The 85657-nt window shown below is 72.0% G+C and carries 71 protein-coding genes, 1 pseudogene and 1 riboswitch (1 of these 73 cut by a window edge); of the genes and pseudogenes, 42 read left to right on the forward strand and 30 right to left on the reverse strand.

The window, feature by feature from the left end; genetic code table 11:
- The 6 genes from ACZ5TL_RS14580 to ACZ5TL_RS14605 all read left to right on the forward strand — a co-directional run.
- Positions 1–936 carry the 3' portion of a GuaB1 family IMP dehydrogenase-related protein gene (locus tag ACZ5TL_RS14580; protein WP_468589942.1) on the forward strand. The gene continues 507 nt to the left of window position 1, outside the view, so the window shows 936 of its 1443 coding nt (coding positions 508–1443); the start codon falls outside the window, past its left edge; it ends in the stop codon at positions 934–936.
- Between the two features lie 298 nt (positions 937–1234).
- Positions 1235–2704 carry an amino acid permease gene (locus ACZ5TL_RS14585; RefSeq protein WP_468589943.1) on the forward strand — a complete coding sequence of 490 codons (1470 nt, stop codon included), beginning with the start codon at positions 1235–1237 and terminating at the stop codon, positions 2702–2704.
- A gap of 10 nt (positions 2705–2714) precedes the next feature.
- Entirely contained in the window at positions 2715–3167 is a 453-nt protein-coding gene (locus ACZ5TL_RS14590; RefSeq protein ID WP_468589945.1) for an Lrp/AsnC family transcriptional regulator, read from the forward strand.
- Between the two features lie 226 nt (positions 3168–3393).
- Positions 3394–4590, forward strand: a complete 1197-nt coding sequence (locus tag ACZ5TL_RS14595) for an MFS transporter (RefSeq protein WP_468589947.1) — start codon at positions 3394–3396, stop codon at positions 4588–4590.
- Between the two features lie 342 nt (positions 4591–4932).
- A complete protein-coding gene (locus ACZ5TL_RS14600; RefSeq protein ID WP_468589949.1) occupies positions 4933–5721 on the forward strand; it encodes a carbon-nitrogen hydrolase family protein in 789 nt (262 codons plus the stop codon).
- A 45-nt stretch (positions 5722–5766) separates the two neighbouring features.
- On the forward strand, positions 5767–7464 hold the full coding sequence (locus tag ACZ5TL_RS14605) for a flavin monoamine oxidase family protein (RefSeq protein ID WP_468589951.1): 1698 nt from the start codon (positions 5767–5769) through the stop codon (positions 7462–7464).
- An 8-nt stretch (positions 7465–7472) separates the two neighbouring features.
- Here ACZ5TL_RS14605 and ACZ5TL_RS14610 read toward each other — a convergent pair whose 3' ends face one another.
- Positions 7473–8168 (reverse strand): DUF5995 family protein, encoded by a 696-nt coding sequence (locus ACZ5TL_RS14610; protein WP_468589952.1) that lies wholly within the window; start codon positions 8166–8168, stop codon positions 7473–7475.
- A 177-nt stretch (positions 8169–8345) separates the two neighbouring features.
- On the opposite strand from ACZ5TL_RS14610, the gene ACZ5TL_RS14615 reads away from it, so the two are divergent.
- The gene (locus ACZ5TL_RS14615) at positions 8346–9494 is read left to right on the forward strand and encodes a glycoside hydrolase family 6 protein (RefSeq protein WP_468590043.1); all 1149 of its coding nucleotides are present in this window, start codon (positions 8346–8348) and stop codon (positions 9492–9494) included.
- Here the strand turns inward: ACZ5TL_RS14615 and ACZ5TL_RS14620 are convergent.
- Complete coding sequence (locus tag ACZ5TL_RS14620; protein ID WP_468589953.1) at positions 9473–10852, reverse strand: uracil-xanthine permease family protein; 1380 nt, start codon at positions 10850–10852, stop codon at positions 9473–9475. The two genes, ACZ5TL_RS14615 and ACZ5TL_RS14620, sit on opposite strands and share 22 nt — an antisense overlap.
- A 102-nt stretch (positions 10853–10954) precedes the next feature.
- Positions 10955–12160, reverse strand: coding sequence for an MFS transporter (locus ACZ5TL_RS14625; protein ID WP_468589954.1), 1206 nt, complete (start codon positions 12158–12160; stop codon positions 10955–10957).
- A gap of 134 nt (positions 12161–12294) precedes the next feature.
- Here ACZ5TL_RS14625 and ACZ5TL_RS14630 point away from each other — a divergent pair, with 134 nt between their 5' ends.
- Positions 12295–13587: an ROK family transcriptional regulator gene (locus tag ACZ5TL_RS14630; RefSeq protein ID WP_468589955.1), complete on the forward strand. Its 1293-nt coding sequence runs from the start codon at positions 12295–12297 to the stop codon at positions 13585–13587.
- 393 nt (positions 13588–13980) lie between these two features.
- On the opposite strand, the gene ACZ5TL_RS14635 is transcribed toward ACZ5TL_RS14630, so the two are convergent.
- Together ACZ5TL_RS14635 and ACZ5TL_RS14640 are read right to left on the reverse strand one after the other, a co-directional pair.
- Positions 13981–14772 (reverse strand): SDR family oxidoreductase, encoded by a 792-nt coding sequence (locus ACZ5TL_RS14635; protein WP_468589956.1) that lies wholly within the window; start codon positions 14770–14772, stop codon positions 13981–13983.
- 104 nt (positions 14773–14876) lie between these two features.
- Positions 14877–15764, reverse strand: coding sequence for an RNA polymerase sigma-70 factor (locus ACZ5TL_RS14640; RefSeq protein WP_468589957.1), 888 nt, complete (start codon positions 15762–15764; stop codon positions 14877–14879).
- Between the two features lie 301 nt (positions 15765–16065).
- Positions 16066–16196: riboswitch (FMN riboswitch) on the forward strand.
- Between the two features lie 145 nt (positions 16197–16341).
- Here ACZ5TL_RS14640 and ACZ5TL_RS14645 point away from each other — a divergent pair.
- The 9 genes from ACZ5TL_RS14645 to ACZ5TL_RS14685 all read left to right on the forward strand — a co-directional run bounded on the left by ACZ5TL_RS14645 (position 16342) and on the right by ACZ5TL_RS14685 (position 23727).
- A complete protein-coding gene (locus ACZ5TL_RS14645) occupies positions 16342–16950 on the forward strand; it encodes a riboflavin synthase (protein WP_468589958.1) in 609 nt (202 codons plus the stop codon).
- Positions 16947–17588, forward strand: a complete 642-nt coding sequence (locus tag ACZ5TL_RS14650; protein WP_468589959.1) for a nicotinamide mononucleotide transporter family protein — start codon at positions 16947–16949, stop codon at positions 17586–17588. Before ACZ5TL_RS14645 ends, ACZ5TL_RS14650 begins: the two co-directional genes overlap by 4 nt.
- On the forward strand, positions 17585–18874 hold the full coding sequence (locus ACZ5TL_RS14655) for a bifunctional 3,4-dihydroxy-2-butanone-4-phosphate synthase/GTP cyclohydrolase II (RefSeq protein ID WP_468589960.1): 1290 nt from the start codon (positions 17585–17587) through the stop codon (positions 18872–18874). The genes ACZ5TL_RS14650 and ACZ5TL_RS14655 overlap by 4 nt, the downstream gene beginning before the upstream one ends.
- Positions 18875–18907: 33 nt before the next feature.
- On the forward strand, positions 18908–19393 hold the full coding sequence (gene ribH / locus ACZ5TL_RS14660; RefSeq protein ID WP_384166577.1) for a 6,7-dimethyl-8-ribityllumazine synthase: 486 nt from the start codon (positions 18908–18910) through the stop codon (positions 19391–19393).
- 34 nt (positions 19394–19427) lie between these two features.
- Complete coding sequence (locus ACZ5TL_RS14665) at positions 19428–19700, forward strand: phosphoribosyl-ATP diphosphatase (protein ID WP_003988914.1); 273 nt, start codon at positions 19428–19430, stop codon at positions 19698–19700.
- A 46-nt stretch (positions 19701–19746) separates the two neighbouring features.
- The gene (hisG, locus tag ACZ5TL_RS14670; RefSeq protein WP_468589961.1) at positions 19747–20595 is read left to right on the forward strand and encodes an ATP phosphoribosyltransferase; all 849 of its coding nucleotides are present in this window, start codon (positions 19747–19749) and stop codon (positions 20593–20595) included.
- 13 nt (positions 20596–20608) lie between these two features.
- Positions 20609–21064 (forward strand): PH domain-containing protein, encoded by a 456-nt coding sequence (locus tag ACZ5TL_RS14675; protein ID WP_468589962.1) that lies wholly within the window; start codon positions 20609–20611, stop codon positions 21062–21064.
- Positions 21065–21310: 246 nt separating this feature from the next.
- Complete coding sequence (locus ACZ5TL_RS14680) at positions 21311–22645, forward strand: hemolysin family protein (protein ID WP_468589963.1); 1335 nt, start codon at positions 21311–21313, stop codon at positions 22643–22645.
- Complete coding sequence (locus ACZ5TL_RS14685; protein WP_468589964.1) at positions 22642–23727, forward strand: hemolysin family protein; 1086 nt, start codon at positions 22642–22644, stop codon at positions 23725–23727. The genes ACZ5TL_RS14680 and ACZ5TL_RS14685 overlap by 4 nt, the downstream gene beginning before the upstream one ends.
- Before the next feature lie 225 nt (positions 23728–23952).
- Here ACZ5TL_RS14685 and ACZ5TL_RS14690 read toward each other — a convergent pair whose 3' ends face one another.
- Positions 23953–25815, reverse strand: a complete 1863-nt coding sequence (locus ACZ5TL_RS14690) for an AAA family ATPase (RefSeq protein WP_468590045.1) — start codon at positions 25813–25815, stop codon at positions 23953–23955.
- Between the two features lie 431 nt (positions 25816–26246).
- Positions 26247–26903: a uridine kinase family protein gene (locus ACZ5TL_RS14695; RefSeq protein ID WP_468589965.1), complete on the reverse strand. Its 657-nt coding sequence runs from the start codon at positions 26901–26903 to the stop codon at positions 26247–26249.
- Between the two features lie 194 nt (positions 26904–27097).
- Here ACZ5TL_RS14695 and ACZ5TL_RS14700 point away from each other — a divergent pair, with 194 nt between their 5' ends.
- The 4 genes from ACZ5TL_RS14700 to ACZ5TL_RS14715 all read left to right on the forward strand — a co-directional run bounded on the left by ACZ5TL_RS14700 (position 27098) and on the right by ACZ5TL_RS14715 (position 30995).
- Positions 27098–28477: a peptidase C39 family protein gene (locus ACZ5TL_RS14700; protein ID WP_468589966.1), complete on the forward strand. Its 1380-nt coding sequence runs from the start codon at positions 27098–27100 to the stop codon at positions 28475–28477.
- 92 nt (positions 28478–28569) lie between these two features.
- A complete protein-coding gene (locus ACZ5TL_RS14705) occupies positions 28570–28710 on the forward strand; it encodes an SCO1431 family membrane protein (RefSeq protein WP_468589967.1) in 141 nt (46 codons plus the stop codon).
- A 95-nt stretch (positions 28711–28805) separates the two neighbouring features.
- Entirely contained in the window at positions 28806–29462 is a 657-nt protein-coding gene (locus ACZ5TL_RS14710) for a TetR/AcrR family transcriptional regulator (RefSeq protein WP_468589968.1), read from the forward strand.
- 360 nt (positions 29463–29822) lie between these two features.
- Positions 29823–30995, forward strand: coding sequence for an acyl-CoA dehydrogenase family protein (locus ACZ5TL_RS14715; RefSeq protein ID WP_468589970.1), 1173 nt, complete (start codon positions 29823–29825; stop codon positions 30993–30995).
- Here ACZ5TL_RS14715 and ACZ5TL_RS14720 read toward each other — a convergent pair.
- Together ACZ5TL_RS14720 and ACZ5TL_RS14725 are read right to left on the reverse strand one after the other, a co-directional pair.
- A complete protein-coding gene (locus ACZ5TL_RS14720) occupies positions 30958–31206 on the reverse strand; it encodes a hypothetical protein (protein ID WP_468589971.1) in 249 nt (82 codons plus the stop codon). The two genes, ACZ5TL_RS14715 and ACZ5TL_RS14720, sit on opposite strands and share 38 nt — an antisense overlap.
- 207 nt (positions 31207–31413) lie before the next feature.
- The gene (locus ACZ5TL_RS14725) at positions 31414–31845 is read right to left on the reverse strand and encodes a hypothetical protein (protein WP_468589972.1); all 432 of its coding nucleotides are present in this window, start codon (positions 31843–31845) and stop codon (positions 31414–31416) included.
- Positions 31846–32113: 268 nt separating this feature from the next.
- On the opposite strand from ACZ5TL_RS14725, the gene ACZ5TL_RS14730 reads away from it, so the two are divergent.
- The 4 genes from ACZ5TL_RS14730 (at position 32114) to fxsA (ending at position 36319) form a co-directional block, all read left to right on the forward strand.
- Positions 32114–32554 carry an Lrp/AsnC family transcriptional regulator gene (locus ACZ5TL_RS14730; protein ID WP_006136660.1) on the forward strand — a complete coding sequence of 147 codons (441 nt, stop codon included), beginning with the start codon at positions 32114–32116 and terminating at the stop codon, positions 32552–32554.
- Positions 32555–32703: 149 nt separating this feature from the next.
- Positions 32704–34305 (forward strand): amidohydrolase, encoded by a 1602-nt coding sequence (locus ACZ5TL_RS14735; RefSeq protein ID WP_468589973.1) that lies wholly within the window; start codon positions 32704–32706, stop codon positions 34303–34305.
- A 535-nt stretch (positions 34306–34840) separates the two neighbouring features.
- Positions 34841–35644: a polyprenol monophosphomannose synthase gene (locus ACZ5TL_RS14740; RefSeq protein WP_468589974.1), complete on the forward strand. Its 804-nt coding sequence runs from the start codon at positions 34841–34843 to the stop codon at positions 35642–35644.
- 96 nt (positions 35645–35740) lie between these two features.
- Entirely contained in the window at positions 35741–36319 is a 579-nt protein-coding gene (gene fxsA, locus ACZ5TL_RS14745; protein WP_468589975.1) for an FxsA family membrane protein, read from the forward strand.
- Between the two features lie 130 nt (positions 36320–36449).
- On the opposite strand, the gene ACZ5TL_RS14750 is transcribed toward fxsA, so the two are convergent.
- The 4 genes from ACZ5TL_RS14750 to yczE form a co-directional block, all read right to left on the reverse strand.
- Positions 36450–36824: an RNA polymerase-binding protein RbpA gene (locus ACZ5TL_RS14750; RefSeq protein WP_030677841.1), complete on the reverse strand. Its 375-nt coding sequence runs from the start codon at positions 36822–36824 to the stop codon at positions 36450–36452.
- A gap of 266 nt (positions 36825–37090) precedes the next feature.
- Entirely contained in the window at positions 37091–38437 is a 1347-nt protein-coding gene (locus ACZ5TL_RS14755; RefSeq protein WP_468589977.1) for an MFS transporter, read from the reverse strand.
- Positions 38438–38485: 48 nt separating this feature from the next.
- Complete coding sequence (locus tag ACZ5TL_RS14760; RefSeq protein ID WP_468589978.1) at positions 38486–39253, reverse strand: glycerophosphodiester phosphodiesterase; 768 nt, start codon at positions 39251–39253, stop codon at positions 38486–38488.
- Entirely contained in the window at positions 39250–39903 is a 654-nt protein-coding gene (yczE, locus tag ACZ5TL_RS14765) for a membrane protein YczE (RefSeq protein ID WP_468589979.1), read from the reverse strand. Before yczE ends, ACZ5TL_RS14760 begins: the two co-directional genes overlap by 4 nt.
- A gap of 100 nt (positions 39904–40003) precedes the next feature.
- Between yczE and ACZ5TL_RS14770 the strand changes: the two genes are divergently transcribed.
- Positions 40004–41503 (forward strand): SCO1417 family PLP biosynthesis transcription factor, encoded by a 1500-nt coding sequence (locus tag ACZ5TL_RS14770; RefSeq protein ID WP_468589980.1) that lies wholly within the window; start codon positions 40004–40006, stop codon positions 41501–41503.
- 90 nt (positions 41504–41593) lie between these two features.
- Here the strand turns inward: ACZ5TL_RS14770 and ACZ5TL_RS14775 are convergent, their stop codons facing one another.
- Together ACZ5TL_RS14775 and ACZ5TL_RS14780 are read right to left on the reverse strand one after the other, a co-directional pair.
- Entirely contained in the window at positions 41594–43306 is a 1713-nt protein-coding gene (locus ACZ5TL_RS14775) for a hypothetical protein (RefSeq protein WP_468589982.1), read from the reverse strand.
- Between the two features lie 52 nt (positions 43307–43358).
- Positions 43359–43553 (reverse strand): hypothetical protein, encoded by a 195-nt coding sequence (locus ACZ5TL_RS14780; protein WP_399411667.1) that lies wholly within the window; start codon positions 43551–43553, stop codon positions 43359–43361.
- A gap of 294 nt (positions 43554–43847) precedes the next feature.
- Here ACZ5TL_RS14780 and ACZ5TL_RS14785 point away from each other — a divergent pair, with 294 nt between their 5' ends.
- A complete protein-coding gene (locus tag ACZ5TL_RS14785; RefSeq protein WP_468589983.1) occupies positions 43848–44240 on the forward strand; it encodes an ankyrin repeat domain-containing protein in 393 nt (130 codons plus the stop codon).
- Between the two features lie 300 nt (positions 44241–44540).
- The gene (locus ACZ5TL_RS14790; RefSeq protein WP_468589984.1) at positions 44541–45959 is read left to right on the forward strand and encodes a HEAT repeat domain-containing protein; all 1419 of its coding nucleotides are present in this window, start codon (positions 44541–44543) and stop codon (positions 45957–45959) included.
- A gap of 265 nt (positions 45960–46224) precedes the next feature.
- Here ACZ5TL_RS14790 and ACZ5TL_RS14795 read toward each other — a convergent pair whose 3' ends face one another.
- Genes ACZ5TL_RS14795 through ACZ5TL_RS14815 form a run of 5 tightly spaced genes read right to left on the reverse strand, consistent with a single transcriptional unit; the run spans position 46225 to position 50634 of the window.
- Entirely contained in the window at positions 46225–47094 is an 870-nt protein-coding gene (locus ACZ5TL_RS14795) for a 5-oxoprolinase subunit C family protein (RefSeq protein ID WP_468589986.1), read from the reverse strand.
- A complete protein-coding gene (locus tag ACZ5TL_RS14800) occupies positions 47091–47708 on the reverse strand; it encodes a 5-oxoprolinase subunit B family protein (protein ID WP_468589988.1) in 618 nt (205 codons plus the stop codon). Before ACZ5TL_RS14800 ends, ACZ5TL_RS14795 begins: the two co-directional genes overlap by 4 nt.
- A complete protein-coding gene (locus tag ACZ5TL_RS14805) occupies positions 47705–48463 on the reverse strand; it encodes a LamB/YcsF family protein (RefSeq protein ID WP_468589989.1) in 759 nt (252 codons plus the stop codon). Before ACZ5TL_RS14805 ends, ACZ5TL_RS14800 begins: the two co-directional genes overlap by 4 nt.
- Before the next feature lie 15 nt (positions 48464–48478).
- A complete protein-coding gene (locus ACZ5TL_RS14810; protein ID WP_468589990.1) occupies positions 48479–49336 on the reverse strand; it encodes a putative hydro-lyase in 858 nt (285 codons plus the stop codon).
- Positions 49333–50634 carry an MFS transporter gene (locus ACZ5TL_RS14815; protein ID WP_468589991.1) on the reverse strand — a complete coding sequence of 434 codons (1302 nt, stop codon included), beginning with the start codon at positions 50632–50634 and terminating at the stop codon, positions 49333–49335. Before ACZ5TL_RS14815 ends, ACZ5TL_RS14810 begins: the two co-directional genes overlap by 4 nt.
- A 172-nt stretch (positions 50635–50806) precedes the next feature.
- On the opposite strand from ACZ5TL_RS14815, the gene ACZ5TL_RS14820 reads away from it, so the two are divergent.
- The 4 genes from ACZ5TL_RS14820 to ACZ5TL_RS14835 all read left to right on the forward strand — a co-directional run bounded on the left by ACZ5TL_RS14820 (position 50807) and on the right by ACZ5TL_RS14835 (position 58747).
- Positions 50807–51502, forward strand: coding sequence for a GntR family transcriptional regulator (locus tag ACZ5TL_RS14820; RefSeq protein WP_468589992.1), 696 nt, complete (start codon positions 50807–50809; stop codon positions 51500–51502).
- A gap of 145 nt (positions 51503–51647) precedes the next feature.
- Entirely contained in the window at positions 51648–53174 is a 1527-nt protein-coding gene (locus ACZ5TL_RS14825) for a hypothetical protein (RefSeq protein ID WP_468589994.1), read from the forward strand.
- A gap of 31 nt (positions 53175–53205) precedes the next feature.
- Entirely contained in the window at positions 53206–54087 is an 882-nt protein-coding gene (locus tag ACZ5TL_RS14830) for a hypothetical protein (protein WP_468589996.1), read from the forward strand.
- Positions 54088–54121: 34 nt separating this feature from the next.
- Complete coding sequence (locus tag ACZ5TL_RS14835) at positions 54122–58747, forward strand: coiled-coil domain-containing protein (protein WP_468589997.1); 4626 nt, start codon at positions 54122–54124, stop codon at positions 58745–58747.
- A 269-nt stretch (positions 58748–59016) separates the two neighbouring features.
- Here ACZ5TL_RS14835 and ACZ5TL_RS14840 read toward each other — a convergent pair whose 3' ends face one another.
- Entirely contained in the window at positions 59017–59580 is a 564-nt protein-coding gene (locus ACZ5TL_RS14840; protein WP_468589998.1) for a hypothetical protein, read from the reverse strand.
- 421 nt (positions 59581–60001) lie between these two features.
- Between ACZ5TL_RS14840 and ACZ5TL_RS14845 the strand changes: the two genes are divergently transcribed.
- From ACZ5TL_RS14845 to ACZ5TL_RS14865, 5 genes are read left to right on the forward strand one after another with little or no spacing between them, the layout of a single operon-like run.
- On the forward strand, positions 60002–63034 hold the full coding sequence (locus ACZ5TL_RS14845; RefSeq protein ID WP_468589999.1) for a nitrate- and nitrite sensing domain-containing protein: 3033 nt from the start codon (positions 60002–60004) through the stop codon (positions 63032–63034).
- Complete coding sequence (locus tag ACZ5TL_RS14850; protein ID WP_468590000.1) at positions 63031–63465, forward strand: roadblock/LC7 domain-containing protein; 435 nt, start codon at positions 63031–63033, stop codon at positions 63463–63465. The genes ACZ5TL_RS14845 and ACZ5TL_RS14850 overlap by 4 nt, the downstream gene beginning before the upstream one ends.
- A gap of 9 nt (positions 63466–63474) precedes the next feature.
- Positions 63475–63870, forward strand: a complete 396-nt coding sequence (locus tag ACZ5TL_RS14855) for a DUF742 domain-containing protein (RefSeq protein ID WP_010046285.1) — start codon at positions 63475–63477, stop codon at positions 63868–63870.
- Positions 63871–63894: 24 nt separating this feature from the next.
- Positions 63895–67557 carry a hydantoinase B/oxoprolinase family protein gene (locus ACZ5TL_RS14860; RefSeq protein ID WP_468590001.1) on the forward strand — a complete coding sequence of 1221 codons (3663 nt, stop codon included), beginning with the start codon at positions 63895–63897 and terminating at the stop codon, positions 67555–67557.
- Positions 67538–68143 (forward strand): GTP-binding protein, encoded by a 606-nt coding sequence (locus ACZ5TL_RS14865; protein WP_468590002.1) that lies wholly within the window; start codon positions 67538–67540, stop codon positions 68141–68143. The genes ACZ5TL_RS14860 and ACZ5TL_RS14865 overlap by 20 nt, the downstream gene beginning before the upstream one ends.
- An 85-nt stretch (positions 68144–68228) precedes the next feature.
- Here ACZ5TL_RS14865 and glpK read toward each other — a convergent pair whose 3' ends face one another.
- From glpK to ACZ5TL_RS14890, 5 genes and pseudogenes are all read right to left on the reverse strand, one after another.
- The gene (gene glpK, locus ACZ5TL_RS14870; RefSeq protein ID WP_468590003.1) at positions 68229–69749 is read right to left on the reverse strand and encodes a glycerol kinase GlpK; all 1521 of its coding nucleotides are present in this window, start codon (positions 69747–69749) and stop codon (positions 68229–68231) included.
- Between the two features lie 21 nt (positions 69750–69770).
- Positions 69771–70568 (reverse strand): MIP/aquaporin family protein, encoded by a 798-nt coding sequence (locus tag ACZ5TL_RS14875; protein WP_468590004.1) that lies wholly within the window; start codon positions 70566–70568, stop codon positions 69771–69773.
- Between the two features lie 701 nt (positions 70569–71269).
- Positions 71270–71472: pseudogene (locus ACZ5TL_RS14880) on the reverse strand (diguanylate cyclase); the annotation flags it as partial.
- A gap of 223 nt (positions 71473–71695) precedes the next feature.
- Positions 71696–72886 carry a lipid-transfer protein gene (locus ACZ5TL_RS14885; RefSeq protein ID WP_468590005.1) on the reverse strand — a complete coding sequence of 397 codons (1191 nt, stop codon included), beginning with the start codon at positions 72884–72886 and terminating at the stop codon, positions 71696–71698.
- Positions 72883–73308, reverse strand: coding sequence for a Zn-ribbon domain-containing OB-fold protein (locus tag ACZ5TL_RS14890; RefSeq protein WP_468590046.1), 426 nt, complete (start codon positions 73306–73308; stop codon positions 72883–72885). The genes ACZ5TL_RS14885 and ACZ5TL_RS14890 overlap by 4 nt, the downstream gene beginning before the upstream one ends.
- 140 nt (positions 73309–73448) lie before the next feature.
- Here ACZ5TL_RS14890 and ACZ5TL_RS14895 point away from each other — a divergent pair, with 140 nt between their 5' ends.
- Positions 73449–74258, forward strand: coding sequence for a M15 family metallopeptidase (locus ACZ5TL_RS14895; protein WP_468590006.1), 810 nt, complete (start codon positions 73449–73451; stop codon positions 74256–74258).
- Between the two features lie 46 nt (positions 74259–74304).
- The gene (locus tag ACZ5TL_RS14900) at positions 74305–74838 is read left to right on the forward strand and encodes an NUDIX domain-containing protein (protein WP_468590007.1); all 534 of its coding nucleotides are present in this window, start codon (positions 74305–74307) and stop codon (positions 74836–74838) included.
- Positions 74839–74840: 2 nt separating this feature from the next.
- Here the strand turns inward: ACZ5TL_RS14900 and ACZ5TL_RS14905 are convergent, their stop codons facing one another.
- On the reverse strand, positions 74841–77216 hold the full coding sequence (locus ACZ5TL_RS14905; protein ID WP_468590008.1) for a glycoside hydrolase family 31 protein: 2376 nt from the start codon (positions 77214–77216) through the stop codon (positions 74841–74843).
- A 210-nt stretch (positions 77217–77426) separates the two neighbouring features.
- On the opposite strand from ACZ5TL_RS14905, the gene ACZ5TL_RS14910 reads away from it, so the two are divergent.
- Positions 77427–79394 carry an acetoacetate--CoA ligase gene (locus ACZ5TL_RS14910; RefSeq protein WP_468590009.1) on the forward strand — a complete coding sequence of 656 codons (1968 nt, stop codon included), beginning with the start codon at positions 77427–77429 and terminating at the stop codon, positions 79392–79394.
- Positions 79395–79415: 21 nt separating this feature from the next.
- Here the strand turns inward: ACZ5TL_RS14910 and ACZ5TL_RS14915 are convergent, their stop codons facing one another.
- Positions 79416–80735 carry an aminotransferase class I/II-fold pyridoxal phosphate-dependent enzyme gene (locus tag ACZ5TL_RS14915; protein ID WP_468590010.1) on the reverse strand — a complete coding sequence of 440 codons (1320 nt, stop codon included), beginning with the start codon at positions 80733–80735 and terminating at the stop codon, positions 79416–79418.
- A gap of 45 nt (positions 80736–80780) precedes the next feature.
- Here ACZ5TL_RS14915 and ACZ5TL_RS14920 point away from each other — a divergent pair, with 45 nt between their 5' ends.
- On the forward strand, positions 80781–82055 hold the full coding sequence (locus ACZ5TL_RS14920; RefSeq protein WP_468590012.1) for an MFS transporter: 1275 nt from the start codon (positions 80781–80783) through the stop codon (positions 82053–82055).
- A 24-nt stretch (positions 82056–82079) separates the two neighbouring features.
- Positions 82080–82970, forward strand: a complete 891-nt coding sequence (locus ACZ5TL_RS14925) for a hypothetical protein (protein ID WP_468590014.1) — start codon at positions 82080–82082, stop codon at positions 82968–82970.
- A 79-nt stretch (positions 82971–83049) separates the two neighbouring features.
- Here ACZ5TL_RS14925 and ptsP read toward each other — a convergent pair whose 3' ends face one another.
- Complete coding sequence (ptsP, locus tag ACZ5TL_RS14930) at positions 83050–84720, reverse strand: phosphoenolpyruvate--protein phosphotransferase (RefSeq protein WP_468590015.1); 1671 nt, start codon at positions 84718–84720, stop codon at positions 83050–83052.
- A 79-nt stretch (positions 84721–84799) separates the two neighbouring features.
- Complete coding sequence (locus ACZ5TL_RS14935) at positions 84800–85249, reverse strand: PTS sugar transporter subunit IIA (protein ID WP_468590017.1); 450 nt, start codon at positions 85247–85249, stop codon at positions 84800–84802.
- Positions 85250–85657 lie beyond the last annotated feature (408 nt).

Consider the following 85657-nt stretch of genomic DNA (forward strand, 5'->3'; position numbering starts at 1 on the left):
GCCTTCAGCACGCTCGACCACGCCAACCGCCGCTACGCCCCGGCGGTCAACGAGGACGGCACGCTCGCCGGCATCCTGACCCGCAAGGGCGCCCTGCGCGCCACGCTCTACACGCCGGCCACCGACGCGCGGGGCCGGCTGCGCATCGCCGCCGCCGTCGGCATCAACGGCGACGTGGCGGGCAAGGCCCAGCAGCTGCTGGACGCGGGTGTCGACGCGCTCGTCATTGACACCGCGCACGGCCACCAGGAGTCGATGATCAGCGCCCTGAAGCTGGTGCGCGACCTCGACCCGCGGGTGCCGATCGTCGCGGGCAACGTGGTGGCCGCTGCGGGCGTGCGCGACCTCATCGAGGCGGGCGCGGACATCGTCAAGGTCGGTGTCGGCCCCGGCGCCATGTGCACCACCCGCATGATGACCGGCGTCGGCCGGCCGCAGTTCTCCGCCGTTCTGGAGTGCGCCGCCGAGGCGAGGAAGCACGGCAAGCACGTGTGGGCCGACGGCGGCATCCGTCACCCGCGCGACGTGGCCATGGCCCTCGCGGCCGGTGCGTCCAACGTGATGGTCGGCTCCTGGTTCGCGGGCACCTACGAATCCCCGGGCGACCTCCAGCACGACGCCCAGGGACGCGCGTACAAGGAATCCTTCGGCATGGCCTCCGCCCGTGCCGTGCGCAACCGCACCTCGGAGGAGTCTGCGTACGACCGAGCCCGCAAGGCGCTGTTCGAGGAGGGCATCTCCACCTCCCGCATGTTCCTCGACCCGGCCCGCCCCGGCGTCGAGGACCTGATCGACTCGATCATCGCGGGCGTCCGCTCCTCCTGCACCTACGCCGGTGCCGGCTCCCTACAGGAGTTCGCCGAGAAGGCCATCGTCGGCATCCAGAGCGCCGCCGGATACGCCGAGGGCAAGCCGCTGCACGCCAGCTGGAGCTGACGCGCCCAACGCCCCCTCGTGCGGCCCCCGTTCGACCTGCCCGGCAGGGCGATACGGGGGCCGTCGGCGTGCCCGCCGCAACGGTCGAAAGCGGCGGTGCAACGAACCTCCGGTACACCCCCGTGAACGCAATGATCTTGCGGTCATGCGCAAGGTTGCTGCATTACACGGGCAATGCCGCTGCTCATAGGCTGTCGCCTCGTACGTGGCGTGGCAGGGACCCCGCTCGGTGGTCCCTGCTCAAGGGCGCCCCTGGTCCCTGTCGCCCCTGACCGGCAGCGATAAGGAGCCAGCACAAGTGCTCGACCAAGGCGCACCCACGCAGAACCCAGGCCAGCAGGCCGCATCCGCCTCCCCGGGCCTCGGTGCGCGCCTCATGCGTCGCAAGCCCGTGGAACGCCTGGTCGCGGAGGGTGGCCAGGGCGAGGGAGGGGCGCTGCGGCGCACCCTCGGGCTGTGGCAGCTCACCATGATCAGCATCGGGGCCACCCTCGGCACCGGCATCTTCGTGGTCCTCGGTGAGGCCGTCCCCAAGGCGGGCCCGGCCGTCACGCTCTCCTTCGTCATCGCCGGCCTGACCGCCCTGTTCTCGGCGCTCTCCTACGCCGAACTCGCGGGCACCATCCCCGTCGCCGGCTCCTCGTACTCGTATGCGTACGCAACGATGGGCGAGCTGATCGCCTGGGTCTGCGGCTGGTGTCTGGTCCTGGAATACGGCGTGTCGGTCGCCGCCGTCGCGGTCGGCTGGGGCGAGTACCTCAACGAACTGCTCGACGGCACCATCGGCGTCACCATCCCGGCCGCGCTGTCCGCCCCGCCCGGCGACGGCGGCGTGTTCAACCTGCCCGCGCTGATCGTCGTCCTGCTCGCGATGGCGTTCCTGCTGGGCGGTGCCCGCGAGTCCGCCCGCGCCAACACCGTCATGGTCGTCGTGAAGATCGGCGCGCTGGTGATGTTCTGCGCCATCGGCGTCCAGGGCTTCCGCTCCGGCAACTACGAGAACTTCATGCCGCTCGGCATGGCCGGCGTCAGCGCCGCCGGTGCCACGCTGTTCTTCTCCTACATCGGCTTCGACGCCGCATCCACCGCCGGCGAGGAGGCCAGGAACGCCCAGCGCGACCTGCCCCGGGCGATCATGCTGTCGCTCGTCATCGTCACCGCGCTGTACGTGCTCGTCGCGGCCGTCGCCGTCGGCGCCAAGCCGTGGAAGAACTTCACCGACTCCGAGGCCGCCCTCGCCCAGATCATGAGCGAGGTCACCGGGCAGACCTTCTGGGGCACGCTGCTGGCGTTCTGCGCCGTCATCGCCATCGCGAGCGTCGTCCTGACCGTGCTGTACGGACAGACCCGCATCCTGTTCGCCATGTCCCGCGACGGGCTGGTGCCCAAGGTGTTCGCCAGGGTCCACCCGAAGACCGGCGCGCCCCGCGCCAACACCCTGATCGTGTCCCTGTTCTGCGGTGTCCTCGCCGCCGCGATCCCGCTCGGGCAGCTCGCCGACGCCACCAGCATCGGCACCCTGTTCGCCTTCGCCCTGGTCAACGTGGCCGTCGTGGTGTTGCGCCGGACCCGCCCGGACATGCCCCGTACCTTCCGCGTGCCGCTCTCCCCGGTCCTGCCCGCGCTGGGCCTCGCCTTCTGCCTCTGGATGATGGGCAGCCTGTCGGCCGTCACCTGGGTGGTCTTCGGTGTCTGGATGGCCGCCGGGCTCGTGTTCTACTTCGTGTACGGCCATCGCCGTTCCCGACTCGCACCATCCGAGAAGTGACCGACCCACTGTGCTGAACGATCTCGACGAACGCATCGTGCACGCCCTCGCCGAGGACGCTCGCCGCTCCTACGCCGACATCGGCCAGATCGTCGGCCTGTCCGCGCCCGCCGTGAAACGCCGCGTGGACCGGCTGCGCGCCACCGGAGCCATCACCGGCTTCACCGTACGGGTGGACCCGGGGGCGCTCGGCTGGGAGACCGAGGGGTTCGTCGAGATCTACTGCCGGGGCAACACCTCCCCGGAGACCATCCAGCGGGGCCTGGAGCGCTACCAGGAGGTCGTGTCCGCGTCCACCGTCACCGGAGACGCGGACGCGATCGCCCAGGTCTTCGCCTCGGACATGCGGCACTTCGAACGGGTCCTGGAGCGGATCGCCGGGGAGCCGTTCGTCGAGCGGACCAAGTCCGTGCTCGTCCTGTCGCCGCTGCTGCGGCGCTTCTCGTCGGGATCGCCCACGTAGCGGGGTCGTCCACGTAGCGGGGCCGTCCACGCAACCAAGCGGGATCGCCCGCATGACGGGGCCGCGCACACAACGGGGTCGCCCACATAATCCGCGGGACGATCCGCCGGTCAGCGCCTAGCATCGGTGTCATGACCTGGCGACATTGATCCACCAGCCGCGCCTCCCGAGGGCCGCCTCGGACGCCGTACACCCGGCATCCGATCCGTCCCTGCGGGAAGGCCTCATGACACTCTCACCTGCACGCGTGCCCGCCACCGGTGTCCGGTGGCTGACGACCACGCTGTACGGCTACTCGTTCCTCGACGACTTCGTCCTGCTCTACCCGGTGTACGCACTGCTGTTCGCCGACACCGGCCTGTCGCTCTGGCAGATCTCCTCCCTGTTCGCCCTCTGGTCCGTCACCTCGGTGGTGGTGGAAGTGCCCTCCGGTGCCTGGGCCGACGCCATGTCGCGCCGCAGGCTGCTGTGGATCGGCCCGCTGCTCACCGCCGCCGGCTTCGCGCTGTGGGTGGTCGTCCCGTCCTACGGGGCCTTCGCGGCCGGCTTCGTTCTGTGGGGCGCGGGCGGGGCGCTCGGCTCCGGTGCCCTGGAGGCGCTGGTCTACGACGAGCTGGACCGGCTCGGCGCCGCCGGCCGGTACGCGCGGGTCATGGGGCGGGCACGGGCCGCGCGGCTGGTGGGCACCGTGGCCTCCATCGGCCTCGCGGGACCCGTCTTCGCCCAGGGCGGCTACGCTGCGGTCGGTGCCGCGAGCTTCCTGGCCTGTGTCCTGACCGCCGTCACCGCGACCCGGTTCCCCGAGCACCGGACGCGGAGGGGCGACGCCGACGACAGCTGGGCGACGACCCTGCGGACCGGGCTCGCCGAGGTCCGCGGGGACCGTTCCGTGCGCGGCGCCCTGCTGCTGATCCCGGCCGTCGCCGCGGTGTGGGGCGCGCTCGACGAGTACACGCCGCTGCTGATCCGGGACATCGGCGTCGCCGAAGCGACGGTGCCCTACCTGATCATGCTGATCTGGGCGGGTGTCACCGTCGGCAGCCTCCTGGCCGGACCGGCCGAACGCCTGGGCCCGGCCGGTATCGCCGCGCTGCTCGCGGGCGCCGCACTCGCCCTGGCAGCGGGTGCCGCGGCCCGCTCACTGGCCGGCATCGCTCTCGTGAGCCTCGCCTTCGCCGGGTTCCAGCTGGCGGAGGTGCTGGCCGACGCCCGCCTGCAGCACCGTATCGACGAGTCCCGCCGGGCCACGCTCACCTCCGTGGCGAGCCTGGGCACCGAGCTGGCGACGGTCGTCACGTTCGGCGTGTACGCGCTGCTCGGCACGGACAGGGCGCACAGCACCGTCTTCACGGTGCTCGCGGTGCCCTACCTCGTCACGGCAGTGGCGCTGTTCAGAGCTCGGGCTGCCAGGGCGCGACCGTGACGTCGCCCGTCCCCTTCGCGACCTTCTCGAAGAGGGCGGGACTCACGCACGTGGGCAGTTCCTTTGTCTCAGCGGGGCACTTGGGCAGTTCCTTCGTCTCAGCGGGGCTGCCCGGGACGGGGCCCCGTCTCCGCCGAGCGACGGGGGAGGCCGGAACTGGCCCGGGCTCCGAGGAGGAGCGGAGCCCACACCCGAAGTCGCGCAACGAATCGCCGTCGGCCCCCCGAAGCGCGCAACGAACCATTCAACGACGCGCAACGGCTCCTCCTTGTCCGCCCTGGTCAGCCGCCCGTACCGTCTACATGGCCCCTCCACCCCCCTTCCGCCCGGTGAGGAACACGCATGCGCACCGCCCTGCTCCAGAGCTCCGGCCGACCCGGCTCCACCGTCGAGAACCTCAAGGTCCTCGACGAGGCCGCGGGCCGGGCCGCCGCCGCGGGTGCCGGGCTCCTCGTCACGCCGGAGATGTTCCTGACCGGCTACGCGATCGGCGACGACATCGGCCGGCTCGCCGAGCCCGCCGACGGCGACTGCGCGGACGCGATCGCCGGGATCGCGACGCGCCACGGCCTGGCGATCGCCTACGGCTACCCCGAGCGGGACGGCGACGCCGTGTTCAACTCCGCCCAGCTGATCTCCGCCGACGGCACCCGTCTCGCGAGCTACCGCAAGACCCACCTCTTCGGCTGCTTCGAACGCGACCACTTCACGCCGGGGGACCAGCCGGTCGTCCAGGCGGAGCTCGACGGACTCCGCGTCGGCATCCTGATCTGCTACGACGTGGAGTTCCCGGAGAACGTCCGCGCCCACGCCCTCGCCGGAACCGACCTGCTGGTCGTCCCGACCGCCCAGATGCACCCCTTCCAGTTCGTCGCCGAGTCGGTGATCCCGGTGCGGGCCTTCGAGAACCAGATGTACGTCGCGTACGTCAACCGGGTCGGCCAGGAGGGCGAGTTCGAGTTCGTGGGACTGTCCACGCTCGCCGGGCCCGACGGGGTCGCCCGTACCCGGGCCGGCCGCGTCGAGGAACTCGTCCTCGCCGACATCGACCCGGCCTTCCTCGCAGCGTCGCGCGAGGCCAACCCGTATCTGCGGGACCGGCGCCCGGGCCTGTACGGGCCGCTCGTCTGACACCCCCGGCATCTGTCTGTTTCTTCTGCAAGGAGTCCGTACCCCATGACGTCCACCGTGCCCAACGCCGTCGAGCACGCAGACGCGCAGCAGCCGCCGATCACCATGTTCGGCCCGGACTTCCCGTACGCGTACGACGACTTCCTCGCCCATCCGGCGGGTCTGGGGCAGATACCCGCGACCGAGCACGGCACGGAGGTCGCGGTCATCGGCGGCGGGCTCTCCGGCATCGTCGCCGCGTACGAGCTGATGAAGATGGGCCTCAAGCCGGTCGTCTACGAGGCCGACCGGATCGGCGGGCGGCTGCGGACGGTCGGCTTCGACGGGTGCGACGAGTCCCTCACCGCCGAGATGGGCGCGATGCGCTTCCCGCCGTCCTCCACGGCCCTGCAGCACTACATCGACCTGGTCGGCCTGGAGACGCGGCCGTTCCCCAACCCCCTGGCCGAGGCGACCCCGTCGACCGTCGTCGACCTCAAGGGCGAGTCGCACTACGCCGAGACCATCGACGACCTGCCCCAGGTCTACCGGGACGTCGCCGAGGCCTGGAACCGCTGCCTGGAGGAGGGCGCCGACTTCTCCGACATGAACCGCGCCCTGCGCGAGCGGGACGTGCCGCGCATCCGCGAGATCTGGTCCCGGCTCGTCGAGAAGCTCGACAACCAGACCTTCTACGGCTTCCTCTGCGACTCCGAGGCGTTCAAGTCCTTCCGGCACCGCGAGATCTTCGGCCAGGTCGGCTTCGGCACGGGCGGCTGGGACACCGACTTCCCCAACTCCATCCTGGAGATCCTGCGCGTCGTCTACACCGAGGCCGACGACCACCACCGCGGCATCGTCGGCGGCTCCCAGCAGCTGCCGCTGCGCCTGTGGGAGCGCGAGCCGGCGAAGATCGTCCACTGGGCGCAGGGGACCTCGCTCGCGTCCCTGCACGAGGGTGGCGAGCCGCGCCCGGCCGTGACCCGGCTGCACCGCACCGCCGGCAACCGCATCACCGTGACGGACGCGCACGGCGACATCCGCACCTACCAGGCGGCGATCTTCACCGCCCAGTCCTGGATGCTGCTGTCGAAGATCGCCTGCGACGACTCGCTCTTCCCGATCGACCACTGGACCGCGATCGAGCGCACCCACTACATGGAGAGTTCCAAGCTCTTCGTGCCCGTCGACCGGCCCTTCTGGCTGGACAAGGACGAGGAGACCGGCCGGGACGTCATGTCGATGACGCTCACCGACCGTATGACGCGCGGCACTTACCTGCTCGACGACGGCCCGGACAAGCCCGCCGTCATCTGCCTCTCCTACACCTGGTGCGACGACAGCCTGAAGTGGCTGCCGCTGTCCGCGAACGAGCGGATGGAGGTCATGCTGAAGTCGCTCGGCGAGATCTATCCGAAGGTCGACATCCGCAAGCACGTCATCGGCAACCCGGTGACGGTCTCCTGGGAGAGCGAGCCCTACTTCATGGGCGCGTTCAAGGCCAACCTGCCCGGCCACTATCGCTACCAGCGGCGCCTTTTCACGCACTTCATGCAGGACCGGCTGCCCGAGGACAAGCGCGGTGTCTTCCTCGCCGGCGACGACATCTCCTGGACGGCCGGCTGGGCCGAGGGTGCCGTCCAGACCGCCCTCAACGCGGTCTGGGGCGTCATGCACCACTTCGGCGGCACGACCGACCCCACCAACCCGGGCCCCGGCGACGTGTACGACGAGATCGCGCCCGTCGAGCTGCCCGACGACTGAGACCGGGGCTACGGCAGGGGCGTGAGCAGCATGTGGCCCGCGAAGCCCACCGCCGTGTCCAGGCGCTCCCTGAACTCCCCGGCGACGTCGGGGAGTCCGCGCAGGGCCCACAGGGCCCGGGCCGCCGTCCAGGTGGCGTCCCGGGCGCGGTCCAGGCTCCAGCAGCCGAGCAGATGGGTCAGCGGGTCGGCGATCTGAAGGAGGTCGGGGCCCGGCATCAGATCCTCGCGGATGCGCTCCTCCAGCGAGACGAGGAGATCGCCCACCGCGTCGAACTCGTCCTCCAGCTCGGCGGGAGCGCAGTCGAGCGTACGGCAGGTGTCCACCACGGCCAGCGCGAGATCGTGCCCGATGTGCGCGTTGATGCCCGCCAGCGCGAACTGCAGCGGGCGTACCCCGGGATGGCGGCGGAACTGGAACAGCGGCCTCCAGCAGGCCGGTGGGCGCCGGTCCTCCTCCGCCGCCTCGACAGCGGCCAGGTACCGCTCCGCGAACCGTACGTCCAGCGTGATCGCGGCGTACGGGTCCGCGAACCGCCCGGTGTCGACGTACCGGTCCACCTCCTGCGTCACGGCGAGGTAGACGCGGTTGAAGACCGCCACCCCGTCCCGGGGGTGCAGCGCCGCGTCGATGGCGCGCATACGCAAGACGACTGCGTCGACCGGTGTGTCCACGGCTGGGGGGACTTGTTCGCATCGCGGCATGCGGGCAGAGTCCCAGCTCTAGGCTGGCGGGAGTACCGGCGGGCCCGGCGCTTCCCCAGAACGGGGGAACTCCGCCCGCCGCAGGGGGAGGGGGAGCCAAGCACCGTGTCACGCTCGCGTGCCCAGCGCCTGGCCGCCCGCAGGGCCGCGCGCCGGCGTGCCGCCCTGCGCGGAGCGATGGTCGCGGCGGCCTCCGCCGTGGTCGTGGCGGGCATGGCCGCGGGGGTCCTGTCCGCGTTCGAGGACGGGCGCGGCCCGGACCGGGCCCGGCGCCCCGAGGCGTCCGCCTCCCCGCGCCTGGCGCCGCTGCCCGCCGTACCGTCGACGTCGAGGACGGCCGCCGCCGAGTCCGCTTCTGCCTCGCCTTCCCCGCACCGGAGCGCGCGTCCGTCACCGTCACCCTCGCCGTCGCCGTCGCCGTCGAGGACCGTGAGGAAGCGGGAGCGCACCACCCCGGTGCCCGGCCGGCTCTACCGCCACCCCGACTCCCAGGTGGCCACCTGGGTCCGCGCGCATTCCGGCGACCCCCGGCACGCCGTCATCGCCTCCCGTATCGCCGGCCGGCCGGCCGCCGTCTGGTTCGCCGACTACGCGCCGCGGACCCTCACCTCCCGGGTCGCCGCGGTGACGTCGGGCGGGGCCGCACAGGGCCGGGTGCCCGTCCTCGTGCCGTACGCGATCCCCGGCCGGGACTGCGACGGGTACTCCCGGGGCGGGGCGCCCGGCCTGGACGCCTACGACGCCTGGATCGACCGGTTCGCGGCGGGGCTGGGCTCCGGCGAGGTCATCGTCGTCCTGGAGCCCGACTCGGTCGCCCAGTCCGAGTGCCTCACCGCCGGTGAGCGCGCCGACCGCTTCGCCTCCCTGGCCCGCGCCGGACGCGTCCTGAAGGCCGCCAACCCCCGGGCCCGTGTCTACTTCGACGCCGGGCACTCGGGCTGGAACGCGCCCGGCAAGCAGGCCGCCTGGCTGCGGCAGGCCGGGGCCGCCTCGCCCGAGTCCTCCGACGGGATCTTCAGCAACGTCTCCAACTTCCACACCACCGCCGACGAGGTTGCCTACGACCGGCGGGTGCTGGACGCGCTCGGCGGCCCGGCGCGCCTCGGCGCCGTCATCGACACCAGCCGCAACGGCAACGGCGCCCCGGCCGACGGAGAGTGGTGCGACCCGGCGGGCCGCAAGCTCGGCCGGGTACCCACCCTCGGCACCGGCGAGTCCCGGATCGACGCCTACCTGTGGGTGAAGCTCCCGGGGGAGTCGGACGGCTGCAAGGGCCGGCCGGGGACGTTCACGGCGTCCTACGCCTACGACTTGGCGTCGTCGTAGGAGGAGGTGCCCTCGTCCAGCAGCGGTGCCTGGGTCTTCAAGTGGGCCGGGGCGAAGGCCCGCAGGGCGTGGTAGCCGGTGATGACGACGATCGTGCCGAGCGCGATGCCGCTCAGCGAGAAGGTGTCCGTGATCTTCATGGAGACGTTGCCGACGCCGATGATGATGCCCGCCGCCGCCGGGACCAGGTTCAGCGGATTGCGCAGATCCACCCGGGCGTTGAGCCAGATCTGGGCGCCCAGCAGGCCGATCATGCCGTACAGGATCACGGTGATGCCGCCGAGGACCCCGCCCGGGATCGCCGCGACGACCGCGCCGAACTTCGGGCAGAGGCCGAACAGCAGGGCGAAACCGGCGGCGGCCCAGTAGGCGGCCGTGGAGTACACACGGGTCGCGGCCATCACGCCGATGTTCTCGGAGTAGGTGGTGTTGGGCGGGCCGCCGACCGCGGTGGACAGCATCGAGCCGACGCCGTCGGCCGCGATCGCCGTGCCGAGCTTGTCGTCCAGCGAGTCGCCGGTCATCTCGCCGACCGCCTTCACATGCCCGGCGTTCTCCGCGACCAGCGCGATGACGACCGGCAGGGCGACCAGGATCGCCGACCACTCGAAGGACGGGCCGTGCAGCGTCGGCAGCCCGATCCAGTCGGCCCGGCCCACGCCGGACAGGTCGAGCCGCCAGTGGTCGGTGAGCTTGCCGCTCGCGTCCACCGAGTGGATCTTGCCGAAGACCAGGTCGAAGACCCAGGAGACGGCGTATCCGAAGACCAGCCCCAAGAAGATCGCGATCCGGGACCAGAAACCTCGCAGACAGACGACGGCCAGACCGGTGAAGAGCATCACCAGCAGGGCCGTCCACTGGTCCTGAGGCCAGTACGTCGTGGCCGTCACCGGCGCCAGGTTGAAGCCGATCAGCATCACCACGGCGCCGGTCACGACCGGCGGCATCGCGGCGTGGATGATCCGCGCCCCGAACCGCCGCACGGCCAGCCCCACCAGGAACAGCGCGACGCCCACGACGAACACCGCGCCGGTGACGGTGGCGCTGCTGCCGCCCTGCGCCCGGATGACCGCCGCCACACCCACGAAGGAGAGCGAGCAGCCCAGGTAGCTGGGGACGCTGCCGCGCGTGGCCAGCAGGAACACGACGGTCGCGACGCCCGACATCATGATCGCGAGGTTGGGGTCCAGGCCCATCAGGACCGGGGCCACGAAGGACGCCCCGAACATGGCCACCACGTGCTGGGCACCGAGCCCGGCCGTGCGGGGCCACGAGAGCCGCTCGTCGGGGCGGACCACCGCGCCGGGCGCCGGGGTGCGTCCGTCGCCGTGCGGTTTCCAGCGGACGCCGAGATCCATGGTGCGGTTTCGCTTTCGTCGGGCGTGCGAGTGTCCGGGCCATTGTCGTTGCGCGTCAGGAGCGGGCGTGACCGGGGCTGGCCAGGAGGATCGCGGGTCCGGTCAGGGGCGCGGGCCGGGCACCGCCGCGTCCGGCCGGACGGCCTTCGACCGCTCACCCGGGCGCAGCACGCCCGCGAACGCCACGAGGCCGCAGGACAGCGCCGTGACCAGGCAGAACGACACCATCAGGCTGGTCGCCTGCGCCACCATGCCGATCGCGCTCGGCGCGATGAGCCCGGAGGTGTACGTGATGGTCGCGACACCCGCGATGGCCAGGCTCGCGTTGGAGCCGCTGCGCCCCGCCGCCGCGAAGCACAACGGCACGACCACGGCGATGCCCAGCCCCATCAGCGCGAACCCGCCCATCGCCACCGCCGGGTGCTCCGCGAACACGATCAACACTCCGCCGAGCACGGCGAACACCCCGCTCGCCCGCACGGTCCGCACGGCACCGAAGCGGTCCACGACCTTGTCGCCGGCGAACCGGGCGAGGGCCATGGTGAGGGTGAAGCCGGTCGTGCACGCCGCGGCGAGACCGGCCGAGGTCTGAAGCTGCTCGCGCAGATAGACCGCCGACCAGTCCAGGCTGGCGCCCTCGGCGAAGACCGCGCAGAACCCGATCGCGCCGATGAGCAGAGCCGACCGGGGCGGCAGCGCGAACCGCGGGGGCGGCTCCTCGCCCTCGGTGGGCTGCAGGTCGAGCACCCACTGGCAGGACAGCACACCTACGACGGTGAGGACCGCGGCGGCCAGGACATGGTGCAGCCGGGCGTCCGAGCCGAGGTGTGCGGCGAGCGTGCCGGCCGCCGAGCCGACCAGGGCGCCCGCGCTCCACATGCCGTGCAGCCCGGACATGATCGACCGGCTGAGCCGGTTCTCGACCTCGACCCCCAGCGCGTTCATCGCCACGTCGGCCATGCCGGCGGTCGCGCCGTACACGAACAGGGCCAGACAGAGCGTGAGGAGGTTCGGGGCGAGGGAGGGCAGGACCAGCGACAGCGTCCACAGGGCGATCAGCCCGCGCAGCGCGTTGCGGGCGCCGAAGCGGTGGCTGATGCTGCCGGCCAGCGGCATCGCGACGGACGCGCCGAGCGCGGGAAAGGCGAGCGCGATCCCCAACTGGCCCGCGCTGACGTCCGCGTGGTCCTGGATCCACGGCACCCGGGTGGCGAACGAGCCGGTGACGGCGCCGTGCACGGCGAAGACGGCGGCCACGGCGTACCGGGACCGCTTCACCTCGCGCAGTTCGTCGACCACGTTGCCCATTCTGCGGTCCCCCTCCAGGTCTCTGCCGAGCTCGGGTCCTGTTGCGGGCGTAAACTATCAGGAACCCTGCCTGATAATAAGAGGGTTTCCGCGCACCCCGGCCGACGGCTCCGCCGATCTGGAAGGATCCCGGCATGCCCGCATCCCCGAGCACCGCCCGGGCCATCAACGACCGGCTCGCCCTGCGCCTGCTCCAGCAGGAAGGCCCGTTGACGGCAGGGCAGTTGAAACAGCTGACCGGTCTGTCCCGGCCGACCGTCGCCGACCTCGTCGAACGCCTCACCGTCGCCGGACTGATCGCCGTGGTCGGGGAGGCGGGGGAGCAGCGGCGCGGACCGAACGCCAAGGTGTACGGCATCGTCGCCGACCGGGCGCACCTGGCCGCACTGGACGTGCGCACCGAAGGTGTCGCCCTGGCCGTGGCGGACCTGGTCGGGCGGGTGCTGGCCGAGGCGTCCGTGCCCATCGGGGACGACACGGGGACGGGGGCCGCGGTGGAGCGGGCGGTGGCGCTGGTCGAGCGCGTGGTGAAGGAGGCCGGCGCCGACCGGCTGCACACCGTCGGCATCGGAGCACCGGGCCTGATCGACCCGGCCAGCGGCGAACTGCGCGACTCCTCCGGACTGCCCGAGTGGCACCGCCGCCTGGTCGCCACCCTCCAGGAGCGCCTGCCCCAGGCCCGCGTCAGCGTGGAGAACGAGACCAACCTCGCGGCACTGGCCGAGCAGCGCGACGGGGCGGCCCGGGACCGCGACACGTTCGTCCTGCTGTGGCTCGGCCACGGAACGGGAGCGGCCGTGGTCCTCGACGGCGCGTTGCGCCGCGGAGCCTCCGGCGGCACCGGCGAGATCGGCTTCCTCCCCGTCCCCGGCACGGCCGCGCTGCCGTCCTCGACGGACTGCGAGGGGGGCTTCCACTCCCTGGCCTCGTCGGCCGCGGTCATGGAACTCGCTGCCGGGTGCGGGGTGACGGTGGAGCAGGGGCAGGAGACGTCGCAGGCGGGGGGCGTGCGGGCGGCGGCCGGTGTGGTGCGGGGGGCGGTGGCCCAGGTCCGGGGGGAGGGGGCCGCGGCCGGCCCGGCGCCCGGATCCCCTGAGGAGCGCCCACCCGCAGACCCCGCCCCCGCAGCCCGCTTCCTCGACGTCCTCGCCGATCGCCTGGCCGTCGGCGTCGCCTCGGTCGTCGCGATCCTGGACCCCGGGTGCGTGGTGCTCGGGGGTGAGGTCGGTCAGGCCGGCGGCGAGGAACTCGCCGCACGCGTGCAGGACCGCATCGTCCGGATGACACCGCTGCCGACGGAGGTACGGACGACCACCCTGGGCGGCGGCGCCGTCCTGCGCGGCGCGCTGCTGACGGCTCGGGACCGCGCCCAGGAGGAACTGTTCACGCCGGGGGAGCGGCTGCCGCAGCCGTCCCCGGGCTGGTAGGGCGCGACGCCCCGGCCGTCACGCCCTGGGTCCGTGGGCCCTGGCGGCTGCTTCCTGCTCCGCCCGGGTGTCTATGCCTCCGGAGGCTGCTTCCCGCTCCGCTCCAGTATCTCCGCGCCCGGAGGCTGCTTCCCGCCCCTCTCCGGTGTCTCCGCGCCCAGCGGCTGCTTCCCATCCTGGTGCCTACGCCTCCGGCCACTGCTTTCCGCTTCGTCCTGGTGCCTCTGCCCCTGGCCGCCGGGCCCTCGCCCTGCCCTTGGTGCCTACGGCTCCCGGCCGGGCCTGCTCCAAGGCCCCGGGGTCTACGCCCTCGCCCTGCCCTTGGTGCCTACGGCTCCCGGCCGGGCCTGCCCCAAGGCCCCGGGGCCTACGCCCTCGCCCCGCCCCGGTTGCCTACGCCCCCGGCCGGCCCTCCCCGCCCCGCCCGCTCCCCGACCGCACCTGGGCGCTCCCGAACCGCCTCGCCAGGTGCTCCTCGAACGACCCGGTGCCCACGGCCCGCTCCGGCGTCAGATGCCCCCCACTCCGGAAGCCCCGGTACGCCGCCCCCCACAGCGGTACGTTCACCACCGCCCGCCGTCGCCCGGACGCCTTCAGATACGCGCGGGCCAGCGACTCGAACGTCCGCACCTCGGGCCCGCCCATGTCCTCGACCCGCCCCGCCGGCGCCCCTGCCGCCAGCCCGGCCAGCCGGTCCGCGACCTCGGTGACCTCGACCGGCTGGTCCCGGAGGCCGGCCGGCAGGAACAGCACGGGCAGCTTCGACAGTCCCTGGAACAGCATGACCAGCAGGTCGTGGAACTGGGTCGCCCGCAGCACGGTCCAGCCGAGCCCCGACTCCTCGACGAGCTTCTCCACCGCGAGCTTGCTCTTGTAATAGCGGAACGGCACCCGGTCGACGCCGACGATGGAGATGTACACGAGGTGGGGCACACGCGCCCCGCGTGCCGCCCTGATCAGGTTCGCCGCCGCCTGCTCATCGCCCTTCTGCGACGATGCGCAGTGCACGATCGTGTCCACACCGGCGACCGCCGCCTCCAGCCCGGCACCGCCCTTCCGCAGATCGACCGGGTACCGCTCGCTGTGCCGGCTGAGTACCCGCACCTCGTGCCCGTCCGCGCGCAGCCGCTCTGCGACGAGCCGGCCGAGCGTTCCGGTACCGCCGGTCACCAGGATCGTGGTCATGCTGTTCAGTCCCTTCGGACACCCGGCGCTCCCGGACGGAGCGCCCCCACGCCAGCTAGGACCGAACACCCCCCGCGGAATGTGACAGGCCCGCCCGGCGGGTCCTACGCCCGGGTGAGCTGACGCCGTGCGAACGCCAGCTTCTCCGGGTTGACCACGGCTCGCACCCCCGTGACCAGCCCGTCGCACACCTCGAACGCCGCCAGGCCCACCAGGGTGTCGCCGGCCCAGGTGGCCAGCCCGGTGGCTCCGTTGACCTCCACCGGCGTGAAGTCCAGGCCCGCCGCGAACTTCGGGCCCCCGCCCGCCAGGAAGTGGGCGATCCGCTGCCCGCCTTCGATCGGCCAACGCGCCGCGGTGACCTTGCCGCCGCCGTCGCTCCACCAGGTCGCCTCGGCCGCGAGCAGCTTCTCCAGCCCGGCCAGATCACCCTCGCGGGCCGCGGTGATGAACGACGCGACCAGTACCTCCTGCTGCTCGGACGCGGGCTCGAACCGGGTCTGCGGCTCACCCACCCGCCGCACGGCACGCCGGTACAGCTGGCGGCAGTTCGCCTCGCTCAGATCCAGCACTCCGGCGATCTCCCGGTGCCCGTACCCGAACGCCTCCCGCAGCACGTACACCGCCCGCTCGGTCGGCGTCAGCCGCTCCAGCAGCACCAGCATCGCCATCGACACGGCGTCCCGCTGCTCGGCCGACTCCAGCGGCCCGAGCGTGCCGTCCCCGGTGACCACCGGCTCGGGCAGCCAGGTCCCGACGTACTGCTCGCGGCGGGCCCGCGCGGAGGTCAGCCGGTTCAGGCAGAGGTTCGTGACGACCTTGGCGAGCCAGGCCGCCGGCTGCTCGATCCCGGCCCGGTCGGCTCCGCTGAAGCGCAGATACGCTTCCTGGACCGCGTCCTCGGCCTCCTCGGCGGAGCCCAGCAGCCGGTAGGCGAGCGAGAACATTCGGCGCCGGTGCGTCTCGAACTCGTCGGCGGTCGTCGTGGTCATACGCATCACCCTGCCAGAACGCCGTGCGCACGGCGTGGGAAGGCCCGACGGCGGGCAAGGGCCGTCGTCACCGCCACCGGGCCGGTCAGTGGGGTGAGCCGAACCAGGCGTGACCCTAGAAAGGACTAGACCACATCGTCAATAGGTGTGTACCAATGGGGACCTCAAGGGAGCCCGCCGGTGCGGGAGTTGGAGTGCTCGTCGCGCTCGGGAAGGGTGGCGGCACTGTCTGTGAGGCAGCCCACACACTTCGCCCCTTTGAACGTGGATCAGGCGTGGCACACTGGCCCTGTACCAGTAGCAGCGCACTCCGGGGTCGGTGAAAGTCCGAACCGGCGGTTACAGTCCGCGACCCGGTCGCCTCCAGCGGCCGGTTGACCAGGTGAAATTCCTGGACCGACGGTTAAAGTCCGGATGGGAGGCAGTGCGCGGCGAGCGGGCATTCGTGCGCGCCGCCCAAGAAGTCCGTCCTCGGGGCGGACTCCGTCCGGCGTCGTCACCGGTGTTCCTGCTCGTATCCTCTGTCGTCATCGACAGCCCCGGAGTCCGTGCCCGAAGAGGCAGGAGGACCCGGGAAGTGTTCACCGGAATCGTCGAAGAGCTGGGCGAGGTCACCGCCGTCGAGACCCTCGACGACGCCTGCCGCTTCCGCCTGCGCGGCCCCGTCGTCACCCACGGCGCGAAACACGGCGACTCCATCGCCGTCAACGGCGTGTGCCTCACGGTCGTCGACCACGAGGGCGACGAGTTCACCGCCGACGTCATGGCCGAGACCCTGAACCGCTCCAGCCTCGGTGCCCTCCGGGCCGGCTCCCGGGTCAACCTCGAACGCCCCATGGCCGTGGGCGAACGCCTCGGCGGGCACATCGTGCAGGGCCACGTGGACGGCGCCGGCGAGATCCTGGAGCGCAAGCCGTCCGACAACTGGGAGATCGTGAAGATCTCCCTCCCCGCGGACCTCACCCGGTACGTCGTCGAGAAGGGCTCCATCACCGTCGACGGCATCAGCCTCACCGTCGTCGACGCCGGCCCCGACTACTTCACCGTGAGCCTCATCCCCACCACCCTCGCCCTGACCACGCTCGGCCACAAGCAGCCCGGCGACCCGGTCAACCTCGAGGTGGACGTCATCGCGAAGTACGTCGAGCGGATGCTGGGCGACCGTGCGCAGGGAGCGGCCAGGTGAACGCGCTGAACTCCGAGGCGTTCGTCGTCTTCGGTCAGCACATCCTCTGGTCCGACATGGTCGGCAACCTCTTCGGCCTGGCCGCCCTCGCCCTCGGCTGGCGGCGCTCCATCTGGACCTGGCCCGTGCAGTTCCTCGCCGGACTCATCCTCTTCGGGGCCTTCTTCGGCCATCTGACCGGCAGCGCGGGCAAGCAGGCGGTCGTCATGCTCGTGGCCCTCTACGGCTGGTGGCAGTGGCAGCGCGGCAAGGGGCAGAGCGAGGACGGCCACATCGCCGTACGGTTCGCCACCTGGCGCGAGCGCGCGATGATGGCCGCGGCGGCCGCCGCCGGCACGGTCGCGGTGGCGCTGCTCTTCAAGGCGTACCCGACCCTGTCCTGGGACCCCTGGCCGGACGCCTACATCTTCGTCGGCACCATCGTCGCCATGTACGCCCAGGCGCGCGGCATGGTCGAGTTCTGGTTCGCCTGGCTGCTCGTCGACCTCGTCGGCGTGCCCCTCAACTTCGCCAACGGCTACGCCTTTTCCGGCTTCGTCTACGTCATCTACGGCGCGCTCGTCCTGTGGGGCCTGCGCGACTGGTGGCTGCGCTCCCGCACGGCAGCGCAGCCCGCCCTGGAAGGAGCGCCGGCATGAGCACGGCACCGATCCTGTACGGCACCGACGGTTTCGAGGACCTCGTACTCGACCCGGTCGAACAGGCCATCGCCGACATCGCGGCCGGCCGCCCGATCGTGGTCGTCGACGACGAGGACCGGGAGAACGAGGGCGACCTCGTCATCGCCGCGGAGAAGGCGACTCCCGAGATCGTCGCCTTCATGATGAGCGAGTGCCGCGGCCTGATCTGCGCCCCCATGGAGGGCGAGGAACTGGACCGGCTGAAGCTCCCGCAGATGGTCGAGGACAACACCGAGTCGATGAAGACCGCGTTCACGGTCTCCGTCGACGCCTCCGCCGCACACGGCGTGAGCACCGGCATCTCGGCCGCCGACCGCGCCACCACCCTCCAGCTGCTCGCCGACGGCACCGCGGAGCCCGGCGACTTCGTCCGCCCCGGCCACATCTTCCCGCTGCGCGCCCGGCCCGGCGGGGTCCTGACCCGCAACGGCCACACCGAGGCCGCCGTCGACCTCGCCCGCCTCGCCGGCCTGCGCCCGGCCGGCGCGATCGTCGAGATCGCCGGTGAGGACGGCACGATGCTCCGCCTGCCCGAACTGGTCCCCTTCGCCCGCAAGCACGGCCTGACGATCATCTCCATCGAGGACCTGATCGCCTACCGACGCAGCAGCGAACCCACCGTCCGCCGCGAGGCCAGGACCCAACTTCCCACCGCCCACGGCACCTTCACGGCGTACGGCTACCGCTCCACCGTCGACGGCGTCGAGCACGTCGCGCTCGTGCACGGCGAGATCGGCGACGGCCGGGACGTCCTCGTCCGCGTCCACTCCGAATGCCTCACCGGCGACGTCTTCGGCTCCGCCCGCTGCGACTGCGGCCCCCAGCTGGACGCCTCCCTCGCCCGCATCCAGGCCGAGGGCCGGGGCGTGGTGGTCTACCTGCGCGGACACGAGGGCCGCGGCATCGGCCTGATGTCCAAGCTGCGTGCCTACGAACTCCAGGAGCGCGGCCGCGACACCCTCGACGCCAACCTCGAACTCGGCCTGCCCGCCGACGCCCGCGACTACGCCGCCGGCGCCCAGATCCTCGCCGACCTCGGAGTGCGGAGCGTCCGCCTGCTGACCAACAACCCCGACAAGACCGACGCGCTCGTCCGCCACGGCATCGCGGTCGAGGCCCGTGTGCCGATGCCCGTGAGCGCCGGCGAGCACAACCTCCGCTACCTGCGCACCAAGCGGGACCGGATGGGCCACGACCTGCCCTGGCTGGACACGACCACCGTGCCGGCCTGCGGCAACCAGTAAAGACAGCACAGCGAGAAGGCTCTGAGGAGAGACGTGAGCGGCAAGGGTGCACCGGAACTGTCCGTACGCAATGTGGGTGACCTCCGGGTCGCCGTCATCGCGGCGCAATGGCACGAGAAGGTGATGGACGGTCTGGTCGACGGCGCCCTGCGCGCCCTGCACGACCTGGGCATCGACGAGCCGACCCTGCTCAGGGTCCCCGGCAGCTGGGAACTCCCGGTCGTCGCCAAGGTCCTCGCGGGCCGCGGCTACGACGCCATCGTCGCCCTCGGCGTCGTCATCCGCGGGGGAACGCCCCACTTCGACTATGTGTGCCAGGGCGTGACCCAGGGCCTCACCCAGGTCTCCGTCGACACCGGCGTCCCCGTCGGCTTCGGCGTGCTGACCTGCGACACCGAGGAGCAGGCTTTGGACCGGGCCGGCATCGAGGGCTCGAACGAGGACAAGGGGCACGAGGCGGTGACGGCGGCGGTGGCCACCGCCGCCACCCTCCGCTCAGTATCCGAACCCTGGCGCTGACGAAGGCCACCTGTGACATAGGCTGAGCGTCACCATGTCCAAGAAGACGTTCGAGGAGCTCTTCACCGAGCTCCAGCACAAGGCCGCCCAGGGCGATCCCGCCACTTCCCGCACCGCAGAACTGGTCGAGAAGGGCGTCCACGCCATCGGCAAGAAGGTCGTCGAAGAGGCCGCCGAGGTGTGGATGGCCGCCGAGTACGAGGGCAAGGAAGCGGCAGCCGAGGAGATCTCGCAGCTGCTGTACCACGTCCAGGTGATGATGGTCGCCCGCGGCATCAGCCTCGACGACGTCTACGCCCACCTGTAAGCCGCACCCGTTCCCGTCAGACACCCACGCAAAGGAAGCCGACCTCATGCTGCGCATCGCCGTCCCCAACAAGGGTTCCCTGTCAGGCCCTGCGGCGGAGATGCTGCACGAGGCCGGCTACCAGCAGCGCCGGGAGTCCAAGGAACTGCGGATCGTCGACCCGACGAACGAGGTCGAGTTCTTCTACCTCCGCCCCCGCGACATCGCCCTCTACGTCGCTTCCGGCCAGCTGGACATCGGCCTCACCGGCCGGGACCTGCTGATCGACTCCGGCGCCGACGCCGAGGAGATCCTCCCGCTCGGCTTCGCCCGCTCCACCTTCCGCTACGCCGGCAAGCCCGGCACGATCAGCGGTCTGGCGGACCTGGCGGGCAAGACGGTCGCCACCTCCTACGAGGGCATCGTCGCGGCGCACCTCGCCGAGCACGGCATCGACGCCTCCGTCGTCCACCTCGACGGCGCCGTCGAGACCGCCATCCAGCTCGGCGTCGCCCAGGTCATCGCCGACGTCGTCGAGACCGGCACCTCGCTGCGCAACGCGGGCCTGGAGGTCGTCGGCGAGCCGATCATGAAGTCCGAGGCCGTGGTGATCCGCCGCACCGGCGCGGACGGCGACGACTCCAAGGTGCAGCAGTTCCTGCGCCGCCTCCAGGGCGTCCTGGTCGCCCGGACGTACGTGATGATGGACTACGACTGCCGTGTGGAACAGCTGGAGAAGGCCGTCGCCCTCACCCCCGGCCTGGAGTCGCCGACTGTCTCGCCGCTGCACAACGAGGGCTGGGTCGCCGTCCGCGCGATGGTCCCGGCCAAGGAGGCGCAGCGGATCATGGACGACCTGTACGACATCGGCGCCCGGGCCATCCTGACCACGGCCATCCACGCCTGCCGTCTCTGAGGGGCGTACGCCGATGTCCGATCTGCCCACCCTGCCCGTCACCTTCCGGCCGGGCAGTACCCGCGCGGTGCTGCTCTCCGCCGCCGTCGCGATCCTGGTCGTGATCACGGCCGTCGCGATGCTGCTGAAGCAGCTCAGCCCCGCCGAGCGCCTCAGCTTCGTCCTCACGGCGCTGCTGCTGGACTCCGTGCTGCTCCTGCTGGCGCGGCCCAAGGTCGTCGCCGACGAGGACGGCGTCACCGTGGTCAACCTCACGAACAAGCGCCGGCTGGAGTGGGCCGAGATCCTTCAGGTGACGCTCCGGCCCGGCGACCCCTGGGTGTTCCTCAACCTCAGCGACGGCACCAGCCTGCCCGCGCTCGGCATCCAGCCCGGCGTGGCCAAACAGCGCGCCATCGCCGACGCCCGCGCCCTGCGGGCGCTCGTCGAGGACCGTTCCGTCGCGGACCGCGAGCGGCATCAGAACTGACGCGTGGGAATCCGCACGGCGGTCGCCACTGCCGCACCGGGCCATGTCTTGATTAATCTGTTGGCGGAGGCGCGAAGGACGCGCCTCCGCCCTGCTGCCCCGACCGGTGCGCAGAGGGCTCCTGCTAACCGAGGAGTGACCCCCTCCGGCGATGGACGGATCGTCCTGTAGTACCTGCGCCGCCCCCTGCCGACATAGCGCGGACCCCGCTTCCGGGGTACGCGACCGTGCGGAGGCGGCGGCATCATGAGCACCCCCCTGCTGCTCCTGGCAGCCGCGTTCCTGCTGATTCTCGCCAACGGATTCTTCGTGGCGGCCGAGTTCGGACTGGTGACGGTCGAGCGGCCGGACGCCGAGAAGGCCGCCGCCGAGGGCGACCGGCGCGCCCGCCGCGTGGTGGAATCGCTGAAGGAACTGTCCTTCCAGCTCTCCGGCACCCAGCTCGGCATCACCATCACCTCCCTCGTCGTCGGCATGCTCGCCGAACCGGCGCTGGCCGAGCTGCTGCACGGCCCGTTCACCTCGATCGGCGTCCCCGAGGGAGCCGTCTCCGGCGTCACGGTCGTCGTCGGCATGCTGATGGCCTCCGCCGTGCAGATGGTGATCGGCGAGCTCCTGCCCAAGAACTGGGCGGTGTCCAGACCCCTGCAGGTCGCGCGCTTCGTCGCGGGCCCGCAGCATGTCTTCGCCCGCCTGTTCCGCCCGGTCATCGCCGGTCTCAACGCCGTCGCGAACCGGCTCGTGCGTGCCCTGGGCATCGAACCCGCCGAGGAGCTGGCCTCCGCCCGCACCCCCGGCGAACTCGTCTCCCTGGCCCGCCACTCCGCCCGGGCCGGCGCCCTGGAGCAGGACACGGCCGACCTCTTCGTCCGGACCCTGTCGCTGGGCGAACTGACCGCGCAGCACGTCATGACGCCGCGCGTGAAGGTCAGCGCCCTGCAGTCCTCGGCCACCGCCGAGGACGTCGTCAACCTGACCCGCGCCACCGGCCTGTCCCGCTTCCCCGTCTACCGGGAGAAGATCGACGAGGTCGTCGGCATGGTCCACCTCAAGGACGCCCTGGCCGTGCCCGCGCAGGACCGGCTGCGCACCCCCGTCGGACGCATCGCCCGCCCGGCCCTGCTCGTCCCCGAGACCCTGCCCGTGCGGCCGCTGCTCGGCCGCCTGCGCAGTGAGCAGCCCATCGCGGTCGTCGTCGACGAGTACGGTGGCACCGCCGGTGTCGTCACGCTGGAGGACATCGTCGAGGAGCTCGTCGGCGAGGTCCGCGACGAGCACGACGGGCACGACCTGCCCGAGCTGGCCTCCGCGCCGCCGGAGGACGGCAGGCCCGCCTGGGACGTCGACGGCGGTTGCCGGGTCGACGTCCTGCGGCGCATAGGCCTCGACGTGCCCGAGGGCCCGTACGAGACCGTCGCGGGCCTGATCGCCGACCTGCTGGGCCGGATCCCGGCCGTCGGAGACAAGGCGGAGCTGCCCGGCTGGCGGCTGTCGGTGCGCCAGGTCGGCCACTACCGCGCGGAGCGGGTCCGGCTCGTCCGGACGGCCCCGGTGGTCTCCCTGGTGGAGGCCGTCCGATGAGCGTGCTCCAACTCCTCTTCGCCGCGTTGCTCGTGCTTGCCAACGGCTTCTTCGTCGGTGCCGAGTTCGCGCTCGTCTCCGTCCGCCGCAGCCAGATCGAACCGCTCGGTACCGCCCGCGCCCGCCAGGTCCTGTACGGCCTGGAGCGGCTGCCGCAGATGATGGCGGCGGCCCAGTTCGGCATCACGATCTGCTCCCTGACGCTCGGCGCGGTCGCCGAACCGACGGTGGCACATCTGCTGGAGCCGGTCTTCGAGTGGATCCACCTGCCGCACGGCATGATCCACCCGCTGACCTACGTCATCGCCCTCGCCGCCGTGGTCTTCTTCCACCTCGTCATCGGCGAGATGGTCCCGAAGAACCTGGCGATGGCGGCACCCGAGAAGGCCGCGCTGTGGCTCAGCCCCGGCCTGGTCTGGTTCGCCCGCTTCTGCAAGCCGATCACCGCCGCCCTCGGCGCCTGCTCCCAGGGCATCCTGCGGCTCTTCCACGTCGAGCCCAGGGACGAGGTGGAGGCCGTCTTCACCAGCGAGCAGCTCAACCGGCTGGTGGAGGACGCCGGGCAGGCGGGCCTGCTCGACCCTGAGGAGGCCGAACGCCTGGAAGACGCCCTGGAGCTGGGCTCCCGCCCGGTGACGGACGTCCTGCTGAAGCGCGAGTCCCTGGTGACGGTCAGCCCGTCGGTCACCCCGGGGCGCATCGTCGAGCTCACGGCCCGCACGGGCTACTCCCGGTTCCCGGTCGCGGCGGACACCGGCGTGTTCATGGGCTACCTGCATGTGAAGGACGTCCTGGACCTGGAGGACTCGGACCGGGCCGTGCCGCAGCAGCTGTGGCGTCCCATGGCGACCCTGCGGTCGGAGCTGCCGCTGGACGACGCGCTGACGGTGATGCGGCGTGCGGCGACGCACCTGGCGCAGGTGGCCGACGGGTCGGGCCGGGTGCTCGGGCTGGTCGCGCTGGAGGACGTGCTGGAGCTGCTGGTGGGGGAGGTGCGGGACCCCGCGCACCGGGAGGTCCGCGAGGTGCGGCTGACCGAGCCCAGGAGCAGTGGGGCTTCGGAGGAGGTACTGGCTACCTAGGGTCTGTTGTGAAAGTGGCGTCTGCCGTGCGACGCCCGGCACGCCCTCTCGCCGCACCGGCCGAAAGCCCGAGTACGCCCAGTACGAGGGCTTCCGGACGGCACTCCCCCCAAGCTCTTCGAGCTGGGGGTACCCCCAGAGCACGCACCGGACGCCGCGCGGCCGCCCTTCGGGCGACGACGCCACTTTCGCACAGGCCCTGGCGGCACGGCCCCCGTCGGTGCCTCACGGTCCGGGCGGATCCTGCGGCCCCCGCCCGGACAGCACCTCCCCGTACGCCTGCATCAGGTCCGGCAACCGCAACGTCGCCAGATCCTCCCTGCCGAGCACCCCGGGATACACGGACAACCGCAGATCGCGATACGCGCAGCTCTTCTCGTACAGCGTCCGCAGGAACCGCCCGTTGCCCAGTTCGTCGATCCACCCCTGGTCCACCACGTGCCCGGCGATGGACCGCAGCTCGTCGAGGGCCTCCTCGTCCCACAGGTCCCCGTTCTCCGCCGCGAGCACCTTGCCGATCTCGGTGAGTTCCAGGGGCCGGTAGGAGGGGAAGTCGACGCGGGTGGTGAAACGGGAGGACAGCCCGGGGTTCGCGGCGAGCAGGCGGTCCATGCCCTCCGGGTAGCCGGCCAGGATCACCACGAGATGGTCGCGGTTGTCCTCGGCCCGCTTCAGCAGCACCTGCAGGGCCTCGTCGCCGTACGCGTCCCCCTTGCCGTACCCCGAGTTGGACAGCGCGTACGCCTCGTCGACGAACAGCACGCCCCCGAGGGCGGAGTCGATCAGTTCGTTCGCCTTCACGGCCGTCTGCCCGAGGTACTCGCCGACGAGGTCCGCCCGCTGGGCCTCCACGAGGTGATCGCCGCCGAGCAGGCCGAGGGCATAGAAGACGCGGCCGAGGATGCGGGCCACGGTGGTCTTGCCGGTGCCGGAGGGGCCGGAGAAGACGAAGTGGCGTTTCGGCGGCTGGACCGGAAGGCCCTGCCCGGCCCGCAGCCGGGCCATGTTCAGCTGCGCCGACAACGCCTTGACCTGGCGTTTCACCGGCTCCAGGCCCACCATGCGCTCGAGTTCCGCAAGCGCCTGGTCGAGTAACCCGGGATCGGTGGGCCCGGCGGGCAGCGACGGGGCGGGGCCGGTCCGCTCCCGGACCGCCGCACCGGTCACCGGCGGCAGAGGAGCGGAGACAGGCGGCTCGGGGTCGGGCAGCCGCAGGTCCCGCCCCTCCGTGCCGAAGAGCGGGTCGAATCCGTCCGGCCCGTCCACGGCGTCCTGGCCCGCGCCGGTCAGCGTGATCGCCGCGAGGTCGGCGGAGTCCTCGTACCCGTCGCCCTCGGCGATCGCGGCGAGCCGGGCCGATGTGTCCATGAAGGCCGGGTCGACACGGTGCACCGCCCGGTAGAGAGGCAGCGCGGCGGCGCTGCGGCCGGTGCCCTCGTGCGCCCGGGCCAGCCAGTAGCGCAGCTCCTTGCGCTGGGGCTGCTCGCTGCGGCAGCGCATCAGGGCCGCGGACAGCAGCGGCTCGGCCTGGCCGTACATCTCCAGGCGGACCCGGGCCATACCGCCGAACAGGCCCGCCTCGATGCCGAGCATCGGATCGTCGAGGAGCGGGTCGGTGTGGCGTACGAGCTGCTCCCAGTCCTTGACCAGGTAGGCGCGGCAGGCGTGCAGGAAGCGGACCTGGTGGTCGGTGTCCACCGGCGGCAGCCCGGCGAGCGCCCGGTCCAGCTCGGGGACGTGGCGGCCGTCCAGCCAGTGTGAGGCGTGCGCGAGCAGCAGATCGCGGGGGCTCTCCAGGACGGGCTGCACCCACCAGCCCAGCCAGTACCAGGAGTTGAGGGCGCGGCGGTAGCGGGTGCGCTGCTCCCCGAAGCGCTCCCGGTGGCGGAACATCCTGAGCAGCGCGCTTGTCGTGTCGACGCGCAGCGCGTGCAGCCCGAGCCAGCCGTCGGCCATTCCGGGGTCCATCCTGACGGCGGCGCGGAACTCCTCCTCCGCCTGGGGATAGGCGCCCATGGTGTAGGCATCCACGCCTCGCAGCCAGGCGAGGTCGGCCGGGGCCTGAGGGCCCTGCGTGCCGAAGTCCATCACGTCCCCCACGAACCGTGCCCCCGTCGGTATGCCAACGAGCCGCCCCCCGGCCGACTGCCCTGCCCGAACCGCTGTACCACGGACCGCAGTTGCACCGTGCGCGCAGCAACCGTCCGCAGGTCGCGACGAGGGCATCGTACCTGCGAGGGCGGCGCGCCCGTAGGGTGCCGCACGGGCCGTTGGGTGAGCTCGGAGAGGGAGCGGCGCACGCGCGCATCGTGACCGAGGGTGAGCGGTTCGTGCCGCGCGGCGGCCGGAAATCCGGAAGAAGACAGGACGAAGCCCCCGATCACGGGGGAACAACCGGGGGCTTCGTATCTGTGGGCGGCTCCGAAGGCCGCTCCTTGAGAACGTAAGTCCTGTACGGCCCGCCGGTCAAGCCGAGTTGAAGCACTCAGGCAACTTGCCCGGCGAGGTCCTTCACAAGTTCAGCACACTGCGGGCGGGTCGTCACCGTGTGTGAGGGGATGGTCCGGTCCAACGGTCCCGGCACGCCCCGAAAGCACCTCGTACCCCGCTTCTCGCTGCCGTACCAGAAGGCCGGCGAAGGGCCGCGAGGGATCCTCGGCGAAATGCCGGCGCTCTGCCGGAACCCACCCCTCCCAGAACTCCCGCTGCTCCTCCCCGTCCCGCGAGCGTCCCCGCGCCCAGGCCTCCTCGCACGGCAGCTCCATCCACAGCAGCAGGGCCAGGTGGGGGCGCAGCGCCCGGCGGCCCGCGCCGACGCCCTCCAGGAGGACCACCGGGGCGGGCGGCAGCGGGCGCGGGGGACCGAAGCGGCGCTCTCGCCAGTCGTACGGGGCGTAGTGCGCGGTCCGTCCGTGGGAGAGGGGCTCGATCACCTGGTCCAGCAGGCGTCCGGTCCAGCCGAACAGTTCGTCGTGGCTGGCGATGTCGTCGAGGCGCAGCACCGGCGCGCCGCCCAGTGCCGCGGCCAACTGCTCGGCGAACGTGGTCTTTCCGGAGCCGGCGTGCCCGTCGACGCCGACGAGCCGGACCGAGCCGCAGGAGGGGGAGAGGCGGCGGATCCGGGAGGCCAGCTCACTGACGGCGGACCCCGGTGCGGGGCGGAACGGTGGATTCATCTCGCGCAGCACTCTAACGAGGGCGTCCCCGGCGTCCGTCACTGGTCGACGCCAATATTGGTGGGCGTGGCGCGCGTCGAAGTGCTGGCAGGACACGGCGGGCTGTGCTCCTATGTGGCGCACACACGTGTGTGCCGACCGTGCAACGGACCTGCCCCGCCCCTGCCCGACTCCGACCTCCGGGGGTCCCCGCCATGCGCAGAGCCGAACAGCCGTCCCGCAGAACCGTCCTGGCCGCCGCGGTCGCCGCCGCCGTCACGGCGAGCGCGGGCCCGGCGGCCGCAGACCCCGAGGCCCCAGTGACGACCGACACCGCAGACCCCGCCCGGGCGGTCCCGGCGCCCACCGTCGACAACCGGGCCTGGACGTCGTACGGCGACTGGTGCGGCGGCACCGCCAAGGGCACCCGGGCTGTCGCGGGCGCCCGCCCCGGCGTCGTGATCGCGAAGCCCGCGGGGACCACCGGCTACACGGACCCGCACACCGGCACCACCGCCCGCTGGGAGTACGGCACCTGGACGTCCCCCGCACACCGGCTCGCGGTTCCCGCCACCGAGGCGATCGTCTCCTGGAACGCGCAGACCCCGGCCGGCACCTGGATCCAGGCCGAGATCAAGGGCACCTACACCGACGGTACCGGCACCCCCTGGTTCGTGATGGGCCGCTGGGCCGCCGGTGACCAGGACATCCGGCGCACCTCGGTCGCCGACCAGAGCGACGGCAAGAGCACCGTCTGGACCGACTCCCTGGCCGTCGACGATCCGTCGACGGGCCTGCGGCTGGCCTCGTACCGGCTGCGCCTGACCCTGTACCGCAAGCCCGGCACCAAGGCCACGCCCACCGTGTGGCGGCTCGGCGCGATGGGCTCCGCCGTGCCCGACCGCTTCACCGTCCCGGCCTCCACGCCCGGCCCGGCCGGGGAACTGATCGTCCCGCGGTACTCGCAGGAGATCCACAAAGGCCAGTACCCCGAGTACGACAACGGCGGCGAGGCCTGGTGCAGCCCCACCTCCTCCCAGATGATCATCGAGTACTGGGGCGGCCGGCTCACCCCCGAGCAGCTGGCCTGGGTGGATCCCTCGTACGCCGATCCCCAGGTCTGCCACGCGGCCCGGTTCACCTACGACCATCAGTACGCGGGCTGCGGCAACTGGCCGTTCAACGCCGCCTACGCGGCCACGTTCGAGGATCTCCGGGGCGTGGTCACCCGGCTCGGCTCGCTCACCGACCTGGAGACGCTGATTGCGGCCGGTATCCCGGCCATCACATCCCAGTCCTTCCTGAAGGAGGAGCTGACCGGCGCCGGGTACGGCACCGCCGGGCACCTGATGACGGTCATCGGCTTCACCGCCGACGGCGACGTGATCGCCAACGACCCGGCCTCGGAGAGCAACGAGGCCGTGCGGCGCGTCTACCGGCGGCGCGAGTGGGAGAGCATCTGGCTGCGGACCAAGCGGTACAACGCCTCCGGCAAGGTCGTCTCCGGTACCGGAGGCGTCTGTTACCTGTACTTCCCGGCGCGCCCGACCGCGGCCCAGCGCAAGGCGCTGGCGGCCGTGGGCGTGCGCGTGTGACCAAGCTCTCGGACGCAAAAGCCGCTCACGGTGGCAAGGTGGGCGGAACTTCGGGGGAAGTCCAGTTCGTGTCACCGAATCAGCGAGAAGCCATGACCGCGCACTCTGCCACCGCCAGCCGCGTCCGCACCGGCGGACCCCGGGAAGACGGCCCCAAGATCGTCGAGCACGTCATGGGCTGGACCCTCGTCGTGGTCGTCGCGATGCTCGTGACCCAGCTCGGGCTGCTGTGACCCGGCCCGGGGCACTGTGACCTGACCCACGACCCGGCTCTCCGGCCTGCCATACTGCGGATGTCCCGCCCCGCCCGCTGAGACCAGGGTCGAATTTGAATATCAGCCCCCAGCCTGCCACGCGCCCCCAGGCCCGCGGCACCGAGCGCTCGATGGCGCGCCGTGCCGAACTCATCGCCATCGGGCGGAGGTTGTTCGCCGACACGTCCTACGACGCCCTGTCGATGGACGACATCGCCCGGCAGGCGCACGTCGCCAAGGGGCTGATCTACTACTACTTCCAGTCCAAGCGCGGCTACTACCTGGCCATCATCCAGGACTCCGTCACCGAGCTGGTCACCCTGGCGGCGAGCGGTCTCGAACTCCCTCCGGTCGACCGGGTCCAGCGCACCGTCGACAGCTATCTGCGCTACGCCGAGCACAACCAGGCCGCGTACCGGACGATCGTCAGCGGCGGTGTCGGCTTCGACACCGAGGTGCACGCCATCCGCGACGGGGTGCGCGAGGCGGTCGTCACGACCATCGCCGAGGGCGCGTACGGCCGTGTCGACATCACCCCGCTGGCCCGCGTGGGCCTGCTGGCCTGGGTGTGCAGCGTCGAGGGCGCCACCCTGGAGTGGATCGACCGCCCCGAACTGCCCCGCGCGACCATGTGCGAGCTCCTGGTGAAGACGCTCGGCGGTGCCCTGCGCGCGATCGAGGAGCTGGACTCCGCCCACCCGGCCCCGCAGCCGGCCCGCAGGGGCGCATGAGGAAGGACCTCGAGTCCGCGGCGGCCTCCTGAGCCGAGGTCGCCGCGGTGGCGGACGCGCGCTCATTGGCATAGAACGCGGTGAATCGGTGGAGTGAAACAGTAGGAGGACTAGACCAGTCGGGTCAATGGTCCGTACCGATTCCGCCGCGCCGGGCGCGCCCGGCCATTTCTTGAAGTAAGCGGTCGTTAACTGGTGACGGGATGCCTCCGATCGGGCATACTCACAGCGCACAGCCGCTGGTCAGCAGCTTCCGCGACCCGGGACTGCAAGCATCGGCCAGGCACCAGAACGACCCGGCGGCGCCGCCCCCACCCACGGGCCCGACCGCCAGTGCCCCACAGGGAGGAGAGCGTCGCCATGCCCGACCGCGCCCCGCAGCCGGTGGACCGGCAACTGCCCACGGAGGAGGCCCGGGATCTGATCTCGCTCGTCCGCGACATCGCGCAGCAGGAGATCATCCCGAAGGCGGCCGAGGAGGAGGACGCCGGTCGCTTCCCCCGTGAACTCTTCACCCTGCTCTCACGCTCCGGTCTGCTCGGCCTGCCGTACGACTCCGAGTACGGCGGCGGCGACCAGCCCTACGAGGTCTACCTCCAGGCCCTGGAGGAGCTCGCCGCGGCCCGCCTCACCGTCGGCCTCGGCGTCAGCGTCCACTCCCTGGCCTCCTACGCGCTCGCCGCCTACGGCACCAAGGAGCAGCAGGTCGAGCACCTGCCCGCGATGCTCGGCGGCGGCATGCTCGGCGCCTACTGCCTCTCCGAGCCCCACTCCGGATCGGACGCGGCCGCCCTGCGTACCAGGGCCGTACGGGACGGCGACAGCTGGGTGATCACCGGCACCAAGTCCTGGATCACCCACGGCGGGATCGCCGACTTCTACACGGTCATGGCCCGCACCGGCGAGGAGGGCCCACGTGGGATCACGGCCTTCCTGGTGCCCGGCGACGCGGAGGGCCTGAGCGCCGCTGTGCCCGAGAAGAAGATGGGCATGAAGGGATCGCCCACGGCCCAGGTGCACTTCGACGGCGTCCGGGTGCCGGATGCCCGGCGCATCGGGGAGGAGGGGCAGGGCTTCGCGATCGCCCTGTCGTCCCTGGACTCGGGGCGGCTCGGCATCTCGGCGTGCGCGATCGGCGTGGCGCAGGCGGCACTCGACGAGGCGCTGGCGTACGCGAGCGAGAGGCGCCAGTTCGGCAAGCCGATCGCCGACTTCCAGGGGCTGCGCTTCATGCTCGCCGACATGGCGACGCAGATCGAGGCGGGCCGGGCGCTGTACCTCGCGGCGGCACGGCTGCGGGACGCGGGCCGGCCGTTCGCCCGGCAGGCGGCCATGGCCAAGCTGTTCTGCACGGACGCGGCGATGCGGGTCACCACCGACGCCGTGCAGATCCTCGGCGGCTACGGCTACACCGCCGACTTCCCGGCCGAGCGCTACATGCGCGAGGCCAAGGTGCTGCAGATCGTGGAGGGCACCAACCAGATCCAGCGGATGGTCATCGCCCGCCATCTCGTGGGTCCAGAGGGACGCTGAACTGGTCGAGGCCCCGCCAGGGTGCTGCGAGCCGCATCCACTCCGGGTCGTGCCGGCCGGGCAGGGTGCGGCCCCCCTCGGCCCAGGTCCGCATCAGGTCGCGGTAGATCGGCGGGTCCTGGTAGCGCGGCGGAGCCGGACGAACCGATTCCACGGGCGGCGGGACGTACAGGAGGCGCTGACGCCCGGTCGCTGAGGAGATGGGGGTCATACCAGGGCAACGCGGAGGAGGCCGGACAGGTCACCCGGGCGGACAATCGGGCGTGCGTTCAGAGGCGTCCGGTTCTTCGGGCGCCCCGGTCCGGCGCGCCGCCGGCGCGTCACTGTGGCCCCGGACGCACTGGCCCCGCACCACGGCGGCCTGCGAGAGCCGTGGCGCGGGGTGGCTACGGGAGTACGGCGGCGGGGAAACCCGCGCTCAGGCCGCGCGGCGCATGACCGGCACCCTGATGGGGCGCGAGCCCGGGCCGCCGACGTGCGAGAACGGCTGGGTCCGCCAGTCGAGCCCCTGAGGGAGCGTCAACAGCAGGGCGGTGTCCTGCTCCTGGGGATCCACGGACTCGTCGGCGGTGCGGGCGTCCGCGGCCCTGCGGCCGGTTCCGGCGCAGACCGTGAGTCCGAACGGGTTCCACGGCGAGGCGCACAGCGCGTGCTCCGGCAGCACCTCCTCGTCCGCCAGCAGGGCGATGGGCTGCGCGCAGTCCGGGCAGACCACCCGGAACATCTCGAACGTGTCGTAGGCGTCGAGTTCGTCGTCGTAGGCGTCGGGTTCGACGCCCTCCGGCTCGGGCTCGACGACGAGCTGCTGCCGCTTGGTTGCGGTGCGACCAGGGCGCTTAAGACTCTGCATTGGGTTCTCCCCCTCGGGCTGGGCCGTTCAGGCACTGCGGCCTCGACCACAGCAAGCACTTCCCGTCCCCCCTGGGCGGTAATCACGAGAACATCACGGAGACTGTTCGAGGCCTGTGGCGTTCGTCACATGCCCTGTGCAGGTGCCCACTGCGGCGGATTTGTCCCCCGGACGACTGACCGTCAGCCTCCGGCCACATCACGAACCGGGCATGACCTGGGCTGCTCAGGTATCCGAGGAGATCAGCCGCCCTGTAGGTTCTTGCGCCATGGAGGAGCTGGACCGACAGATCGTGCAGCTGCTCGTCAAGGACGGGCGGATGAGCTACACCGACCTGGGCAAGGCCACGGGGCTGTCCACGTCGGCCGTGCATCAGCGGGTGCGGCGGCTGGAGCAGCGGGGTGTCATCCGCGGGTACGCGGCGGTCGTCGACCCCGAGGCCGTGGGGCTGCCGATGACGGCGTTCATCTCGGTGAAACCGTTCGACCCCAGTGCGCCGGACGACATCGCGGACCGGCTGGCCGGAGTGCCGGAGATCGAGGCGTGCCACAGCGTCGCGGGGGACGAGAACTACATCCTCAAGGTGCGGGTGGCCACGCCGCACGAACTGGAGGAACTGCTGGCCCGGGTGCGGTCGCTGGCGGGAGTGTCGACCCGGACGACCGTCGTGCTGTCCACGCCGTACGAGGCGCGGCCGCCGCGGATCTGATCGTGCGGGTCGTGCGGATCTGACCGTGGGGTGCGGGGGCTGCTCATGGGGGTCGCGCAGGGCTGCTCGTGCGATCGTGCGGGGCTGTCCGCGCGATGGTCCGCGCCCCTGGTTCAGGGCAGGGAAGCGGCCCTGTGAGACTGTGCTCCATGAGTGAGTCCAGTGTCCCGTCCGAGACCGTTCTTCTCCGTCGTGGAGAGGTGCACAGTCCTGCCGATCCGTTCGCCACCGCGATGGTCGTGGAGCGCGGGCAGGTCGCCTGGGTGGGGTCCGAGGGGGCCGCGGACGCCTTTGCCGACGGGGTCGACGAGGTGGTCGACCTCGACGGGGCGCTGGTCACCCCCGCGTTCACCGATGCGCATGTGCACACGACTGCCACGGGCCTCGCCCTGACCGGCCTCGACCTGTCGGGCGCCCCCTCCCTGGAGGCGGCCCTGGCCCACGTGCGGGACTTCGCCGCCGCCCGTCCGGACGACCGCGTCCTGCTCGGCCACGGGTGGGACGCCGCACGCTGGCCCGGCGGCCGGCCCCCGACGCGTGCCGAGCTCGATGAGGCCACCGGTCACCGGCCCCTCTACCTCAGCCGTATCGATGTCCACTCGGCGGTCGTCACGACGGCGCTGCTCGATCTGGTCCCGGGCGGCACCCGCGAGGACGGGCCGCTCACGGCCGGCGCCCATCACGACGTGCGGGCCGCCGCGCTCGCCGCCGTCACACCCCGGCAGCGCAGTGAGGCGCAGCGCGCCGCCCTCACCCGCGCGGCCTCGCTCGGAATCGGCACGGTCCACGAGTGCGCCGGGCCGGAGATCTCCTCCGAGGACGACTTCACCGGCCTGCTGCGCCTCGCCGCCGGGGAGCCCGGCCCGCGGGTCGTCGGCTACTGGGCCGAGCAGGACGTCGCCAAGGCGCGGGCGCTGGGCGCGACCGGCGCCGCGGGGGACCTGTTCGTCGACGGGGCCCTCGGCTCGCACACGGCCTGCCTGCACCAGCCGTACACCGATGCCGGGCACAGCGGCAGGGCCTACCTGGACGCCGGAGCGGTCGCCGCGCACGTCGTCTCCTGCACCGAGGCGGGTCTCCAGGCCGGCTTCCACGCCATCGGCGACGCGGCCGTGGACGCCGTGGTGGAAGGCGTGCGCGCCGCCGCCGAGAAGCTCGGTCTCGCCCGTGTCCGGGCTGCCCGGCACCGTGTGGAGCACGCCGAGATGCTTACCCCGGAGACGATCGCGGCCTTCGCCGAACTCGGCCTCACCGCCTCCGTCCAGCCCGCCTTCGACGCCCTGTGGGGCGGCGAGGACGGCATGTACGCGCAGCGGCTCGGGGCGGAGCGGGCCCGCGGCCTGAACCCCTTCGCGGCCTTGCTGCGGGCCGGTGTCCCCCTCGCGTTCGGCTCCGACAGCCCGGTCACCCCGCTCGACCCGTGGGGCACGGTCCGGGCCGCCGCCTTCCACCGCACGCCGGAGCACCGGGTGTCCGTACGCGCCGCGTTCACGGCGCACACGCGCGGCGGCTGGCGGGCCGTGGGGCGGGACGACGCGGGCGTCCTGGTTCCGGGCGCCCCCGCCGACTACGCCGTGTGGCGGATCGGCGACCTCGTGGTCCAGGCCCCCGACGACCGGGTCGCCCGCTGGTCCACGGACCCCCGCTCCGGCACCCCCGGTCTGCCCGATCTGACACCGGGCCGCGACCTGCCCGTCTGCCTGCGCACGGTGGTGGGCGGACGCACGGTCTTCGTAGGGCCGGGCGAGTGATCTACGGGGATGGCGCGCCTGACGTCGCGCGCCGCGCCCTCGGCGCGCGACCTGCGCATCCTCCGTGCTGACCAGCGCTTTGCTCGAAGATGCGCAGATCAATCGGCTGTTGACAGGCGGCCGCAGGGGGCCGGTAGGTTCGGCCGAGTCCACCACCGGACGCCCGACCGGGGAACGTCCGGAGCACTCGCCGCGGCGCCGCCGGGTCAGGGACGGTGTGCCGCACCGGGGCACCGCCACTGGGAGCCAGGCTCAGGCCGGCGCAGCGCCGAGGGAACGTTCCGGCTGGTCGGGGAGGTGCGACCCGGGTGGGGCCCGGCCGCTCAGTAGACAACGGCTTTCGGTCGATCCGCAGCCAGCGGATCCCAGGTCGGCCCGAAGGGCGCCGGGCCCCCATCCGCCGTACGCTCACACCCCGAATCGCGCCCCTGCCCCCGTCTTGCGGAGCCGACACCACGATTCGAACGTCCCGGCACGTCATCGCAGGCCGGGCCCATTAAGGTGGACCCCTGCATATGGACATGAAGGGGCATCAGTGAACGACGGCGACGGAACCCTCGCGGCAGGAGCCCAGGGGAGGAAGTTCGGCCCGCTCGGCACGGCCTTGGTGATCATCCCGACCTACAACGAGGCGGAGAACATCAAGAGCATCGTCGGCCGGGTGCGCAAGGCCGTCCCCGAGGCGCACGTACTCGTGGCCGACGACAACAGCCCGGACGGCACCGGCAAGCTGGCCGACGAGCTGACCGTCGAGGACGACCACGTCCACGTGCTGCACCGCAAGGGCAAGGAGGGCCTGGGCGCCGCCTACCTCGCGGGCTTCCGCTGGGGCCTGGAGCGCGACTACGGCGTGCTGATCGAGATGGACGCCGACGGCTCCCACCAGCCCGAAGAACTGCCCCGTCTGCTCACCGCCCTCAAGAGCGCCGACCTGGTGCTGGGCTCGCGCTGGGTGCCGGGCGGCCGGGTGGTGAACTGGCCGAAGTCCCGGGAGGTGATCTCCCGGGGCGGCAGCCTCTACTCCCGGCTGGCGCTCGACCTGCCGCTGCGCGACATCACCGGCGGTTACCGGGCCTTCCGCCGCGAGACCCTGGAGGGTCTCGGCCTCGACAAGGTCGCCTCCCAGGGGTACTGCTTTCAGGTGGACCTCGCCCGCCGCGCGGTCAAGGCCGGCTGCCACGTCGTCGAGGTGCCCATCACGTTCGTCGAGCGCGAACTCGGCGACTCCAAGATGAGCCGCGACATCCTCGTCGAGGCGCTCTGGCGGGTCACGGCGTGGGGTGTGGGAGAGCGCGTCGGCAAGGTCACCGGGCGGGGCGGCAAGCCGTCGAAGCCCTGACGCCGCCGACCGGGCCGCTGTCCGGGCCGGCCGCTCACAGGAACGGCTGATCGGGGGCTTATCCCGCGCTGAGCCGGGGCCAGGCACACTGGAGGCATGACGACTGGCGCTCAGACTCCCAGGCACCCCGCACAGCCCCGGCGCTCCCGGCTGCGCTCGTTCCTGCCGCTGGGGATCGCCGGGTGGCTCGTGCTCGAGATCTGGCTGCTCACACTGGTCGCGGGGGCCACGAACGGACTGGTGGTCTTCCTTGTCCTGCTGGCCGGCGTCGTCCTCGGCTCGGTGGTGATCAAGCGGGCCGGACGGCGGGCCTTCCGCAATCTCTCCGAGGCGTTGCAACAGCAGCAGAGCGGGGTGATGCCCGCGGCGGCCCGGCCGAACAGCGAGGGCAACGGCCTGATGATGCTGGGCGGTCTGCTGCTGATGATCCCCGGCCTGGTGTCGGACGCGGTGGGCCTGCTCCTGCTGCTGCCGCCGGTGCAGAAGGCCGTGAGCCGCTCCGCCGAGCGCACCTTCGAGCGCAAGCTTCGCGAGGCCGGCCCGGGCACCCTGGGGGGTGCCTTCCAGCAGGCCCGGATGCATTACCCCGACGGCAAGGTCGTCCAGGGCGAGGTCGTCACGGACGAGCCGGGCGGCGACGCGCCGGAGCAGCCGCGTCCGCCGCTGACGCACTGAGCCCTGCCTGGAGAACACGGGGCTGAGGGCGCTGGTCAGGGCACAGCAGAAAACCGCGGGCGCCGTACATTGCGTACGGCGCCCGCGGTTACTGACGTGCGCTGATCAATCCGCCAGGCCTTGCAGGGACCTAGGCCGACTTGCGGCTGTCCCGGGGATGAACAGCAATGTTCATCGCGCCGGAGCGAAGAACCGCCAGGCGCTCCGCGAGGACCTCTTCGAGTTCCTCGCGGGTGCGCCGCTCCATCAGCATGTCCCAATGCGTACGCGCGGGCTTGGCCTTCTTCTCTTCAGGGCCGTCGCCGTCCACCAGGAGTGCCTGGGCCCCGCAGACCTTGCACTCCCACTCCGGCGGGATCTCCGCCTCGACCGAGAAGGGCATCTCAAAGCGGTGCCCCTTCTCGCATGCGTACTCCACGGCCTGGCGCGGGGCCAGGTCGATGCCGCGGTCCGTCTCGTAGCTGGTCACCACGAGGCGCGTGCCGCGAAGAGCTCGCTCACTCATGAATCGTGCCTCCCGGGCTTGTCGCCCACAGGACAGGTGTCGCTGTCGTCGTCATCCGGTCAACGTCCGGTCGGCGGTAAAGATTCCCGTTCCGAGTCCCGTTCCGGGTCATGCGTCGCCGTCGTAGCCGCCCTTGTTGTACCCACCAGCGCCCGGTTTGTCACATCTGATAACAGATATAACCTAGCGTTTCGGCATCTTTGACGCGCAGTAACGGTACGCCTGGCAGGCCAAACGCGTACACTACAGCCCTTTCGTGCTCAGTGCTAAATCCTGTCCGGAACCGGGTTCCCCGCTTCCTCGATCGCACGCCGCACCGGAACCCGGGCGAGCAGGGCGAAACCGAGCACGAAGAACACCACCAGCGAGATGATCGCGTCCCGGTAGCTCCCGGTGAGCTGGTAGGTGAGCCCGAACAGCAGCGGCCCCAGCCAGCTCATGCCGCGGTCGCTCATCTCGTAGGCGGAGAAGTATTCGGCCTCTTTGCCGGGCGGGACGAGATGGGAGAACAGGGAGCGGGACAGCGCCTGGCTGCCGCCGAGGACCAGGCCGATCCCGGCGGCCAGGACGAAGAACCACATGGGCGCGCCGGCCGGCAGGAAGAACCCGGCCGCGAGCGTCACCGTCCAGGCGACCAGCGAGCCGAGGATCGTGCGCTTGGCGCCGTACGTCCGGGCCAGCCGGCCCATCGTCAGCGCTCCCGCCACCGCCAGCACCTGCACCAGCAGGACGGCGCCGATGAGGGTGGACTGCCCGAGGCCCAGTTCCTCGGAGCCGTAGACGGAGGCCTGGGAGATCACCGTCTGGATGCCGTCGTTGTAGACGAGGTACGCGAGCAGGAAGGCGAGGGTCAGCGGATGGCGGCGCATGTCCCGGACGGTCGCCGCGAGCTGCCGGAAGCCCGGGAGGGCCGCCTCCCGCGCGGCGGACCTGCGGTCGCGGAGCCGGGTCAGCGGGATGAGGGCGAAGGCACCCCACCACAGGCCGGCCGACGCCAGGCAGATGCGGACCGCCGTGCTCTCCGAGACGCCGAAGCTGTCGTGCCCGGTGTAGAGGACCAGGTTGGCGACCAGGACCACCGAGCCCGCCGCGTAGCCGAAGGCCCAGCCCCGGGAGGAGACCGCGTCCCGCTGCTCGGGCGGGGCGATCTGCGGCAGGTAGGAGTTGTACAGCATCATCGCCACCGACTGGGCGGCGTTCGCGACGACCAGGAGGGCACCGCCGAGCAGATAGCGGTCACCGTCCAGGAAGAACATGGCCGTCGTGGCGGTGGCGCCGACGTACGCGGCGGCCGCGAGGAGGGGCTTCTTGCGGCCGGTGCGGTCGGCGGCGGCGCCCACCAGGGGCATCACCAGCACCGCCACGACCACCGACAGGGACACCGAGTACGCGAAGAACGATCCGGCGCGCACCGGGATGCCGAGGGGGTGGACGTACCCGTCGGCGTTCGCGGCCGACTCGGCGACCGAGGTCAGATAGGGGCCCAGGAACACGGTGAGCACGCTCGTCGAATAGACGGAGCACGCCCAGTCGTAGAAGTACCAGCCGCGCTGCTCGCGTCTGAGGCCTTCCGCCCCGTCGGCCGGCGGTGTCCGCACGGTGTCGGTGCCCACCCGCGCCCTCGCTTCCCCGTGAACGCGCAGAGGCGGACGGCCGGGGGCTCAGGTCCAGACGCCGCGGTCCTCCATGACCTTGCGCAACGTGTCGATGTGATCGGTCATGATGCCATCCACACCCAGGTCCAGAAGCCGGTGCATGCTCTCGGGGTCGTTGACGGTCCACACGTGCACCTGGAGCCCGCGCGCGTGGGCGGCGCGGACGAAGCGGTGGTCCACGACCTGGATGCCGGACTGCATCTCGGGGACCTGGGCGGCGATCGCCGACCGGCGCACCGCCGCCGGCAGCCCCCAGGAGCACAGCCGCAGGTTGAGCACGCCCCGGGTGCCGTACGACGTGGCCAGGCGCGGGCCGGCCAGCCGCTGGGCGCGCACCACCCGTGCCTCGGAGAAGGAACCGAGACAGATCCGGTCCCAGGAGTCCGTCCGCCCGACCAGGTCGAGGAAGGGCAGCAGGGCGGCCTCCGCCTTGACGTCGACGTTCCAGCGCACGCCGGGGAAGGTCTCCAGGAGCTCTTCGAACAGGGGCAGGGGTTCCTCGCCCGCCACACGGGCCTGCCGTACCTCCTGCCAGGGCAGGTCGGCGATCCGGCCCGCGCCGTCCGTCACCCGGTCCAGGGTCGCGTCGTGGAAGGCGACGAGTTCGCCGTCCCGCGTGGTGTGGACGTCGGTCTCGATGTACCGGTACCCCGCCTCGACGGCGCACCGGAACTGCCGCACGGTGTTCTCCAGGCCGTCCGCGGCCCCGCCCCGGTGGGCGAAGGCGATCGGACCGGGATGGTCCAGATAGGGGTGGCGTATCCGCGGGGTCACGGACGCAGTATCGCCCCTCGGGGTCGCCCGGTGGCAACGACCGCGCTGCCGCCGGACGCCGAGGGGACGGTGAACACGCGCAGGAACAGCTGGGCGAGCGGACCGATCGCCACCGCGTACAGAAGGGTGCCGATGCCGACGGTGCCGCCCAGCGCGAAACCGGTCGCCACGACCGCGAGCTCGATGCCCGTGCGCACCAGGCGGATCGAGACGCCGGTGAGCTGGTGCAGCCCCGTCATCAGGCCGTCGCGCGGGCCCGGGCCGAAGCGCGCCGCGATGTACAGGCCGGTCGCCGCGCCGTTCAGGACGATCCCCGCCCCCATCAGACCCACGCGCGGTGCCCAGCCCTGAGCGTCGGGCACCAGGGCCAGTGTCGCGTCCATCGCCATGCCGATGACCAGCACGTTGGAGATGGTGCCCAGGCCCGGCCGCTGGCGGAGCGGGATCCAGGCGAGCAGCACCGCGGCGCCCACGAGGGTCAGCACGACGCCGATCGACAGCCCGGTCAGCTCGGCGAGGCCCTGGTGCAGCACGTTCCACGGCTCCAGCCCGAGCCCCGACCGGACGAGGAGCGCCGAACTCGCCCCGTACAGCGCGAGACCGGCGTAGAGCTGCGTCAGCCGCCGGGCCAGACGCCCCTGTGTGGCCATGATGTGCCCTCCTGTGGTGATAGTGGACTGCCGCATGACACCCTGTGGCTTGGATCAAGAGGCCATCCATGGCCAATCCGGGGAAGGTGGACTGATTCCGATGGCGCAGTGGACCTCGGCCGTGGGCGCGGCGCAGCTCGCCCGGCTCCTCACGTCGCAGCAGGACCGTCCGGCGGGGCCCGGCACGCGTCGGCCGCCCGCCTATCGCGCACTCGCCGACGGCATTCGCCTGCTGGTGCTCGAGGGTCGTGTCCCGGTGGCCGCCCGGCTGCCCGCCGAGCGGGAACTCGCCCTCTCCCTGTCCGTCAGCCGTACGACGGTGGCCGCCGCCTACGAGGCGCTGCGCAGCGAGGGCTTCCTGGAGTCCCGGCGCGGCGCGGGCAGCTGGACCGCCGTGCCCGCCGGGAACCCGCTGCCCGCGCGAGGGCTGGAGCCCCTGCCGCCGGAGGCACTCGGCTCGATGATCGATCTCGGCTGTGCCGCGCTGCCCGCCCCCGAGCCCTGGCTCACCCGGGCCGTGCGGGGCGCGCTGGAGGAGCTGCCGCCGTACGCGCACACGCACGGCGACTATCCCGCCGGGCTGCCGGCGCTGCGGGCGATGATCGCCGAGCGCTACACCGCGCGCGGGATCCCGACCATGCCCGAGCAGATCATGGTGACCACCGGGGCGATGGGCGCGATCGACGCGATCTGTCATCTGTTCGGCGGGCGGGGCGAGCGCATCGCCGTCGAGTCGCCCTCGTACGCCAACATCCTCCAGCTCATGCGGGAGGCCGGGGCCCGGCTCGTGCCCGTGGCGATGGCCGAGGGGCTCACCGGGTGGGACATGGACCGCTGGCGGCAGGTCCTGCGGGACGCGGCGCCCCGCATCGCGTACGTCGTCGCCGACTTCCACAACCCGACCGGGGCGCTGGCCGACGAGGACCAGCGGCGGCGGCTGGTGGACGCGGCGCGCTCCGCGGGGACCGTGCTGATCGCCGACGAGACGATGACCGAGCTGTGGCTCGACCGGGAGGTGCGGATGCCGCGGCCGGTGTGCGCGTTCGACCCGGCGGGGTCGACCGTGATCACGGTGGGGTCGGCGAGCAAGGCGTTCTGGGCCGGGATGCGGATCGGGTGGGTGCGGGCCGCGCCGGACGTGATCCGCAGTCTCGTCGCCGCGCGGGCCTACGCCGATCTCGGTACGCCGGTGCTGGAGCAGTTGGCCGTCAACTGGCTGTTCGGCACGGATGGTTGGGAGCAGGCCGTGGAGGTGCGGCGGAAGCAGGCCCGGTCGAACCGGGACGAGCTGGTGAGTGCCGTGCGGCGGGAGCTGCCGGGGTGGGAGTTCGAGGTGCCGCAGGGCGGGTTGACGCTCTGGGTGCGGACCGGAGGGCTGTCCGGGTCGCGGCTGGCTGAGGCGGGGGAGCGCGTGGGGGTGCGTGTGCCGTCCGGGCCGCGGTTCGGGGTCGACGGGGCGTTCGAGGGGTATGTGCGGTTGCCGTTCACCGTGGGCGGGGCGGTGGCCGAGGAGGCGGCGGTGCGGCTGGCCGCGGCGGCGGGGCTGGTGGAGAGCGGTGGAGTGGGCGGTACGGAGGCGCCGCGCACGTTCGTCGCGTGACGCCGGGTGTGGGTGCCGGGCGTCCGCGCCAGGTGTCCATGCCGCGGGAGGAGGCCGCAGGAGAAGGGGGAACGACCGCGGCTCGGCGCGCTACGCGCGTTTCGCCCGTGTCGGCTTCGTCAGGACCGGACCCGGATTCGGCAACGGGTCCTTGGTGAGTACCGGTACCGGTACCGGCTCGGGCTGCGGTTCCGGTGCCTTGGCCGGCTCCGGCTCCGGTGCCGTCTCCGCCGGCACCAACTCGGGTTCGCCTTCCGCCTGGTCCGGCTCCGGGACCGTCTCCCCGTCCGCCGGTGTCGTCCGGGGCGGGAGGAGGGACAGGACCGCCTCGCGATGGGCGTCGGAGGTCGCGTCGTCGTAGGGGTTCGGGGTGGCCGGGACCTGCAGGCGGTGGACCGGGCCCGTGCCGAGGCGGGCGTAGCCGCGGCCGGGCGGGACCTGGTCGACCGGGGTGGTGTGCGGGGGTGCGCCCAGGACCGATTCGAGCTGCTCCGCCGTCGCCGGGCCGAGGACCACGCGGGCGCGGGTGTGCCGGCGTACCGGCTCGCCGAGGGCGTCCAGGCTGTCCAGCTGGTCGGCCACGACCACCGTGACGTTCGCGGGGCGGCCGTGCCGGAGGGGGACCTGGAGGAGGGACTGCGGGTCCTTGCGGCCGTCCTCGGCGGCCAGATGGGTGAACGAGGTGGGGCGGTCCAGGAGGATCCACAGAGGACGCTTGGTGTCCTCGGGCGGGGGGTGCCCCGCCTGGTGGGCCCGGTTGGCGGCGATGAGACGGCGCTCCGTCTCGGTCGCGGCCCACTCCAGACTCGCCGTCGCCCCGGCCAGCCCGCACTCGACGGCCAGGACGCCGTCCCGGCCGGTCAGGCAGGCGTACTCGCCGGTGCCGCCGCCGTCGACGATCACCACGTCGCCGTGCTGGAGGGCCTGCAGGGCGATGGAGCGCAGCAGGGTCGAGGTGCCGGTGCCCGGCTGACCGAGGGCGAGCAGGTGCGGCTCGGTGGAGCGCGGGCCCGTGCGCCAGACGACCGGGGGCATGTCTCGTCGCCGCTCGCCGTGGGTGAGGGGGAGTGTGCGCTGGACCCGGGTGGGGTCGGTGAAGCCGAGCACCGTCTCGCCGGGAGTGGTGACGAAACTCTGGGCGGCGATGTCGACGGGGAGCGGCAGGAGTACGCCGACCGTCAACTGGTTGCCCTCCTCGTCCCACGTGAAGTGGTATTCGCGGCCACGGCCCGACTTGGCCGCGAGGAGGTGCTCGATGCGGGCGCGGGACTCGGGCTCGCCGTCGGTGAAGTACGCCGGGTAGCGGACCACCAGCTGCGAGATCCGGCCGCCGCCGTCGAACGCGTAGGTGGGGAAGGCCTTGTCCCACGCGCCGCCGTGCGCGTACAGCGGCTCGGGGTCCTCGGCGGTGGAGAAGTACGGCACGAGCGCCTCGTACAGCGACTTCAGACGCCGGCTCTGCGACTCGTCGGGCCCGTCGGACGCCGCCGCGGTGCGGTCCCGGCCCTGCCAGGCCGCCACCGCCATCAGGGTGATGGCCGCGAGCAGCGGCCCGTACGGCATCAGCGCCACGACCAGGAGCACGGAGGCGACCAGGAACAGCAGCGCCCCCCGCCTCTCCTTGGGCGTCTCCGTCCATCTGCGCCGCCCGGCCCCGGCCAGCCGGCGCAGACCGCGCGTGATCGTGATCAGCGGATGGAGGACGTCCGTGGCGCTGTCGGCGGCCGTCCGGGCCAGCTCCCGGCTCCGTGCGAGCTGCGCGCTGCCGTTGCTCAGAATGCGGGGGAGGGGGCGCCGGGCCACTACTGCCTCCAGTGAGTGCGTACGGGCGGGATGCGTACGGAGGGCGGGATCGTCAGAACCTGATCCCGCCGAGGAGGCTCGCGAGGCTCTCGCCGCCCGCCTTGATGCTCGGGGCGATGGCCGTGCTCGCCAGATAGAAGCCGAAGAGCATCGCCACCACGGCGTGCGACGCCTTCAGGCCGTCCTTGCGGAAGAAGATGAAGACGACGATGCCGAGCAGGACCACGCCTGAGATGGAGAGGATCATTTGAGGTCTCCTGGTTCGCGGGGACAGTCACCATGAGTACTTCCAGGCTCACAGGATGTATCCATACGATAAAAGGTGCAACTGGGTGAAATTTGGACGATTTCCCCTGGCTGGCGGAGTGGTCCCCGACCCGGTGGAGCCGAGCTGTTGCGCTCGCCCCGGTCTGTGCTGATCTTTACCTCGGGCACATCGGGTCATGTGCCGCGCGAGCCAGTACCCTGGCGATTCACTCGTACGGCTGCGGCGCGCAGGCGTACCCATCCGACGCTGCGCAGTGGAGAGGCGGTCCGGCCGATGACCGAAGTCCCCGACCCCGAGGTCGTGGAGCTGGCGACCAAGATCTTCGATCTTGCCCGGCGGGGACAGACCGAGGAGCTCGTGGCGTACGTCGACGCGGGGGTTCCGGCCAACCTCACCAACGACCGCGGTGACTCGCTCGTGATGCTCGCCGCCTACCACGGCCACTCCGACGCGGTGCGAGCACTGCTCGCCCGCGGCGCCGAGGCCGACCGGATCAACGACCGAGGCCAGACCCCGCTCGCGGGAGCCGCCTTCAAGGGCGAGATGGACGTCGTCAAGGCCCTCCTGGAGGGTGGCGCCGACCCGTCCGCCGGCACGCCGTCGGCCGTCGACACGGCACGGATGTTCGGCCGGAGTGAACTGCTCGAACTGTTCGGCGAGCGCTGAGCCGACCAGTCTGACCTGGAACGACACGGAAAACGGGGGAGGCGGGGCGGGGCCGCCGAAATTTCGGTCGCGGCAGACGGAAGTGCCGAGTCATCATGACGACGTGGTTCACGGACGTGATGGCGGGGCACATGTTGCCGCACCGCGCGGGCCGTGAAGCGGTCCGCAAGGGCCACCGACGAGAGGCAGAGGAAGATGGTCTACAGCAAGCAGGAAACGGCGGGCACTCCGACGTGTTGTCGCGCGGCCAGGTAGTACACGTCCCCGGTTGCGTCGACGCTTGATGTGAGGCTGTTTCCCATGTTCGATCCGGTCATAGCGCCCAGCGGTACGCTGCTCGGCCTGCTCCAGCGGGGCCGTGGCGACGGCACACTCCATGCGCTCACCGCCCCGCGCCCCGAGGCCCTCGCGGCGCTCAACCACTGCGTGCTGCGCGATCCCCGCCACGACTGGCAGGTGGAGAACCGCTCCCTCTACTACGCCCGCCTCTACCTCGACCTGAACGGCGAGCTGGACGAGATCGAGGCCCATCTCTTCGGCGCCGAGGACGTCCTCGACACCGAAGAGTCGCGCACCGGGCTCGCCCTCGCCGTCCTCGGGCATCTCGCCTCCTACGGCCGGCGGGACGCGCTCGAACTGCTGCGCAGGTACGCCGCCCACGGCTCCAACTGGGCCTGGGCCCTCGACGAGCTGGCCCTCAGGGACGACGACGCGGGCCTGCGCGCCCTCGCCGCACCCGTCCTCGCCCGCTTCCCGGCCGATCCGGAGGGCGAGGCCGAGCTGGCCGCGACCGTCCGTGACGCCTTCGAACCCCGGCCGTGGCGGCTGTGGGCCGAGGATCCGCGCGAATCCATCGCCACACGCGTGCGTGCCGCCCACGAAACGGGCTGTTTCGACCGCTGGCAGCGGCAGATGCGACCAGCGGGCCCACGCCCCGGGTGGAGCGTGCAGGCCGTGTTCGACTGGGCCCAGCAGGGCATCGAGCGGGGTGCCGCGCTCCACGTCCCGGCCGCCCGCTGTCTCTCCGCCGTCGCAGGACCCGAGGACCGGGCCGAGATCGTCCGGGCGGCCCGGGACGGCGGCGACGGAGCCCGGTGCACCGCCCTGCGCTACCTCGCCGACGGCAACGACCCCGAGGCCCTCGATCTGATCGAGGGCGCCGTGGCCACCGGCTCGACGCTCGTCGTGGACGCCGCCGTCGACGCCTTCGAACGCATGCGTTCGCTCGCCGCCGTCGACCGGGCACGCGGCTGGGCCCGTCGGCCGGACGCCCTGGGCGCCGCCGCCGGGCGCCTGCTCGCCTGCCGGGGCGGGGCGCAGGACCGCGACCTGGTCCTCGCGGCGCTACGGGAGGCCGTACGGGGCGAAGGCCCCGACGCGCCGACCCTGTGGACCCTGGTCGACGGCACCGGGCGGCTCGGCATCGCCTGCGCCGCACCCGTCCTCCGCCACGTCTACCGTGAGACCGCCTCCTCCCATCTGCGCGGCCGGGCCGCCCGGGCCCTCGCCGCCACCGACCCCTCCTTCGCCACCGGCTTCGCCGTCGAGTGCCTGTGGGACTGCGAGGAGACCACCCGCGAACTCGCCGCCCGGCACGCCGAGACCGGCGACACCCGTGTGGTCGAGCGACTGCGCCGACTCGCCGCCGACCCGGCCGAGGAGGCCGAGGTGCAGACGGCCGTACGCAGCAGGTTCGGTCCCGAGGAGACTGCTGTGTGACCGCCTGAGCGAGAACACCGGGGGCGGTTCAGCCCGCGGAGACGAACGTCGGGTGACTCGCGGATCAGGACGACGTGGACATGGCCTGGCCGCAGACGAGCTCCGGCACCGCGCCCGGGAAACGAGCGCCCGGCTTGATCTCCGCGGCGGTGTCGGCGGCCCTCGCCGCGTTGTCCGTGGCGGAACAACCGGATGCCGCCTGACCCGGGCAGGGCCTGCGGGGCTTGAGGGGATGCGCGTGTTGCCCCCTTCGGGAGCAGGTCTGCTAGGGGCGGCGTACCGCCACGAAACGGACCGGTGTGCCGGGAACCGCCTGGGCCGCGGCCGGGAGGTCGGCGGCGCCGACCACGGCGATCACCGGATAGCCGCCGGTCGTCGGATGGTCGGCCAGGAACACCACCGGCCTGCCGTCCGGCGGCACCTGGACCGCGCCCAGCACCATGCCCTCGCTGGGCAGTTCGCCCGGCCGGGCCCGCTCCAGGGCGGGCCCCTCCGTACGCAGCCCGATGCGGTTGCTCGCGGGGGACACCCGGTAGGCGCGGGAGACGAAGGTGCGGACGGCCTCCGGCGTGAACCAGTCGTCGCGCGGGCCGAGCGTCACCCGCAGCACCAGCTCGGCCGGTGGCGCCGGCTGCGGGGCGACGTCCACGCGCGCGTGGACGCCGGTCGGCTGCCCCAGGGGCAGTACGGTGCCGCCCGCGAGCGGCGCCGGGCCGAGCCCGGACAGCAGGTCGGTCGAGCGGCTGCCCAGCACGGGCTCGACGGCGATGCCCCCGGAGACCCCCACGTACGCGCGCACGCCGGACACGGCGGGCCCGACGTCCAGCAGCGCCCCGGCGGGCACGCGCACCGGGGCGCCCCAGGCGACGGGCCGTCCGTCCACCGTGACCCGGCACGGCGCGCCCGCCACGGCCACGGTGACGGTGGAACGGGGGCGTACGGCACAGCCGTTGACGGTCGTCTCCAGCACGGCCGCCGCAGGAGGATTGCCGGTCAGCCGGTTGACGAGGTCTGCCGCGAGCCGGTCCAGCGCGCCGGAGCGGGGGACCCCGAGGTGGGCGTGACCGGGGCGGCCCAGGTCCTGCACCGTGGTGAGGGCGCCGGCGCGTACGACGGCGAGCGCGCGGTCCGTCATGCCTCCGCCTCGGGGACGAACCGCACCCGCGTGCCCGGCGAGAGCAGCGCCGCCGGTACGCGCGCGTGGTCCCACAGCACGGCGTCCGTCGTGCCGATCAGCTGCCAGCCACCCGGGGACGAGCGCGGGTACACGCCCGTGTACGGGCCGGCCAGGGCCACCGACCCTGCTGGGACGGCCGTGCGCGGGGTGGCCCGGCGCGGGACGTCGTAGCGCGGCGGCAGGCCGGTGAGGTAGCCGAAGCCGGGCGCGAAGCCGCAGAAGGCGACCCGGAACTCCGCCCGCGCGTGGATACGGGCGACCTCCCGTCCCGGCACACCCCAGTGCGCGGCGATGTCGGCCAGGTCCGGGCCGTCGTAGCGCACGGGGATCTCGACCACGTCACGCGCTTGTGGGAGAGCGGGCGGGAGTGCCGCGGCGGTCAGTTCGGCGGCCAGCCGGGCGGGCGCGTCGAGACCGTCGAGGAGGACCGTGCGTGCCGCGGGCACGATCTCGCGGGCCGACAGCGAGCCCTCCGCGCGGCGTCGCAGCAGCTCGGCGTGCAGGGCCTGGGCCTCGTCGCCCGAGGAGACCTCGACGAGCAGGGCGTCCTCGCCGACGGGCAGCACCCTCATGCGAAGGCCTCCACCTGGACTCCCGACGCCTCCAGCCGCGCCCGCACCCTGCGCGCCAGCTCCACCGCGCCGGGTGTGTCGCCGTGCAGGCACAGGGAACGCGCGCGTACCTCTATGCGCGCCCCCGAGCGGGAGACCACCTCGCCGGAGCGGGCCAGGCTCAGAGAGCGCTCCACGACCGTGTCCGGTTCGGTGACCACGGCGCCCTCCTGGCCACGGGGCACCAGGGTGCCCGCATCGGTGTACGCCCGGTCCGCGAACGCCTCGGTGACGACCGGCAGTCCGGCCTTCCCGGCCAGCTCCAGCAGGCGCGAGCCGGGCAGGCCCAGCACCGGCAGCGCGGCGTCCGCGAGGAGCACGCCTTCGACGACCGCGGCGGCCTGCTCCTCGTCGTGCACGACCCGGTTGTAGAGCGCGCCGTGCGGTTTGACGTAGGCCACGCGGGCACCGGCGGCGCGCGCGAAGACCTCCAGGGCGCCGATCTGGTAGGCCACTTCGGCCGCCAGCTCGGCGGGCGGCACGTCCATCGCGCGCCGCCCGAAACCGGCCAGGTCCCGGTAGGACACCTGGGCTCCGATCCGGACCCCGCGCCCGGCCGCCAGCTCGCACACCCGGCGCATGGTGGCCGCGTCCCCGGCGTGGAAGCCGCACGCCACGTTGGCGCTGGTGACGACGGACAGCAGCCGTTCGTCGTCGGTGAGCCGCCAGCGGCCGAAGCCCTCGCCGAGGTCGGCGTTCAGGTCGATCGAGGTCACGAGTCGTGTCTCCTGTCAGGCCACGCGGTACTGCTCGTCGCGGGCATCGGTGAGGAACATCTGCCCGGGGGCGTGCGTGAGGGCGAACGGCGGGCGCGAGGCCATCACGGCCGCCTGCGGGGTCACCCCACAGGCCCAGAACACCGGGATGTCGTCCGGCTCGGCGTCCACCGGATCACCGAAGTCGGGGCGGCCGAGGTCGTCGACGCCGAGCCCGGAGGGATCGCCGCAGTGTACGGGGCTGCCGTGCACCGCCGGCAGCAGACTGCTCTCCCGGATCGCCGCCGCCAGATGCCGGGGCGGCACCGGCCGCATCGACACCACCAGCGGCCCGTGCAGGCGCCCCGCCGGACGGCACTGCCGGCTCGTCACGTACATCGGGACGTTGCGGCCCTGCTCGACGTGCCGGATCGGAACGCCCGCCCCGCCCAGCGCCCACTCGAAGGTGAAACTGCAGCCGATGAGGAACGACACCAGGTCGTCCCGCCAGTACGCGCGCACGTCCGTCGGCTCGTCCACCAGCCGGCCGTCCCGCCACACCCGGTAGCGCGGCAGGTCGGTCCGCAGATCCGCGCCCTCGGCGAGCACGGTCGTCCAGGAGCCCGCGTCCGTGACGTCGAGGAGCGGGCAGGGCTTGGGGTTGCGCTGGCAGAACAGCAGCATGTCGTAGGCCCAGTCGGCGGGCACCGAGATCAGGTTGACCTGGGTGTGGCCCGCCGCGACCCCGGCCGTGGGACCGGTCAGGCCCTGCCGGAAGCGGGCCCGGGCCGACTCCGGGCTCCACGCGTGCGCGTGCTCGTCGACGAGGACGACGGGACGGTCCCCGGTCCCGGTCCCGGTCTCGGTGCTTGTGCTTGTGCTTGTGAAGTTCACGTGAGCTCCTTCCCGCGCGTCTCCGGCAGCCCGAGCAGCGCCAGCGCCGCGATGCCGTAGCCGATCGCCCCGAAGACCAGCGCGCCGCCCACGCCCCAGCTGTCGGCCAGGAACCCGACCGTCGTCGGGAACACGGCACCCACCGCGCGCCCGGTGTTGTACGTGAAGCCCTGCCCCGTGCCGCGCACCGCCGTCGGGTACAGCTCGCTCAGGTACGAGCCGAAGCCGCTGAAGATGGCCGACATGCAGAACCCGAGCGGGAAACCGAGCACCAGGAGCAGGGTGTTGGCGCCGCTCGGGATGTTCGCGTACGCCAGGATGCAGATCGCCGACAGCAGCGCGAAGAGCCAGATGTTGCGCCGCCGGCCCAGCTTGTCCGTGAGGTAACCGCCGGTCAGGTAGCCGATGAAGGCGCCCGAGATCAGGAGCGTCAGGTAGCCGCCGGTGCCGACGACCGACAGGTCGCGCTCGGACTTCAGGTAGGTCGGTACCCAGGTGGCCAGCGTGTAGTAGCCGCCCTGGACGCCGGTCGAGAGCAGCACCGCGAAGACCGTCGTCCGCAGCAGGCCGGGCTTGAAGATCGCCGTGAACGAGCCCTTCTCCGTGCTCCGTTCACGGGCGGCGGCCGCCTCGGGCGCGTCGTGCACGCTGTGCCGCAGCCAGATGACGAGCAGCGCGGGCAGCGCACCGGTCCAGAACATGATGCGCCAGGCCAGGTCGTCGCCGGCCACCGTGAAGATGACGGTGTAGGCGATCACGGCCATGCCCCAGCCCACGGCCCAGGAGCTTTGGATCACGCCGAGCGTGCGGCCCCGGTGCTTGGCGCTGGCGTACTCGGCGACCAGGATCGCGCCGACCGCCCACTCGCCGCCGAAACCGAGGCCCTGGAGGGCGCGGAAGACCAGCAGTGTCTCGTAGTTGGGCGCGAAGCCGCAGGCGACGGTGAACACCGCGTAGGTGATCACGGTGACCATCAGCGCCTTCACCCGGCCCACGCGGTCGGCCAGCACGCCCGCGAGGGCGCCGCCGATCGCGGAGACCACCAGGGTGACCGTCGTGAAGAGACCGGTCTGTCCGCTGTTCAGACCGAAGTAGGCCGACAGCGCGACCATGCTGAGCGGCAGCGTGAAGTAGTCGTACGAGTCCAGGGCAAAGCCGCCGAAGGCGCCGGTGAAGGCGCGGCGGCCGCGCGGTCCCAGGGCCCGCAGCCAGCCGAACGCCCCGTCGTCCGAGGCGGGTTCGGCGGGCGCGGGGCGCGTGTCGTCGGTCAGGGCCTGCGGTGGAGGGGTCGTGCTCATGGGCACCTCGCATAGGGAGGACGGAGGGTGCTTCGGGGTGAGCCGGGCCGTACGGAAGCGGTCGGCGTCGCGGTGAGGGAGGCGACGCCGTGCGTAGCACCGTAGAGGATTGTTCAACGATCCCTCAATACCCATGTTGGTTCGTTCCTGGGATCTGCGATTGAATTCCGGCATGGCAGAGCAACTGAAGGACCTCGCCGACGACCGGGCTCTCCTGGGCCGCACCAGCACCGCGGAGCGGGTCTCGGACATCCTCAGGAGCCGGATCGCCGAGGGCTACTTCCCGCCCGGCACCCGCCTGTCCGAGGACAGCATCGGCGGCGCGCTCGGCGTCTCCCGCAACACCCTGCGCGAGGCGTTCCGGCTGCTCACGCACGAACGCCTGCTCGTCCACGAGCTGAACCGGGGCGTCTTCGTCCGGGTCCTGACCGTGGAGGACGTGGAGGACATCTACCGCACCCGGCGGCTCGTCGAGTGCGCCGTCGTCCGTGGCCTCGGTGAGCGGCCGTACGGCCTCGACGGGCTCGCGGGTGCCGTGGAGGAGGGGCGGCGGGCGGCTCGGGAAGGTGACTGGAAGGGAGTGGGTACGGCCAACATCCACTTCCATCGGGAGCTGGTCGCTCTCGCCGCGAGCGAGCGCACGGACGAGCTGATGCGGAGTGTCTTCGCCGAACTGCGCCTGGCGTTCCACGTGGTGGACGAGCCGCAGCGGTTGCATGAACCGTACATTGCGCGAAATGTCGCGATTCTGGAGGCGCTTCAGGCGGGGGACCGGGGACAGGCCGAGGGCCTGCTGGCCGGATACCTCGACGACTCGCTGGAGCGGGTGGTCGAGGTGTACCGGCGGCGCGTGGGTGAGGACGGCTGAGGGGCGGACGGGGTGGAAGCGGGCGGCTCGGGAGTGGACGGCTGGGGAGTGGGCGGGGCGGAAGTGGACGGCTGGGGAGTGGGCGGCTGGGAGGCGTACCGCGTCGTTTGGGTGGTTGTCAGACCCAGGACCTAGTCTGTGCACCGTGACTTCGCCTGCATCGACGGACAGTGTTCCGCCCCAGCTCAGCGCGGGGCCGCGCCCCGCCCCGGGGCCGGCCGCCGACGAGGGTCTGGCGCGGCGGCTGCGCGCGCTCGCCTGCACCGCGCCGCTGCACGACCTCGACGTGCGCAAGGCCAACCTCGCGGGCGAGTACTCGGTGTACGGCATGGCGGAGGTGGCCCTCGCGGCCATCGACCTCGTCACCCTCAACATGGACTTCGACACCGGCGCGGACCACGAACAGATCGTCGGCCGTCTCATCCCGCGCGTCGCCGCCCAGGCCCCGCGGCGCCCCGCCGCCGAGCACGAGCGGGTGGCGCGCTGGGTCCTGGAAAACCTGATCAACGTCGGCAGCGTCGACCGCGGCTTCCGCGCGGTGTACGGCACGTTCGGTGCGGACGGCACGTATGTGCGCCGCGACTACGACTTCAAGCTGATCGAGGAGGTCCCCGGCCCCGGCGGCACGGTCTACCTCCGTACGACGGACGAGGCGGTCAACGTCCTGGTCGGCGCCCTCGACACGGACGTCACCAGCGCGCAGATCGCCGCCGAGGTCAAGCTGGAGGTGCTGATCAATCGGGGCCGGCTCGCCGATGCCCAGCTCGCGGCCGAACAGGCCCGCTACCGGACCGTGCAGTACTCGGAGACCCTGCGCCGCGCCCTGGACGCGACCCGGCGCAATGTGCGTGCGGTGGACTGGCTGACCACCGTGCCCGATATGATCGCCGAGGCCCTGGAGCACGTGGCCGACCGCTACCGGCACGAGAACGCGATCCTCACGAACATTCGCAAGGCGCGTGACGAGTCCGAGGAACCGGAGCACAAACGTCGCGCGGCCGAGCTGGTCGACATCGTCAAGGACTGCATCCGGCGGCACACGCAGTTGCAGTCCCGGCTGCTCGAGGCCGGGCCGCTGTTCCGCGCCGAGCAGGACCGGCAGGCCTTCGCCACGCCGATGACGACGTCGGGGATCGACCTGTACGGGCACCTCCTCTCGCCCGTCCTGCCGCTGCCGCTGGAGCAGGCCGTGCGGGTCACGGACGCGTTCTTCGGGCGCGGCACCGGGTTGCGCACGCCGGTGTCCGTCCGGGTCGGGGACCTGGTCGACATACTGCTGACGCCGCCCGTGGAGCGGGAGCATCTGGGCGCGGAGATGCCCGAGCCGGATGTCATCGCCACGCCCGACGACAGCCGGTTCAGCGAGGAGCAGTTGGCGGCGGCGCAGGAGTTGCTCGACCTGCCGGCGGATGCGCCGCGGCGGCTGTCGGGTCTGCTGGCGGAGGCCCGGCGGCAGGATCCAGATCTGCCCTATCTGGTGGCCCTGCTGGCGGTGCACGCGGCCAGTCCGCCGGTCGGTACCGCCTACCGGCAGGGGGAGCAGAAGCTGTTGTTCGCCGTGGACGACGGGACCGAGCTCGATGATCCGGAGTTCGGCGGGGCGGATCTGATCGTCGGCACCGCGCTGCTGGACTCGGTGGGGATGGCGGCGGACCGGACGGAAGCAGCATGAGTCAGTACGAGTGGCACGAGGAGTCCCGACCGTGAGCGAGCATGTCGAGTGGAGTGAGCCGGAAGGGCCGGCCCCGACGGCCCCGGCCGCCATCACTCCCGCCGACGCCGCCGACGCGGCGCGGCTCGTGTCCTTCGGGCTCCAGCCCAAACTGCAGCCCGCCCGTGACCAGGAGTACGCGGACCTGTTGCGGCGGTACCGGGAGGACCCGCCGTTCGCGCGGCTGGCCGACGCCGTGGCGACCGGGCTGGGGCTGATCGTGCTGGAGGTGTCCCCGCGCGCGGGCATGGCCGTGACCGCCGCCGAGGACTCGGTGTTCGCCGTCCGCATGGGCGACTACGCGCGTCGTACGTCCGCCGACGGCGGCGACCGGTTCCTGCACGGGCTCGCCCATCTCGCCGTCGCCGCCATGGCGTTCCCGCGACCGGAGGACCTCGCCGACGACGGCTACATCGGCCGGGTCACGGTCAACGGAGTCGACGCCTTCGTGCGCCAGGCCTGCCGCCGTCTGGAGGAGCGCGCCGCCGAACAGGGCGAGAACACCGACCCGGCCACCGGCGCGCCCGGCCTGGAGGCCGCCTGGCGGATCTGGGTGCGGCGCAGCGCGACCGGCGCCACCAAGGACGCGCGCCGGCTCGCCGGTTCGACCACCGGCATCGTCGCCAAGGCCGTCGCGTTCCTCACCGACTCCGGATTCCTGCAGCGCACCGGCGACGACAACGGCGGCACGTACCGCACGACTGCCCGCTACCAGCTCCAGGTGCGCGACATGGCCGGCAGCGCCGCTCTCGCCGAGCTGCTGGAGCTGGGCGTCGTCCCGGTCACCGACGGCACACCGACGCTTATGCCCCCCGAGGAGAGCGACGACCTGGAGCTGGTCGCCGACGCCGGGCTGCCGTTCCACTCCTCCTGAACCCCCACCTCACGAAGGCTTACGAGAGTCCGCCATGTACGAGCTGTCCCGGGTCCGCCTCTACTCCATCGGACCCGCCGGTGCGCGCTACGCCGACACCGTGCTTGACCTGCGGGGCGTGGGCGAGATCGTGCCCGACCCCGCGCCCGCACAGGCGGAGTTCTTCGAGGAGGAGCCCGTCGGCCCGCCGCGCCGGCCCGCGCCCGCGGGCGTGCTGTTCCTGGAGAACGGCGGCGGCAAGTCGGTGCTGCTCAAGCTGATCTTCTCCGTGATGTTGCCGGGCCACCGGAACACGCTCGGCGGCGCCAGCTCCGGTGTGCTGCGCAAGTTCCTGCTCGCCGACGACTGCGGCCACGTCGCGCTGGAGTGGCAGCACGTGCTGACCGGCGAGTGCGTCGTCGTCGGCAAGGTCAGTGAATGGCGCGGGCGGCAGGTCTCCAACGACCCGCGCAAGTTCGCCGAGGCCTGGTACTCGTTCCGGCCCGGCCCCGGACTGAGCCTCGACAACCTCCCCGTCGCCGAGTCCACCGCCGTACGCGCCCCGGCCGAGGGCCAGTCCGGCGCCCGCGGGCGGCGGCGCACCATGAAGGGCTTCCGCGACGCCCTCACGGAGGCGGGCAAGACGTACCCGCACCTGGAGGTGCACTGGGAGGAGATCCACGACCGCTGGATCGAGCACTTGGGCGACCTCGGTCTCGACCCCGAACTCTTCCGCTACCAGCGGGAGATGAACGCCGACGAAGGCGAGGCCGCCGGTCTCTTCGCGGTCAAGAAGGACGCCGACTTCACAGACCTGCTGCTGCGCGCCGTCACCGACACGCGCGACACCGACGGGCTCGCCGACCTGGTCAGCGGCTTCGGCAACAAGCTGGGCCGGCGTGCCGAGCTCATCGCCGAACGCGACTTCACCGCCGGGTCCGTGGACCTGCTCGGACGGATCGTCGAGGCCGCCGAGGCCCGCTCACGCGCGCGTGACATCCACGCCGCAGCCGAGCGCCGTACCCGGGCCCTGGCCCGCAGGCTGTCCGCGCGCGGCGTGCGGGAGCGGGCCCGGGCCGCCGACCTGGCACAGCGGGTCACCGCCGCCGCGTACGCCGTCACCCATGCCGAGGCGGCCCGCGAGCGCAGCGCGCTGATCTCCGCCGAACTCGCCTACCGGCACGCCTCCCTGGCGCTGGCCGCCGCCGAGAAGACCGCCGCCGCACAGAAGCGCGAGCTCGCCGACGCCCGCACCCTGTACGCGGCGTGGCAGGCCGCCGAGGCCGTGCTGCGCCACCGAGCCGCCTCCGACCGCGTCGCCAGGGTGTCCGCCGCGATCCAGGAGGCGGAGCGGGACGCCGCCCCGGCGCTGGCCGCCCGCTCCCAGGCCGCCGTCGACCTCGTACGGGCCCTGCACGCTGCCGCGGAGAAGGCGGAGAGCCACGCCAACGAGGAGGAGGAGCGCTCCGCCGCCCTTCAGGAGGTCAGCGACGCCGCCTACCGGGACTCCACAGCCGCCGCCACCCAGGCCCAGCGTGCCCGCAGTGAGGTCGGGCACCTCAAGCAGCGCCTCGTCGAGGTCGAACAGGAGACCGCCGAGGCGGTCCGGGCCGGCTGGCTCGACGACAGCGCGCCGGACGCCGACCCGGCCCGCGCGGCCCTCGCCGCCAGCGATGCCGAGAAGACCGCCGTCGCGGCCTGGGACTCCGCCCGCGAAGCGTCCCGCCGGGCGACCGAGCACGCGCGCGAGGCCGCCGCAACCGAGAGCCGCGCGGAACTGACCGCGGCCCGCGCGGCGGACGCCGCCACAGCGGCCGAGCGGTCCTACGAGGCCGAGCGCCGCACCGCCGAGGCGCTGGCGGGGGAGGAGCGGCTCGCGGAACTGCTCAGCCTGCCCCCCGAGACCCGCCCGGGAATCCCGAAGCCCCGCCACGGCACGGACGGCGAGCCCGCCACCCGGCCCGTCCTGGGCGAGCAGGGACTCAGCCCCGAGGAACTCGACCGCTTCGCCGACGACCTGCGCGAACTGCTCGACGACGCCGTCAGCTCCGCCGAACGCCAGCTGTTCGACCTGCGTACGGCCGCCGCCGACGACTCCCGCATCCTCGGTGCGCTCGGTGACGGCGGGCTGCTGCCGCCCGGCCCGGACGTGCTGGCCACGGTCGAGTTCCTCGGCGAGCAGGGCATCCCCGCGCTGCCCGGCTGGCGCTACCTCGCCCAGGCCGTCGACCCGGCCGATCACGCGCGCGTGCTGGCCGCCCGCCCCGAACTCGTCGACGGTGTGATCATCACCGACCCCGACTCCCACGCACGCGCCCGGGAGGCACTGGGCGACGCGGCGCTGCTGCCCCGCTCCGCCGTGGCGGTCGGAACGGCCGCCGCCCTGCTCGCCCCGGACACCGGCAGCGGCGACGTGTTCCTCGTGCCGCCGAACCCGGCCATGCACGACGAACACGCCGCCGACGAGGAGCGGCAGGCCCTGCGCGCCCGGGCGACCGAGCGGGACGAGGAGATCCGCACGCTCGCCGTCCGGCTCGGCAAGGACCGCGAGCTGGCCGCCCGGCTGGCCTCCTGGCGCACCGGCTGCCCGGCCGGCCGGCTGGCCGAACTGGGCCGGGCGGCGCACGACTCCCGGGCGTTCGCCGAGGAGTCGGAGGCCGAACTGGCCGAGGCCCGCACGGTGCGGGCCGAGGCCGACGAGGCGGCCGCCGAGGCCGCCCGCGTCCGCGACGAGCGGCAGGAGGCCGCGCAGAAGGCCCGCCGCTCCGCCGACGCCCTCGCCGGACTCGCCTTCCGGCTGCGCGAGCGGGCCGGCTGGCAGGTCAAGCTGCGCGAACTGGCCGACGAGGCTGCCGAGTCCGAGGCGGGCGCCCAGGCCTGCCTGGAACGGGCCCGGGCCGCCGACGAGGACCGGCGGGCCGCCCAGCGCGCCGCCGACGACGCCCGCCGCACCGCCCGCGCCCTGCGCGCCGAGCGGTCCGAGATCGCGGGCGCCCCCGACGACGTACCCGAGGACGACGCCCAGGCCTCGAAGGCCTCCCTGCCCGCGCTGCGTGAGGCCTACCGGGCCGCGTCCCAGGTGTACGAGAAGGTCGGTGTGGGGGCCGACCTGCGGGCCGAGCAGGCCCGTGCCGAGAGCGACGAGAGCGCGGCGCGCGCGGAACTGGACCGGCTGAGCAACAAGGTCCGCACGCGCGCGGAGCAGCTCCTCGAATCCCCCGACGGCTCCGACGGACCCAGCCGCCAGGCCGCCGCCGCCCGTGCCGAGGAGCTGGTGCAGCTCCTGGAGACCCGTATGTCGAGCGCGAGCGAGCAGCTCGGGCGGCTGCGCGGCGAGGCCGAACGGCTCGCGCCCGAGGACGGCGAGGCCCACACCGACCTCCCCGAGGAACTCCAGCCGCGCGACGCCGAGCACGCGCAGATCCTGCTGCGCACCGCCACCGCCGAACTCGCCTCCCGTACCGAGGCGCTGAACCAGGCCCGCGAGGCACACGCCGAACTCCTCGACGCCCACCGCGCCGCCGAGGACGCGGCGAGCGGCTTCGACGAGATCGCCGCCATGCTCCGTGACCTGCTGCGCGAGCACAGCACCGAGGAGGAGCAGGAGGAGACGGAGCCGTACCCCGGCAGCCCGGAGGAGGCCCGGAAGTCGGCGGCCGAGGGCCGCCGTTCGCTGCGCGGCTGCGCCGCCGACCTGTCGGCCGCCGAGGCGGCCGTCCGGGAGGCCAGCGACATCCTCGTCCGGCACGCCAACTCCACGCGCTACGAGCAGGTACGCACCCCGGCACGGCAGCAGATCCGCGAACTGCCCGCCTCCGCGCTGCCCGAGCACGCCCAGAAGTGGGCCGACGCCTTCGCGCCCCGGCTCCGGGTCCTCACCGACGAGCTGGCGCAGCTGGAGCGCAACCGCGACTCGATCGTGGACCGGCTGCGCGGCCTGGTCGAGTCGGCCCTGGCCACGCTGCGCTCCGCCCAGCGGCTCTCCCGGCTGCCGGAGGGCCTCGGCGAGTGGTCGGGGCAGGAGTTCCTGCGCATCCGCTTCGAGGAGCCCGACCAGGCCACGCTCACCGAGCGGCTCGGCGAGGTCATCGACGACGCGACCCGGGCCGCCGTCAAGAAGAACTCGGACCTGCGGCGGGACGGCATGTCCCTGCTGCTGCGGGGTGTCGCGGCGGCTCTGCAGCCCAAGGGCGTCGCCGTCGAGATCCTCAAGCCCGACGCGGTACTGCGCGCCGAGCGGGTCCCCGTCGGGCAGATGGGCGATGTCTTCTCAGGCGGCCAGCTCCTCACCGCCGCCATCGCCCTGTACTGCACGATGGCGGCGCTGCGCTCGAACGACCGGGGCCGCGACAAGCACCGGCACGCCGGCACGCTGTTCCTCGACAACCCCATCGGCCGCGCCAACGCCACATACCTGCTGGAACTCCAGCGGGCGGTGTCGGACGCCCTGGGCGTCCAGCTCCTGTACACCACCGGCCTGTTCGACACCACGGCGCTCGCCGAGTTCCCCCTGGTCATCCGGATGCGCAACGACGCCGACCTGAGGGCCGGTCTCAAGTACATCAGCGTCGAGGAACACCTCCGGCCGGGCCTGCCGCCGCAGCCCCAGGCGGGGGAGGCGGTCCACAGCGAGATCACGGCGACGAGGATGTACAAACGCCCCGCGCCGGCCACCGGTTGATCAGGGATGGGCGTCGTGGCAGCGCCGGACAGCACGGCCAGGACGTTGACCGGCAGGCCCCCCAGCGGCCCAGCGAAAACCCGCCCCTCGCCTGGCGCCGCACGGTGAGGGGGCGCCGGCCGGGGCCGACCGGCCGGCGCCCTGAATCCTGGTGCCGCCCGCCTCGTCAGGTCCCGGAACCGGCCGAGTTCCTGAGTGCCAGTACCGGCCATCTCGTCAGGACCTCGGCCCCCGCCTCACTTCACGCCTCTCACTTCACGCAGCTCACTTCACGAATGCGACAACTGCCCGGCCCCACCCCGCCGGCCTATCCGCCCCTGAGCCCGCTCGGCGGCGCCTGCCTGTCGCCCGGTGCGGCGCCGCTCGCGTCGCAGCGCCCGCGCTGTGCTGCTCGGCACGGAGACCACGCCGTTGCGCTGGTTCCATACCTGGCGGGTCACCCACACGTCGAGCGCTCCCCAGGTGGCCACGACCGTACTGACCACACTGCTGATGACCACGGGGAACGCCAGCCAGGACCCGGCCATGGTGCACAGAAAGGCCACCATCGCCTGGATCAGCGTCACCGCTATGAGGAGGACCGCCCGCACGGCCGCCGTCCGGACCGGATCCGGCAACCGGCGCCGCCTCGCCGGCTCCTCGACCCACAGGGGCCGGTAGTGCTGCCGCTCGCCCCCGTCACTGCCCAGTTCGTGAGCCTGTGCCATTGCTCCAGGCGCTGTGCTCTCTGTCACGTCATCCGGATCGTCGCGAACGGTCGCCTCGGCATCCCGATGCCCCGTCACCCGCGCCCCACCCGTTCCGAGCGTCTCGCGCCGCTCCGCCGTGCCCATCACCGTGTCACTCCCCACCGCCAGCAGACCGCTCGCTCGCATCCGAAGACCCGTGCTCCCCAGCGGCTGCCCGGCTTGCGCTCTCTTACGCCGCCCGGTTGCGGGATGCGGCTCCTGTGGCCCATTCCGCCCCCATTTCCCGTAGAGAAGGACGAACAACCCCTCACGAAGATTCCCAAGAACCGATGATTTTCAGCCAACCGCCCTGGCCGTCCACGAGGATTGGCCGGTGTGACCACCATGGGTTCCGGGGAGACAACTCACGCAATGCCCGGACAACTCACCATGCCTCGTGGCTGGCGCGGAAGTTCAGCTTCCGGACCGGTCTTCGAGTTCCCCGTGCGTCGGTAGTAGGCTCGCGCCGTTTGTTGACGCACATGTGTACCCCCGGTAGCCCCGGGGGCCCGAGCAGGGGGAGGCCATGCGCTTTCGCGGGAAGTCCATCCGCCGGAAGATCGTGGCGCTGCTTCTCGTGCCGCTGGTGTCCCTGACGGCGATCTGGACCTTCGCCACGGTGCTCACGGGGCGTGAGGCGGGCGACCTGTTCAACGTGTCGACCGTGGTCGAGGAGATCGGTTACCCCATCGAGGACACCGTCCGTGTCCTCCAGGAGGAACGCCGCCAGACCCTCGTCTATCTCGCCGACCCCCGCGCCTCCGACGGGCTCGCCGCACTCCGGCGCAGCCGCACCGCCACCGACAAGGCTGTCGGCGGCATTCGCGAGAACGCCCGGAACCCCGACGTGCGCGACGCGATGGGCGAGGACACGGACGAGCGGCTGACCGCGGTCCTGGACGCCTTCGAAGGCATCGAGTCGCTGCGCCGCAGCGTCGAGGACGGCACCGTCAACCGCTCCCAGGCCCTCGACCTCTACAACCGGCTGGTCGACCCCTGCTACGTCCTCCTCACCAACCTGCACGTGGTCGACAACGTCGAACTGGACAAGCAGTACCGCGCGCTGGTCAATCTCGCCCGTGCCCGCGAACTGCTCTCCCGCGAGGACGCCCTCCTCGGCTCCGCCCTGATCGTCGGCAAGATCTCCCACTCCGAAGAGCGCGACATCTCCGACCTCGTGGCCCAGCGCACCCTGATGTACGACGTCAACCTCCAGCTGCTGCCCGTGGCGGAACGCGACCGCTACGAAAGCTTCTGGAAGAACGCCTCCTCCGCGCCCCTGCGCGTAGCCGAGGAAGCAGCCCTCTCCTCCGGCGCCGGAACACCCCGCGGCATCACCGCGAAGAGCTGGGACAGCGCCGCCGGCAACGTGCTCGACGAACTCGGCACCCTCAACGACCAAGCCAACGACCGCTACCAGGACCGCGTCCACCCCGTGGCCGTGGGCGTCATCGCCAAGGCGGTCATCGCCGGCGCACTCGGACTGATCGCGCTCCTGCTCTCCCTCTTCCTCTCCGTGCGCGTCGGCCGCACCCTCATCCGCGATCTGCGCCAGCTGCGCCTGGATGCCCACGAAGCCTCCGGGGTGCGGCTCCCCAGCGTGATGCGCCGCCTCTCGGCAGGCGAGCAGGTTGACGTCGAGACCGAGGTCCCGCGCCTGGAGTACGACAAGAACGAGATGGGCGAGGTCGGCCAAGCCCTCAACACCCTGCAGCGCGCCGCCGTCGAGGCCGCCGTCAAGCAGGCCGAACTGCGCGCCGGCGTCTCCGAGGTCTTCGTCAACCTCGCGCGCCGCAGCCAGGTCCTGCTCCACAAGCAGCTCACCCTGCTCGACGCCATGGAGCGCAGGACCGAGGACACCGAGGAACTCGCCGACCTCTTCCGCCTCGATCACCTGACGACCCGCATGCGCCGGCACGCCGAGGGCCTGGTGATCCTCTCCGGCGCCGCGCCCTCCCGCCAGTGGCGCAAGCCGGTCCAGCTCATGGACGTCGTTCGCGCCGCCGTCGCCGAGGTCGAGGACTACGAGCGCATCGAGGTCCGCCGCCTCCCGCGTGTCGCCGTCACCGGCCCGGCCGTCGCCGACCTCACGCATCTCGTGGCCGAACTCCTGGAGAACTCCACCGTCTTCTCGCCGCCGCACACCGCGGTCCAGGTCCTGGGCGAGCGGGTCGCCAACGGCTTCACCCTGGAGATCCACGACCGTGGCCTCGGAATGGCCGCCGAAGCGCTCCTGGACGCCAACCTCCGGCTCGCCGAGACACCGGAGTTCGAACTGTCCGACACGGACCGGCTCGGTCTGTTCGTGGTCAGCCGTCTCGCCCAGCGCCAGAACGTCCGGGTCTCCCTGCAGCCCTCCCCGTACGGCGGCACCACCGCGGTCGTCTTCATCCCCGACGCGCTGCTGACGGACGACGTCCCGGACACCAACGGCATCGGCTTCCGGCTCGACCGCCCCCAGCTGGCCCCGGAGAGCGAGCCGCAGGACGCCCGCCGCGCCGCGCTGTCCCCGGCCTCCGCCCAGCGGCCCGGCCTGCCGGCCTCCCTTCTGAACGGACCGGTCGAGCTGGAGGGCCCGGTTGGCCTGGACACCGTCGGCGACTTCCCCGGCGCCCTGGAGGACGAGGACAGCGAGCACGGCGGCCTGTTCCGCCCACGCCGCCACTCCCTCACCCGAGCCGAGGACGAGACGGCCGCCGACGCCAGCGGCGGCCGGGACCGGACGGACGCCGGCGACGAGCTGGGCGCACCGGTCCAGCTGCCCCGCCGCCACACCCCCAAGCTGGTCAGCTCGCACGGCCGCCCGGTCACCGAGCAGCGCCCCCGGAGGGGCAGGTCCGACGAGGAGACCGCCCCGGGCGCGGGCCGCACGGAAACGGGCGCCGCAGCCGCGCTCCCGCCGAGGCGCCGGAGCGAGGACTCCGCGAGCGACCGGTCCGGCCCCGAGCCCGCGTCCGCCCTTCCGGCCCGCCGCCGCAGCGAGACGTCCACGACCGGAAGCCGACGCGGTGAGGCACAGCCGGACGCACCGCCGCCGCTGCCGGCCCGCCGCCGGGGTACGGACTCCACTCGCCGTGGCATCGGCTCGGCAGGCCGCGCCGAGGAGCACACCGAGTCCCCGGTCTCGCCCCTCGGTGACCGCTCGGAGCAGTCCGCTCTTCCCAGGCGGAACCGCCGCGCGGAGATCGCTTCCAACGGCCCGGACGCACCCGGCCACCGCCCCGGCTCTCCGCAGGGTGCCACCGGCGGACCCCCGCGCCACGAGGCCGGCTCCGGTGCCGTGCCCCGGGGGACCGGCTCCGCACCCCAGCCCGGATCCGGCACCGCGCCCCTGCCCCGCCGCGTCCGGCAGGCCAACCTGGCCCCGCAGCTGAAGCGGACTACAGAACCGCGTACGGAGAACACGGCCGAGCCCGTCGAACGCGACGCCGAGGAAGTACGCAGCCGCATGGCCTCGCTCCAGCGCGGCTGGCAGCGCGGCCGTGAGGAGAACGCCGCGGGCGATGCCGCCCACAGCGGCACAGCACGACAAGGAACGACAGAGGGGGACGGTCGATGACCGCACCGAAGGCGACCGGCCACACCACGACCAACACGGGCGAGCTGAACTGGCTCCTCGACGACCTGGTGAACCGCGTCGCGAGCATCCGCAAGGCCCTCGTGCTCTCCGGCGACGGATTGCCGACGGGCGTGTCCAAGGACCTGACCAGGGAGGACAGTGAGCACCTCGCTGCCGTCGCCTCCGGCTTCCACAGCCTCGCCAAGGGTGTGGGACGCCACTTCGAGGCTGGCAACGTCCGCCAGACGGTCGTCGAGCTCGACGACGCCTTCCTGTTCGTGACGGCCGCCGGCGACGGCAGCTGCCTCGCCGTGCTCTCGGACGCCGACTCCGACGTCGGCCAGGTCGCCTACGAGATGACGCTCCTCGTCAAGCGGGTGGGTGTGCATCTGGGCGCCGCTCCGCGCACCGATCTGCCCGCAGGCGGGTAGTGGAATGACATGAGCGCTGACGGTCAGGGAAGAAGCCACTGGTTCGACGACGAGGCCGGACCGGTCGTCCGTCCGTACGCCATGACCCGCGGCCGCACCAGCAGCCAGGGCCAGCATCGCCTGGACCTGATCGCGGTCGTGGTCACGGAACCGCACGCGGACGACCCCGAGGCCGACCACATGCTCTCCCCGGAGCACGTGGACATCGTCGAACTGTGCCGTGACGTCCCGCAGTCGGTCGCCGAACTCGCAGCGGAACTCGACCTGCCGATCGGGGTGGTACGGGTCCTCGTCGGAGATCTCGTGGACGCGGAGTTCGTCCATGTGAACCGGCCCGTCCCCCCTGCCGAACTGCCGGACGAGAGTATTCTGCGCGACGTGATCAACGGCCTCCGGGCGCTGTGAGCAGCGCGGAAGCGGGGTACTGACGTGACTGGCTGGCAGTTCTGGGTCGACCGAGGCGGCACCTTCACCGACGTCGTCGCGCGGCGCCCGGACGGCCGGCTGCTCACGCACAAGCTGCTCTCGGACAACCCCGCGCGCTACGCCGACGCGGCGGTCGAGGGCGTGCGTACCCTGCTGGACGGCTCCGGTGATCCCATCGAGACCGTACGCATGGGGACCACGGTCGCCACCAACGCGCTCCTGGAGCGCACGGGCGAGCGCACCCTGCTGCTCGTCACCCGCGGCTTCCGCGACTCCCTGCGCATCGCCTACCAGAACCGCCCGAGCATCTTCGCCCGCCGCATCGAGCTGCCCGAGCTGCTGTACGAACGGGTCGTCGAGGTCGACGAGCGCATCGCCGCCGACGGCACCGTCCTGCGCGCTCCCGACCTGGACGCCCTCGCGGGGCCCCTCCAGGAGGCGTACGACGACGGGATCCGGGCCGTCGCCGTGGTCTGTATGCACAGTCACCGTCACCCCGCCCACGAGCAGGCCGTCGGGGAACTCGCAGCCCGCATCGGTTTCCCGCAGATCTCGCTCTCCAGCGAGGCCAGCCCCCTGATGAAACTCGTCCCGCGCGGAGACACCGCCGTCGTCGACGCCTACCTCTCGCCCGTCCTGCGCCGCTACGTCCGGCACGTCGCCGACGAGCTCGAAGGCGTCCGGCTGATGTTCATGCAGTCCAACGGCGGTCTTACCGAGGCCGGGCAGTTCCGCGGGAAGGACGCCATCCTTTCCGGGCCGGCCGGTGGCATCGTCGGCATGGCCCGTATGTCGCAGCTCGCCGGCTTCGACCGCGTCATCGGCTTCGACATGGGCGGCACCTCCACCGACGTCTCCCACTTCACGGGCGCGTACGAACGCGTCTTCACCAGCCAGATCGCCGGCGTCCGGTTGCGCGCCCCCATGCTGGACATCCACACCGTCGCCGCCGGTGGTGGCTCGGTCCTGCACTTCGACGGCTCCCGGTACCGCGTAGGGCCGGACTCGGCGGGCGCGGACCCGGGGCCCGCCTGCTACCGCGGCGGTGGCCCGCTCGCCGTCACCGACGCCAACGTCATGCTCGGCCGCATCCAGCCCGCACACTTCCCGCAGGTGTTCGGCGCGCACGGCGACGAGCCCCTGGACGAGGCGCTCGTCCGGGACCGCTTCACCACCCTCGCACGCGACATCGGCGAGCGGACCGGCGACGATCGCACCCCGGAGCAGGTCGCCGAGGGCTACCTGCAGATCGCCGTGGCCAACATCGCGTCCGCCGTGAAGCGGATCTCCGTCCAGCAGGGCCACGACATCACCCGCTACGCCCTCACCACGTTCGGCGGCGCCGGCGGCCAGCACGCCTGCATGGTCGCCGACTCCCTCGGCATCCGCACCGTCCTGGTGCCGCCCATGGCCGGCGTGCTCTCCGCGCTCGGCATCGGCCTCGCCGACACCACCGCCATGCGCGAGCAGTCCGTCGAGGCACCCCTGGAACCCGGCTCGATGCCCGGCGTCCGCGAAACCGCCGCGGACCTGGAGGCGGCGGCTCGCGCCGAACTCCTCGCCGAGGACGTCCCCGAGGAGCACATCGAGGTCACCCGCCGCGCGGAACTCCGCTACGACGGCACCGACACCACCCTCACCGTCGAGCTGACCGAGCCCGGCACGATGCGGCACGCCTTCGAAGAACGTCATCGCGCCACGTACTCCTTCACACTCGACCGCCCGATCGTCGTCGAAGCCCTCTCCGTCGAAGCCACCGGCATCACCGAACCCCCCGATCTCTCCGCTCTCGCCCCCTTCGGAGCCACCGCCGACGGCAGCTCCGACCACAGCCCCGCCGCGCCCCCGACCGTCCGCCTCCACACGGGCGGCGCCTGGCGCGACGTACCCCTCCACCACCGCGAGGACCTTTCCCCCGGCCACCTCGTCGTCGGCCCCGCGATCATCGCCGAGGCCGGCTCCACGACCGTCGTCGACGACGGCTGGTGGGCCGCCGCGACCGACGACGGGCATCTGGTCATGGAACGCGCGGCGATTACGCAGAGTTCCGATCTCGACACGAAAGTCGACCCGGTTCAGCTCGAGGTCTTCAACAACCTCTTCATGTCCATCGCCGAGCAGATGGGTGCCCGCCTCGAATCCACCGCCCAGTCCGTCAACATCAAGGAGCGCCTGGACTTCTCCTGCGCTCTCTTCGACCCGGACGGGAATCTGGTGGCCAACGCCCCGCACATCCCCGTCCACCTGGGCTCGATGGGCACGAGCGTCAAGGAGGTCATCCGCCGGCGTGGCTCCCGCACGCGCCCGGGCGACACCTACGCCGTCAACGACCCGTACCACGGTGGCACCCACCTGCCCGACGTCACCGTGATCACCCCGGTCTTCGGCACCGCACCGCCGACCGACACGGAGAGTGACCCCGAGGTCCTCTTCTACGTCGCCTCGCGCGGCCACCACGCCGAGATCGGCGGCATCGCCCCCGGCTCCATGCCCGCGAACAGCCGCAGCATCGAGGAGGAGGGGGTCCTCTTCGACAACTGGCTGCTCACCGAGAACGGCCGCTTCCGCGAGGGCGAGACCCTCCGCCTCCTCACCGAGGCTCCGTACCCGTCCCGCAACCCGAAGACCAACCTCGCCGACCTGCGCGCCCAGATCGCCGCCAATCAGAAGGGCGTCGACGAGGTCGGCCGTATGATCGAGGACTTCGGCCTCGACGTCGTCCAGGCATACATGCGGCACGTCCAGGACAATGCCGAAGAAGCCGTGCGCCGCGTCATCGACGCTCTCGACGACGGCGACTGCGCCTACGAGACCGACTCGGGCGCCGTCATCCGCGTGAGCGTGCGGGTGGACCGCGCGAACCGTGCCGCGACCATCGACTTCACAGGGACCTCGGCGCAGCTCGCCACCAACTTCAACGCGCCCTTCTCGGTCGTCAACGCGGCCGTCCTGTACGTCTTCCGCACCCTCGTCGCCGACGACATCCCCCTCAACGACGGCTGCCTGCGCCCCCTGAGCATCGTGGTACCGCCCGGGTGCCTGCTCGCGCCCGAGCCCCCGGCTGCCGTCGTCGCGGGCAACGTGGAGACCTCCCAGGCCGTCACTGGCGCCCTCTACGCGGCGCTCGGCGTCCAGGCCGAGGGCTCCGGGACGATGAACAACGTCACCTTCGGCAACGAACGCCACCAGTACTACGAGACCGTCGCCTCCGGCTCAGGCGCGGGCGACGGCTTTCCCGGCGCACCCGTCGTCCAGACCCACATGACCAACTCTCGCCTCACCGACCCCGAGGTCCTGGAGTGGCGACTGCCCGTGCTCATCGAGGAGTTCGCGGTCCGGCCGGGCAGCGGCGGCGCGGGCCGCTGGCGCGGCGGGGACGGCGCCGTGCGCCGCATCCGCTTCCTGGAACCCATGACCGTCTCCACACTGTCCCAGCACCGTCGCGTCCCTCCGTACGGCATGGCGGGCGGCGAGCCGGGCGCGCTCGGCGTCAACCGGGTGGAGCACGCCGACGGCACGGTGACCGAGCTGGGCGGCAGCGACTCCGCGGATGTCCTCAGCGGCGACGTACTCGTCATCGAAACCCCCGGCGGCGGAGGCTACGGCCGGCCGTCACCCGACCCCCATCAAGCAGGAGAAGAGATCGATGATCTTCGGGCGTTCTGAGCGCGGCAAGCCTCCGGTCGAGCCCGTCACGCTCAAGATCCTGGTGGCCGGCGGCTTCGGCGTGGGCAAGACCACGCTCGTCGGCGCGGTCAGCGAGATCAGGCCGCTGCGCACCGAGGAACTGCTCACCGAGGCCGGGCGCCCGATCGATGACACGAGCGGTGTGGAAGGCAAGCACACCACGACCGTGGCCATGGACTTCGGGCGCATCACCCTCCGCGAGGACCTGGTGCTGTACCTCTTCGGTACGCCCGGTCAGGAGCGGTTCTGGTTCATGTGGGACGAGCTGTCCGAGGGCGCGCTCGGTGCCGTCGTGCTCGCCGACACCCGCCGCCTGGAGGACTCCTTCGCCGCAGTCGACTACTTCGAACGGCGCTCGATACCCTTCCTCGTCGGTGTCAACTGCTTCGAGGGCGCCCCCCGTTATCCCGTCGAGGACATCCGCCAGGCCCTCGACCTCGATGACGGCGTCCCACTCATGATGTGCGACGCCCGCGACCGGGAGTCGGTCAAGGAAGCCCTCATCGGCGTCGTCCAGCACGCGATGGCCTACGCGGCCGACCGCCGCCAGACGGTGACGACCTGACGCGCAGCGCCGCCGGGCACGGCCCCTACCCCCGCCGACGGGGGTACGGGCGCCGCCGTAAACGACGAGCCACGCGCGTGTGTGGCTAACTGTCGTCGTCCTCCTCCCAGCCGAAGCTCTTCTCCACGGCCTTGCGCCAGTTGTGGTGCTCGCGGTCCCGCACCGAGGCCTCCATGGACGGCGTCCACTCGACGTCCTTCTGCCAGTGCGCCTTGAGTTCGTCCAGGTCGTTCCACACACCGGTGGCCAGACCTGCCGCGTACGCGGCGCCCAGACAGGTCGTCTCGGAGACCTTCGGCCGCACCACCGGCACGTCGAGCACGTCCGCCTGGTGCTGCATGAGCAGGTTGTTCTTCGTCATGCCGCCGTCGACCTTCAGGGTGGTGATATGCACCCCGGAGTCCTGGTACATGGCGTCCACGACCTCGCGCGTCTGCCAGCTCGTCGCCTCCAGCACCGCGCGCGCGAGGTGTGCCTTCGTGACGTACCGGGTGAGGCCGGTGACCACACCGCGCGCGTCGGAGCGCCAGTACGGCGCGAACAGACCGGAGAACGCCGGGACGATGTACGCGCCGCCGTTGTCCTCGACGCTCGCCGCCAGGGGCTCGATCTCGTCCGCGGTACGGATGATGCCGAGCTGGTCGCGGAACCACTGGACCAGCGCGCCCGTTATGGCTATCGACCCCTCCAGGCAGTAGACCGGCGCCTCACTGCCGATCTTGTACCCCATCGTCGTCAGCAGGCCGCTCTTCGACGGCACCGGGCGGTTGCCCGTGTTGAGCAGCAGGAAGCTGCCCGTGCCGTACGTGTTCTTCGCCGTGCCCACGTCGTAACAGGCCTGTCCGAACACGGCAGCCTGCTGGTCGCCCAGCGCGGAGGCCACGGGCACGCCGGCCAGCTGGCCGACCGCGGTGCCGTACGTCTCCGCGGAGGAGCGGATCTCGGGCAGCATGGACTCCGGGATGTTCATCGCCGAGAGGATCGAGGAGTCCCACTGGAGGGTCTCCAGGTTCATCAGCATGGTGCGTCCGGCGTTGGTCACGTCGGTGACATGCTGCCCGCCGTCCGTGCCGCCGGTGAGGTTCCAGATCAGCCAGGAGTCCATCGTGCCGAAGGCGATCTCACCGCGTTCGGCACGCGCCCGGAGGTCGGGCACGTTGTCGAGCAGCCAGGCCGCCTTGGGCCCGGAGAAGTACGTCGCCAGCGGCAGTCCGGTCTGCTCGCGGAAGCGATCCTGCCCGTCCGATCCGCCCAACTGGTTGCACAGCGCCGCCGTCCGCGTGTCCTGCCAGACGATGGCGTTGTGCACCGGCTTGCCCGTCACGCGGTCCCACAGCAGGGTCGTCTCGCGCTGGTTGGTGATCCCCATCGCGCTCAGCTGGTCAGCCCGCAGACCGGCCTTGGCGAGCGCTCCGGCCACGACCGCCTGCACCTTGGACCAGATCTCGGTGGCGTCGTGCTCCACCCAGCCCGGCTTGGGGAAGATCTGGCGGTGCTCGCGCTGGTCGACGGCGACGATCGCGCCGTCCTGGTTGAAGACGATGCAGCGGCTCGATGTGGTGCCCTGGTCGATCGCGGCGACGTACTTCTCGGCGTTGTCCGTCATGGCTACCTCTCGATCGCTCGGTCAGAAGGCTGCGTTGTAGATGAGGGCCGCGAGAATTCCGCCGACCGCAGGTCCCGCCACCGGAATCCAGGAGTACCCCCAGTCGGACGCTCCCTTGTTCGGGATCGGGAGGAACTGGTGCGCGATGCGCGGACCGAGGTCACGTGCCGGGTTGATCGCGTAACCGGTGGGCCCACCGAGGGAGAGACCGATCCCGACGACCAGCAGGGCCACCAGGAGGATCGAGATGCCGGAGCCGTAGATGCCGGCGCCCTCGCCCGGGATCGGGCCGATGCCGACGCCCTGGACGACCCGGTTGTCGCCGACCAGGGCAAGGATGGGCAGCACCAGGGCGATGGTCGCGAGGATCTCCGTCATCAGGTTGGCGACCGGGTTCCTGATCTCGGGGATGGTGGAGAAGATGCCGAGCGTCGGCACCGGCTCGTCCAGCGTGCCTTCCGTGGTGCCCGTCTTCCGCACGTTGGCCTGGAACTGGGCGAAGTAGACAAGATACGCGAGGACGGCGCCCAACGTCGCCCCGACCAGCTGCCCGAGCAGGTAGACCCAGACCTTGCCCCACACGCCCGTGTCGACGGCCAGGCCCAGTGTGACAGCGGGGTTGATGTGGCCGCCCGACAACGGGGCGGCGGTGTACGCGCCGGCCAGGACGCCGAAGCCCCAGCCGAACGCGATGACGATCCAGCCCGAGGCCCGGGCCTTCGAGAATCGCAGGGTCACGGCTGCGTTGACACCCGCGCCGAACAAGATGAGGATCGCCGTGCCGATGATCTCGCCGACGAAGATGTCTACGTTGCTCATGGCGGCTCCTAGGCCCAGGCCCGGGGACGATCGCCCCGGTCCTCATGTGCAGGGTGCGTTTCCCATGGCTGGTTCAGCCGAAGGCGGGGTGTTCCCGTGCCCCGTCGGCATCCATGACGAGCGTGCTGTATCCATGACGAGCGTGCCGTCCCAGCCGGATCGCCCGTGGGGAACGGGCCTTGGCGCAGGCGCACGCACGCGCCGCAGTGCCGGGATACGCCGAGTATGTACGGCGATGTCGACTGACACGGGAAGTGTTCACCGGCACCCCAAAAGCGTCAAGGTCGCCGACCGCAACGGTTGACGGCCATGTGGCGGCGGCCGGGCTCTTGCCGGGCCAAGTGGCCGGTTGACGGCTGCGGCGGTGCCCGGTCAGGTCGTTGTTCAGGTCTGTTCGTGGCTCGCGCGGGCCTTGGTGCGCCGCTCGAGGCTCGGCCGGGGCGTCCGGCCCTCCGCTGGACTCCGCCATCGGCGACCGACCAGCGTCACCCTGACCTCCTCGCTCTTCTCGTGTACAGGATCTACCTGACCAGGCGGTTTCTCAACCGCACGAGGTCGGCACGGTTCCGGGCGGCATGCGGGGCCTGTCGCCGTCCTGCTCGGGCACGGTCCGGAGCTATGAAGGTCCGGAGCTACGTGACGGCCCCTCCGGCCTCGGCCACCCAGAGGAGGTTCAGTTCACGCCCCTCTCGACCGTCAAAGGTCTCCCTGCGCACCGCCGCGCGCACCGCGCAGACGGCCAGCCGGCAGTCGAGCCCCTGGTCCCGCCTGGGCCCAGCCGGGCCTCGGCCAGGAGGTCGCCGGTCTCCGGCCGGGCGAGTGTCTCCAGTCCGGCGACCGCGCCGTCCGTCAGATTGACGACCGGTGGGAAGGCGAAGCGGAGAGTGTCCGTCCAGGGGTGCACGGGAGCATGACCGCCACCACCGTTGCCCGCCCGAGCGCAGTTCATGAGACGTTCACGCAGAGTCCTGCACGGGCACAGAGCGTATGGTTGACGGGCGCCTCGCCCGGCCACAGCCCGACAGCGTCGGCCACCGGCTCGACGTCGCCTCGTCCCGGGCTCTCCGGTTTGCCGCTGCGGCTGTACGACCGGCACCACATCGGCTCCGGCCCAGTGCCACTGCGGCTCACCGCACCGCGATCACCGCCGATCCGTGCCCGAACAACCCCTGGTTCGCGCTGATGCCGACGCGCGCTCCCGCGACCTGCCGGGCACCCGCCTCGCCCCGGAGCTGCCAGGTCAGCTCGCACACCTGGGCTATCGCCTGTGCGGGAACCGCCTCACCGAAGGAGGCCAGCCCACCACTGACGTTCACCGGTATGCGCCCGCCCAGGGCCGTCCCCCCGTCCCGCAGCAGCTTCACGCCCTCGCCCTCGCCGCACAGCCCCAAGTCCTCGTACCACTGCAGTTCGAGGGCCGTGGACAGGTCGTAGACCTCGGCCAGCGACAGGTCCTCCGGCCCGATGTGCGCCTCCTCGTAAGCCGCACGCGCGATCGACATGCGGAACGTCTCGCCGGGTGGATCCACCGCTGCCGCGGAGTCCGTGGCGATGTCCGGCAGGTCCGGCACGGTGTTGGGGTAACGCGGTGTCACCGTGGACACGGCCCGGATGCGCACCGGCTCCGTATGCCCGTGTCGCGTTGCGAATTCCATGCTCGACAGCACCACCGCCGCACCGCCGTCGGAGGTCGCGCAGATGTCGAGCAGCCGTAGCGGATCGGCGACGACAGCAGAGGCGGCGACCTCCTCGCAGGTGACGCCGTTGCGGTAGCGCGCGTTCGGGTTCAGTGCTCCCATTGCCGCGTTCTTCACCTTCACCTGTGCGAAGTCGTCACGTGTGTCACCGTGCAGAGCCATGCGTCTGCGGGCGTACAGCGCGAAGTACACGGGGTTGGTCGCCCCGAGGATCCGGAACCGCAGCCAGTCGGGATCGTCGGGCCGGTCCCCACCCGCGGGACGGAAGAACCCCCTGGGAGCCGCGTCGGCCCCCACCACGAGCACGACATCGCCGAGCCCGGAGAGGATCCGGGCCCGCGCGGCGTCAAGGGCCTGCGCCCCGGACGCGCAGGCCGCGTACACGCTGGTGACCCGGGCTCCTTGCCAGCCCAGTGCCTTCGCGAAGGTCGCCCCGGCGACATACCCCGGGTATCCGCCACGCACGGTGTCCGCGCCGACGATCGAGCCGATGTCCCGCCACTCCAGCCCGGCATCGGCGAGTGCCGCGCGGGCGGCTGTGACGCCGTACTCGACGAAGCTGCGCCCCCACTTGCCCCACGGGTGCATGCCCGCGCCGAGCACCGCCACCTCCTGACTCATGCCTTCACCCCCGTCGGCCGCCAGTGCCACGTCGTCCAGGTCGTCTCCGCGTCCTCGTGGAGCACGCCCGGCACGACCTCCACCTCCATGCCCACCGCCAGATCGGTGACGGTGACCCCGGGAGCCGCCTGGCCCAGCACCACCATCCGCTCGGCCTCGAGCTCCACAGCGATCAACGTGCACGGTTCCCACGAAAGTTCCGGATCGCTCACGTAGGGTGACGGTGGCCGATACCGGCTGTCGGTGTACGACCAAATATGCCCCCGCCGCGACAGCGGGACCTCCTCCAGCTCCCCGCCCGCGCAGGCGGGGTTGCGGCAGTGATGGTCCTCGCGGGGGAAGAAGACCGAGGCGCACGCCGAGCAGCGGGTTCCGAGCAGCCGGAAGCCGTCCCCGTCCTCGGCGAACCACCCCGCCACCACAGGCGTGCGTGTGCGCGACACAGTTCCTCCCCGCAGACCAGATCTGACGGAACGTCAGAAGTGTGCCACGGTCCGCCGGAGATCGGCAGTCGTCGCGCCACGCTTCCCCGGCAAGCCAACTCCTGATAGACGCAGGGAACATGACACGACTCACCACCGTGACGCGCGCCCTGAGCACCGCGGTCGCCGCCCTGCTGACAGCGACCGCTTCCACCGCCCCCGCCCAGGCCGGGACCGGTCCCAAGGCCCCGAAGGGCTTCGTGGCGTTGCGAAGCGTGGACCCGACGATCATCCAGGAGATGCGCTACGTCACCCCGCACAACTTCGTAGGGGAGCGCATCGACGGCTACAAGCAGCCGATCTGCGTCCTGACCCGCCCCGCCGCCGAGGCCCTCCACCAGGCCCAGAGGAAGCTGCTGCGCCAGGGCTACACGCTGAAGGTGTACGACTGCTACCGACCGCAGCGCGCGGTGGACCACTTCGTCCGCTGGGCCGAGGACCTCGACGACGAGGCGATGAAGGGCGAGTTCTACCCGGACGTCGACAAGAGCCGGCTGTTCGCCGACGGCTATATCTCCGAGAAGTCCGGCCACAGTCGCGGATCGACCCTGGACCTCACCCTCGTCAGGCTGCCGGCCGCACCGACCCGGCCGTACCACCCCGGAGAACCCCTCGTGCCGTGCTTCGCACCCCGGGCCGAGCGGTTCCCCGACAACTCGGTCGACATGGGGACCGGCTTCGACTGCTTCGACACCCTCTCGCACACCCTCGACCCGCGAATCCAGGGCGCACAGCGCGCCAACCGCCTGCTGCTCAAGGGCACCCTGGAAGGCCAGGGCTTCGTGAACCTGGCAGAGGAGTGGTGGCACTACACCTACAAGCCCGAGCCCTACCCGGACACCTACTTCGACTTCCCCGTGTCCAGGAAATCGCTCACCGGCCCTCACTGACCGCCTGCCCGCGAGGCCCTCCCGGTGATCGGCTACAGTCCGCCGCGTGTCCGAAACTCAGCACTCCAGTTCCAATTCCGCGCCGGACTCCCACTGTTCGAGCTGCGGCACGCCCTACGGAGAGGGCGTCTCCGGCTGGCCCCGCACCTGTCCGGCGTGCGGCGCCCAGGCCTACCGCAATCCGCTCCCGGTCGCGGTGGCCCTCCAGCCGGTCTACGACACCAAGGGCACCGCCCTGGTCGTCATCACCCGAACCGTCGCCCCCGCACGCGGGGGCATCGCCCTGCCCGGCGGCTACGTCGACCACCGGGAGGACTGGCGGCAGGCCGTCGTCCGCGAACTCAGGGAAGAGACCGGCATCGACGCGGCCGGCCGCGACGTACGGCTCGTCGACGCGATGAGTTCGCCCGACGGACACCTGCTGCTGTTCGGCGTCCTCCCGGAACGCCCGGCCGAAGGCCTGCCGCCCTCCACCGCCACGGACGAGACGGAGGGCTGGCACCTCCTGCGCAGGCCGGAGGAGCTGGCCTTCCCGCTCCACACCGTGGCCGTACGGGCCTGGTTCGAGGGCCGCTACTGAGCTCAGCGCTCCCCGGCTCCGCGGACGCGCACAGGGTGGGGCGGCTCACCCCCGCCGTCCTCACCCTCCCGACCCTCCCGCTCGACGACCACCCGCGAGCCCGCCCACCGGGCGGTGTAGCGCTCGATCTCCGGCTCGTCCCACCCCTCGCCCCCGTCCGGCACGACCAGCCCGCCCCCGGTCCGTCCCCGGGCGGGCGCCCACACCTCCAGTTCCAGCCCGCCGTCCTCCCCGCGCACGGGAAGCACGGCACCCGCGCGTGCGAACACCGGGATCCGGGACAGGGGCGCTTCGACGAGTACCTGCCCCGGCCCCTCGTACGCCTGCTCCGTCACCGTGTCGTACCAGCGCCCGCGGGGCAGCCGCACGGCTCGCCGGTCGGCGCCCGGTGCGAGCACTGGCGCCACGAGCAGGCTGTCACCCAGCAGGAAGACGTCGTCGCAGTCCCGCAGCGCCCGCTCCTCCGGTGCCGCCCACCACAGGGGCCGCACATAAGGCGCTCCGGTGCGCCGGGCCAGATGCGCCAGCGTCATGAAGTACGGCAGCAGACGACGGCGTTCCACGAGCGCCACGCGCGCGTGCTCCAGCACCTCGGCACCGAACTCCCACGGCTCTCTGCGCCCCGCCCGCAGACTCGCGTGCGTCCGGAAGAGCGGCAGGTACGCACCCAGCTGGAACCACCGCAGGTACAGCTCGGGTGACGGATCCCCGTCGAAGCCTCCGATGTCCGGCCCCGAGTACGGAACGCCGCACAGCCCGAGCCCCAGCACCAGCGCCAGCGACGCGCGCAGCCCGGGCCAGCCGGTGGCCACGTCTCCCGACCACGTCCCCCCGTAACGCTGCATCCCGGCCCACCCGGAGCGGGAGAACAGGAACGGCCGTTCCTCGGGCGCGAGCCTCCGCAACCCTTCGAAGCCCGCCCTGGCCATGCACAGCGCGTACACGTTGTGCGCCTCGCGATGGTCCCCACCCCGCCCCTCCAGTGCGTGCCGGGCCGAACGCGGCAGTGTCGACTCCCCGAAGGCGGCGAACGACGTGGGCTCGTTCATGTCGTGCCAGAAACCCGAGAACCCCTGCGCGAGCCGCTCCTCGTAGAGGCCGCCCCACCACGCACGCACGCGTGCATGCGTGAAATCCGGAAACACCGCCTCACCGGGCCACACCACACCCTCCACGACCCGTCCCGAGGCGTCCCGCACGAACGCGTCCCCGGCCACCCCGCCGTCGTACACGGCATTGCCCGGCACGGCCTTGACGGCCGGATCGACGATCGACACCAGCCGGATGCCGTCCCTGCGGAGCTCCTCGGCCAGCACGGGCAGCTTCGGGAAGCGGTCCTGGTCGACGGTGAACACCTGATGCGCGTCCAAGTGGTCGATGTCCAGGTGCAGGGCGCCGAGCGGCAGCCCGTGCTCCAGGTAGCCCGCGGCGATCCGCCGCACCTCCTGCTCACTGCCGAAGCCCCACCGCGCGTGCTGATGACCGAGCGCCCACGCCGGAGGCAACGCCGGGGCGCCGGTGAGCGAGGCCCAGGCGAGCAGCACGCGCGCGGGGGTGCCCACCATCACCCAGCAGCGCAGCGGACCACCGTCCATCCGCAAGTCGCTCGTCCCCGCGCGATCATGCCCCGACCCCGCGCCCTCCTCGCCCTCCCGCAACGTCACCGTGCCGTCCCACGCGTTGTCGTGGAAAGCCAGGTGCGTACCGCCGTCGGAGACCACCAGTTGCACCGGCATCGTGATGTACAGCGGGTCGTCACCCGGCGTGAACGGACGGCCCGGGTCGGTGTTCCACAGCCGGTACGTCCCGGCCGGCAGCCGGGGGCCCGAGGCACGCCCCCCGAGGCCGAAGAACCGCGCGTCCGCGGCCACCTCCGACCGCTGCATCCACCGTGCCGGGCCGCCGCCGACCGGCTCCCACCACCGCGGCGGCAGATCACGCCGCAGCGTCACGCCACCGGGCGTCTGCACCTCCACCGCACCGTGCCGCGAGACGACGACCGTCACCCGCTCGGCCACCACCCGCCAGCCGCCGTCCTTGTCCGGCTCCAGCACCGCCCGCGGATCCGGCTCCGGACACCGGCCGGCCAGCGCGTACGACGGCTCCGGCTCCGCCCCGTCCCACCCCCAGAAGACGGCCCCGTTCACAGCGACCAGAATCCGCAGCTCCGAGCGGCTGAACCGGACGACACCGCCCCCCGGCCCCGGCTCCGCCTCCCGCACGGTCCCTGGCACCCGCGCCCGCTCCGGGCCCCGCGACGGCAGCCCGCTGGCGTCGGCCCGCCGCCTGCGCCACGCTGCTCGTACGGTACGCACACCCTGCGCCGCCCCCACCGAAGCTACCGCTTTCACCGAACGCACCAGGTCACGACCGTTCATGTTGCCCACCCTGCCACTGACGGCGCAACGCGCGCGTGTCGTTCAACTGCCGTTCACCCGTGCCAGGACCACATCTTCACGACACGGACTCCGCGGGGCGCACCCTGGTGCCGAAGTCGATCACATGGCATTGTCCGTGCCAGCCGCTCACGCGCACACCCCAGCCGTGCGCGGAGGACGCACACGACGCGCACAAGCCGGGAGCCGACCATGTCGACCGTCAGTCCCCAGCCGCTCTGGCAACCCGACCCCGCACGCATCGCCCGGGCACGGATCAGCAAGTTCCAGGCCTGGTCCGCCGAGCACCACGGCGCCCCCGCCGAGGGCGGCTACGCGGCCCTGCAGCGCTGGTCCGTCGACGAGCTGGACACCTTCTGGAAAGCCGTCACCGAGTGGTTCGACGTCCGCTTCTCGACCCCCTACGCGCGCGTGCTCGGCGACCGCACCATGCCGGGCGCCCAGTGGTTCCCCGGGGCGACCCTCAACTACGCCGAACACGCCTTGCGCGCCGCCGGCACCCGCGCGGACGAACCGGCCCTCCTGCACGTCGACGAGACGCACGAAGCACGCCCTGTCACCTGGGCCGAGCTGCGCCGCCAGGTCGGCTCCCTGGCCGCCGAGCTGCGTGCCCTCGGCGTACGCCCCAAAGACCGCGTCAGCGGCTACCTGCCCAATGTCCCGCAGGCCGTGGTCGCCCTCCTCGCCACGGCAGCCGTGGGCGGCGTCTGGACCTCCTGCGCGCCCGACTTCGGAGCCCGCAGCGTCCTCGACCGCTTCCAGCAGGTCGAACCCGTCGTCCTGTTCACGGTCGACGGTTACCGCTACGGCGGCAAGGAGCACGACCGGCGCGAGGTCGTCGCCGAGCTGCGCCGCGAACTGCCCACCCTGCGGGCCGTCGTCCACATCCCCCTCCTCGGCACCGAGGCACCCGAGGGCGCCCTGGACTGGTCGGCCCTCACCTCGGCGGACACGGAGCCGCTCTTCGAGCAGGTGCCCTTCGACCACCCTCTATGGGTGCTCTACTCCTCGGGCACGACCGGCCTGCCCAAGGCCATCGTCCAGTCCCAGGGCGGCATCCTGGTCGAGCACCTCAAACAACTCGGCCTGCACTGTGACCTGGGTCCGGAGGACCGCTTCTTCTGGTACACGTCGACCGGCTGGATGATGTGGAACTTCCTCGTCTCCGGCCTGCTCACCGGCACCACGATCGTCCTCTACGACGGCAGCCCCGGCTACCCGGACACCGGCGCACAGTGGCGCATCGCCGAGCGCACCCGGGCCACTCTCTACGGCACCTCGGCCGCCTACGTCATGGCCTGCCGCAAGGCGGGCGTGCACCCCTCCCGCGACTTCGACCTCTCCTCCGTCCAGTGCGTCGCCACCACCGGCTCGCCCCTGCCGCCGGACGGCTTCCGCTGGCTCCACGACGAGGTCCGCGACGACCTGTGGATCGCCTCCGTCAGCGGCGGCACCGACGTGTGCTCCTGCTTCGCCGGCGCCGTACCGACCCTCCCGGTCCACGTCGGCGAGCTCCAGGCCCCCTGCCTCGGCACCGACCTGCAGTCCTGGGACCCGAGCGGCAACCCCCTGGTCGACGAGGTCGGCGAGCTCGTGGTCACCAACCCCATGCCGTCGATGCCCATCCACTTCTGGAACGACCCCGACGGCAGCCGCTACCACGACAGCTACTTCGACACGTACCCCGGCGTATGGCGGCACGGCGACTGGATCACCCTCACCTCCCGCGGATCCGTCGTCATCCACGGCCGCTCCGACTCCACGCTCAACCGCCAGGGCGTCCGCATGGGATCCGCCGACATCTACGAAGCCGTGGAACGCCTCCCCGAGATCAGGGAGTCCCTCGTCATCGGCATCGAGCAGCCCGACGGCGGCTACTGGATGCCTCTCTTCGTCCACCTGGCCCCCGGAGCCGTCCTCGACGGGGCCCTGCTGAACCGCATCAAGCAGACCATCCGCGAGCAACTGTCCCCGCGCCATGTCCCCGACGAGATCATCGAGGTACCCGGCGTCCCGCACACCCTCACCGGCAAGCGCATCGAGGTCCCCGTCAAGCGCCTCCTGCAGGGCACCCCGCTGGAGAAGGCGGTCAACCCGGGCTCCATCGACAACCTCGACCTGCTGGCCTTCTACGAGGACATTGCCCGCAAACGCGCCTGACGCCACTCCCGGGCGCGGCGATCAGCCCCCATAAGTGGCCTCGGACTCACCGAGCACGGCGGCGAAGTCCGAGGCCAGCCGTGCCGCCTCGGCCCGCTCCAGCCCGGCGACGGAGATCCGCACACCCGGAGCGGAGGACAGCCTGAACCGTGCCCCCGCCGCGATCCACCAGCCGTAGGACCGCAGCCCGTTCACCACGGCCGATTCGTCACGCACCGGCACCCACACGTTCAAGCCGCTGACCCCGTGCCCCGCGACACCCCGAGCCCGCAACTCCTCGAGCAGAGCGCGACGGCGTTGCGCGTACGCTCCCCTCGCGCGGGCCACCAACGCGCGCGTGCCGTCGTCGGTCAGGAGTCCGTGCACCGCCTCCTGGAGCAGATGGCTGACCCAGCCCGACGTCAGCAGCAGCCGTCCGTCGTGCCGCGCCAGCGTGACCGGATCACAGGCCGCCGCGGCCCACCGCAGATCGGGCCCCAGAAACTTGCTCACCGTCCGCACGTGCACCCAACGCGTCAACCCTCTGGCGGCCAGCGTGTGCAAGGGCGCGTCGGCGACCGCGGAGGCGTGGTCGTTCTCCACGACCAGCACATCGGGCTGGTCCCGGAGCAGGGCGGCAAGCGCGTCCCGGCGCTCGGCGGAGAAGCAACCGCCGTACGGATTCTGCGCCCTGGGGCTGCACACCACAGCCCGCACACCGGCCCGCAGGGCTCCACGCAGGGCATCGGGACGCAGGCCCTCGTCGTCCACGGCCACAGGCACCGCCCGCAACCCCAGAGCCGTCATCAGATCCAGGAGATGGTGGTAGCCGGGGTCCTCCATCGCTACGGCGTCACCGGGTCGCAGCTCCACGGACATCAGCCGCGCGATCAGATCCAGCGCCCCGTGGGCGAAGGTCACATGCTCCACCGGCACGCCGTCGGGGCGGAGCCAGTCCCGCACGGTCTCCTCCAACCGCGCCAGCCTGGGCGTCGCACGATGCGACCGGGACGCGGGGGACAGGTGCGATGACGGCAGGCGACCGGGAAGCAGTCGGCGATCCGGGTGGCCGCCGGCCAGGTCCCGCAGACCGTCGGGGACTTTGGGCGGTCGCCGGGACGCGACGGCAGGCGCGGGGGCCACGACCGTGCCGCCCCGTCCGCGCGTCACCACGACCCCGCGCTGCCGCAGTTCCTTGTAAGCCGTCGCGACCGTTCCGGGACTGACTCCGAGTTCGTCCGCCAGCCGCCGCACCGGGGGCAGGGCGGCCCCCGGCTCCAACGTGCCCTCGGCCACGCCCCGTTCGACGGACACGGCAATCCCCTTGGCCGTCGCACCACTGATCTCATATTGTGTTGCCACGTTGATGATTATGTATCAGTACATAATTCCATGCAAGGGGGAGCAGTGCATCCGACGCGCCGCACGATCGCCTGGTCCAAACGCATACCCGGAGGACCCGACGGACGCAGAATCGTCGCCGCCGCCCTCGTCGACCGCATCGGCAGCGGCCTGTGGGCCTCCGTCTCGGTCCTCTACTTCACTTACGTCTCCGCCCTCACCGTCGCCGAGATCGGCACCCTGGTCGCCGCCGCCGGAGCCATCGGAATCGCCGGCGCACCTCTGGCCGGCCGCATCGCCGACCGGCTGTCCCTCACCCGCGTCCTGATCGCCACGCAACTGGTGCGCTCTCTGGCCTCCCTCGCCCTGCTCACCACCGACAACTACGCCCTGCTCCTCGTCTACTCCGCCGTCGGCGGCCTCGGAGACCGGGCGTCGAGCGTCCTCACCAAGCTCTACGCCACCCGCGTCGCCGGACCGGACCGTGTCCGGTACCAGGCCCTCCACCGCACCCTCGCCAACGCCGGCTGGGCCCTGGGAGGTCTCACCGCCGCAGGCGCCCTCGCCGTCGGCGCCGCCGGCGCGTACCGGTGGCTCCTCGTGGGCGACGCCCTCTCCTTCGTCGCCTGCGCCCTGATCACGCTGCGCTGCGGCGAACCACCGTCCCCGTCCCGGACGGTCGCCACCTCCAAGGACGCCGCACCCGCGACCAAACCGCCCACCCCGTGGCGCGACCGCACCTATCTCGCATACGTCACCACCGAGACCGTCCTCTTCCTCGACGACGCCGTCTTCAAGGTCGGCCTGCCCCTGTGGATCGCCCACGAGAGCAACGCCCCACACGGCCTCGCACCCCTGCTGATGGTCCTCAACAACGTGATGGTGGTGGCCCTGCAGGTCCCGCTGGCCCGATTCGGCTCCACCACGGCAGCCGCCCGCTCCCTCCTGCTCCCGCTCTCGGCCGCCTTCGCACTCGGCGGTGCTGCCATGGCCCTCTCCGCCACCGGAGGCCCCGTCGCCTGCACCGTGCTCCTCACCGCCGCGGCCGCCCTGTTCACGCTGGCCGAAATGCTCCACGCCACTGTCTCCTGGGAACTCTCCGTCGCCCTCGCGCCCGACGCAGCGCAGGGCGCCTATCTGGGAGTCCACGGCGTGGCACAGTCCGCGCAGCGCAGCATCGGACCACTCGCAGTCACCGCCGCCATCGCCACCGGCCCCCTCGGCTGGGCCGCCTTCGGTGCCACCATCGCCCTGACCTGCATCGCCCAGCATCGCCTGGTCCGAGACCATCTCACCGGAAACCCATTGTCAGTGCCGTCGATTACTGTGAGTGAGCATTGATCGACCGTGCAACAGGGGGAAACAATGGCGCACACCGACAACCGGACCATGCGACGCGTCCTGGGCCGTGAAATCGCCGGAACCATCGGCCTGCTGACCGACGAGCACGACTTCCGGGCCATGCGGCGCTACCGCAGCTTCACCTTCGACGACCACACGGCCTACCTCCAACAGATCGAGGGCCTCCTCAGGACACGCGCCCTGCAGGGCAGTCACACCACGGTGGCCCTGTTCGACCCCGAGGAGTACGCCGAGTTCTGTACACGGAAAGGCCTGGACCCCGACGACCCGTCGAGCCGCACACGCTTCACGGCACAACTCGCCGTCACTGGACCGACCCTCCCGTACGAGGGTCAGCCGCTGGCCGACCTCCTCCCGGCCCTCGTCGACGAAGGCGTCCGCCAGGCCACCTGGGAGTACGCCACGACACTCCTCGCCCACCTGGGCGCCTGTGCCTCCTGCGGCGAGGACATCGGACGCGCGGCCTTCTCCCGCGCCTCGCACCTCCTCGCCCGCATCCTCGACACGGCCCCGCCCGGCAACCGGCACCTCGTCTGCAGCGTCACCGGTCCACCCGAAACGCTCGTCGCCGCACTCCACTGTGCCGACGACGACGGCGCCCTGGACCTCGACGAGACCGAGGCCCTCGAGTTCACCACTGTCCTGGCCCTCGGCCTGGCCACCGAGAGCCCCGGAGGCCTCGTCATCCGCGCCAGCGCCCCAGACACCCCCGACAGGGTGTACGGCTGGCGCCTGCGCTCCTACGGACTCCAGCCCCTCACCGCAGGAGAGGTCTTCGACGCCTACTGCACCGACATCGAGTCCGGAGACCTGATCTCCCCGGAATCCAACGTCGACTACTGCGCACCACCCGACCTCGGCGATGACAAACCCGCACGGGGACACCACCACTGAAACGCGAGAGGGGCGCCCCCTGGAAACCGCCCTCAGTGGAGCGCCCCTCCCGGGCGGCCATCGGCCGACCGTGCCCGGGCTACTCGCCCGACAACACCGCCTGCGCCGCGCTGCGCGCGTCCTCCGCGCTGTCCGACGCCCGCGCCGCCGCGGCGGCCCGCTCGCACTGCGCCAGCGTGTACTTCGCCAGCGTCGCCCGGACATAGGCAATCGACGCCGCACCCATCGAGAGAGAGGTGACGCCCAGGCCAGTCAGCACACACGCGAGCAATGGATCGGAAGCGGCCTCACCGCAGACACCACAGCTCTTGCCCTCGGCCTTCGCCGCCTCGGCGGACAGCGCCACCAGGTCGAGCAGCGCCGGCTGCCACGGGTCCTGCAGCCGGGAGACGGCACCCACCTGACGGTCCGCGGCGAATGTGTACTGCGCCAGGTCGTTGGTCCCGAGCGACAGGAACTCGACCTCCTGCAGGATCGAGCGGGCGCGTAGCGCCGCCGACGGGATCTCGACCATCGCACCGAACTTCGCCCTCAGCCCTGCCTCACGGCACGCGTCCGCGAAGGCCCGGGCGTCGGTGCGGTCCGCCACCATCGGGGCCATGACCTCGAGGTAGACCGGCAGCCCCTCCGCGGCCTTCGCGAGCGCGGTCAGCTGGCTGCGCAGGACCTCCGGGTGGTCGAGCAGCGTCCGCAACCCCCGCACGCCGAGCGCCGGGTTCGGCTCGTCGCCCGGCGTGAGGAAGTCGAGCGGCTTGTCAGCGCCCGCGTCCAGCACCCGCACCACGACACGCCCCTCGGGGAACGCTTCGAGCACCTGTCGGTACGCAGTGACCTGCCTGTCCTCGGGCGGCGCCTGCTTGCTGTCGTCCAGGAACAGGAACTCGGTACGGAAGAGCCCGACACCCTCGGCACCGGCCTCGACCGCGGCCGCGACATCCGCGGGACCACCGATGTTCGCGAGCAGGGGCACCTTGTGACCGTCCGCGGTCGCACCGGGCCCGGTCGACGCCGCCAGCGCGGCCTTCCGCTCCGCCGCCGCGGCCTCGAGCTGGGCCTTCCTCTCGTCACTCGGGTCCACGAAGATCTCACCCGTGCTGCCGTCGACGGCGATCATCGTGCCCTCGGCGAGCTCACCGGCCCCCGGCAGCGCCACCACTGCCGGGACACCGAGTGCCCGGGCCAGAATCGCGCTGTGGCTGGTCGGACCGCCCTCCTCGGTGACAAAGCCGAGCACCAGAGTCGGGTCCAGCAGCGCGGTATCGGCGGGTGCGAGATCGCGCGCAACAAGGACGTACGGTTCGTCGCTGTCGGGGACACCCGGCATCGGCACGCCCAGCAGCCGGGCGACGATTCGGTTCCGCACGTCGTCCAGGTCGGCCACCCGGCCGGCGAGGTACTCACCGGCAGCCGCCAGCAACTCGCGGTACGAGGCGAAGGCGTCGTACACCCCGCGCTCGGCCGTGCTGCCGACGGCGATCCGCCGCTCCACATCGGCCATCAGCTCGGGGTCCTGGGCCATCATGGCCTGCGCCTCGAGGACGGCCTGGGCCTCGCCCCCGGCCAGATTGCCGCGGGCCATCAGGTCCGCCGCCACCGCCTCCACGGCCTTGCGGGCGCGCCCCTGTTCACGCTCCGCCTCGTCCGCCGGGATCTGCTTCGCCGGCGGCTCGAGGACCGCCGTTCCCATATGCCGAACCTCGCCGATCGCCACACCGTGGCTGACGCCGACGCCTCGCAGCGTTGTCTCCATCTCACCCGTCTCCGAATAGTGCGGCGGGTCCCGCCGCCGCGTTGGTTGTCGTACTCGCCGTCATAGGACGGCACGGACGTCACTTCCAGAGGAAGAGACTGTCGCCGGCCTTCACATCGCCGTTGTCGCGAAGATCGGAGAGAGCTTCGGCCGTGGCTTCCAGCGCCACGACCGGGCAGACCGCGGACTTGCCGGCGGCCTCGACGGCGGCCGGGTTCCAGCGCACGATGCCCTGACCGCGCCGGACGGTGTCGCCCTTGTCCACGAGCAGCTCGAAACCCTCGCCGTTGAGCTGCACGGTGTCGATGCCGAGGTGGGTGAGCACGCCGTGTCCGTTCTCGTCCACGACGACGAACGCGTGCGGATGCAGGGAGACGATGACGCCGTCCACGGGCGAGACGGCTTCGGAGGAATCGCGTACGGGGTCGATGGCTGTGCCCGGGCCGACCATGGCCCCGGAGAAGACCGGATCCGGCACTGCGGCCAGTCCGATGGCGCGTCCAGCGAGTGGGGACGTCACGGTGGTCATGGGAAGCCTCCCAGGGGTGGAGATCGTTATGGCCGTCCCGGTAGGTACCGGACGGCACACCGTTCAGCAGCGTATGTCACGTGAAGTGCAGGTCCGCGTGGGCACTTCTAAGTGGTCTAGACCATACCTCAAATGGATTTGCATGCGCTCTGCGGCCGCGTGTACAGTCGTACTCCTGCCTGGGGCTGAACGACGCGACCTCGCATCCCGGCCCGGCAGCAACCAACTTGTCAGATCCTATCCCCGGGTCGCTTTCTGCATGCTCGCAGGGCAGTGGTCAGAGGGCCGGAAAAACACTGATAGAGTCGGAAACGCAAGACCGAAGGGAAGCGCCCGGAGGAAAGCCCGAGAGGGTGAGTACAAAGGAAGCGACCGTTCCTTGAGAACTCAACAGCGTGCCAAAAGTCA

This window comes from Streptomyces sp. NPDC033136 (assembly GCF_055578235.1).

Excerpts from the sequence above, each read along its gene's own strand:
- ACZ5TL_RS14675 (WP_468589962.1), top strand. The coding sequence starts at position 20,609 with ATGTCCGATCTGCCCACCCTGCCCGTCACCTTCCGGCCGGGCAGTACC.
- ACZ5TL_RS14835 (WP_468589997.1), top strand. The coding sequence starts at position 54,122 with ATGTACGAGCTGTCCCGGGTCCGCCTCTACTCCATCGGACCCGCCGGT.
- yczE (WP_468589979.1), bottom strand. The coding sequence starts at position 39,903 with ATGGCCACACAGGGGCGTCTGGCCCGGCGGCTGACGCAGCTCTACGCC.
- ACZ5TL_RS14700 (WP_468589966.1), top strand. The coding sequence starts at position 27,098 with ATGCGCAGAGCCGAACAGCCGTCCCGCAGAACCGTCCTGGCCGCCGCG.
- ptsP (WP_468590015.1), bottom strand. The coding sequence starts at position 84,720 with ATGGAGACAACGCTGCGAGGCGTCGGCGTCAGCCACGGTGTGGCGATC.
- ACZ5TL_RS14695 (WP_468589965.1), bottom strand. The coding sequence starts at position 26,903 with ATGAATCCACCGTTCCGCCCCGCACCGGGGTCCGCCGTCAGTGAGCTG.
- ACZ5TL_RS14885 (WP_468590005.1), bottom strand. The coding sequence starts at position 72,886 with ATGAGTCAGGAGGTGGCGGTGCTCGGCGCGGGCATGCACCCGTGGGGC.
- ACZ5TL_RS14630 (WP_468589955.1), top strand. The coding sequence starts at position 12,295 with ATGCCCGCATCCCCGAGCACCGCCCGGGCCATCAACGACCGGCTCGCC.
- glpK (WP_468590003.1), bottom strand. The coding sequence starts at position 69,749 with ATGACGGACAACGCCGAGAAGTACGTCGCCGCGATCGACCAGGGCACC.
- ACZ5TL_RS14895 (WP_468590006.1), top strand. The coding sequence starts at position 73,449 with ATGACACGACTCACCACCGTGACGCGCGCCCTGAGCACCGCGGTCGCC.
- ACZ5TL_RS14875 (WP_468590004.1), bottom strand. The coding sequence starts at position 70,568 with ATGAGCAACGTAGACATCTTCGTCGGCGAGATCATCGGCACGGCGATC.
- ACZ5TL_RS14730 (WP_006136660.1), top strand. The coding sequence starts at position 32,114 with ATGGAGGAGCTGGACCGACAGATCGTGCAGCTGCTCGTCAAGGACGGG.
- ACZ5TL_RS14905 (WP_468590008.1), bottom strand. The coding sequence starts at position 77,216 with ATGAACGGTCGTGACCTGGTGCGTTCGGTGAAAGCGGTAGCTTCGGTG.
- ACZ5TL_RS14685 (WP_468589964.1), top strand. The coding sequence starts at position 22,642 with ATGAGCGTGCTCCAACTCCTCTTCGCCGCGTTGCTCGTGCTTGCCAAC.
- ACZ5TL_RS14610 (WP_468589952.1), bottom strand. The coding sequence starts at position 8,168 with ATGCCGCGATGCGAACAAGTCCCCCCAGCCGTGGACACACCGGTCGAC.
- ACZ5TL_RS14935 (WP_468590017.1), bottom strand. The coding sequence starts at position 85,249 with ATGACCACCGTGACGTCCCCACTCGCTGGACGCGCCATCGGACTGGCC.
- ACZ5TL_RS14620 (WP_468589953.1), bottom strand. The coding sequence starts at position 10,852 with ATGGATCTCGGCGTCCGCTGGAAACCGCACGGCGACGGACGCACCCCG.
- ACZ5TL_RS14640 (WP_468589957.1), bottom strand. The coding sequence starts at position 15,764 with ATGACCACGACGACCGCCGACGAGTTCGAGACGCACCGGCGCCGAATG.
- ACZ5TL_RS14925 (WP_468590014.1), top strand. The coding sequence starts at position 82,080 with ATGGCGCACACCGACAACCGGACCATGCGACGCGTCCTGGGCCGTGAA.
- ACZ5TL_RS14735 (WP_468589973.1), top strand. The coding sequence starts at position 32,704 with ATGAGTGAGTCCAGTGTCCCGTCCGAGACCGTTCTTCTCCGTCGTGGA.
- ACZ5TL_RS14715 (WP_468589970.1), top strand. The coding sequence starts at position 29,823 with ATGCCCGACCGCGCCCCGCAGCCGGTGGACCGGCAACTGCCCACGGAG.
- ACZ5TL_RS14800 (WP_468589988.1), bottom strand. The coding sequence starts at position 47,708 with ATGAGGGTGCTGCCCGTCGGCGAGGACGCCCTGCTCGTCGAGGTCTCC.
- ACZ5TL_RS14845 (WP_468589999.1), top strand. The coding sequence starts at position 60,002 with ATGCGCTTTCGCGGGAAGTCCATCCGCCGGAAGATCGTGGCGCTGCTT.
- ACZ5TL_RS14720 (WP_468589971.1), bottom strand. The coding sequence starts at position 31,206 with ATGACCCCCATCTCCTCAGCGACCGGGCGTCAGCGCCTCCTGTACGTC.
- ACZ5TL_RS14750 (WP_030677841.1), bottom strand. The coding sequence starts at position 36,824 with ATGAGTGAGCGAGCTCTTCGCGGCACGCGCCTCGTGGTGACCAGCTAC.
- ACZ5TL_RS14595 (WP_468589947.1), top strand. The coding sequence starts at position 3,394 with ATGACACTCTCACCTGCACGCGTGCCCGCCACCGGTGTCCGGTGGCTG.
- fxsA (WP_468589975.1), top strand. The coding sequence starts at position 35,741 with ATGACGACTGGCGCTCAGACTCCCAGGCACCCCGCACAGCCCCGGCGC.
- ACZ5TL_RS14780 (WP_399411667.1), bottom strand. The coding sequence starts at position 43,553 with ATGATCCTCTCCATCTCAGGCGTGGTCCTGCTCGGCATCGTCGTCTTC.
- ACZ5TL_RS14785 (WP_468589983.1), top strand. The coding sequence starts at position 43,848 with ATGACCGAAGTCCCCGACCCCGAGGTCGTGGAGCTGGCGACCAAGATC.
- ACZ5TL_RS14680 (WP_468589963.1), top strand. The coding sequence starts at position 21,311 with ATGAGCACCCCCCTGCTGCTCCTGGCAGCCGCGTTCCTGCTGATTCTC.
- ACZ5TL_RS14655 (WP_468589960.1), top strand. The coding sequence starts at position 17,585 with ATGAGCACGGCACCGATCCTGTACGGCACCGACGGTTTCGAGGACCTC.
- ACZ5TL_RS14790 (WP_468589984.1), top strand. The coding sequence starts at position 44,541 with ATGTTCGATCCGGTCATAGCGCCCAGCGGTACGCTGCTCGGCCTGCTC.
- ACZ5TL_RS14605 (WP_468589951.1), top strand. The coding sequence starts at position 5,767 with ATGACGTCCACCGTGCCCAACGCCGTCGAGCACGCAGACGCGCAGCAG.
- ACZ5TL_RS14840 (WP_468589998.1), bottom strand. The coding sequence starts at position 59,580 with ATGGGCACGGCGGAGCGGCGCGAGACGCTCGGAACGGGTGGGGCGCGG.
- hisG (WP_468589961.1), top strand. The coding sequence starts at position 19,747 with ATGCTGCGCATCGCCGTCCCCAACAAGGGTTCCCTGTCAGGCCCTGCG.
- ACZ5TL_RS14855 (WP_010046285.1), top strand. The coding sequence starts at position 63,475 with ATGAGCGCTGACGGTCAGGGAAGAAGCCACTGGTTCGACGACGAGGCC.
- ACZ5TL_RS14865 (WP_468590002.1), top strand. The coding sequence starts at position 67,538 with ATGATCTTCGGGCGTTCTGAGCGCGGCAAGCCTCCGGTCGAGCCCGTC.
- ACZ5TL_RS14690 (WP_468590045.1), bottom strand. The coding sequence starts at position 25,815 with ATGGACTTCGGCACGCAGGGCCCTCAGGCCCCGGCCGACCTCGCCTGG.
- ACZ5TL_RS14615 (WP_468590043.1), top strand. The coding sequence starts at position 8,346 with ATGGTCGCGGCGGCCTCCGCCGTGGTCGTGGCGGGCATGGCCGCGGGG.
- ACZ5TL_RS14705 (WP_468589967.1), top strand. The coding sequence starts at position 28,570 with ATGACCGCGCACTCTGCCACCGCCAGCCGCGTCCGCACCGGCGGACCC.
- ACZ5TL_RS14725 (WP_468589972.1), bottom strand. The coding sequence starts at position 31,845 with ATGCAGAGTCTTAAGCGCCCTGGTCGCACCGCAACCAAGCGGCAGCAG.
- ACZ5TL_RS14600 (WP_468589949.1), top strand. The coding sequence starts at position 4,933 with ATGCGCACCGCCCTGCTCCAGAGCTCCGGCCGACCCGGCTCCACCGTC.
- ACZ5TL_RS14820 (WP_468589992.1), top strand. The coding sequence starts at position 50,807 with ATGGCAGAGCAACTGAAGGACCTCGCCGACGACCGGGCTCTCCTGGGC.
- ACZ5TL_RS14635 (WP_468589956.1), bottom strand. The coding sequence starts at position 14,772 with ATGACCACGATCCTGGTGACCGGCGGTACCGGAACGCTCGGCCGGCTC.
- ACZ5TL_RS14665 (WP_003988914.1), top strand. The coding sequence starts at position 19,428 with ATGTCCAAGAAGACGTTCGAGGAGCTCTTCACCGAGCTCCAGCACAAG.
- ACZ5TL_RS14910 (WP_468590009.1), top strand. The coding sequence starts at position 77,427 with ATGTCGACCGTCAGTCCCCAGCCGCTCTGGCAACCCGACCCCGCACGC.
- ACZ5TL_RS14815 (WP_468589991.1), bottom strand. The coding sequence starts at position 50,634 with ATGAGCACGACCCCTCCACCGCAGGCCCTGACCGACGACACGCGCCCC.
- ACZ5TL_RS14850 (WP_468590000.1), top strand. The coding sequence starts at position 63,031 with ATGACCGCACCGAAGGCGACCGGCCACACCACGACCAACACGGGCGAG.
- ACZ5TL_RS14795 (WP_468589986.1), bottom strand. The coding sequence starts at position 47,094 with ATGACGGACCGCGCGCTCGCCGTCGTACGCGCCGGCGCCCTCACCACG.
- ACZ5TL_RS14625 (WP_468589954.1), bottom strand. The coding sequence starts at position 12,160 with ATGGGCAACGTGGTCGACGAACTGCGCGAGGTGAAGCGGTCCCGGTAC.
- ACZ5TL_RS14770 (WP_468589980.1), top strand. The coding sequence starts at position 40,004 with ATGGCGCAGTGGACCTCGGCCGTGGGCGCGGCGCAGCTCGCCCGGCTC.